This is a genomic window from Mycobacterium sp. RTGN6 (assembly GCF_033804605.1).
Lineage (GTDB): Bacteria > Actinomycetota > Actinomycetes > Mycobacteriales > Mycobacteriaceae > Mycobacterium.
On sequence record NZ_JAPZKZ010000002.1, the window covers coordinates 55,719 to 170,183 of the forward strand.

The window sequence follows — 114,465 nt, forward strand, 5'->3', positions numbered from 1 at the left end:
GCAGGGCACCGGCGCCGACGGGTTCGTCACCGACGTCACCGCCCCGCTCGTGTCGGGCGCTCCACTGGCCCTCGACGTGTCGATCCCCTGCCAGGCGGTCGCCACGCTGCCCGCGGCGGGCGGGCTGGTCTTCTCGACCATTCCCCCGGCCGGCATCGACGCCAGCCGCAACGGGCTGTTCGTCCGCGCCACCGCCGACAGCGTCGTCGTCGCGTTCCGCGACTCGGTCGCCACCGTCGCGCCCCGCAAGGCCGTCGACTCCGGCGCGTGCAGCATGCTTCACCTCTGGGCCAACGTGGGCGGCGTCGGTGCCGACTTCGTCGGGATTCCCGGCGCCACCGGAACACTGGCGATCGAAAAGAAGCCGCAGGTCGCCGGCGCGTTCACCGAGCTCAAGGTCGGCCCCGGGCCAGGCCTCGGCGCCCGCATCGACGTCGACACCCGGTTCATCACGTCACCGAGCGCGCTCAAGACCGTGCTGATGACGCTCGGTGTGCTCGCCACGCTGGCGTCGGTGGTGGCGCTCGCGATGCTCGACGCGCGCGCGGGCAGACGGGTGCGCGGCGCGTGGCGACGGTTCTGGCGGGTGGGCGTGGCGACATGGCTCGCCGACGGCGCCGTCATCGGGACACTGCTGCTCTGGCACGTCATCGGGGCCACGTCGTCCGACGACGGCTACAACCTCACCATCGCCCGGGTGTCCGGGCAGGCCGGCTACGCCGCGAACTACTACCGGTACTTCGGCGCCTCCGAAGCGCCGTTCGACTGGTATCAGAGCGTGCTCGCCCACCTGGCCGCCGTCAGCACCGCGGGTGTGTGGATGCGACTGCCCGCGACCCTGGCCGGAATCGCCACGTGGCTGCTGTTGAGCCGGTGGGTGATCCCGCGGGTGGGCCGCAGGGTCGCGGTGAACCGGGTCGCGATGTGGACCGCCGGGGCCGTTTTCGTCGCCGCCTGGCTGCCGTTCAACAACGGGCTGCGGCCCGAGCCGCTCATCGCGTTCGGCGTGCTGCTGATCTGGGTGCTGGTGGAGTACGCCATCGGTGCCCGCCGCGTCTGGCCCGCCGCGGCCGCGATCGTCGTCGCGACCTTCAGCGTCACCCTGGCCCCGCAGGGACTCATCGCGGTGGCCCCGCTGCTGGTGGGCGCGCGCGCCGTCGTCAAGATCATCCGCGCCAAGCGCGACACCTACGGATACCTCGCACCACTGGCCGCGCTCGCCGCCTCGGCGTCGCTGTTCTTCGTGATCGTCTTCCGCGACCAGACCCTTGCCACCGTCGCCGAGTCGGCCCGCATCAAGTACGCAGTCGGCCCGACCATCGACTGGTACCAGGACTTCCTGCGCTATTACTTCCTGACCGTCGAGGACAGCGTCGACGGCTCGCTGACCCGACGCTTCTCGGTGCTGCTGCTGTTGCTGTGCGTGTTCGGCATGTTCGCGGTGCTGCTACGCCGCGGCGGCCTGCCGGGGATGGTCAGTGGGCCGGTGTGGCGGCTGCTCGGCACCACCGCCGTCGGCCTGCTGCTGCTGACCTTCACCCCGACGAAGTGGGCCGTCCAGTTCGGCGCCTTCGCGGGGCTCGCAGGCGCGCTCGGAGCCGTCACCGCGTTCACGTTCTCCCGCGTCGGGCTGCACAGCCGACGCAACCTGGCGCTGTACGTCACGGCGCTGCTCTTCGTGCTGGCGTGGGCGACGTCGGGCATCAACGGCTGGTTCTACGTCGGCAACTACGGGGTGCCCTGGTTCGACAAGCAGCCGGTGATCGCCGGCATCCCGGTCACCGGCATGTTCCTCGGGCTGGCCGTCATCACCGGAGTGCTCGGGGGCTGGCTGCACTTCCGGCTCGACTACGCCGGGCACACCGAGGTCGCGAACACCCGGCGCAACCGGACGCTGGCATCGACGCCGCTGCTGATCGTCGCCACCATCATGGTGGTGCTCGAGGTCGCGTCCATGGCCAAGGGCGCGGCGGCCCGCTACCCGGCCTACACCACGGCGAAGGCCAACGTCGACGCGCTCGGCTCGACGAGCTGCGCGATGGCCGACGACGTGCTCGTCGAACCCGACACTAATGCCGGTCTGCTGCAACCGGTTCCGGGTCAGACCTTCGGCCCCGACGGACCGCTCGGCGGGACGACCCCCGTCGGGTTCACCCCCAACGGGGTGTCCGACTCACTCGAGCCGCCGGAACCGGTGACGGCCAACCCCGGCACGGTGAACTCGGACGGCTCCCCGAACAAGCCGAACGTCGGCATCGGATTCTCGGCGGGCACCGGCGGCGGCTACGGTCCCGTCGGCGTCAACGGCTCGAACGTGTTCCTGCCCTTCGGGCTCGACCCCGCGCGGACGCCGGTGATGGGCAGCTACAAGGAGAACACCGTCGCCGCCAAGGCCACGTCCGCCTGGTACGCGCTTCCGCCGCGCACCCCGGACCGGCCGCTGGTGACCATGGCCGCCGCGGGCGCCATCTGGTCCAACGACGAGGAAGGCGGCTTCCTGTACGGCCAGTCGCTGAAGCTCCAGTGGGGCGTGCAGCAGCCGGACGGCACCTTCACCGCGCTCGCCGAGGTCCAGCCCATCGACGCCGTCAACTCGCCGCAACGCGCGTGGCGCAACCTGCGCTTCCCGCTGGCCTTGGCGCCGCCGGAGGCCAACGTCGCACGCATCGTGGCCAACGACCCCAACCTGTCCGACGACCAGTGGTTCGCCTTCACGCCGCCGCGCGTCCCGGTGCTCGAGACCGCGCAACAGCTGCTCGGCTCGCAGACACCGGTACTCCTGGACATCGGCACCGCCGCGAACTTCCCCTGCCAGCGCCCGTTCTCCGAGCACCTCGGGATCGCCGAGCTTCCCGACTACCGGATCCTGCCCGATTACAAGCAGGTCGTCGTGTCGTCGAACCAGTGGCAGTCCGCCGACGACGGCGGCCCGTTCCTGTTCATCCAGGCGCTGCTGCGCACGTCGTCCATTCCGACCTACCTGCGCGACGACTGGTACCGCGACTGGGGTTCGATCGAACGGTATGAACGGTTGATCCCCGCCACCGACGCACCCGACGCCGTCGTCGACCAGGGTGCGCAGACGGTATTCGGTTGGACGCGCCGCGGCCCGATCCGTGCACTGCCCGTGGGGAACCCACAATGAAGGGTGACGTGAGGATCGCGCGCTGGGTGGCGATGATCGCCGGCCTCATCGGCGCCGTGCTGTCGGTGCTGACGCCGCTACTTCCGGTGGTGCAGACCACGGCGACGCTGGACTGGCCGCAGAGCGGGCAGCTGACGAACGTCACCGCACCGCTCATCACGTTGACCCCGGTCGACGTGTCGGTAACCGTGCCGTGCGACGTGGTGGCATCGATGCCTCCCTCGGGTGGGGTCATCCTTGGCACCGCGCCGCCCGACGCCAAGCAGGCCGCATTGAACGGACTGTTCGTCAACGTCACGTCGTCCCGTATCGACATCACCGACCGCAACGTGGTGATCGGCAGCGTTCCCCGCGCCAAGGTGATCGGCACAGCCGGCGCCCCGGGCTGCTCGCGCATCGAGATCGTCTCCGACGAGTCGGGCACGTTCGCGACGTTCGTCGGAATCCCCGGTCCGGACGGCAAGGACCTGCGCAGCGGCTTCCCCGACCCGAATCTGCGGCCGGCTGTCGTCGGCGTATTCACCACGATGAACGGGCCTGCACCGCAAGGGCTCTCGCTGTCCGCGACGATCGACACCCGGTTCAGCACCTCCCCGACGGCGCTCAAGCTCACCGCGATGGTGCTCGCCATGATCGCCACCGTCATCGCGCTCATCGCGCTCTGGCGGCTCGACCAACTCGACGGCAGGCGCATGCAACGGGTCATCCCGTCGCGATGGCGCACGTTCACCACGGTCGACGGCGTGGTGGTGGGCTCGTTCCTGGTGTGGCACGTCATCGGCGCGAACTCGTCGGACGACGGCTACATCCTGCAGATGGCCCGGGTCGCCGACCGGGCCGGCTACATGTCGAACTACTTCCGCTGGTTCGGCAGCCCCGAGGACCCGTTCGGCTGGTTCTACAACCTGCTCGCGCTCATGACGCACGTCAGCGACGCCAGCATCTGGATGCGCCTGCCCGACCTGGTGTGCGCGCTGGTGTGCTGGCTGCTGCTGTCCCGCGAGGTGCTGCCGCGGCTCGGGCCCGCGGTGGTCTCCAGCCGCGCGGCGCTGTGGGCGGCCGGACTGGTGCTGCTGGCCGCGTGGATGCCGTTCAACAACGGGCTGCGTCCCGAAGGGCAGATCGCGACGGGCGCGCTGATCACCTACGTGCTGATCGAACGGGCCATCGGCTCGGGCCGGCTCACCCCCGCCGCGCTGGCGGTCACCACCGCCGCATTCACGCTCGGCATCCAGCCGACGGGGCTGATCGCCGTCGCCGCCCTGCTGGCAGGTGGCCGTCCGCTGCTGCGCATCCTGGTGCGCCGCCATCGGGTCGTCGGCACGTGGCCGCTGGTGCTGCCACTCCTTGCCGCAGGCACGATCATTCTGACGGTGGTGTTCGCCGACCAGACGATCGCAACGGTGTTGGAGGCCACCAAGATTCGCACGGCGATCGGCCCCAGCCAGCAGTGGTGGACGGAGAATCTGCGCTACTACTACCTGATCCTGCCGACCGTCGACGGGTCGTTGTCGCGGCGATTCGGCTTCTTCATCACCGCGCTGAGCCTGTTCGCGTCGCTGTTCATCATGTTGCGCCGCAAGCGAGTTCCCGGAGTGGCCCGCGGTCCGGTGTGGCGGCTGATGGGCATCATCTTCGGCACCATGTTCTTCCTCATGTTCACCCCGACCAAGTGGGTGCACCACTTCGGGCTGTTCGCCGCCGTTGGCGCCGCGATGGCCGCGGTGGCGACCGTGCTGGTGTCGGCGGCGGTGCTGCGGTCGGCGCGCAACCGCATGGCGTTCACCGCCGCGGTGCTGTTCGTGCTCGCCCTGTGCTTCTCCACCACCAACGGCTGGTGGTACGTGTCGAGCTTCGGCGTGCCGTTCAACAACGCCATGCCCAAGGTCGGCGGCGTCACCATCAGCACGATCTTCTTCGCGCTGTTCGCGATTGCCGCCGTCTGGGCGTTTTGGCTGCACTTCGCCCGAGGCAGGCAGGAGAGCCGGGTGGCGCGCCTCGTCACGGCGGCGCCGATCCCCCTGACCGCGGGCCTGATGGTGGTCGTCTTCATCGGATCGATGACCGTCGGTGTGGTCCGGCAGTGGGGTACCTACTCGAATGCCTCGTCGAACCTGGCCGCGCTCGCAGGCGGCTGCGGGCTGGCCGACGATGTCTTGGTCGAGCCCGATCCCAATGCCGGTTTCCTGCAACCGGTTCCGGGCAATTACGGCCCGCTCGGCCCGTTGGGGGGGGTCGGCCCAATTGGCTTCACCCCCACCGGCGTGCCCGACCGCATCGTCGCCGAGTCGCGGCGGGAACCGCTGCCCAAGTCGGGCACCGACTACGACTGGTACGGTCCGGCGAAGCTGAGCTCGCCCGGCGTGAACGGTTCGACCGTGCCGCTGCCGTACGACTTGGACCCGAAGCGAGTGCCGATGGCTGGCACGTACGTCGGCACGCCCGCACAGCAGCAGAGCAGGCTGACGTCGGCGTGGTACCAGCTGCCGGCCCCCGACGCCGCGCACCCGCTCGTCGTCATCACCGCCGCCGGCAGCATTACCGGCGACAGCATCTTCAACGGTCGCACCGAGGGTCAGACCGTCGAACTCGAGTACGGCAAGCCCGGTCCCGACGGCGGCTTCGTGGCCGCCGGTCGCGTCGTCCCCTACGACCTTGGTCCCATTCCGTCCTGGCGCAACCTGCGGTTCGACCGCGCGCAAATCCCGGCCGACGCAACCGCGGTGCGCGTCATCGCCGAGGATCTGTCGCTCACGCCAGGCGACTGGATCGCCGTCACCCCGCCGCGGGTGCCCGAACTGCGCACGGTGCAGCAGTACGTCGGCTCGACGCAGCCCGTGCTGATGGACTGGGCGGTCGGCCTGGCGTTCCCATGCCAGCAGCCGATGCTGCACACCAACGGCGTCACCGAGGTGCCACGGTTCCGCATCACGCCCGACTACAACGCCAAACGGCTCGACACCGACACCTGGGAGGACGGGCTCAACGGCGGCCTGCTCGGCATCACCGACCTGCTGCTGCGGCAGAACGTGATGGCCGCCTACCTCAACCACGACTGGGGCCGCGACTGGGGCTCGCTGCGCAGATTCGACACCATCGTCGAGGCCCAGCCAGCCGAGCTCCAGCTTGGCACCGCCACGCGCAGCGGCCTGTGGTCGCCGGGCAGCATCCGCTACAAGCCGTAGCGCACGGGTTACGGTCGACCCATGACCAACCGCGTCAAGCTTGGCAACGCTCTGGTCACCCGCGTCGTCGAAACCCGAGTCGAGATGCGCACGTCGCTCTTCACGGAGACACCACCGCAGGCCTGGGCCGAGAATGCGGAGCTGTTGGAGCCCGACTTCTGGGATCGCGGCGCCGAACAGTGGCGGATCGCGATGCAGACGTGGGTGGTGCAGGTCGACGGGCTGACGGTGGTCGTCGACACCGGGGTTGGCAACGACCGCGACCGCCCGCACATGCCGCCATTGGACCACCTGTCAACGGACTTCCTCGGCGAGTTCACTCGAGCCGGGTTCGAGCCCGGCTCCGTCGACGTCGTCATCAACACGCATCTGCACACCGACCACGTCGGCTGGAACACGCAACTGGTAGACGGGGCGTGGGTTCCGACGTTCCCCAACGCCCGCTACGTGATGCCCGAGCCCGACTACCGGTTCTTCAGCCCCGACGGCGACGGGTATTCGGACGCGGCGGCAATCGTGTTCTCGGACAGCGTGATTCCCGTCGCCGATCAGATGGAGTTGTGGTCCGATGGGCTCGAGCTCAGCGAGTCGTTGCGGCTACGCCCGGCGCCAGGCCACAGCCCGGGATCCTCGGTGCTGTGGCTTGACGCGGGCAAGCCCGCGGTGTTCGTCGGCGATCTCACGCATTGCCCGATCCAGCTCGCGCGGCCCCACGATGCGTGCGCCTTCGACGTCGACGCGGCCGCGGCGGCCGTGACGCGCAAGCGGATCTTCACCGAAGCCGCGCGCGCTCGCGCTGCGGTAATCCCTGCGCACTACCCCGGCCACGGCGGCGCGACGGTGGTGGCCCGCGGCGACCGCTTCGAGGTCGACGACTGGCTGGAGCTCGCCTCGATCTGACTGGAGGCGAGCGCGGCGGTGACCCGCTCGACGGGGAGGCCCGCCCGATCGCATGCGGCGATGACGATCTCTCGGGACTGCGCGACGAAGACGCAGAAGACGACGTCGTCGGTGGGCACCAGCAAGCTCATCAACACGGTCGCCGACGCGCCATCGTCACTGAAGAGTTCGACACCGCAGGTCAGCCTCGCGAAGGCGCGGTCCATCGCGTGCTCCGACACGTCCGCGCGATACCACTCGGCGAGGTAGCAGGAGATGCTGCGGCACGGATCGCTCATCGATCGACGGTAGGCCCGTGGGGACGTTCGATGAATCGGGGATTTCCCTACGGTTACCAGGTCGGCTTCTGGTACACCAGCCAGCGCATCTCGATGGGGCAGTGCTCGCGCGGTAGGTCGAAGACGTCGCGGCCGCTGACCCAGTCGGCGTACCAACTCGTCGGCGGCCATGCCCCTTCGGGTAGGTGGGCCTGCTCGTACTCGTAGACGCTGTCGTCGGCGACGAGCCGCAGCGGCAGCCCCGACGCCGCCGCCCCAAGCTCCTGCGGCGTGAAAATGCTTGTGTAGCACTGCTGCCCGAGCTCACGGGCCCCGTCGTCGGGTACGTAACCGGGGCGTGTCAGGAAGGCGTTGAACACCAGCCGACCACCGGCCGCGAGGCACTGCGTGGCGAGTTGGAAGATGCCGCGCAGCTGCTGGGCGGTGCGAAAGTCCGACACCACCTCGGACAGCAGGATTAGTTGGTAGTCGCGGCGCAGGTCGTCGATCGTGGTGAAGACGTCCCGCTGGATGACCCGAACCCCGAGCCCCTCGCGTTCGGCGTCGGCGCGGATCATGTCGGCGAACTTGGGCGTCAACTCGACCACGTCGACCGGGTGGCCGCGCCGCGCCAACGCGAGGCCGTTGCGCCCGGTCCCGCCGCCGATGTCCAGCACGGGATGCGTTGTCGGATCAGCTGCTTCGTTCGCCAACGCCCACACGCGGGCATCCGATTCAGTGCCGAACAGCGGCGGCTCACGGGTGCTGACCCAGTTCTCGTAGGCACCCTCGACCGTCCACCACTGCGCCTTGACGTGGTAGTTGAGCACGTTGCCGACGGGAGCGTCGTACGAGACGACGATGCTCGACCGCGGTGAGGCCGCATACGCCTCCGCCAATTGGCCTTCGAGCACCTGCCGGACGTGCTCGAGCTCCTCGGCCGAGAACGCCCGGCCCACACCTTCAAAGAGCTTGGCGCACATCGACACGTACTCGTCGAGCATGCCGGGCACCGCGGGCAACGTCACCTCCCCCTTGACCACCGAACGGCGATAGAGCCGCCGGGCGAGGGAAGCGCGCGCGCCGTCCGGGTTCATGACGTCGGCCCAGCCGTGGTCGATGGGGCGACGGTGTTGGAGGCGGGGCCGTCGTTGGCCGCGGGATCGGCGTTCTCCCTGAGGATGTCGTCATGGCAGTCGACGTGGCTCTCGCTCGTCTGCTGCATGCACACCAGCACCGGTTGCTCGGTGTCGGGCGCGTAGGTCTGGTCGTCGGCAGCCGCCGTCACCGTCGGCTGCGAGATCTCCCCTGCGTACAGCGACCACATGTCATTGTTCGTCGAGGGCATGCGTGCACAGTAGGCGGGTGCACCGCTCTCGGTCACCCCGGCACCACCGAGCGTCGCGCAGTCCGCGCCGACCACGACTACGGGCAGCGCGATCCGGCCGGGGGCTGTCGGCTGCGCCGACGGCGCGGTCTCGCGCGCCACCTCACGACGTTCCCGGTGGTCGTCCATCGCCAGGAACGCCACCGCGGCCACGCCGGCGACCAGCACCAGCGCGGCCGCCGCCATGCCGACGACGCGCCACCGACGTCCACCACCGGACTGGACGGGTGCAGCGGCCTTCGCATGCCTCGGGCCCGAGGTGGCGGGGGCCCACATCGTCTCGCCAGTGTCGTGCGCGCCGACGTCCGATGCACCGAGCCGGTGCTCCAGCGCCCGGGCGAAGTCGATGCACTTGGCGAACCGCTCGTCGGGCGTCTTGGCCAGCGCCTTGTCGAAAACCGGCCCAAGGGGAGTCAACTCGGGTCGCTTGGACCCGATCTGCGGCGGCGCCTTGGTGAGATGTTGACTGATCACGACCGCGGGGTTCCAGTGGGAGAACGGCGGCGAACCGGTCAGCAGTTGGTAGGCCGTTGCCGCGAGCGCGTACTGGTCGGCCCGCCCGTCGATCGGCTCACCGGTGAGCTGCTCGGGCGCCGCGTAGAACACGGTCCCGACCGTCATATTGGTTCCGGTCAGGTTGCTGGTGTCGTCGGCGCGTCGGGCGATACCAAAGTCCGCCAACAGAATTCGCTCGTCGGTGGCGCCCGGGTTGGCGATCAGCAGGTTGGGCGGCTTCACGTCGCGGTGGATGAGCCCCTTGCCGTGCGCGTAGTCCAGCGCCTCGGACACCGCCGTGACGAGCCGCACGACCAGATCCGTCGGCATGCCCTTGGGGTACTCCTCGGCCAGCAGCCGGGCCGCGTCCGTGCCCTCGACGTAGTCCATCGAGATCCACAGTTGACCGCCGACGTCGCCGCGGTCGTACACCGTCACGATGTGGGCATGCGACAGCGTGGCGGCGATGTCGGCCTCGCGGTGGAACCGGACGCGGTACTCACTGTCCGCGCACACCGCCGCGGCCAGCACCTTCAGCGCATCCTGACGCGGCAGCCGAGGGTGCTGTGCGAGGTACACCTCACCCATGCCTCCGGCCCCGAGGGACCGCAGGATCGTGTAGCCGGCGATCTCTTCGCCCTGCGCTAGCGGCATGGGCGAATACTAACGGCGCGCACGCAGGCGGCTGACCCTAATGCGGTGTGCCGAGATACGGGAACTCCGCGAGTGTGTCGGTGTGCGGGCTCAGCCCCGTCGGCGGGCACTCGCCTTTGGTGAGGAACGCAAGCCGGTAGTTGATCACGTCGTCGGTGAACACCCGGCCGTTCGGGTACGTCGCGGGCTTGGACGGATCGTAGGTGAGCATGTCGGGCAGGGTGCCCTCCTCGTCGATCGCCGCGATGGCCTCTTCCCGCGAGTAGTCGCCGGTGTGGCCCATCAGGTGGATGAACATGCCGATCCACCGGTCGCGGTCGCGATTCGGTTCCGACGCGTTGTACTCCTCCTTGGTGTCGTCGGTGTTGAAGAAGCTGCTCACCGACGGGTGTCCGGCCCGGTCGACGTGGAGCAGCTCGCCGTCGCGACGCAGACTGCACCGGCCCCAGACGCGGATGTCGGGATCGGCGCCCAGCGCGCTCGTCGGCATTTCGATGATCATCGAGCACACGTTGGCCGTGGTGTTCGAATCGACTCCCGTCCAAGGGGATTCACTGCCGAGGTGCAGATCGGTGAAGTTGCGCTTGCCGGACGTGTCGAAGAGGTTCTTGATGCCGTCGAAGTCGAAGAAGAAGGCGTCGCTGCGCGCGCCCGCGAAGAACGTGAAGCTGCCCGACGTGACGATGTTCGGGGTCTTGGAGAAGGACACCTCGACGGCCTCGAAGATCTTCGACCCGACGGCCTCGGGTTCCTCGGCCTCGTCGTCGCTGGCCAGGTAGACGTCCACGGTCTGACGCCCGTCCTTCGGCTCGGAGAAGACGAAGCTGAACGCGATGTCATTGCGCAGGTCGCCGTCGTTGTCGATGGCGAGCCGGTAGATCGCATCGGGGTGCAGGAAGTCGGCCTGCGGGTTGGCGTTGAGGATCAGCACCGTCCTGCTGGGATCGGCCGGAGATTGGAAGGCGTACAGGTCGCAAAGGTCGAGCCGCTGATCGCCGAGGGGTGGGCCGAGACTCAGGCCAGTGAAATGGTTTGACACGAGGGTCAATTCAACCCCGAAATGCGACCGCCCGCCAGTGAACGGCTACAGCGGGGTCAGACCGTGCTTGCGCAACACCTTGTTGGCGTTCTGCTTGTCGGCCAGCAGGCGCAACGCATTGCGCAGCAGCAGCCGCGTCTCGTGCGGTTCGATGACGCCGTCGATGTAGCCACGCTCGGCGGCAGTCCACGGGGTGGCCAGATTGAGGTTGTACCCCTCGATGAAATCGGCCCGGATCTTCTGCACCTCGGGTGAGGTCGGATCGGGGAAGCGCTTCACCAGCAATTGGGCCGCGCCTTCAGCGCCGATGACGGCGATGCGCGCCGTCGGCCACGCGAAGTTCAAGTCTGCCGACAACTGCTTGGAACCCATCACCGCGTACCCGCCGCCGTAGGCCTTGCGCACGATGAAGGTCACCTTGGGCACGTCGGCTTCCACGATGGCGTTGAAGAAGCGCCCGCCGCGTTTGATGATGCCGCCCTTCTCCTCCTCGACGCCAGGCATGGCGCCAGGGGTGTCGACGACGAAAACCAGTGGCATGTTGAACGAGTCGCAGAACCGGATGAAACCGGCTGCCTTGTCGGAGGCCTCATTGCCCACCGCGCCAGACATGTGCATCGGCTGGTTGGCAATCACCCCGACGGGGCGGCCGTCGACCCGGGCGAACGCAGTGATCATCGACGGGCTGCGTTGGTCGGCGATCTCGAAGACGTCACCGTCGTCGAAGATCCGCAGCAGGATCTCGTGCATGTCGTACGCCGTGTTGTCCGCATCCGGCACGATCGTGTCGAGTTCGTAGTCGTGCGGCGTGAGCTCGGGCTCCAGGCCGGGATTGACGATCGGCGCATCGTCGAAGTGGTTGGCGGGCAAGAAGCTCAGGTAGTCGCGCACGTACTCGTATGCCGCGGCCTCGGACTCGACCACCTTGTGAATGTTGCCGCGCTGCGCCTGGACGTCGGCACCGCCCAACTCGTCGAAGGTGACATCCTCGCCGGTGACGTCCTTGATGACGTCGGGACCGGTGATGAACATGTAGCCCTGGTCGCGCACCGCGACCACCAGATCGGTCTGGATCGGCGAGTACACCGCGCCGCCTGCGCACTTCCCGAAGATCAGGGAGATCTCCGGGACCAGGCCCCGAAGCATCTCGTGGCGGCGGCCCAGCTCGGCATACCAGGCCAACGACGTCGCCGTGTCCTGAATCCGGGCGCCCGCGGAGTCGTTGATGCCGATGATCGGGCAGCCCACCATGGCCACCCACTCCATCAGTCGGGCAACCTTGCGGCCGAACATCTCCCCGACCGAACCCTGGAACACCGTCTGGTCGTGGCTGAACACGCCGACCGGCCGGCCGTCGATGAGCCCGTGGCCGGTGACCACGCCGTCGCCAAAGAACGCGTTCGGATCACCCGGGGTCTTGGCCAGGGCGCCGATCTCCAGGAAGGTGCCCGGGTCCAGCAGCGAGTGGATCCGCGCCCGCGCCGAAGGGATGCCCTTCTTGTCGCGCTTGGCCCTGGCCTTCTCGTCGCCGGGATCCTTGGCGAGCTCGAGCTTCTCGCGGAGTTCAGCCAGCTTCTCGGCCGTGGTGTGTGGCTTGCTGACGGGGGTCGCCGCTTCGGTCACTGCTCGCTCCGGATCCGGTTGATCGCCTCGCTCATGTGCGCGCCGACCTTCGCAATGTACGGCTCGTCGATGGCCTGGATGTGCTCGCCCCCGATGGGCACCACCTCGAGATTTGATGCGAACTCGCCCCAGCCGCCGTCGGGCTTGCGGGTGGCGTAGCCAGGCTCGAAGGTGATCGCGTCGTCGTGGTAGCGGTCCGCCATGTACAGCACGACGCGGCCGTCGTACGGCTGGATGTCGACGGTGTCCAGGGCGCGGTTGTCCAGGTACGACGTGCGCTGGTGCTCGATGATGCCGCCGGGGATCTGTACGCCGGCGTCGGCGACCGCGTTGAGCACGAACTGCACCTGGCCGGAGTCGTCGAGCTCCTCGAGCTGCTCGTAGGGGATCTCGGGGATCTCCACGTTGAACGTCCGCTGAGCGAACGCCGCGTAGCGATCCCAGCGCTTCCGGGTCTCCTCCTTGGTGTGCAGGATCGGCTCACCGGGTCGCACGCAGTCGATCAGACCCACGAAGGGGACGTCGGCGCCGGCCTGCTTGAGCCCGATCGCGCAGGCATACGCCAACGCGCCGCCCAACGACCAGCCCGCCAGGATGAACGGCTTACCGCCATTGATCTCGAGCAGCTTCGGCACGTACTGCGCCGCCCGTTCCTCGATGGAGCCCTCGACCCGCTCCAGCCCGACCATCGGCGTGGCCGCAGGCAGCCGCTTCAGCAGGGGCTCGTAGACCACCGTCGATCCGCCCGCGGCGTGGAAGACGTACACCGGAACGTCATCGTCGGACTCCACCTTGCGGATGGTCCGCACGAAGCCGTCGAGCTCACCGGCTTCGAGGAACTCGCGCACCGTCGTGGAGAGCTCTTCGACGGTGGTGGCCTTCTTCACGTCGTCGACGGTGATGACACCCTCGGCGCGCTCCGAAAGCCGCGCCGCCATCTTCTCGGCCGCGGCGTCGTCCAGCCCCGGCAGCGCGTTGAAGATGCCGCCTGGCGACTTGCCGGTGACGATCGCCCACGTCGCGAACGTGACTCGCTCGGCGGCATCGCGCGGCGGGACGTCGCTGCCCAGTGCGTCGGCGACGGCCTGCTGGTTCAGCACCGCGGCGGCTGCGCCCGCCGCGCTCTGCTTGGGCGCGCGCGGACCCGACGGATCGGTTGGCGGCGGTGGGATCTCGAGGTCGGCCACGGGCGCCGCTCCGGCGGTCTGTTCGTTGACCTCCGCCAGCCTTGCCTCGAGCTCAGCCACCGTGGTGGCGCCACCCATCAGTTCGGCCTGGGCCGCGGCGATCTCCTCGGCGGACTGCGTCTTCTGCTGTTCGGCGAGCTCGGTCACCTGATCGCGGTGCTCGATCGCGTACTGGATCAGCTTCTCGACGGCATAGAGGTTCGCGTCGCGGACGGCGGTCAGCTGGATGGGCGGCAGGTCGAAGTCGTACTCGACCCGGTTCTTGATGCGCACCGCCATCAGCGAGTCCAGCCCCAGCTCGATCAGCGGTACCTCCCACGGAAGGTCCTCGGGCTCGTAACCCATGGCACCACCGACGATGGCGCCGAGCCGCTGCGCGATGGTCTCGCCGCTGTCGGGCGACCACTTGGCAAAGCCTGCTGCGAGACCCGCGCCTGCGGTGAGATTGTCCTGCAGGATCGCCGCGTCATCCTCGATGGCAGGCGCCTCCAGAGTGGCCACGTCCACGGCCGCGCCCGCACCGACGGCCGTGGGCAGCACCGCGGCCTGCCCGCCCTTGGTGACGATCGCGTCGTATACCAACGTGAACGACTCGTCGATGCGCGCGTGCACCTGAACCGTCGCCCCGCCGGGGTGGCGGGTCAGCGTCGTCACCAGGCGGGCGTCGTCCGCGGGCACCGCGCGCTGCTCGAACGCCGTCAGCCGCGCGTCCGGAAGCACCACCGCCGCAGCGGCTTTCACGACGGCGGCAAGATCGGTGGCACCACGCGATACGTACTCCCACACGTGCTTGCCGTCGGGGGTCGCGACGTGGTTGCCGGGAAGCACCGCTGAACTGTCGCCGGTGAAGTGGGCGTCCAGCCAGTGTGGCTTGCGCTTGAACCGGGTGGGCGGCACGTTTGCGTAGTCGACCGCCGGGTCCTCGGCCCGCGTGAAGAGCGTGCGGAAGTCGAGGTCGTGACCGTGCACGAACAGCTGCGCCATGGCCGTGGTCATCGCGTCGACCTCGTCCTGCTTGCGGGCAAGCGTGGCGATCAGTTGGCCATCATGCAATCCAGCGCTGGCCGTCGTTAGCCCAACCTGCATGAGCGCCACCGGATTCGGGGCGAGCTCGAGGAACGTGGTGTGGCCTGCGTCGACGGCGTTGCGGATGCCGTGCGTGAAGTAGACGCTGTGCCGCAGACCCTTCTTCCAGTAGTCGACGTCGTGGATCGGCTCGCCGCCAGGACGGATGAACCCGCCCTCGTGCACGGTGGAGAAGTAGCCGAGCTTCAGCGGCAACGCCTCGATGCCCTGCAACTCTGCGGCCAGCTCACCGAGCAGCGGGTCCATCTGCTGGGTGTGGCTGGCGCCCTTGGTCTGGAACTTGCGGGCGAACTTGCCCTCGGCCTCGGCCCTAGCGATGATCGCATCCACCTGCTCGGGTGGTCCGCCGATGACGGTCTGGGTCGGCGCGGCGTAGACGCAGACTTCGAGGTCAGGGTAGTCCGAGAACACCGTCTTGATCTCGTCGGCCGAGTACTCGACCAAAGCCATCAGCCGGATGTACTCGCCGAACAGCATGGCCTCGCCCTCGCCCATGAGGTGGGCCCGCGAGCAGATGGTGCGGGTGGCGTCGACGAGTGAAAGCCCGCCAGCGAAGTAGGCCGCGGCCGCCTCGCCGAGCGACTGACCAACCACCGCACCGGGTTTCGCCCCGTGCGCCTTGAGCAGCTCACCGAGCGCGATTTGGATCGCGAAGATGACCGTCTGCGTGGTCTCGATGCCGTAGTCCTGGGCGTCGTCAAGGATGAGCTCGACGATGGAGTATCCGAGCTCGTCCTGGATGAGCGCGTCGACCTTGTTGATCCACTCGGCGAACGTCTCGTCGCGCAGGTAGAGACTCTTGCCCATCTTGCGGTGCTGCGCGCCGAAGCCGGCGAGCACCCACACCGGGCCGTTGGTCACGGGGCCGTCGGACGCCAGCACCAATGGGCTCTGCTTGCCGTCGGCGAGCGCCCGAAGCCCCTTGATCGCCTCGTCGTGATCGTGCGCGAGCACGACCGCCCGCGACCGGCCGTGGTTGCGCTTGCTCAGCGACCGACCGATCGCCTCGAGCGACGTCGCCCGACCCTCCGGGCTCTCCACCCAGTCGGCCAGTTCGGCAGCGGTGGTCCGCTTGCGTGAGGTCAGGAATGCTGAAACCGCAAGGGGCACGATGGGAGTCGGCGTTTCCTCGGCTTCCAGCTCCTCGCGGGCCAGCTCGAGCAGCCGTAGGGCCTCGTCGGTCAGTCCCGGCAGTTCGGGCTCGTCGGAATCGGTTGCCTCGGCACCGAGCTCGTAGTAGCCGGCGTCCTCATCGTCCGAGTCGATGAACTCGCCGTACTCGTCCATCCGGACCCCGCCGACGTACACGGCCGTGTCTGCTGCAACCGACTTCTCCTCGACGGCTTCGGCTTCCGGCTCGGGCTCGACCAGATCGGACGGCAGCACCTCACGGACCACGATGTGCGCGTTCGCGCCACCGAAGCCGAAGCCCGAGACGCCGGCGATCTTGTGCCCGCTGTAGCGCGGCCACTCGGTGACGGTGTCGTTGACCTTGAGGTGTTCCTTGTCGAAGTCGATGTACGGGTTGGGGCCGGTGTAGTTGATCGACGGCGGCAGCTTGTCGTGCACGATCGAGAGCACGACCTTGGCCATGCTCGCCGCGCCAGCAGCCGACTCCAGGTGTCCCACATTGGATTTCACTGCACCCAAGAGTGCCGGCGCGTCGGCTGCGCGGCCCCGGCCGATCACTCGGCCCAGCCCGTCGGCCTCGATCGGGTCGCCGAGCATCGTGCCGGTGCCGTGCGCCTCCACGTAGTCGACGGTGCGCGGGTCGATGCCCGCGTCCTTGTACGCCTTGCGCAGCACCTGCTCCTGCGCATCCGGATTCGGCGCGAGCATGCCGTTGGACCGGCCGTCGTGATTCACTGCGCTGCCCGCGATGACGGCCAGTATTTCGTCACCGTCGCGGCGGGCGTCGGCGACGCGCTTGAGCACCAGCATCCCGCCGCCCTCGGAGCGGGCGTAGCCGTCGGCGTCCTGCGAGAACGACTTGCACCGGCCGTCCGCGGCCAGCACGCCGCCAACCTCGTCGAAACCGATGGTGCCCAACGGAGTGATCAACGCGTTGACGCCGCCAGCGACGACGACGTCGGCCTCACCCGTGCGCAGCGCCTTGACGCCCTCGTGCACGGCCACCAGCGACGACGAGCACGCGGTGTCGATGGCCATCGACGGCCCACGGAAGTCGAAGAAGTAGGACACCCGGTTGGCAATGATCGAGCTGGTGGTGCCGGTGATGGCATAGGGGTGCGCGGTCGTGGGGTCGGCCACCGCCAGAAACTGGTAGTCGTTCTGGGACGAGCCGACGTAGACGGCGACGTCGGTGCCGCGCAGGCTCGACGCCGGAATCCTGGCGTGCTCCAACGCCTCCCAGGTCAGTTCCAGCGCCATCCGCTGCTGCGGATCCATGTTGTCGGCTTCCATCTTCGCCAGCGCGAAGAACTCCGCGTCGAAGCCCTTGATGTCGGACAGGTAGCCGCCGCGAGTGCGGGCCCTGGCCACCCGCTCTGCGATGCGCGGCTCGTCGAGGAACTCCGACCACCGCCCCTCGGGCAGATCGGAGCTGCCGTCGCGGCCCTCGAGCAGCGCCGCCCACATCTCGTCGGGGGTGTTCATGTCTCCGGGGAAACGGGTGCCGATGCCGACGATCGCGATGTCGGCCACGTTCGGGTCCGAGCGGCTCCAGTCCTCGCCCTCGACGAACTCCACTTCGGGTTCGCCCTCGACGATCACCGTCGCCAAGGACTCGATGGTCGGGTGCCGGAACGCCACGGTGGCCGTCAGCGTCACACCGGTGAGGTCCTCGATGTCGCTGGCCATCGCCACGGCATCCCGCGATGACAGCCCAAGTTCGACCATGGGCGCGGACTCGTCGATCGAGTCCGGCGACTGGCCGGTCGCGGTGCCGATCCACTTGCGCAGCCACTCCCGCAGCTCCGGGACGCTCATGTCAGTGCGATGCGGCTCAACCGGTTCGATCTGCGAATTGTCTTCGGCGTCAGTCATTTTCACTGCTCACTTCCGCCGCTCAGCGGCTTGCGTGCGGTCAGTCCGTCTGATCTGGGAATGCGTTGGCGACCTTCCCGCTGCGCAGGCTTCCGTCGAGATAGGCGCTACGGCACGCGCGCCGACCGATCTTGCCGCTGGACGTCCGCGGAATGGCTCCAGCGGACGTAAGCAGCACGTCGCGGACGGTGACGCCGTGTCGCACGGCGATGGCCGCCCGGATGTCGTCGACGACGGGAGCCAGGTCCAGCTTGTGGGCGCCGGCCGCACGTTCGGCGACGATGACCAACTGCTCGCTGGAGTCGTCGGCGTCGCGCTTGAGGCCGGCGTGCGCGTTGTCGAACACCTCGTCCGGCAGCTGGTTGGCAGGCACCGAGAACGCCGCGACGAAACCGGTGCGCAGCGCCTTGCTGGCCTCCTGGGCCGAGTACTCGAGGTCCTGCGGGTAGTGGTTTCGGCCGTCGATGATGACGAGGTCCTTGACGCGGCCGGTGATGTAGAGGTCGCCGTCGTAGAAGGCGCCGTAGTCACCCGTGTTCACCCACGTGGCGTCGTCCATCGCACGCTCGGCGTGCGAGGGGTTGGTGCGCGACTTGAGGATGTTCTGGAAGGTCGCGACCGTCTCCTCCGGCTTGTTCCAGTACCCGGTGCCCATGTTCTGGCCACTGATCCAGATCTCGCCGATCTGGCCGTCGGGCAGCTCGGTGGCCGACTCACCGTCGACGATGACGGTCCACTCGGCGATACCGACCTTGCCCGCCGACGCCTGCGCTACGGCCTTGGGTGAGTCCTCGGATACCTCGACGAAGCGGTGGTTGTTCAATTCGTCGCGGTCGACGTTGACGATCTTGGGCGGCTCGCCTGGCAGCGTCGTTGACACGAACAGCGTGGCCTCGGCCAGCCCATAGGCGGGCTTGATGGCGACGGGGTTGAAGCCGTACGGGGCGAAGGCCTCGTTGAAGCGGCGCACGGTGGCCGCCGAGATGGGCTCGCTGCCGTTGAGCACCGCCTTGACGTTGGACAGGTCCAGCGGCTCCTCGCCGTCCTTGGGCAGGCCACGGGCGGCGGCGTGGTCGAACGCGAAGTTCGGCGCCACCGAGATGACACCGCCGACGTCGCCGGGCTTGCGCGCCATCTCGCGGATCCACCGCCCGGGTCGGCGCACGAACGCCGCCGGGGTCATGAACGTCACGTAGTGGCCGATCATCGGCGCCACAAGCGCGGTGATCAGGCCCATGTCGTGGAAGAAGGGCAGCCAGCTGACGCCGCGGTCGCCTTCCTCGCCGTCGAGCGACTCGATGACCTGCACGACGTTGGTGGCGAGGTTGAGGTGGGTGATCTGCACACCCGTCGGGATGCGCGTCGAACCCGAGGTGTACTGCAGGTAGGCGATGGTCTCGACGGCCACGTCGACGTGTTCCCAGGTGGCGCCGACGTCGTCGGGCACGGCGTCGACCGCGATGACGCGTGGCCGCTCGTTCGCGGGCCGGCCGCGGAAGAACTTCCGCACCCCCTCGGCGGAGGCGGTGGTGGTCAGGATCGCAGTCGGCTGGCAGTCGTCGAGCACGGCGTGCAGGCGACCGACGTGCCCTGGCTCGGCCGGGTCGAACAGCGGCACCGCGATGCGGCCGGCGTACAGGGTGCCGAAGAAGGCGACGATGTAGTCGAGGTTCTGCGGGCACAGGATGGCGACCCGGTCACCCGGCTGGGTGACCTGCTGCAGCCGAGCGGCAATTGCGCGGTTGCGGATGCTGAAGTCGGCCCAGTTCAGGTCGCGCTCAACGCCATCGCGCTCGGTCGAGAAGTCGAGGAAGCGGTAGGCGAGCTTGTCGCCGCGCACCTTCGCCCACTTCTCGACGTGCCGGACCACGCTGCCGTTGTCGGGAAACCGAAGCAGACCGTCCTTCAGGAACGGGTTGTGGAATCCCATTTCACTCTCCTGTCAATGCCCGTTTCTCGAGCGTCACGCATGTGGCCATTCGTCCGAATGCCAAACCCCGAGAATCGTACCGGGGAGTAGCCGCGTGTCTGATCAGGCGCTTCGCGCAAGCGCCGGACACAGCTCTTACATTTCTCTTAATGTTAGGCGTATCCCTCGTCGCGGCCAAATCGCCAAGCGGGTTGTGACTCAACCGTGCTTTGGATGTGGTGCATTGTCGATCAGATTCTGCGCCCAGGCCCGTGTCCACTGCGTCGACGTCTGGCCATCCAGCACCCAGAAGTCCGGCGTGTTGTACAAGGCGTGCACCGGCCGCCCGGCCGCACCGATCAGCGTCTCCAGCGTCTGCGGCAGGTTCACGATCGAGAACGCCTCGTTCGGCGCCGCGCAGATCAGGTCGCCCGACGCACAGATCTCGTTGGTGCGGTCATTCAGCACCCCGAACCCGCCGTCGCGCGGCCCCGTCATCGCCAGCCCGAGCCCGTCCAGCATCGGCACCTCGTGCAACGTGATCTCGGCGCCATGCCCCGGCGGATTGGGCCCGACTTCCTGCCCGACCCCCTCCTGGCGACGGCCATCAGCGATCAGCGTGACTCCCAGCACCAGGTCCGCGTCGATGGGCCCGCGGCCGTTGCCGATGTCACTGGCGATATCGCCCGCGATGATGGAGCCCTGAGAGAACCCGACGATGACGAAGCTGGTGAGCGGGCAGCGCGCGTTGATGTCGGTGATGGCCCGGACAGTGACGTCCATGCCCTCCTTGCGGCTGTCGTTGTACGACATCTGCTTGTCGGCGGAGAACGGATTGTGGAACTGGGCCGTGTACGGGACGGTGTACTGCGCCAACCGCTCGGGACCGAAGGCGTCCCGCAGCGGGTTGGTCACGTTCAGCAGCAACGCAATCGGGAACTGCACCGGATTCATGGGGTCCATCTGCGGCGACGATTCCCAGGTGCCCGGAACCGAGACAACCTGAACGTCGGGGCAGCTGGCGTCCTGGAACTCGGGCCGCGTCGACCCACTGGGCGGCACTGCGCTCGGGGGCGACGCACCGGGCGGGTTGGCCGACGGCGGCGAGTCGGGCTGACGCAGCATCACCACTAGCGCGCCAACGACCACGGCGACGAGCACCGTAACGGCGGCTGCTGCGGCCAGCCCGAGGATCCGATGCCGCTTGCGGCGGCCAGAGTTGGTCATGTTCTCCTGCTAGCAGAGCTTGTCGGTTGCGATGCGAATGTAGTCGGCCGTTACCGAGTTGACCTCACCCGCAGGTGGCGCCGCCGAGCTCACCGCGGAGTCGCGCACGTCACCGCGCACCATCGGCAACACGAAGTCCCACACCGCCTGATCCGTCTGATCCGCCGCACGCGCCTGGCACACGTAGGAACCGATGGTCAGCGCGACCAGCTTGCTCGACGGCCGCACCCCCGCGGCATCCAGCGCATCGAGATAGCCCTGCTGCTCGGGCGAGACGACCATGGCGGTTTCGTTGGCCGGTGGTTGCGAAATGGACTGAAGGCCCGCACCGAGGGAGGCCGACTCCGACGTCGGCAACCCCATGCCGACGATCACGTCGTTACTCACGCCGCACCCCGTCGCAACCAGCGCTGCGCACGCCACCAACGAGAGGGATCCGGTAGCCAGCCCGGCCGTTCGCCATCCCTCGTTACGCACGCACTCCAACGTACCGGCTGCGCGGACGGGCGCGCTGGACCGTTTGCTGGTTTCGACTACTTGATGGCCGCCGCCAGGTCGCCGGACAGCGCGGCGAGCTGCGGGCCCCAGGTGCCCCAGTCGTGCTGACCGCTCGTCGGGAAGTCGAAGTGTCCGTTGTGCCCACCGACGGAGCGATAGTGCGAATAGAACGCCCGGTTGCTGCCTTGCGCCTGATCGCAGTACCCGATCATGGCGGCGGGATCAGTGCACGCCAACGCCGACGGGCTGAAGACCCACAGCCGAGTGTTGTTGTCGGCCAACAACTGCACGTGCACATCCGGGTCGTGCCACTTCCACCGGCCCAGCTGTGCCGCGCCCCACATGGCTTGGGTGTTCACCCCACCGAACTGAGCCAGGCCCGCGGTGATCGCACCGTTCATCGCCGTGGCCGACGGGGTGAGGAAGCCCGACATCGAACCGGCGTAGCGGAAGCGATCGGGGTGGAACGCCGCCAGCGTCAGTGCGCCGGTGCCACCCTGCGCGACGCCGACGATGCCGTGCCCGCCCGGCGCCAGCCCCTTGTTCGCCGCCAACCAATCCGGTAGCTCACTGGACAGGAACGTCTCCCACTGCTTGCTGCCGTCCGCCTCCCAGTCGGTGTACAAGCTCCAGGCGCCACCGGCGGGCGCGGCCACGGAGATGCCCTTGCCCGCGAACGTGTTGAAGGCCCCCGCCCCCACCCAGTTGCTGACATCGGGACCCGCGTTGAACGCATCGAGCAGGATCACCGCGTGCGGGCCACCGCCCTGGAACGCCACCGGGATGTCCCGGCCCATCGCACCCGACGGCACCATCAGCATCTCGACGCCGGCCGCCTTGGCTACCTGCGGACTAGCCACCCACAGTCCCGCGGCCAGCGCGATCGCGGCCATCGTCCGGAACATCACTGAGAGCAGCCTCATGTCCACGCACCTGTCCTTGTCCGTCTTCGTTATCCGGCCGTTAGTGAATCACAAACGGCCGGTGGGTTCGCCAGAAACGAGTGACGGCGGCGACCCCAGTGGGATCGCCGCCGCCATGTCGTCTTCATGCGTAAGGGACTACGCAGCAGGCGTAGCGCCGAGCACCCGCTGGATGTCCGGCTTCATCTGCTGCAACTGCGAACCCCAGTAGCCCCAGCTGTGCGTGCCGTTCTGCGGGAAGTTGAACACGGCGTTGTTGCCGCCCGCGGCGATGTACGTCTGCTGGAACGTCTTGTTGGTACGCAACGTGAAGCCCTCGAGGAACTTGGCGTTCATCAAGTTGAACCCGCTGGTGCCCTGGTCTAGATCCGACGGGGTGCCGTCACCGCAGTAGACCCAGAGCCGCGTCCCGTTGGCGACCAACGTGGCGATGTTGACCATCGGGTCGTTGCGCTTCCACGCCGGGTCACTCGACTCGCCCCACATGTCCTTGGACTTGTAGCCGCCCGCGTCACCCATCGACGTGCCGACCAGCATGGGCCACCAACCCTCGGAGAGGTTCAGGAAGCCCGACAGGGAAGCCGCGTACTGGAACTGACCGGGGTGGTAGATCGCCAGCGTCATCGCCGCCGACCCGGCCATCGACAGTCCGACGGCCGCGGTCCGGCTCGCGTCGACGCCGTTGTTGGCCGAGAGGTACGAGGGAAGTTCGCTAGTAAGGAACGTCTCCCACTTGTAGGTGGTGCAACCGGCCTTGCCACAGGCCGGCGAGTACCAGTCGCTGTAGAAGCTGGACTGGCCGCCGACCGGCATGACCACCGAGAGGCCCGAGCCGTTGTACCACTCGAACGCTGCGGTGTTGATGTCCCAGCCGTTGAAGTCGTCCTGCGCGCGCAGGCCGTCCAGCAGGTAGACGCCGGGCGCACCCGCGCCGCCGCTCTGGAACTGAATCTTGATCTCTTTACCCATCCCCGCGGACGGCACCATCAGGTACTCGACCGGCAGACCGGGCTTCGAGAATGCACCTGCGGTCGCCGATCCTCCGATGAAGCCGACGAGTCCTGGCAGAGCGGCGGCCGTGACGGCTGCGACGGCGAACCGCCGCGCCCAAGGGCCTCGCATCTTCCCAAACAAACCCATAGAACTACCTATCCCATTCTTTGTCGTCAGCCGCACTTGCAGACTCGCTGCGTGCGCCTGTAGTCAACCACACCTCGGTGTGATCCTCTTCTCCGCTGATGTCCGTTGACGGTCCCCGCTGTTCGCCGCTCAGCCGTTGAGGGTGGCGATCAGATCGGGCTTGAGGGCTTGGAGCTGCGTTGCCCAATAAGCCCATGAATGGTTCCCCTCGGAGGGGAACACGAAGGTGGCATTGCTGCCCCCTGCCTTGGCGTACTTCTCCTGGAATCGCTTGTTGCTGCCGATGGCCAGTGATTCCAAGCTGTTGGCGTTGAACGACTGTCCCGGGTCGACGCTCTCGTCGAGCGGACCGCCGCCAGGCGCGCAGTAGATCCACAGTCGCGTGCCGTTGGCGACGATCTTGGCGACCTGCTGGACGGGGTCGTTGCGCTTCCACGCCTCATCCCACGGCGGACCCCACATGTTGTCCACGTTGTAGCCGCCCGCGTCGAGCATCGCCACGCGGATGGCCTGCTTCATGAAGAGCGTCGACGGGTTGAGGAACCCCGACAGCGACGCCGCGTAGCTGAACTGTGCCGGGTGGTAGGCCGACAGAATGAGGCCCGCTCCACCGGCCATCGAAAGCCCGACGATGCCGTTACCCGTCATGGAGATGTTCTTGTTGGTCGCAAGCCATCGCGGGAGCTCGCTGGTGAGGAACGTCTCCCACTTATATGTGTAGGTCTGGTTGTTGCGGTTCGACGGTGAGTACCAGTCGCTGTAGAAGCTCGACTGACCGCCGACCGGCAACACCAGCGCGACGCCCGAGTCGTAGAACCACTCGAACACCGGGGTGTTGATGTCCCAGCCGTTGAAGTCGTCCTGGGCGCGCAAGCCGTCCAGTAGGTAGAGCGCCTTCTCGGGCGCGGACGGCGGCTGCATTCCGAGGCCGTGCGGGACCGGGGCCGGGGTCACGGTGCCGTCGGGGCCGACGACGGGCGCGGGCTCGGGGACGGGCGCACGGCCTGGCTGGAACTGGATCCGGATGTCGCGGCCCATGGAGGCCGAGTAGACGTTGAGGTATTCGACGGGCAGCCCGGGGCGCGAGAAGGCGGCCGCCTCCGGCGCGAGGCCGACGTCACCCAGCACCGCGAGCGCGGGCAGCGTCAGCACCGCCGCGAGGACCGCCGAAGCACGGCGGAACGACGGTTTCCCGGCGCGGGTGCGCGATGTCATACGCGGGAGTGTTCTCAAGGTGGTCTGACCATTCCATTTCGTCTGTCCGGCGCTGCGTCGGCAGCGGGTCCCGTGGCACAACCCATGGCAATCGAGATTTGCTCGACTTCTTATCGCGTCGACGTGGCCGAAGCGTTACTCAAGGCCCAACCAAAGCAGAGCACCCGGTCCGCGAACAAATCCTCGTGGTGTTCGTCACGGACCCGTCGGGGGCAAACCGGTGTACGGTGCGACCCTCGGCGGAGGCGGTTGGAGCCCGCAGCGGGCCAGTTCGTACATCGGAACGCGGTCGATGCGGTACTTGGTGAACTCCCACGCGTTGAGCACGTTCGACAGGAACCGGCGCGGACCCAGTTCGCCGCGCACCGAGGTGAGCATGGCCTCGGTCGCCTTGCACTTCAGCGCCTCCTCGGCCTCGGCGATCCAGTCCTGATCGAGGTACGCCGGGATGAACGGCGGCTCCTTGAGGAACGGCCCTTCGGCCACCGCCCAGTCCGGGAAGAGGTTCTTGTCGTGCCCGATCCTGGCGTCCTCGAGGCGGGCGGTGTGCATGGCGAGCGGGTTCGCCAGCCCGATCTGATCGATGACGCGCACGTTCAGTCCGACGTTCATGCCGAGCATGCCGAGGTTGGTGAAGAACACCGTGTGCGGCGGCTCGAGGTCCTTGGGCGCGTCGGGCGGCGGCGGGATCGCGGGCACGACGTCCCACACGTCGTAGTTGCCGGATGGCAGCAGCAGCGCGCCGACGGGGGTGTTGTCGAGCGCCACCAGGACCGCGCGCATGCGCGGGTAGTCGAGATAGTCGGCCGCCGTGAGTGGATGCGCGTTACCGGTGGCCTGCGCGTAGAACCGGCGCTCGTCGACGATGCCGGAGTGCGTGACGCGGGTGGCGTCGGCGCCCATCCCGGGTGAGTTCGCCGCCCACAGCGCCCACCCGGCGACGGCGAGCCAGATCACGCTGGTGGCCCCAGCCAGCAGGTAGCCCGGCCCGCGTGTTGCTCTTGCGTTCTGCGGCAACACGATTGGAATGACGGACAAGGGAATCAACACGCAGAACACCGGTGTCAGCAGCACGCGGCCGTGCATGAAGTCACCGCCCTGACGAATCCAGTAGACCGCCTGGATGAGACCGCTGACGACGAAGAACACCACGACGGCGTTGGGGCTCTGGACGACGCGTCGCAGGTGCCCGCGGTTGCGCTGCGGGCGCCGCCGCGTTCCCCACAGCATTCCGCGCACCGCGAGCAACAGCCCCGCCAACCCGGCCAGCAACACCAGCGGCACCCACAACAGATAGGGGTTGTTGAAGTTCGCCAAATAGACGAAGCCTTGCGGCCACTTGGATCCCGAGGCGTCCTTGGCCACCGCGGTGCCGGGCACCAGCAGGCCGTAGTAGCCCATCCGGAAGATCTGATAGCCCACCGGAAGCAGGCCGCCCGCCACCACGATCAAGAGCCGCCGCCGCCAACCGCTCGCCGCGACGAGCATCAACACCAACGCCAACCCGCCGATCAGGGCGAGCTCAGGACGCACCAGCACGCTCAGCCCTGCGACGAACGCCAGCGCCGCGTCGAACGCCCGGCCGGTCGCGTCGGCCTGCGGCTGGCCTGCCGACGGCCCGATGCGCGGCGCCTGTGACCAGCACACCATCATCCACCACAGCAGGCCGAGATACGCCAGCACCAAACCGTTTTCGAGGCCAGAGGAGGCGAAGTCGCGGGCGGGCGGCAGCGCCGCGTAGACGAGCACCCCGGCGGGAAGCAGCACCGCCCGGCGGCCCCGAAGGCTGGGGGCGTAGAGCCGGCCGGTACCGAGCATGGCGAACACCACTCCGGCCACGCTCAGCGCCAGCGCCAACGCCAACACCACGTACTCGAGCCGCGCCGGACCGCCCACCCAGCCGCCAAGCGTGACCAAATACGTCCACACCGTCGACGTGTTGGCTTCCACGCGCTCACCCTGATTGAAGACGGGACCGTTGCCCGCCAACAGGTTTCGCACCGTCCGCAGCACGATGAGGCCGTCGTCGGCGATCCACCGCCGCTGCCACGCGCCCCAGCCGAACAGTGCGGCCACCACCAGCACGCTCACCCACAGGCTGACCCGAACGGTGACGTCGTACGGGAACGCGGGCCAGCGCTTCGGAGGGCCGGAGCGAAGCGACCCGGGAAGTGGCATCGGCCGGGCGGCCGTCAACCGCACCGTGCGGTCAGCTGAGGAGGACTGCGGCACCGAGCGTTCCGATCAGTGCGACCGCGAGCAGCTGCAACACTCGGTCATTCATTGCGATGTCCTCTGGCTCACCCGCCATGCCGCCGTCCACGTCCACGGCGTAGCGCAGGATCGCGATGGTGAACGGAATCATCGAGATCGCGAACCAGGAGCCGTCCGTGATGCGGTCGCGCTCGAAGGCCCACAATCCGTAACAGACCACGACGGCGGTGGCCGACAGCGTCCAGACGAAGCGCAGGTAGGTGCTGGTGTAGTTCTCCAGCGACTTGCGGATCTTCGCCCCGGTGCGCTCCGCTAATTGCAGCTCGGCGTAGCGCTTGCCTGCCGCCATGAACAGCGAGCCGAACGCCATCACGAGCAGGAACCACTGCGACAGCGGGATGCCCGCGGCGACGCCACCAGCGATGGCCCGGATGAGGAAACCCGACGACACGATGCAGATGTCCAGCACCGCTTGATGTTTCAGGCCGAAGCAGTACGCCAGTTGGATCACGAGGTAGACCGCGATCACGATGGCCAGGTTTGGCGTCGTGAGCCACGAGATCACCAGCGCCACGACTGCCAGCACCACGGCTAGTCCGTAGGCGAGGCCCACCGGTACCACGCCAGCGGCAATCGGCCGGAACTGTTTGGTCGGGTGCTGCCGGTCGGCCTCGACGTCACGCGCGTCGTTGATCAGGTAGATCGACGACGCGGCGAGGCTGAACGCGACGAACGCGATGCCCACCTTGATGAACACGTCGCGGTAGTCGTACTGCACGTCGCCGCCGAGTGCGAACAGCGGCGCAGCGAGCACCAGTAGGTTCTTGACCCACTGCCTGGGCCGGATCGCCTTGACGATGCCGGTGGCAAGGTTCTTCGGCGGGTGTCCGACCGGTGCCGGTTCCTCACTCATGGGTGCTGTTTCTCCTTCTCGGCGCGGTCCGCCCACGCACCAACCGTCTTCGCCACCACGGTGCCGACGACTACCCCGGTGAGTACGTCGCTTGGGTAGTGCACACCAAGTACCAAGCGCGACAACGCCATCGGCGGCACGAGCACCACAGGCAACGGCAGGCCCGTCACCCGGCCTAGCAGGATCGCCGCGGCCGTCGTCGAGGTGGCATGCGCCGACGGGAAGCTCAGTCGGCTCGGCGTGCCGACGTTCACCGCGATGGCCGGGTGATCCGGACGCGTCCGCTTGACGACGCGCTTGATCACCACCGCCGCCGCGTGCGCGACGAACGCGCCAACGCCCGCCGTCAGCCAGGCGCGCCTGCGGCCCGGTTGGAGCAGCGCACCGAGCAGTGAGACGCCGACCCATCCGGCGCAATGTTCACCGAAGTGGGAAAGCGCACGCGCGCCGTCGAGGACTCCCGGCCTACCCGCGAGCGTCGACTGCACGGCGACGAGCACCGCGTCCTCGCCGTGCGGCGGGTCGACGGCGTCGAGGTTCACGTGTGCGCTCTGCTCATCGCCCGGCTTCCGAGCCGGGCAACAGCACCGTCTCCCACTTCTGCTTGCTGGAGAGCACGGGCAACGCTTCCCGGTAGACCCGCCGCATGCGATTGAACTTGCGGGCGAGCAGCGCCTGACGCTTGAGCGATTCGCGGAGTAGTTCGAACATCATGTCGCGGTCCCGCTGGCGGTAGACGACGCCACGGCCATCGGCGGTGGTCACCGTGACACCGTCGACTCTGGACAAGGAGAACCACCGCGCGTCCTGAGTGGCGACGTTGATCTGCGGGCGGTGGTGGTGCTCGGGGTCGTGGGCCTTGAGTTGATGGATGACACCACGCGCGAGGCGCACCGAGATCGCCAGCGCGCCGGTGGGAATCCGTACCTTCTTGCGCCACCGCTTGTCCGACGGCGTCGGCAGTGCGGTCGCACTCGGCAGCACCACGGCGTCGGGGTACTCCTCGCGCATCTTGCGTATGTCGGGCAGCGCGGACTCCAGGATCGAGAAGATGTGCTCGGGTCCGGCGAGGAAGTCGTCCATTGCCTTGTTCTGGATGGCGACGGTCGAATACTCAAGGCAGAGTAGGTGTTTGACCGTCGCCTTGAAATGGCTGGCGATCAGTCCCCTGACGTTGCCGTCCCAATGCATGGCGGCGACGACCAACCGGTTGCGTAGATGGAAGTACGCCTGCCAGTCGATGGCATCGTCCTTGTCACTCCACGCCATGTGCCAGATCGCTGCACCGGGGAGCGTCACCGTGGGGTAGCCGTGCTCGCCGGCGCGCAGCCCGTAGTCCGCGTCGTCCCACTTGATGAACAGCGGCAGTGGTTGGCCGAGCTCCTCGGCCACCTGCCGCGGGATCATGCACATCCACCAGCCGTTGTAGTCAACGTCGATGCGCCGGTGCAGAAGCTTGCTGCGCGGCTCCTCTTCGTCGTCGAGCGGGTACTTCGCGAAGTTGTGGTCGTACTCGGTGTTGACCGCGTGGGTCCACATGAAGTTCTCCGAGTCGACCATCTCGCCCATCACGTGCAGGTGCGACGGCTCCTGCAGGTTGAGCATCTGGCCGCCGACCAGCGTGGGCGACTTGGCGAACCGGTTCAGTGCCAGCGCCCGCAGGATCGAGTCGGGCTCGATGCGGATGTCGTCGTCCATGAACAGGATTTGTTCGCAGTCGGTGTTCTTGAGCGCTTCGTACATCACCCGGCTGTAGCCGCCCGAGCCGCCGAGGTTGGGCTGATCGTGGACCGACAGTCTGCTGCCCAGCGCGGCGGCGGCCGCCTCGAAACCGTGATGGTCCTTGGCCTTCTTGGTGCCCTGATCCGTGACGATGACGGCATGGATCACGTTGTCCACCAACGGATCCGACGTCAATGCCGCCAGCGCGTTGACGCAGTCCGCCGGTCGGTTGAACGTCGGGATGCCGACGGCGACGTTGGCCCGGCCTGGGGCGGGCGTCGGTGCATACCAACCGGCGCTGTGCACCGTCACCTTGGTATCGGTTGTGATGTCGAACCAGATCCAGCCGCCATCCTCGAACGGGTCGAGCCCGATCTCGAACTCCGCCACGGCCCGTTCCGCGGAGTCGCCGCTGGAAACTTCGCTGCCGCCCACCGTGATTCGCGCTCCGGTCGCCTTGGACCGGTACACGTCGACGCGGGCGCTGCCGGTGAGTTCGACCCGCAGCACCACCGACTCGACGATCGACCAGCGCCGCCAGTAGCTGGCCGGGAACGCGTTGAAGTACGTCGCGAACGAGACCTCCGATTCCGCGCCGATCTCCAGCGTGGTTCGGGTGGGCGCGTGCGCGCGCCGCGCATTGGTGGTGGATTCCTCGATGTAGAGCTTGCGCACGTCCAGCGGCTCGCCGGGACGCGGAAGGATGATCCGGGAAAGCAGGCTGACCGCCTTGGACTGCCCGCCGTCGAGCGCGCCCGACGGAATGTCGCTCATGCTCCGCTGCTTTCGTCGTCTTGATGGAGCGCAACGCCATCGCGCAGATGGGGCGCCAGGATGTTGTCGTACATGTTCAACGCACTCGCTATGGCCATGTGCATGTCCAGGTATTGGTAGGTGCCGAGCCGGCCGCCGAACAGCACCTTGGCCGAGGCGGTCTCGGCCCGCGCCCGCGTCCGGTAGGCCGCGAGCACCGTACGGTCGGACTCGGTGTTGATCGGATAGTAGGGCTCGTCGTCGTCATCTGCGAACCGCGAGAACTCCCGCATGATCACGGTCTTGTCCGTCGGGTAGTCGCGCTCGGGGTGGAAGTGCCGGAACTCGTGGATGCGGGTGTAGGGCACGTCGAGGTCGTTGTAGTTCATCACGGGGGTGCCCTGGAAGTCCCCGGTCTCGAGCACTTCCATCTCGAAGTCGAGCGTGCGCCAGCCCAGCCGGCCCTCGGCGTAGTCGAAGTAGCGGTCCAAGGGGCCGGTATAGACCACCGGGGCGTCGGGGTTCTGGGTGCGCAATTCGTCGCAGACGTCGAACCAGTCCGTATCCAGCCGGACCTCGATGCGATCGTCGGCGGCCATGTTCTCCAGCCACGCGGTGTAGCCGTCGACGGGCAGCCCCTCATAGGCATCGTTGAAGTAACGGTTGTCGAAGGTGTACCGCACGGGCAGCCGGGCGATGTTGGCGGCCGGAAGCTGCTTGGGATCGGTCTGCCACTGCTTGGCGGTATAGCCCTTGACGAACGCCTCGTACAGCGGGCGCCCGATCAGCGAGATGGCCTTCTCCTCGAGGTTCTGCGCGTCGGCCGTGTGGATCTCGGCGGCCTGCTCGGCGATCAGCGCGCGGGCCTCGTCGGGGGTGAAGTAGCGGCCGAAGAACTGCGACACCAGGCCCAGCCCCATCGGGAACTGGTAGGCCTGCCCGTCGTGCAGCGCGTAGACGCGGTGTTGATATCCGGTGAAATCGGTGAACTGGCGCACGTAGTCCCACACCCGCTTGTTGGAGGTGTGGAAGAGGTGGGCGCCGTAGCGGTGTACCTCGATGCCAGTCGTGGGCTCGGGTGACGAGTACGCGTTACCGCCGATGTGGGGCCGTCGGTCGACCACAAGAACACGCTTGTTCAGCTGTGTGGCGATGCGCTCGGCGATCGTCAGGCCGAAGAATCCGGAGCCGACGACGAAGAGGTCGAAAGCGGGTCCGGCGGGCTGGAGCGCAGCGACCTGGGGATCAGGGGACATCATCGGCAGCAAGGGTATCCGACTGAAGGGTCACCACCCGAATGCGTCGTCGGCTGGTCCCCCGCGACAGGCAGGTCGCAATTCGCTCACGATTGCGCATCGTCACTCCAGACTCACTCGTCACATCCGTACCATCGACCAGGTCGGTATTGACGGATTCGCAGATGGTCACGCCGGCAGTCCGAAGCACGAGACACCTAACACACGTAGTCCAGATAGTTGAGGAGACTTCCGTGCCGAACCGACGTCGACACAAGCTCTCGACAGCCATGAGCGCAGTCGCCGCCCTGGCCGTCGCAAGTCCAGTTGTCGTGGCCGCCCTTTCCGGCGGGACCACCACCGAGCAGGCCGCCCCGCAGCACCGCGAGTTCGTGCAGGCCGCTCTCGTCACCGACCTGCCCAACGAGTTGCTCGGGGCCCTGTCACAGGGACTCTCGCAGTTCGGGATCAACCTGCCCCCGATGCCGACGGGCCTGCTGACCGGCGCGGGTGCACCTTCCGCGACGACGCTCACGTCGCCGCTGACCACTCCCGGTCTGACGAGTCCTGGGCTCACCAGCCCGGGTCTGACGGCGCCGGGGCTGACCTCGCCAGGCCTGACGACCCCGGGGCTGACGGCCCCGGGCCTGACGACGCCCGGTCTCACGACCCCCGGACTCACGACGCCAGGGCTGACCACGCCAGGTCTGACGACCCCTGGCCTCACGACGCCGGGCCTGACGGCGCCGGCGGCCACGGCAACGCTCCCGGGTCTCGCTGACACGTCCCTGACCAACCCGGCCCTCACCAGCCCTGGACTGACGAATCCGGCACTCACCAGCCCCGCCGGAGCGGTGCCCGGGCTGACCACTCCCGGCGGCCTCCCCGGCCTGACCGGGCTGCCCGGCGCGGGCGAGATCCCGATCGCCGATCCGATCGGACTCGATCCGGCGTCCGGGACCTACCCGATCCTCGGTGGCGACCCTTCGCTCGGGCTCGGCGCACCGGCTGCCAGTTCCGGTAGCGGAGGCTTGCTCGGGGACCTGAGCAGCGCGGCCCAGACACTGGGCGCCGGCCAGGCGATCGACCTCCTCAAGGGCATGGTGATGCCCGCGATCACCGGGGCGATCCAGTCGGCTGGGGCACCCGCTGCGGCTGCGGCCGCAGTCCCCGCTGCCGTCGCTCCCGCGTAAGGGCGCACCGGCGACGATCCTGCTGCGAGACGGCACCGCAGAAGCCAAGCTCTGCGGTGCCGTTGCAGTTGACAGCGGCGTTTCCCGTGTCGAAACACAGGTAACACCCGACACATACGTAACATCAGCCCGTGCCGTCTCGTCACCCTGCGCCGCTGCTGTTCTCCGCGTTCGCGGCGACGGTCGTGATGTTGCCGTGGGCGATTTACGGGGTGCCCGAGGACCGCGCCGAGGAACGACCCGTCGCTACCGCGCCGATGATCGTCGAACGACCACTCACGGGCATCGGCGGCGGCGAGACCATCCGCGACGTCCACCAGGACACCCCCTTTTCGATGGTGGCATTGACCGCCGAAGACCTGACCGGCACCGAGGCCCGGGTGCGCGCCCGCAAGCCCGACGGGTCGTGGGGTCCCTGGTACGAGGCGGAGGCCCTTGACGGCGTCGGCGAAGATTCGCCAAAGACCCGCGGCACCGATCCCATCTTCGTGGGCCGCACCACCGATGTTCAGATCTCCGTGCGCCGGCCGGCAGGAGCCCCGGTGTCAGCGGCGGCACCCTCGGCCGACCCGGCGCAGCCGGGACTTGGCTACGTGCCCGCCAACGCCGAACAACCTTTTGCGCCGAACTTCAACGCCGTGCTGATCAGCCCGCCGGAGGCGCCGGCCGACATCGACGTCAACCCGCCCGAGGCGGTGTCGGCCCCCGGCCAGGCTCCCGTCATCATCGGCAGGCCGCAGTGGGGCGCGGACGAATCACTCAAGTGCGGAAACACGGTGTACGACAACGGTGTTCGCGCAGCCGTCGTGCATCACACCGCCGGAAGCAACGACTACGGGCCAGGTGACTCGGCCGGAATCGTGCGGTCGATCTACGAGTACCACACGCGCATGCTCGGGTGGTGCGACATCGCCTACAACGCGCTGGTCGACAAGTACGGGCAGGTCTTCGAGGGACGCGCTGGCGGCATGGACCGACCGGTCGAGGGCGCACACACCGGCGGGTTCAACGAGAACACCTGGGGCGTCGCGATGATCGGCGACTTCGAGACCGTCCCGCCGACTCCGATTCAGCTGCGCACCACCGGCCGCCTGCTGGGGTGGCGGCTCGGGCTCGACCGCGTCGACCCGCTCGGCAACGTGGCGCTGACGTCCGCCGGCGGTTCGTTCACCCACTTCGCCAGGGGCGTCACCCCGACGCTGCCGACGATCTTCACCCACCGCGACGTCGGCAACACCGAATGCCCTGGCAACGCCGCATACGCGGAGATGGGGCTGCTACGCAGCATCGCCGCCCACTTCAGCACCCCGTTCGCGCCGAAGACGCTGGCCGACTCGCTGCGCGGCGGCGCGATCTTCGCAAAGTGGGCGTCGATGGGCGGAGAGACCAGCCCGCTCGGCACGCCCACCTCACCCGAGGCGTCCGGCGACGGCGCGAGCCGATACGTCACCTTCGCCAATGGCGCGATGTACTGGTCGCCGGAGAGCGGCGCCGAACCGGTGACTGGGGCCATCTACGAGGCCTGGGGCAAGCTGGGCTTCGAGCGCGGCGCGCTCGGCCTTCCGACCAGCGGTGAGATCCAGGAACCGCAGTGGATCGTCCAGAACTTCGCGCACGGCACGTTGAACTTCGACCGCGAGAAGGGCACCGTCACGCGCGTCATCGACGGCATCGCGCTCGAGCTACCGCCGTCGTTGTCCGCATCCGCGCCGGTGCAACTGGAGCGGTTCACGCCCATCACCAAGGATTAGAGCCACCAGCGTTCGAGCACGCGGGCCAACCCGTCGTCGGTGTTGGGTGCAGTGACCTCGTCCGCGGCGTCCATCACTTCGGGATCGGCGTTGCCCATGGCGATTCCGAGCCCCGCCCACCGAATCATCGGGACGTCGTTGGGCATGTCGCCGAACGCCACCACGTCGTCGGCGGCGATGCCGAGCGGGTGCGCGACCTCGGCGACGCCGGTGGCCTTGCTGATGCCCAATGGCATCACCTCGATGAGCCCGTTGTTGGTTGAGTAGGTGATGTCTCCTTGCAGGCCAACGTGTTTGGCCAACACCGCTGCCATGTCGCCGCTTCGGGCGCCCGGCTTGCGGATCAGCAGCTTGATGGCAGGGGCGCTCAACAGGTCGGTGAGCGAGACCTCGGTATTGTCGGGGTTGAGCCACGCGTGCTCGTAGCCGGGCGAACTGATGAACTGCGGCGTCGCCGCGTCGTGCGCGGTTCGGCCTACCCGTTCGACGGCCAGCCCGGCGCCGGGGATCAGGCGCGTCGCCAGCTCAGCCAGCTGGGCGAGTTGGTCGGCCGACAGCGTCCGTGCGGCCACGATGCGGTCGGTCGCCGAGTCGTAGAGCACGGCACCGTTGGCGCACACCGCCATTGGTGCGATTCCGAGCGCCTCGGCGACCTGCGGGACCCAGCGCGGTGGGCGGCCGGTCGCCAAGACGAAGTGCGCACCGCCCGCCACGGCGGCGTGCACGGCCGCACGCGTGCGCGGCGAGACGTTCTCGTCCGCGTCGAGCAGGGTGCCGTCGACGTCACTGGCGATGAGCGCTGGCAGCACTAGCTCGGCTCCGCCCGCTTACGGGCCCGCTCGGCGAGTTCCGCCTCGTCGAGCTGCCTGGCTTCCTCCATCGTGGGTGCGCCGCCGCCGAGGCGCCTCGGCACCCAGTACGCGCCGTCGGGATGCGGATACTCGTCCTGCACGCGAAACAGCAACGCGTTCATCGCGTCCCGAAGCTCGGTAATGGCCTGCTCGACGGACTCGGCGGGGACGTACGGGGTGCCGACGGCCACGGTGATGGGAATCTTCTTGCGCCCCAGGTTCTTCCGATGGTCCTTGGTCCAGATGCGCTGCGCCCCCCAGACGATCAACGGGACGATCGCCACGTGTGCTTCCTGCGCCATCCGCACGGCGCCGGACTTGAACTCCTTCAACTCGAAGCTGCGGCTGATGGTCGCCTCGGGGTACACGCCGACGAGCTCGCCCTCGCTCAACTCGTCGACGCCCTCCACGTACGCGTCCGCGCCGGCGCGGCGGTCCACCGGGATGGTCTTGGTGTGCTTGATCAGGAAGTTGACGATACTCACCTCCTGCATCTCAGCCTTGATCATGAACCGCAGGCGCCGCTTTCGGTGCATCGCGGCGAGCGCCGCGGGAAGGAAGTCGAGGTAGCTGGTGTGGTTGATCGCGACCACGGCCCCGCTTGAGGCAGGGATGCGTTCCAGATCCTGGTAGGTGATCCGGGTGCCGGTGGCCCTGACGGCGGTACGCCCCGCGATCTCCAGCGTGCGGAAGACCGGTTCCATGTCGATTTACTCCGGCGCCTCGCCCGCGTTGCCGGACTCCAGGCGCTGCGCCCGCTGAGCGGCCTTCTCGGCCGCCTCGTCGAGGTCCATCTGGTTGGCCTCGGCCAGCGAAGGCGCTCCGCCGCCGAGGCGCTTCGGCACCCAGAACTCGCCCGGCGGGTGCGGGCCGTACGCGTCCTGCACGCGCTCGAGCAGATGCTGCATCCGCGAGTGCAGCAGCGACGTCAGTTCGGCGGGCGGCAGCGTCGGGTAGATCGGCTCGCCAACGGCCACCGAGATCGGCACCTTGGGCCGCCACATCGTCTTGGGATGCCCCTTCGTCCAGATGCGCTGGGAGCCCCAGACGATGTGCGGGACGATCGGCACGTCCGCGGCGATGGCCATGCGCGCCGCGCCGGACTTGAACTCCTTGATCTCGAAGCTGCGGCTGATGGTCGCCTCGGGGTAGACGCCGACCAGTTCGCCTTCCTTGAGCTTCAGGCAAGCCTCCTCGAACGACGCAGCGCCACTGGCGCGGTCGACGGGGATGTGGCGCAGGCTGCGCATGATCGGGCCGGTGACCTTGGAGTCGAAGACTTCCTTCTTGGCCATGAAGCGCACCTTGCGGCCACGCCCCTGCCGGAAGGCGGGCAGGCCGGCGAAGGTGAAGTCGAAGTAGCTGGTGTGGTTGATCGCGACGACGGCGCCGCCGGTTACCGGAAGATTCTCCACGCCGGTGATCGTGAACTTCAGCCCCTGCAGCCGCCAGACCAGGCGGGCGGCCTGAATCACTGTCCCGTAAACCGGTTCCACACCAGGCAGCCTAGTCCGGCGACGTTGCCGAGAGGCCACCCGTATGGTCGTCGAATGCCGCGCGTGCTGGTGCCGCTGCCGGACCGCGACTTCGACGTCACCGAGGTCGCCGTCCCATGGCGGGTGCTGACCGACTCCGGCGTTGACGTGGTCTTCGCCACCGAACGCGGCGGGAACACACCCGCAGCCGACCCGCGACTGCTGGACGGCGTCCTGTTCGGACAGCTCGGCGCCGAGGCCGAGCCCAAGCGGTTCTACCGGGAACTGCTGGGCGACGGGGCGTTTCAGGCGCCGCTGGCCTGGCCGGAGCTGCACGCAGGAGATTACGACGGACTGCTGCTGCCGGGCGGCCACGCGCCGGGGATGCGGCAGTACCTGGCGTCGCAAACGCTGCGCGACGTGGTGTTCGCGTTCTGGGCGACGGGCCGGCCGGTCGGCGCGATCTGCCACGGAGTGCTCGTGCTCGCCCGCACCATCGACCCCGGAACCGGCCGAAGTGTGCTGGCCGGCCGGCGCACCACGTGCCTGCCCAAGTTCATGGAGCGCAGCGCGTACTTCCTCACCGCGTGGAAGCTGGGCCGGTACTACCGCACCTACCCGGCCTACGTCGCCGACGAGGTGACCGCTGCGCTCGCGCAGCCCGCCGACTACGAGCGCGGACCGCGCTCACTGACCCGCGGCACCGTCACCGACGACGGGCCCGCATTCGTGGTCGAAGACGGCAACTACCTTTCGGCGCGCTGGCCCGGCGACGCGTATCTGTTCGCGACTCGCTTCCGCGCGCAGCTGGCGTGACGTTCCCCACCGACCCCGTGCCGGTGCCCGACGTCGTCGCGCACATCGCTGCTGGTCGCCGCGACGCGTGCGCGCCCAACACCCTGATCGGTGACGACGGCCGGTGCAGCGGTCACGTGGACCTCGGCGACCTGGGCGTCGCCGACCGTTGGTCGGACCTTGCGGTGGCCTCGATGTCGTTGGATTGGAACTTCGAGCGCAACTACGAGGCCGACCTGTTCGACGCCTACGGCGTGACGCCCGACGAGGCGCGCATCGCGTACTACCGTGCCCGCTGGGAGGAGTAGCTGCCCGCGGCCGGTTAAGCTGCACCTTGAGCATTCGGCTACCGGAAAGGGCATTCGTGCAGGTCACCAGCGTCGGCCACGCCGGATTCCGGATAGATACCGCGGCCGGAAGCATCCTGTGCGACCCGTGGGTCAACCCGGCCTACTTCGCGGCCTGGATCCCGTTCCCCGACAACAGTGCGCTGGACTGGGACGCGCTCGGCGACTGCGACTACCTCTACGTCAGCCACCTGCACGCCGACCACTTCGACGCCGCGCACCTGCGCGCGCACGTCAACAAGGACGCCGTCGTGCTGTTGCCGGACTATCCGGTCCCCGACTTGCGGCGCGAACTCGAGGCGCTCGGCTTTCACCGGTTCTTCGAGACGACGGACTCGGTCAAGCACCGCGTCAGCGGTCCCAAGGGCGACCTCGACGTGATGATCGTCGCCCTGCGGGCTCCCGCCGACGGACCCATCGGCGACTCCGGGCTGGTGGTGTCCGACGGCGAGACCGTCGTGTTCAACATGAACGATGCCCGCCCCGTGGACCTCGAGGTCCTCGCCGCGGAGTTCGGCCACGTCGACGTCCACATGCTCCAGTACTCCGGGGCCATCTGGTACCCCATGGTCTACGACATGCCCGCACGCGCCAAGGAGACCTTCGGCGTCCAGAAGCGCCAACGTCAGATGGACCGCTGCAGGCAATACATCGCGCAGGTCGGTGCGACGTGGGTCGTTCCGTCCGCGGGTCCGCCATGCTTCCTCGATCCCGAGCTGCGTGAGCTCAACGACGACCGCGGTGACCCGGCCAACATCTTCCCCGACCAGGCGGTCTTCCTCGATCAGCTACGCCAGCACGGGCACCACGGCGGCCTCCTGATGATTCCCGGATCGGCCGCGACATTCACTGGGGTACAGCTTGATTCGCTGCAGCATCCGATGCCCGACGAGGAAGCCGAGGCGATCTTCACCACCGGCAAGGCTGCGTACCTCGAGGCCTATGCGCAACGCAAGGCACCCGTGCTGGCGGCGATCAAGGCCGGCTGGGCGCCTGCCGAGGGCGAGCCGCTGCTCGAACCGCTGCGGGCCCGCTTCGAACCGATCATGAGCCAAAGCGACCAGATCTGCGACGGCATCGGGTATCCGGTCGAGCTGCGCATCGGGGCAGAGACGGTGGTGCTCGACTTCCCGAAACGGGCGGTGCGCGAACCGATTCCACACGAGAAGTTCCGCTACGGTTTCGAGCTCCCGCCCGAGTTGGTGCGCACCGTGTTGCGCGACGACGAGCCCGACTGGGTCAACACCATCTTCCTGTCGACCCGGTTCAGGGCCTGGCGGGTCGGCGGCTACAACGAGTACCTGTACACGTTCTTCAAGTGCCTGACCGACGAGCGCATCGCCTACGCCGACGGCTGGTTCGCCGAAACGCACGACGACTCGGCATCGATTCAGTTGGACGGCTGGGAGATTCAGCGCCGCTGCCCACACCTGAAGGCGGACCTGTCGAAGTTCGGCGTGGTCGAGGGCAAGACGTTGACGTGCAATCTGCACGGGTGGCAGTGGAACCTCGAGAACGGCAGGTGCTTGACGTCCAGGGGGCACGAGTTGCGAAGCTCTCGGCCATGAGCAGCGAGGCGTCTTACGACGACGGGCTCATCCAGCTGGATCGGCACGCACTCACGTTGCGGCGGTACCACTTCCCGTCGGGCACGTCGAAGGTCATTCCGTTGCAAGCGATCCGGGGCTACAAGGCGGAATCGCTGGGGCTGCTCGTCAACCGGTTCCGCATCTGGGGCACCTCGGACCTGCGGCGATGGCTTCCGATGGACGTCTGGCGGCCCATCAAGTCGACGCTGGTGACGCTCGATGTGCCTGGCACCCGGCCCAGTCCGGCGTTCACGCCGCTGCGGGCCAAGGAGTTCGTCGCGGTTCTCGACGAGCTGCTGGCCCAGTAACGCTGCTGAGCGACCAACTAGCAGTTGCCTATACTTCGCGAGTTCTGCACCAGGGTCGTGAATTCGGCCAATCAACGACCGTAGTGCAGAACTCGCGAGGCGCGCAACGCTAACCCTTGTCACGCAGGACGGTCGCCTCCAAGACCCGCTGCAGCTGGCGCATCACGGCCTTGTTCGTCGCGGCCGCTGCCCGCTGCACGGCACCCGGCGCGGCGGGTTCTCGCACGCGTATCGGATCGCCGACGCGCACCACCCCTGGCGTCGTCACGTCGGCGTAGACACCGAGGAAGCGGTCGGTGGCTTCGTGGAGCCGTCGGGTGAGCCCCCGGTCGAGTTCCACCCCGGGTTGGGGGCGGGTCGGCACGACACACCTGATGGTGGGGTTGGTCACCCGCAGCACCACCGGGCCCAGTACGACGTCGCCACCCACCCAGGCGGACTCCGGGAACTCGGCCGCCGTGTCGTCGACCGTCACCAATACGTTGGGCCGGAACCGCCGGACATCGTAGGGAGTCCCGTCCGTCGACAACGACGCGAGGCTCGCCATGCTCAACACGTGGACGGGGCTCAGATCCGCGAAAATACCTGGCGGCGTAGAGAATCGGGCCAGCGTGAGCATCTGCTTGGTCGAGAACACCGATGAGTCGATCAGGGCCTCCGAGTCCGACAGCCCGAAGTCGCGGCGCACCTCACTCGGCGAGAAACCGGCCCTGGTCTGACGAACGGACAGTCGGTGCAGGCTGGTGTCGTCGATCGGCGGGAGTGCCGTCAGGCGGACGTCGCGGCCCAGTAGTTCCGACAGCGCCCCGTCGAGGCCGGGGTCCGAACTGGAGCGCTCAATGCCGTCGGGAAACGTGATGATCACTTCTGGCGCATTGCCTGGACCCGCATCCGGTCCCGGCTCGACGGCGTAGCGGGCCGAACAGCCAAGGACCGCCGACAGCTTGCGCGCAGTGAGCGTGATGTCGTGCTCGAGATCCCTTACCGCCCAGAGCCGATCGGCGTGCACGCCGCGCTTCTCGATGCGCACCTCGTCGAGCTGGACGCCGCCCATCGACTTCACGGGGTAGCGCCACAGCTGCGTCACCGAACCGGTCATGAGCGCTCCTATCGGGCGGACACCGTCTGTCGCAGTTCCGAGTATGCGTCGCTGGCGGTGTCGTAGACCCGAACGATGGCCTGATCGCCCGGCCGCAGGAACGTCGACTCTCCAAGCTCCGTGTACCGCGTCGCTCCGATGCCGATGAGCACGTGCTCGGGGTGCCCGCTGGCGACCATGAGCGCGCCGACGTCCTCCAACGGCGTGTCGGGCGAGCCCTTCTGGTTGTCCAGCCGCTCGGTGATCCAGTCGAGCAGCACCTCGCCGTAGTACGAGTAGCCCAGCAGCGGGCTGTCAACGCCGTACTCGTGTTCCTGCCCGTCCGCGGTGCGCAGATGGCAGACCAGCCGCAGCGTCGCCGTTGGCCCGTCCGGCGTCAGGTCGCTGATGTCGAAGAATTGCGCCGCAACGCCTTTCGACGCGGGACCCCAGTTCTTCTTGTAACTGATCTTCGGCGCTCCAGGCCGCCGGATGGAGCAGTCGTTGAACGCGCCGAGCGCGATCGGCTGGAGCGACACCACGGTGTCGCCCTGCCAACGCACCTCACAGGCCAACCCGACCTCGGGTTCGATCTGCAGGTTCAGCGGAGTGTCGCTCTGCGGCAGCTGGATCGCGTCGTGCGACAGCGGAAACTCGCCGAGGAAGCTGTCGTATCCCGGTGCGTACCAAGGGAAGATGCCCTTGGGGGCGGCCCCCTCGGAGGCGACGTTCACGAAGTCGGCGGCCTCGCCGGCCTGCTCGAGGTGTCCCGCGAAGTTCCCGGCGACACCGAATCCGAACCACGTCCTCAGTTCCTCGTACTCCAACTCGATCACGGCTCCAGCACCGACCTTCCGACGTAGGGCACCAGCGCATCGGGCACCCGGACGCTGCCGTCGGGCTGCTGGTGGTTCTCGAGGATGGCGACCAGCCAGCGCGTGGTCGCCAGTGTGCCGTTGAGGGTCGCTGCGGTCTGCGGCTTCCCGTTCTCATCGCGGTAACGGGTGGCGAGCCTGCGCGCCTGGAAGGTCGTGCAGTTGGACGTCGACGTCAGCTCGCGGTAGGTGCCCTGGGTGGGCACCCACGCCTCGCAGTCGAACTTGCGGGCGGCCGACGACCCAAGGTCACCCGCCGCGATGTCGATGACGCGGTAGGGCACCTCGATCTTGGCGAGCATCTCCCGCTCCAAGCCGAGCAGTCGCTGGTGTTCGGCCTCGGCATCCTCGGGCTTGCAGTAGACGAAGCCCTCGACCTTGTCGAACTGGTGCACCCGGATGATCCCGCGGGTGTCCTTGCCGTGGCTGCCCGCCTCGCGGCGGAAGCACGACGACCAGCCCGCGTAGCGCTTGGGCCCGTCGGAAAGGTCGAGGATCTCGTCGGCGTGGTAGCCCGCGAGTGGGACCTCCGACGTTCCGACGAGGTACATGTCGTCGGCCTCGAGCCGGTACACCTCTTCGGCGTGGGCGCCGAGGAACCCGGTGCCGGCCATCACCTCTGGGCGCACCAGCACCGGCGGGATCATCAGCGTGAAGCCGTTCTCGGTGGCCAGCCGCACCGCCAGCTGCATGATGCCGAGCTGCAGAAGCGCGCCGAACCCCGTGAGGAAGTAGAAGCGCGACCCGGACACCTTGGCGCCGCGCTCCATGTCGATCAGGCCGAGCGCCTGCCCGAGTTCGAGATGGTCCTTCGGATCGTCGAGGACGTGGGGCTCGCCCACCGTCTCGAGCACCGCGAAGTCGTCCTCGCCGCCGGCCGGGACGCCGTCGATGATCACGTTGTCGATCGCCATGTGAGCCGCGGTAAGTGCCTGCTCGGCGGCGGTCTGGTCGGCTTCGGCGGCCTTCACCCTCTCGGCGAGGTCCTTGGCGCGCGCCAACAGGGCGGGCCGGGAGTCCGCGGTGGCCTTTCCGACCTCCTTGCTGGCCGCCTTCTGCTCGGCGCGCAGGTTGTCGGCGGTGGAGATCGCGGAGCGCCGTGCGGCGTCGGAGTCCAGCAGCGCGTCGACGAGGCCGGGATCGGATCCTCTGGCCCGTTGCGACGCGCGCACCCGGTCGGGGTCTTCGCGCAGCAGTTTGAGGTCGATCACGACCGCAACCCTACTTTTGTGCCTCGGCGCTGCGGAGCGTAGGTCGGCTGGGCCATTCGGCCGTCAGAGCACAACCACATAACTTTACAACTGCAACTCTTGTCACGGTGCTCGGCGCGCCTGTCACAATGGACGCGATGTTGGACGCACCCCCGGCCACCGAGTCGGGCCTCGACGCGGCGGAGCAACCGCCCAAACGGACTGCGTGGTGGCAAAGCCTTCAGGCCACCCCGACCCGTCGTGCTCTGCTGCTGACGGCGCTCGGCGGCCTGCTCATCGCCGGCCTGAGCACCGCACTCCCACGCGGCGTCGAAGGCACAGGTCCGCTCTCCGCGGCGTCGGCGCTGAGCCGCGGGAGCGAGACGTTCGACCACGTCAAGGGCGGCGACTGCCTGAACTGGACGGAACGAACGCTGGACGCCGCCCAGATCGTCCCGTGCACCGACGAGCACCGCTTCGAAGTCGCCGAGACCATCGACATGCGCACGTTCCCCGGCAGCGAGTACGGGCCGGATGCGGCGCCACCGACGACGGCCCGGATCCAGCAGATCACCCAGGAGCAGTGCCAGGCGGCCGCGCGCTCCTACCTCGGCCCGAAGTTCGACCCGGACAGCCGGTTCGTCGTCAGCCTGCTGTGGTCGGGTGAACGCGAATGGCGTGACGCAGGTGAGCGCCGCATGTTGTGCGGGCTCCAGCTGCCCGGCCCAAACAGCCAACAGCTGTCGCACAAGGGCAAGGTCGCCGACGTCGACCAGTCGAAGGTGTGGTCGGCCGGAACATGCGTGGGCATCGACCCCACCATCAACCAACCGACCGACATCCCCGTGGACTGCGCGGCGCCGCACGCGACGGAGATCACCGGTTCCGTCAACCTGGCCGAGAAGTTTCCCGACGCCTTCCCCACCGATGCCGACCAGGACGCGTTCGTCAAGGACGCGTGCGCCAAGATGACCGACGGGTACCTGGCCCCGATGCAGCTGCGCACCACCACGCTCACGCTGATGTACAGCACCATCTCGCTGCCGAGCTGGACGGCGGGCAGCCACCAGGTGTCGTGCAGCATCGGCGCCACGTTGGGCAACGGGGGTTGGTCCACCCTGGTCAACAGCGCCAAGGGTCCCTTGCTGATCAACGGACAGCCGGCAGTGCCGCCGCCCGACATCCCAGAAGGTCGGCTCGACCTGCCGCCGATCCCGATGCCTTCGATCGACGCCTCGTCCCAGTACGACCAGTCGCAGATCGACCTCAGCCAGCAGTACCCGAGCCAGAACACCGGCCAGCAGACGCAGCACCTGCCCGGCCAGCAGACGTCGACGCAGCAGAGCCCGACCTCGTCCGGCACCGCGCCACCTCCGCAGGGCAACACGTTCCTCAACGGACCGCCACCGCCTCCGGCGCCACCGCTGGACGGCCCGCCACCACCAGAGGGTGCGCCGCCACCTCCTGGTGACGCCCCGCCGCCGCCACCCGGAGCACCGCCGGTCGGGGCCGCCCCTGGCCCCGCTCCGCCCCCAGGCGAACCAGCCCCGGCACCCGTCGTCCCGCTCATCCCGCCGCCACCGGGCGCGTAGCCGCGATGGCCGTGCGGATGAGCCCGCAACGGTTCGACGAGTTGGTCTCCGACGCACTAGATGGAATCCCACCGGCGTTGACCGCGGCGCTGCAGAACGTCGTCGTGCTGGTGGAGGCTGCGCATCCCGAGGAGCCCGACATCCTCGGGCTCTACGTGGGCACGGCACTGACCGAGCGTGATTCGTCGTACGCGGGATCGTTGCCCGACACCATCACGATCTATCGCGACGCGCTGCTCGACATGTGCGAGAGCGAGGACGAGGTCGTCGACGAGGTGGCGGTGACCGTCGTCCACGAGATCGCCCACCACTTCGGAATCGACGACGACCGGCTTCACGAACTCGGTTGGGGATGACTGCGCGCGGCACCGCGGATTCGACGGCGAGCAGTGCTATGAACGGCCCTATGACCAACCAGTGTCACGAGTGCCGCGATGGTCTCGAACACTGTCACGGCACCGTCATCCATCACGTGCGGTTCGGCTCCGAGTGCACCGAACCCGGATGTGAACGGCCCGAGCTCGAGCATGCCTACCGGCTCGACTGCGAGGCCGTCGGCTGCCGCTGCTCAGTGCCAACCGCCGTCGCGAGCTGAGGCGTCAACCCATCGGGTCGGCGCCGTGCAGGGCGTCCTCGACGGGGTGCACTTCGGGCTCGGGATCGAACGGCGGCAGCAGCGCCGCCCACTGAACGCAGCTCCACCGTCCGTCGGTGATCGGGCTCAGGACCACGCACTCGGTGTTCGCGAGGTGGTGCTCGAGCGCGAAGCTGCCATCGACGCCCGACAGCACCGCCCCCACCAGACGAATCGCGGCCCCGTGGCTCACCACCACGACGTCGCCCTTCCACGCCTCGTCGTCGAGATAGCGCATCCGCAGCTGCGTCACGACGGGGAGATAGCGCTCCAGCACCTCGGTGGCGCTCTCGCCTCCCGGTAGCGGCACGTCGAGTTCGCCTTCATGCCAGCGCTGGTAGGTGGCGTTGAACTGTTCGACGGCGTCGTCGTCGTTGCGGTTCTCCAGTTCGCCCACTTGGACCTCGTGGATGTCCTCCAGCGTCAGCGTCGGCAGGTGAAGCTCCGCGCCGATCTCGGCGGCGGTCTCGGTGGCGCGCAACGCCACCGAGTGGGCAACCATCCCGATGGGGTGCGCCCAGTCGCGCGCGAACGTGCGCGCCTGCTCGCGCCCGAGTTCGGTCAGGGCCGCGCCCGGCGGCTTGGTGTCGAGCCGGCGGTCGACGTTGCCGAAGGACTGCCCGTGGCGGACGAGCACCAATCGGCCCGTCACCTGTGCGCTCTGCTCTTCGCGCAAGCGCTCATCGCGTCCCCTCCCGGAGTCGGGCCAACCACGTCGACGCCTCGTCGGTGGTCGGCGATACCGCCCCTGCGGGGGCGTCGGTCGGCCAGGAACCCAGATATCTCACGTCTGCACAACGTCGGTGCAGCGCCACGAGTGCCTCGGCCACCGGAGCGTCGTCGATGTGGCCGACACAATCGAGGAAGAACACGTAGGTACCCAGTTCCTTACGCGTGGGCCGGGATTCGATCCTGGTCAGGTCGATGTCACGGATGGCGAACTCGGTCATCGCCGTCACCAGGGCGCCGGGGATGTTGTCGAGCCGCAGCACCACCGACGTCCGGTCGGCACCGGTGCGCCCCTGCGGCGGCCCCGGCGGGGCGACGAGCACGAAGCGGGTTCTGGCGTTGGGCTCGTCGACCACCCCGGTGGCCAACGCGTCCAGCCCGTACATCTGCGCGGCCAGCGCGGTGCTCACCCCGGCATCGGCCCGACCGTGCGACACGTCGTCGGCCGCAGCCGCATTCGAGATCGAAGGAACGATCGTGGCGTCGGGCAGGTGCTCCCCAAGCCACCGCTGGACTTGCGCCGCCGCGATCGGGAAGGCCGCAACGGTTCGCACGTCGGCGGCAGTCCTGCCGTCGGCGACGACGATGCTGAAGGCCACGTCGAGGGTGAGCTCGCCGAAGATCTGCAGCGGTGGCCCGAACGCGAGGCTGTCCATCGTCGGCGACACCGAGCCCTCGATCGAGCTCTCGATGGGCACGCATGCGTAGTCCGCGTTGCCCGCGCGCACGGCGTCCAGCGCAGCGGGCGTGCTGACCGTATCGACTTCCTCGGCGGGCCCGGGCAGCATGCCGCGAGCGGACATCTCGATGAGCGCTGCTTGGGAAAAGGTTCCGCGCGGACCGAGGTAGGCGACGCGTGGCACGGCTCAACCCTATCGGCTCGTCGGGCCGCGCCCGGCGAAGTCGATTCGGTAAACCTTGCGCGCTTCGGTGAGGCTAGCCTAAGTTAGGCTAACCTCATTAAATGGAAGGCAACCAGATGACCGTGCTGGCACCGACGACGGCCGAGCGAATCCGTAGCGCATGTGCGCGCGGCGGCGGTGCGATGCTCGCCGTCGAGGGACTCGAGCCGTCCGCCACCCCCGTGCACCACCTGCTCGCCGACGGGTCCTTCGCCATCACCGTGCCCGCCACCGGACTGCTGAACGGCATGGTCGTCGCGGCGGGTGGACACGGCGTCCAGGCGGTCCTCGAGCTGACCGACTACGCGCCGCTGCCGCTGCGTGAACCGGTCCGGTCGCTGGTGTGGATCCGCGGCAGGCTGCATCACGTGTCGACCGCCGACGTCTCCGGGCTGCTCGACGTCATCGCCGCCGAGAGCCCGAATCCCGCTCTGCTGCAAGTGAACACCGGCGAGGCGCAGGCCGCCCGTGGTGACACCCCCTACGCGCTGATGCGGCTGGAGATCGAGTCGGTCGTCGTCGCCGACTCGACCGGTGCCGAGGCCGTCTGCGTGAGCACGCTGCTCGACGCGCGCCCCGACCCGTTCTGCGCGCTCGAGTCCTGCTGGCTGCAACACCTCGAGTCCGCCCACCGCGAGGTGGTCGACCGGCTCGCCAACAGGCTGCCGACCACACTGCGCCGCGGCCGGGTCCGCCCGCTCGGGCTGGACCGCTACGGCGTCCAGCTCCGCGTCGAGAACGAGGACGGCGACCACGACGTGCGGCTGCCTTTCAACACACCCGTCGACGACGTCACCGGGCTCAGCCAGGCCATTCGCGTGCTGATGGGTTGCCCGTTCCTCAACGGACTGCGCGCGCGCCGCATCTAGTGGGGCCGCTAGCGTAGCTGCGGTGACCGCAGCGCCCGACGAGCCCGCGCCTGCCGAGCGGCGGGTACTGCGTACCGAGGTCCTCGTCGTCCTTGCGGTGACGTTCGGGCTCAGCGCCTACACCGCCGTCGTCAACCTCTCCGAGGCGGTGATCCTCGGCCTGTCGGGCCAGCGCGTCTTACTCAACCGGCGCCAGTCGCCGATTGACCTGATCGACCTGCTGCTCAACCTCACCTTCGTGTTCCAGCTGCTCGCCTGGGGCGCGTTGGCGCTGTACCTGTTGTGGCGCAGCGGCATCGGGCCCGCACGCATCGGGCTCGGACGATTCCGCTGGCGGCCCGACCTGCTCGGCGGGCTCGGGCTCGCCGCCCTGATCGGACTGCCCGGGCTGGGGCTGTACGTGGCGGGCCGGGCCCTTGGCATCGGCGTCGAGGTAGTGCCGTCCGCGCTCACCGACACCTGGTGGCGGATCCCGGTGCTGCTGTGCGTCGCATTCGCGAACGGATGGGCCGAGGAGATCATCGTCGTCGGGTTCCTGCTGACCCGGCTGCGGCAGCTCGACGTCAGCCCGGGCAAGGCGCTACTGCTGTCCAGCCTGCTGCGCGGCACGTACCACCTGTACCAGGGCTTCGGCGCGGGGCTGGGCAACGTCGTGATGGGCCTCGTGTTCGGCTATGCCTGGCGACGAACGGGTCGGCTGTGGCCGCTGATCATCGCGCACGGCCTGATCGACGCGGTGGCCTTCGTCGGCTACGCACTACTAGCCGACCACCTCGGCTGGCTCGGCTGATCGAGCCGTATCGGCACGTACATTCAATCCGTGAACCACGATCGGCCACCGCCGCCGGGGCCCGACCCTTGGCGAGGTCGGCCGCCGTCGGAGCCGTCGCAGGTGATTCGCCGAGACCCGCAGTACCGCCCACCCCCGCCGCCATTGCCTCCTGCCCAGCGGCCCCCGCCGCCCCGTCGCCAACCCCCGCCGGCGCCTCCGCCTCCGCGCCCACCGGCACAGGCGCGCCCACCGGCGCCGCCGCCGAAGGCCCGCAAGCCACGCCGCAAGCGACGCTGGGGGCGCATCGTGCTGGCCGTTCTGGTGGTGTTCGTCCTCGCGGTCGTCGGCACCGGACTCTGGATCGATAACTCGCTGCACCGCATCCCCGCGCTCGCTGACTACGCCGAGCGGCCCGCGGCGGGACGCGGCACCACGTGGCTGCTCGTCGGCTCCGACAGTAGGCAGGGGCTTACCCCGGAACAGCAGGCCGAGTTGACCACCGGGGACGACATCGGCGACGGCAGAACCGACACGATGCTGCTAGTGCACGTGCCGGGGTTCGGCTCCGATGTCCCGACGACGATGGTGTCCATTCCGCGCGACTCCTACGTCCCGATCCCCGGGTACGGCGAAGACAAGATCAACGCGGCGTTCACCCTGGGCGGCGCGCCACTGCTGGCCCAGACCGTGGAGCAGGCCACCGGGATGCGGCTCGACCACTACGCCGAGATCGGGTTCGACGGGTTCGCCGTCATGGTCGACGCGGTCGGTGGCGTCACGATGTGCCCGGCGGAGCCCATCAGCGACCCCATGGCGGGCATCGAACTGCGCGCGGGCTGCCAGAAGCTGGACGGGCGGTCGGCCCTCGGTTACGTCCGCACCCGCGCCACCCCACGGGCCGACCTCGACCGGATGGTCCATCAACGCGAGTTCATGTCGGCGCTGATGCATCGGTCGGCCAGCCCCGCAGTGCTGCTCAATCCGCTGCGCTGGTACCCAATGGCCCACGCTGCCGCCGGGGCCGTGACGGTCGACCTCGACGCACACGTGTGGGATCTGGCCCGGCTGGCGTGGGCGCTGCACGGCACCGTCACCACCACCACGGTGCCGATCGGCGACTTCAGCGAAAGCGACTCCGGGTCCATCGTGGAGTGGGACAGCGAGGCGGCCAGTCGGCTGTTCGAAGCCTTGGCCGCCGACTCAGCGATCCCCGAAGACGTCCTCGAGGCCGGCCGCATCAAGTGAGGGAATGCTTGCTTTAATAAGGCATACCTTTGATGACAAGGGCTCTGACCAGCACTATCCTCGACCGCATGACTGACGCGACCGCACTCGACACCAAGTTCCACCACCTCCTGCGCGACCAGATCCGCACCGAGTTCACCGCGTCGCAGCAATACCTCGCCATCGCCGTCTACTTCGACGGAGCCGACCTGCCACAGCTCGCCAAGCACTTCTACGGCCAGTCGCTCGAGGAGCGCAACCACGCCATGATGCTGGTGCAGTACCTGCTCGATCGCGACGTCGAGGTCGAGCTCCCTGGCACCGACGCGGTGCGCAATGCGTTCCCCTCGGCGACCGAGGCACTGAAGCTCGTGCTCGACCAGGAACGGGCCGTGACCGAGCAGATCAGCAGGCTCGCGAGCGTCGCGCGCGAGGAAGGCGACTACCTGGGCGAGCAGTTCATGCAGTGGTTCCTCAAGGAGCAGGTGGAGGAAGTCGCGCTCGCGACCACCCTGATCCGGATCGCCGACCGGGCCGGCGCCAACCTGTTCCACCTGGAGGACTTCGTCGCGCGTGAGCTGCTCACCGCGACGAAGGCCGACCCCAACGCACCCAAGGCCGCGGGCGGCAACCTCTAGCCATCCGGCTGATCGCGGCCCGCCCCGGTCAGTCCGTTCTGCAGCCAGCCCTTGGTCCGGCCGGGGTGATTGGTGGCCACCCATGCGACGCCGAGTTCGCGGCAGTAGCGCACGTCCTCGTAGTGGTCGACGGTCCAGCAGTACAGCGCCCGGCCGTGCGCCGCCGCCCTGTCCACGAGTTCCGGATACTCGCGCAGGGTCGCGATCGACGGACCGACGGCGGTGGCCCCGACCGTCGTCGCGGCACTACCGCCCAGGAATCGGGACGTCTCGCCGAGCAGCACCGTCGGCAACATCGGTGCCGCCCTTCGGATTCGCCAGACCGCAGCCGCCGAGAAAGACATGACGACGGCACGGGACATGTCGGCGGACGCGGGCGATGCGATGCCATACCGGTGCAGCAACGCCAGCACCTTGCTCTCGACCAGCGCGCCGTACCTGACGGGGTGCTTGGTCTCGATGAAGATCTTCACCGGCCGCTTGCAGTCGAGCACCAGCGTGATCAGCCGATCGAGTGTGAGCAATCCGGTGTCGCCCTGGCTGCCGTCGGCTCGCCAACTGGAATGCCATGTGCCGTAATCGAACTCACGCAGCTGAGCCAGCGTCAACTCGCTGACCAGCCCGGTGCCGTCGGAGGTGCGGTCCACCCGCCTGTCGTGCACGCAGACCAGATGGCCGTCGCGCGTCAGCCTGACGTCGCACTCGACGCCGTCGGCGCCTTCGGCCAACGCGAGCTCGTAGGCGGCCACCGTGTGCTCGGGTCGGTCTGCGGAGGCCCCGCGATGGGCCACCACGTATGGATGGCCGAGCGCTTCGCCACCCGAGTTCATGAGGCCTATGCTGCCGGGTCTGCCCGCATCGACTCAACCGGAATCGCCGATTCCTGCTCGACGCGTTCGGTGGCCTCGGGTTTTGCGGCGCGGGCGGGCGCAGCTGGGTGGGCGGAATTCCAGTCGCCGGCGATCACCCAGCGCTTGATGGGCTTGTCGACGGGACTGCTGGTGAAGCCACGGAACACCTTGTTGAGCAACAGCAGCGCGATGAGTCCGATCAGATACGCGAAGGTGAAGGTCACGGTGTTGTCGGCCACGCGCTGAGCGTCATGCGCGTAGAAGGGCAACGCGGTGATGGTCGCGAAGGCCGACACGAAGAAGCTGACCACCCACGCGCACCACCAGATCACGATCGGCTTGCGCAGTTCGTGGACCCGCGCCTCGAGGACGGCCAACTCGATGACGAACACCGGTGCGAGCAGCAGGTTGACCACCGGTATCAGGCAGCCGGCCCACAGCTCCGTCTTCGACCGGGTCTCGGGGAGTTCGAGCCGCTCGAACGTCGCCGCGCGTCGTGCGACGAGCCAGCTAGTCAGCACGATCGCCGTGGTGACCAACGAGAAGAACGCCAGGACGCTCGCGGCCACGCCGCCGACGGTGGCGGCGTCCGCCAGGATCGGGTTGAGCAGCACGCCGCGATTGACGAGCAGCAGTGCGTACCGGAACACGTGCAGCAGCGCCGCGAGGCCGAACGCGAACATCGCCACCAGGAGCGTGGCGCGCACCATGCGCACCGACGGGCCCGAAGCCTGCACCGCGGCCTGGGGCTGATCGACGTAGTCGACGTGGTCCTGCAGACCCCATCGCGGAATGGTCGCGTAGCGCGGAGTGGGGCCCAGCGGTCTGCGGCCCCGTCGTGGCGGCGGCCCGGAACCCGGTCGCACGGCGATCCATCGATACCCCGCGGGCAGTCGGGCCGCGGGACGTTGGCCGCCGGCGGTCGGCAGCGCGGCGCTGTGCGGCGCCCAGCGTTGGTCGACGGGTGCAGCGACCGCAGGCGCCGACGGCGCAAGCAGCGTGCCGTTGCACCGGGGGCACCAGACGCGCTGCCGGTCGCGGACGTTCCACCGCGTACCGCACCGCGAACAGACCTGGATCACGCGACCAGCCTACGGTTCCTCAGACGGTGCCGACGGCGCCGCCGTCGGTGACGACGGTTCGACCAGCACCGGCCCAGGCGAGCATCCCGCCGTTGACGTTGATCGGCTCGTAGCCGTTGCGGACCAGGTACTGCGAGACCCGCAGTGACCGACCGCCCGCGTGACACACCACGAACAGGGTGGCATCGGCGTCGAGCTCGCCCATTCGCGCCGGAACGTCGCCCATCGGAATGTGTCTGGCGCCCGCCGCGTGGCCTCGCGCCCACTCGTCGTCCTCACGCACGTCGAGCAGAATGACCGATTCGTCGAAGGTCACGGGGACGTCTGCGACGTCGACTTCGGTGACCTCCCCCTCGCTGGCACTCATGGGCACCATGCTGACACGCCAGGCGCGTCCGCGCACCCACCTGGTCGCCCAGCACAGCAATGACCCAACCATCCACAGTTTCCACAAGTTCATCCACAGCCGACCCTGCGGCCAAACCGGCCCTGAACCGCGCAATCACCGCCGCGGGAGCACCGAGCTGTGGATGAATCCGGGCTGTCGAGGGCAATTCTCAACAGGTCGCCCGCGCCGGAGCGAAAAGGGTTGGCGGACTAACGAAATCCGATCGGGGGGGCGGTTCGTGCCACGCCGGTCGACCTCCGATTTTCCCGCTGGTGTCCGGGGGGCTATGATCGGCGTCACAACGAGCGGTTGTGACAGAACTCACGGGGGATGGAATTGATCTTGCAGGTCAGGAGGGTTTGATGGCATCGCATCCGATGGGACCGGGGTCCGCAGTGCCGCCTTCTGAGTGGCACGCGTCAGCGCACGTCTACACCCGCGGTCAGCTCATGGCCTGCATGCGCGCCGGCGTCATCGCGCTCATCCTGCTCGGCATCCTGGCACTCATCGTCTGGTTCTAACCCTCGCATTCGGCGTGAACGAAGAAGGCCGGCCCGACATCGTCGGACCGGCCTTCACTCGTTCGTGTGTCAGGCGGGTGGGTAGACGCCCATGCCCTTGGCCTTCTCGGTCTGCCAGAAGATGTCGGTGATCTCGTCGATCGTCTTGAGCAGCTTCTCGGCGACGGCGACGTCGGTCGACTTCTTGACGTCACCAGCGCCGTGCACGCCGTCCCAGAACAGCTGGTGCAGGTTCGGGAACTGCTCGAAGTGCTCCTTGGCGAAGAAGTCCGCCCACAGCACCGTCAGGTGATGCTTGACCTCCTCGGCGCGCTGCTCCTTGATCAAGATGGCGCGGGTCCGGAAGTGATCGTCATCGGAGTCGTTGTACTTCTGGAGCGTCTTGAGGCACGAGAGCGCCTCGATCCGGGCCTGTGCGGGATCGTAGACACCGCAGTACAGGTCGCAGTGGGCATGGGCGGGGGTGGCGTTGGCGAGAAGTCGTTGCAGCATGGACCTAACTTACCGTTCCTTACGAGTGAGCGACAGTGAGTGCTGCTCGGCTGCGGCCCGAACGGTGTTGGCCGCTGGCGGCGGGTGTTCTCCGACGGACCGGTGCGCATCGTGTGCGTGCCGGTGGGCCGGAACTGCCGTGCCTTCCAACGCGGTTCGGTTGGTGATCGGGCCTGGCCGGTGGTGTGCCCGCAACGGTCCTCTGTCCGTTGCGGGGTCCTGCCGGCCGTCGCCTGATCTTCAATCCGAGGCCACGTCTGCCGATCGCGGTCGCCGCACCATGATGACGGGTGACTGGTTCGGAAGTCTGTTGCTGTAGGGGTTTGGCCCAGTGTTGGGCACCCCACTTACTGGTGTATGCGGGATCGACACCGATGATCGCGATGCCACGGCGGGCCGCCATCGCGGTCAGTCGGTTGCGGAACTTGGCGGTGGGGATGCCGGCCACGGTGCGGCGGAAGGTTCTGCCACGCTGACCGCGGCCCATCGTCTCGCGGCCGGCGGCGCGGGCGTCGGCGAAGTCGAGGTTCTCGATGACGACCGCCGTGCACGACGCATGCGTCGCGGTGTCGAGCAGCGCGGTAATCGCCGCACGGACCCGCCCATCACGCCGCGAGGCCGCCAAACCTGCGGTGGCTACCGGGATCGTGATCGGGTCCCCGACCGGATTCCCCGACCCGTCGAGTACACAGGCGGCGAGGTGATCGGCGTTGAGATCGACACCGAGCACCGGGCCGGTACGTAGTTCGTCGATCGATGGTGCCGCGGTGACCACGTCTTGTTTCCAGGACGCGTCCAGATACCAGTGGCCGGTGGCCGGGTCATGGGTGATGTCGTAGCGCACCGCCCGCCGGCCCGCCACCCGCAGCGCCCACTCGGTGCCGCGGTGGGAGAACGCCACCGGCGCCGCGACGGTGAGATGCGTGCCGTACTGGTCGGCCAGCGCGGCGGGGACCTTGATCCGCAACCGGCCGGCCTCGTCGACTCGGATGGTTTCGTTGCCACCAGCCTTGCCGGATTCGCCGTCGGCGGTCAGAAACATCCGGGAGCAATCCCAGCTGGCCCGCCACTGCTGTTCGGTCATGGCGGCCTGGTCGAGGTGGTTGCGGTTGCGCCACAACCGTTTCCCGCCCACCGTGATCGACGGCTGCCCGGCGGCCAAGGCCTTCTCCGCGGCGGCGAGTCGCGCACGCAGTTGCGCTAGACGCCGCGTCTTGGCGAATCGCTCACCGGCCGAGCGGTAACCACGCCGACGCCCAGTGCCCTGCTCGCCGGGCCGCAGCGCGCACCGCTGCTCCAACACTCCGACGGCCTGCTCCAGATCGGCCACCTGCGCACCCAGAGCTCGCATGCCCAGCTGATACTGATCCTCGACGGCTCGGGTGATCGCACCAGCCCACCTCGACGACGACACCGCGGTCACCGCCTGCTTGCGCTGCGCCCGCCACCGGGCTTGTGGTGCCCGATCCAGTTGGCCCAGCTCAACCCGGCCAGCGAACTCAGCCCGATACACCGATCCCAGAAACGATCCGATCGCCGCCACAGTGACGGCCTCGGCCTCGCTCAGGTGAATGCGGGTCCGAATCCGCACCCCCGAAGGGCCGGCGGCCACCACCGGATCGCCAATCCTGCGCAGCGCTCGACGTTCCCCCATGAACAACATCCTGACCGTCGGCACCGACAAAGGCGGCGGGGCCAACCGTTGTTAGCCTTTCGGAGTGGGCGACAACCATCCTCCGCGACGCTGGCCACTGCGACTGTTCAGAGTCGTTGAGGATTCGATGCGCCCGGCGCTCAACCCGGGCGACACGATGCTCGCGGTGCCTGGCGGCGAGCCTCGGCGCGGCCAGTTGCGGTTGTTCCGCGACCCGAGGCTGTCGACCCGCTGGTTGGTCAAGCGCGTCGGCGACGTGCACGAGTCGGTTCACGGCACGGTATTCGAAGCCCGCGCCGACAACCCCCACGCGCCAGGTGCGGTGGACTCCCACGAGTTCGGGTTGATCCCTGCGGTCGGCTCGTACCGCGTGGTGTGGACGTTTCGTAATACAAGCGCCTGACGTTCTGGTGCGTGTCCGCTTGCCGGTGGCGTCGACTGGGCCCATTCTGGAGGGATCGACCCACAGCCGTGTCGGAAGTCCCGAGATGTCGGAGGCGAAATGGACACAGGACCAAGCGGAGCCGTCGAAGTCGCTCCATTCGGATCGGCTGGAGCGCTGAAGGGTTTCGTGGTGTCCGGCCGCTGGCCGGACTCGACCAAGGAGTGGGCTCAGCTTCTGATAGTGGCCGTCCGGGTGGCCTCGCTACCCGGGTTGCTTTCCACCACAACGATTTTCGGTGTCCGGGAGGAACTGCCCGACGAACCCCAGCCCGGTACCGTCGGTTTGGTGCTCGCCGAGGGCACCGTCGTCGGCGATTCCGCCATTCCCCCAGGCTATTTCGCGGACCGCCAGCCACCCGCCCTGTTGATGCTGCATCCACCGTCGGAGACCATGCCGTCGCTGCCGGAATGCGCGGGAGCGGCATCGGGTTGCGTTCTGCTCCCGGGCCTTCCACACCTCGGACTCGACCACCGGGCCGCGTGGGTGGAGGCCGAGTCCGACGGGACGATCACGTCGATGGTCAGCCGGGTCGGCATCGATCCGATCAGCCACCCCGACACCGCGATTCTCGCCATGCTGCTTGCGGCATAAGGGTTTTCGAATACCGCGATTCAGTCCTCGAAACGAGGTTTACGGGTTCCCGAAATCTCGGGAAGACTGGCGCGGCCGTGGAAATGCCATTACCGTGTAGACATCAGCGAAGGGGAGTAGCCCCCAATCGTCGTGTCGACATACTGGCGAATAGCCCGGCCGGCGAACCGCACCTTGCGGTGGGCGAGACCTTCGACCGAATGTCCGACGGGTAGTGAGCATTTCACCCGCCGGCGCCGCGTCGAAAGGTCGTACCCATGCTCACCGCAGCACTCGTCAGCCTCGGGGTGGTGTTCCTCGCCGAGCTCGGCGACAAGTCCCAGTTGATGACGATGACGTATGCGCTGCGTCATCGTTGGTGGGTAGTGCTCTCCGGCGTCGCCATCGCGAGCTTCCTCGTGCACGGTCTGTCGGTCACCATCGGGCACTTCGTCGGGCTGACGCTGCCGGAGAAGCCGATCGCCTTCGCCGCCGCCATCGCCTTCCTGCTCTTCGCGGCCTGGACCTGGCGGGACAGTCGGCGCTGCGACGACGACGAGGAAGTCACGGTCGCCGAACCGCGGTACGTCATCTTCGCGGTGGTCTCGTCGTTCGTCCTCGCCGAACTCGGCGACAAGACCATGCTGGCGACCGTCGCCCTGGCCAGCGACCACAACTGGGCCGGGGTGTGGCTCGGGGCAACGATCGGCATGGTGCTTGCCGACGGCGTCGCGATCATCGTGGGCCGACTCCTGCACCGCAGGCTGCCCGAGCGCTTCCTCCACGTGTTCGCGAGCGTGCTTTTCCTGCTGTTCGGCCTGTGGCTCCTGTTCGACAACGCGTTGGGGTGGACGGCGATGGCCGTCGCGGCCACGACGGTCGTAGCGGTCGGCGCCGTCGGCGCAGGGGTGACCGCGTTCGTCAGGAGCCGCCGCGGGCGTGGAGGCCAGCTGGACGTGTTGGAATCATCGCCAGAATCGACCCCCAGCCACGCTGGCTACCGTCCCCCGGCTGACTGACCTCGACGGAGCGTCAGGCGCGCTTCTCAGCTACGTGCGCGTACACGTCACCCTTAGCTACGCGACGTGGCGATCTCTCACATTCTGAGCAAATGACGATATGCGTCGTCGCAGGCACCTGCCCGATAGCCGGGAGTTAACTATGAGCCGCCTGTGACGAAACGCGCGGAGACCCGCCAGTTGGGCAAAACTACCTCAGCGTTAGTATTTGCCTCGCCGCTACGGCCCTCGGCGCCGTCCCCACGATCAAAACTTGCTGCTAGATGGCGTGGAATGCGGATCAACACGGTAGCGAGTTCGACTTTTCAGCGGTTTGCACTTGGCCTTGCGCACATCACTCGCTACGATGATCAGCAAATAGGGCGACAACGGCGCCCGCTCGTAACGCTAAGTGGAGGATTATTCGATGAGCATGACTTTCGCCGCCAGGCTGAACCGACTGTTCGATACCGTCTACCCGCCAGGACGGGGTCCTCACACGTCAGCCGAAGTGATTGCCGCGCTCAAGGCGGAGGGCGTCACCATGTCGGCTCCGTACCTCTCGCAACTGCGTTCAGGCAATCGCACGAATCCGTCCGTTGCGACCATGGCCGCGCTCGCCAATTTCTTCCGCATCAAGCCTGCGTACTTCACCGATGACGAGTACTACGAGAAGCTCGACAAGGAACTGACGTGGCTGGCCAACATGCGTGACGAGGGCATCCGGCGTATTGCGGCACGCACCGTCGGGCTGTCCCCCGAGGCGCAGCAGGACCTCGTCCAGAAGGCCGACGAGCTCCGCCGCCAAGAGCACCTGGACGATTAGCCCGTAGGGCGCTGCGGTACACCGCCCGGCGAACGTTCGTGGTGGTGGGCTCAGCCCACCGCAACCTCGTCGTCTGATCTCTCGAGCGCCCGGTACTGGCTGGCGATGGCCAGAATCCACTCCCGATCCGAGTAGGACGCCGGTTGGCGCAGCCAATTCGGACCAGGGAATTTGACGTTTGCCACGTCTCGATCCGCCCCGCGGCCAGCATGAATCCACGCCGCTACGCGACGGGCCTGCTCATTCGGCGAGGTCTTCGGCAGCTCGGGATCCGGCACCCTGGCCGCGCGTTCGGCATCGTCTCCCAGGGTCCGCGTGGCCTCCAAGTACAGCGCGTCGGAGATCATCGACATCTGCTCGGCGACGCGGAACAGCAGCGGCCCACGCGGACGGATGCCGATCCCCACGTTGGGGTGGCGCTCGTGTAGCTCGTCGAGCAGCGGCCGGATCAGCCTCATCTCCCGACGCGCACCGAACCAATCCTCGACGCTGGGCAGCAGCGACCCACTGGCCACCACCAGCATCGCGCAGCCCAGCAGCGTCGCTGCCGAGCCCACCCCGACGAATTGAGTGCTACCGGCCGCCCGCAGCAAGAAGAACGCGGCGGCGAGCACGATGAGCACGATCCCGATGGTGAACACGAACAAGGCCCTGCCGCGCCGGGTGCGGTTGGAGTGGCGAACCCCCGCCCATACGACCAGGCACAGCGCGAACAGCACGTAGAGCAGGGGCGGCAGCCACGAAAGCGTCGGCGCCCCACCGGGGTCCAGATTGCGCCGCAGGAATTCCTCCGGCGCCATCTCGGGCTGCTGCGGGCTGATGAAGAACGCGACCAATGTGACGGCGGCGATCAGCGCGGCCACGCCGTACTGCGCCACCGCGATGCGGCGGGTGGTGATTGGGGAACGGCTCGAGGACGCCGAGGTGATCATCACGCAGCTGCCCGCGGCGCAGCTGATGAGTGCCACCTGGCTCAGCACAGTGGAGACGTTGGGCCACCGGAGCAAGGTGTCCAGAAGCAGCGTGAGCGGCTGCCAGTTGAGCGCCGCGACCAGTCCGAGGCTGCCCAGCGCGAGAATCATCGCAGCGCTCACCAGGGATTGCTTGTTGACCAGTGCCCAGCCGATCCGAAGGCCGGTCGCCAGCCCGAGGAGGCCGGCGATCACCCAGATGATCAACCAAACGCCTCTCCGAGCCGCACCTGGACGATCGAGGAACGATCAGACGGCAATCGTCCGAGCCGGTAGATCAACAGGGCCGCGAAATCCTCGGCCTCTTGCTCGGCGTCCTCCCCGCTGGGCCCCATGCAGCCGGTGCGCTGGTTGAGCATGTATCCGATGAGATCGGAACTGGCGAATTCCATGCTGTCGCGAGCGGCCTCGACGACCGAGATCCCCTCATGGCCGAGCACCAGGTGTCCGAGTTCGTGTGCGAGCGTACGGTCGCCCGCGGGCAACCCCTCCTGGAGCAGGAACACGTCACGGTCGACGTACTGGCGCCACTGGCCGCACACGCCCGTGGGCAGTTCGGCCATCTTCAGCTCGATCGGTCTGTCGCGATCTTCTGCGACGGCGTCCACCAAGCGGGCGAGCGAAACCTCACCGCTGCGCGGAGCGAGATCGAGCACAGCGTTGACGGCGCGCGTGACGCGGCGACTGGCAGACATACACACCCCTCTCGAAGACTCCCACTATGACCCTCCACCCACGTCCGAGCGGACGAATCCCGTCAACCCATGAAGCGCCCCGTTCCGCTCGCGCGGACGGTGTGACCCGCCCTCGCCTGGCGGTAGCCCAACAGGCCGCCTGCACCGGTCAGAATAAGTATCCCCGTGACGCCCGGCACCGCGACCGCGGCGACCTGACCGAGCCCCGCCGCACGCAGGTAGTCGACGTACCCCGCGCGGTAGGACGGCGCGGGGGCCGAGCCGCTACCCGCCGAGAAGGCCGGTGGACTCGACGGCTTCGGTTCTGCCGGAGACGTCGCGGGCTTGCCGCCGGTCCTGCCCGTCACCGGCGGCGGCACGGTCCCACCGGGACGCGGCCCCACTCCGGGTCCGCCGACACCGCCCGCACCGGCTCCGCCGCTCCCGCCGCCGGCAGCGCCCGCTCCGGGCACGCCGAGGGACGGCACGACGATGACCGGCAAGCTGATCGGCACGAACGGAAGCTGCGCGGCCGCGGTGGCTAGCCCGTTCACGGCGTCGATGATCGGCTCGAACGGAATCCCCGGGAGTTCCGGTACCTGCGGCAGTGGGAACGGCAGCTGCATCGGCGGGGGCACAGGGGCGGGGTGTCCGATCGGCGGCTCGGCGCCACCTCCGCCGCCTCCACCGCCGCCCGGCGGGTTGCCTGGATCGGGAATCGGCCACCAGCAGGGGAACGGCCAGCCGGGATGCTCCGGCTCTTCGGTCTTCGTCGGCTCGGCCGAGGGCGTCGTCGTCTCCTCGGAAGTCGGATCCACCGTTGGCTCGACCGCGAGTTTGGCTTCGGGATCGATCGTCGGCGCAGTGGTGGTGCCGGTGGGCAGCGCCTCGGTGGTGTCCTTCGTGGCGGCCGTAGTGGCCCCGGGTTGTTCGCTAGAGTCGGGTGCCTTCGTTTGCGGAGGCGCTTCTGATTCGGCTTCAGAATGTTTGCTGGGCGTTGCGGGTGCGGTGCTGGCGCTGGTTTCGCCGACGGGGAGCCCGTTGCGCCCGTCACCTACCTGAGTCACCGGCTTCTCGGTGGGTGCGCCCGTCCCCTCAGGTGCAGTGACGCCGGTCTTCGGCGCCTCGGTGGTGGGTTCGGGGGCCGTCGTGCCGGAAGGCCGAGGTGCAGACGTGCCCGGCGCGCCACTCGGCGGCTCGCCGGTCGTGTCGCCACTCTGCCCCTGATCCGGTTCGGCAAAGGCCAATGAGGCGCACGAACCACCTACCAACAGGCCCGATGCCAAGACGCAGGCGGCCGCCGCCATCTTCGTTCGGGAAGCCACGTCGTCACCACCCCTCACGGCATCTAGCTTCGGCAATCTCTAGAACCCGTCAATTGTTGCACAACGTGCGTGACGTGTTTGCTGCGAGTGCGAATCGCCGTATTCCAGCGGGGGCGGAACCACCGCCGCAGCGACGCGGCGATAGTGTGAGCCATACCAGCGGAGCCAACGTCGCACAATGGCGATGAGACGACCGGGAGGCAGTCGGGATGGGCCTGTTCACACGGCGTAAGAGCAGGGCTACTCGACGGGCGGAGGCCCGGGCCATCAAGGCCAAGGCCAAGATGGAGGCCAAGCTCGGAGCGCGGAACGAGGCGCGTCGCATCAAGGCCGACGACAAGCGTCAGACCCGCGCGATCAAGGCGGGCGTCAAGTCGCAACGCGGCAGCGACAAGGCCGCACTCAAGGTTGCTGAGACGCAACTGAAGGCCGCCCAAGAAGGGAAGCTGCTCTCCCCCACCCGCATTCGCCGGGCGCTCACCGTGTCACGCCTTCTCGCCCCGGTGCTGACGCCACTGATCTATCGCGCCGCCATCGCCGCGCGCGGCTTCCTCGACGAACGTCGCGCCGAGCGGCTCGGCGTCCCACTTAGCCAGCTCGGACAGTTCTCCGGGGCGGGCGGGGGGCTCTCGGCCCGGGTCGCAGGCGCCGAGCGGTCACTACGCCAGGTCGCGGAGCTCAAGCCCAAGGACACCGAGACCAAGCAGTTCGTCGCGGCGATGACCGGCAGGTTGTCCGAACTATCCGCAGCGGTGACGGCCGCGGAGAACATGCCCGTTCCGACCCGCAAGGCCAGCCATGCCGCCATCTCCGACCAGCTGAATGGCATCGACGCCGACTTGATGGCGCGCCTCGGCGTCGTCTGACCGAATCCGTGAGCGCCGTCGCCACCACACTCGCGGCCCGCTGGCGCGGGGCGGCGACGGGGGCGCTCACCGCAACGCTGTCGCTGGTCGCCCACACCGCCGGTGGCGGCGCGCTGCCGTCCGGTTCCGGAGCCGCGCTGCTAGCCGTGATGGCAGCCACCCTGGGAGTACTTGCGGCGACGATGCCTGGCGTCGCGACCGCATCCGGTCTGTTCGTGCTGCTGGCGTCGGGCCAGGTGCTCGGTCATCTCCTGCTCGACGCGGCCGGTCACCAGCACGCGGCGGCGCTCGGTCCGCCTTCGACGGTGATGGTCGTCGCCCACGTCGCGGCCGTGTTCGCCGGCGCAGCCCTGATCGCCGCGGCCACTCGACTGGCGGACGCGTTGTCGCGGGCCGTTCACGCCGTCACCGCACCCGTGAGCCCACCGATCCGCACGCGACCCGTCGGCGCGGTCCGCAGCGCCGACCAACCGCTGCGTTCCGCCTTGGCGCTCGCCGCGTCGGTGTCACATCGGGGTCCTCCGGTCGGGCGGACACGCTGACCACCCCTGACCTTCCCGACCCCGAAAAGGCAACCAGCACATGAGCTCAACATCTCTGGCGCTCTCCCGCGCCCTCACCACGGCGGGTGCGGCGGCCGCCGCCATCGCCGCAGCCGTGGCGTTCGGTGCGGCCCCCGCGTGGGCGCACGTCCACGTGGACGCCGACGACGACGCCACACCTGGCAGTACCGCAATACTCACTTTCCAAGTGCCCGGTGAATCCGAAACAGGCGCTCTGACAACACAGTTCAGCGTCACGCTACCCAACGTCGCGTCGGCCAGAGCCGAGCAGATGCCGGGCTGGACCACGCGGCTGGACCGCGACGCCGCATCCGGGACCGTCCGTTCCATCACCTGGACGGCCGCCCCGACGGTCGGCATCTCGCCCGACCAGTTCGGGCTCTTCCGGGCGTCGGTCAAACTGCCCGACCAGGAGTCCGTGACCCTTCCCGCCACGCAGACGTACTCCGACGGGACCGTCGTGAAGTGGGATCAGGCGCCGCTGCCCGATGGCGCCGAACCCGAGCACCCGGCGCCGGTGCTGACACTCGGAGGGTCGGCACCGGAACATCAAATGGCGCCCATGACAACGCCGTCCGTCGCGGCGGCGCCTGCGGCGGTGGCGGCCGAACCGACCGCGTCCGCCGACGACACCGCCCGATGGCTGGCCGGCGCCGCGCTGGTCGTGGCCGCCCTCGCCGTGGCCGCAGCTCTGGTCAGGGGCAGGCGCACGTGACGAGACGAGTGACCGTCGCGGCGGTGATCTTGGCCGTGCTCGGGATGCTCGCCCTCGCGGGAGCGGGCGCCGCATCGGCGCACGCCACCCGCGTCGCGGCCGATCCTGCACCGGATGCCGCCGTCGAGCAGGGTCCGTCGCGAGTCACCGCCACCTTCAACGAACAGCTGCAGACGACGTTCGCCGCGATGACGGTGGTCGGCCCGGACGGCAACCTGTGGTCGACGGGCTCCACCCAGGTGGTCGGCGCGACGGCCTCGGTCGACGTGCTCCCGCTGGGTCCCGCCGGCACCTACACCGTCAACTACCGGGTGACCTCGGCCGATGGGCACGTGGTGAACGGCGCGTGGACGTTTGCGCTGACGGTCGCCGGCGCGGGCACCCCGGGCCCGCCCGCCGCGGCGGGCAACCAGTCCGACGGCTCGCTGCCGGTGTGGCCGTTCGTCGTCGTGGCGGTGGCGATCGTCGGGGCGGGCGGCTGGTGGGCGGCGCGGCGCCGACCGTGATGCCGTGAACTCGTTGGGCGACAGTGCCGTTCGGGCGGTGGCCGACATCGCGGCCATCGTCACGCTCGGGCTCACCGTGGTACCGCGATTCGACGATCCGCGGTACCGCGCCGAACTGGCTGACAAGGCGGCACGGCCGCTCATCGTGAGCTCGGCGGTGTGGGCGATGGCCGAGTTGGTGCGGCTCGTCGTCGCTGCGGCGCAGGCGGCGGGGGTGTCGCTGGTCCGGCTCGACGTGCGCACCGCCACCGACTTCGCCGTGGGCACCGCCGCGGGCCGCTCGGGGCTGACCTGCCTGGCGGCAGCGGTGGCGGTAGCCGTCCTCGCGTCCACGCGGCCCAGTTCGGCGGCCTCCAGCGTGGCGGCCACCGGGCTTGCCGCCTCGGGACTGGCGGCCCGCAGCCTGGTCGGTCACTTGTCGGCCAGCCCCGTCGGCGGCGTCGCTGTCGTGCTCCACGCGCTCGCGGCGGCGCTGTGGTGCGGAACGCTGGCCGCACTGGTGCTGACCGTCGAACGGCGCGGTCAGTGGGCCAGGGTGCTGCCGAAGTTCTCGTCGGTGTCGCTGGCGTGTGTGGCCGTCCTGCTGGTCTGCGGCGTTGCGGGTGCCGTCGTGACGTTGCCCGGTCCCGCCGCGCTGTACCAGACCGGCTACGGGCGCCTGCTGTCGGCGAAGGTCGTCGTCACCGTCGCGCTCACCGCGCTGGCCTGGCGCAACCGGGCGCGATGGCTGCCCGCGGCGCGTTCCCACCGCGCCACCGCTGACGTGTCGCATCTTCGGGCGCGGATCGAGCTCGCAATCATGGCGGTCGCGCTGGTGCTCGCCGCCGCACTGGCGGTCTCGGCCTAGCGTCAGAAGCGAACTGGCATGATGGGCAGAACTGCAGGATTCACACGGTTGGACGAGAAACTGCAAAGGAGCAAACCCATGGCCGACGAGCAGGATCCCCCGGTCTCGAAGCCCGACCCCGCGTCGGGTGACGAACCGGCCCCGCAGCCGCCTGCCAAGACGCCTCCTGCGAAGGCCGCGAAGAAGGCACCGGCCAAGAAGGCCGTCGCGAAGAAGGCGCCAGCCAAGAAGGCTGCTCCGGCTAAGAAGGCACCGGCGAAGAAGACCTCGCCCGGGCCGAAGATCGCCGACACCAACGGGTCCGGTACCACCACGTCGCCCGCCAAGGAGGCTGCGGCACAGGCTAAGTCGACGGTGACCACTGGCGCCCCGGTACTCGTACCCCAGCCAGGCCCGCCGCGGTCCAACCTGCCGGTGGCCGCGGCCATCGCCGCAGGTTTGCTCGCCATCCTGGTAGTACTGCTCGCGCGCCGCGGTTCCGACGACGAATAGGCGTGACGGCTTGACCCTGACGCGACGTCAGGGTGGATCGTAGGTCGCGTGGACGCGAAGAATGTCGGATCCGTCGCCGAGTTGACCGGCGTCTCGGTGCGCACCCTGCACCACTACGACCATGTCGGCCTGGTGGTACCCAGTGTGCGCACGGCTGCCGGTTACCGGGGCTACACGGATGCGGACGTCGAACGGCTGCACGTGGTGCTGGTGTATCGGGCCGCGGGGTTGCCGCTCGACGAGATTCGCGCCCTGCTCGACGACCCCGAGGTCGACGAGTTGGCCCGGCTGCAGCGCCAGTACGCCCTACTCCTCGAGCGGGCGGACGGACTGCAGCGCACGATCAAGGCACTGGAGGAACTGATGGACGCCCATCACAGTGGCATTCAATTGACCGCGGAGGAACAGGTCGAGCTCTTCGGCACGACGGCATTCGGCGAGGAGTACGCCGTCGAGGCCGAGCAACGGTGGGGCGACACCGAGGCGTGGAAGCAGTCGCAGCAACGGGTTTCACGCATGTCGAAACAGGACTGGATCGACGTCAAGGCCGAGGGCGACGCGCTGTTGGCCGACCTCGCCGCCGCCAAGCGGGCGGGCGTTGTCCCCGGATCACCGGAGGGAGACGACCTCGCAGCGCGGCATCGCGCGGCGATCGAGCGGTTCTACGAGTGCGGCGGCGAGCTGCACCGCGGGCTCGTGGAGATGTACCTGGCCGACGAGCGGTTCACGGCGTACTACGACGACGTCGAGCCCGGTTTGGCGCAGTTCGTCCGCGATGTGGTGGTCGCTAGCATCTTGAGGTGACCATCGAACCTCGCGCAACGGCCGATCTCGTCGACGACGTCTACCCCGACGTCCGAAGCTGCGACCTGCAGCTGCAGAACTACGGTGCGACGACGATGTTCGCCGGGCCGATCACGACGGTGCGCTGCTTTCAGGACAACGCGCTGCTGAAGTCGGTGCTGTCGGAGCCTGGTAACGGCGGCGTGCTGGTCGTCGACGGTGCCGGCTCGTTGCACGCCGCGCTGGTGGGCGACATCATCGCGGGACTGGCGAGGGACAACGGCTGGGCCGGTGTGGTGGTGCACGGCGCGGTGCGCGACGTTTCGACGCTGCGCACCATCGACGTCGGGGTCAAGGCGTTGGGCAGCAATCCACGCAAGGGCACCAAGACCGGCGAAGGTGACCGCGACGTCGCGGTCACCTTCGGCGGTGTGACGTTCAATCCCGGTGAGGTCGCCTACTGCGACGAGGACGGGATAGTCGTCGTGAGCAGCAGCTAAATCGTCACCGACGCACGGTGTTTGGTGAAGTGCAGGGACTCCTCGTCGACCTTGCCCTGACGGATCAGGCGCAGATCGAGCAGGTAGTTCTGCTTGAGCCGCCATGGCGCCTTCGATCCGGACTTCGGCAGCAGGTCCATCGACCGTTGGAAGTAACCGGGGGTGAAGTCCATGAACGGCTGTTCGTCGACGCTGGCGCCGGGATGCTCCGGCACGACGGTGTCGAAACCCTTGGCGTCCATGTAGTTCAGCACGCGGCACACGAACTCGGAGACCAGATCCGCCTTCAGCGTCCATGACGCGTTCGTGTATCCGAAGGTGATGGCGAAGTTCGGGATGCCGGAGAACATCAGGCCCTTGTACGTCATCAACTTCGTCAGGTCGATCGGCTCACCATTGAGCGTCGGCGTCAACCCGCCGAGCAGCTGCATGTTGAGTCCCGTTGCGGTGACGATGATGTCGGCGTCGAGCTCCGCACCACTGTCGAGCTTGATACCGGTCTTGGTGAACTTCTCGATCGTGTCGGTAACGACGTCGGCCTGGCCCTTGCGGATGGTCTTGAACAGATCACCGTTGGGCGCCAGGCACAGTCGCTGGTCCCAGGGGTTGTAGCGCGGCCCGAAGTGCTTCTCGACGTCGTAGCCCTCGGGCAGCCGACGCTTCGCCATGGTCAGCAGGGTCTTGCGGAAGTACTTCGGGAAATTGCGTGCCAGTTGGTACTGCGCGGTGGCGAACCCGATCGCCTTCCACCGGTTGACGACGTGCGCGGCCTTCTCCGGCAGGAACTTGTTGACCTGCACGGCAATCGGGTCGACGTCGGGCAGCGAACCGATGTAGGAGGGTGAGCGCTGCAGCATCGTCACGTGGCCCGCGCCCGATGCGATCAGCGCGGGGATGAGCGTCACGGCGGTGGCGCCGGAGCCGATGACGACGATCTTCTTGCCCTGGTAGTCGAGGTCGGTGGGCCAGTGCTGCGGGTGCACGATGGTGCCCGCGAAGTCCTCGGAGCCCTCGAACTTCGGCGAGTAGCCCTCGTCGTAGTTGTAATAGCCGCTGCACGCGAACAGGAACGAGCAGGTGAGCTGCTCCTCGTTGCCATCGCGATCGACGGTCAGCGTCCAACGGTTGTCGGCCTCGGACCAGTCGGCGGCGACGACCTTGCGGCCATAGCGGATGTGCTCGTCGATGCCGTTCTCGGCCGCGGCTTCCTTGACGTAGGACAGGATGTCCGGTCCGTCGGCGATCGCCTTCTCCGACGTCCACGGCTTGAACCGGAAGCCGAGCGTGAACATGTCGGAGTCGGAGCGGATGCCCGGGTACTTGAACAGATCCCACGTGCCGCCCAGGTTCTCGCGGCGCTCGAGGATTGCGTAGCTCTTCGTCGGGCAACGGTCCTGTAAGTGCCAGGCCGCGCTGATGCCGGAGATGCCTGCGCCGATGATCAGGACATCGAGGTGTTCGGTCATGCCCACACGCTATCAACACGGTGTTGAATTGGTCAACGGTGTGTTGAAAAACTCAACACCGAGTAAGGTACTCGTCGTGAGCACCGCCAATCCAGCCCGCGCCGCACGTGGTCGCCGCACCACGCGCCCGTCCGGCGACGAGCGAGAGGCCGCGATTCTCGGCACCGCCGTCCGGCTGCTGGAGAAGAAGAAGTTCGCCGACATCTCGGTCGACGACCTCGCCAAGGGCGCCGGGTTGTCCCGTCCGACCTTCTACTTCTACTTCCCGTCCAAGGAGGCCGTGCTGCTGTCGCTGCTGAACCCCTTGATCCAGCAGGCGGACACCGGGTTCGACGGCGCAATGGAGTCGCTGCCCAGCGACCCGTCGCGCGCCTTCCGCATCGGCATCACCACGTTCTTCGAAGCGTTCGCGGCCTATCCCGTGATGGCGCGCGCCGGCGCCGACGCGTTCGCCACCAGCCCGGAAGCCCGCGCGACCTGGGACAGCTTCATGGGCAAGTGGATACACCAGACCGCCGCACTGATCACCGCCGAGCGCGACCGCGGCGTCGCGCCCGACACCATCCCGGCGCTGGACCTGGCCACGTCGCTGAACTGGATGAACGAACGAATGATGATGGCGACCATCGCCGACGAACCCGGAGCGGTGCCCCGCGACCGCATCATCGATACGCTCACCCACATCTGGCTGACCAGCATCTACGGCGAAGTCGGCTGATACGTCGTACCGCGATGCGAACATATGTTCGTGTCCAGGGCTCCCAGCGCGGCCCACATCCTGCACGCTGATCTCGACTCGTTCTACGCGTCGGTCGAGCAGCGCGACGACGCCTCGCTGCGCGGACGGCCGGTGATCGTCGGCGGCGGGGTGGTGCTCGCCGCCAGCTACGAGGCCAAGGCCTACGGCGTGCGGACGGCGATGGGTGGGCGGCAAGCCCGGCAGCTGTGCCCACACGCCATCGTGGTGCCGCCCCGGATGTCCGCGTACTCACAGGCCAGCGCCGCGGTGTTCGAGGTGTTCCGGGACACCACTCCCTTTGTCGAGCCGCTCTCCGTGGACGAGGCATTTCTCGACGTGGGCGGGCTCGCGCGGGTGTCGGGCACGCCGGTACAGATCGCGGCACGGCTACGGGAGCGGGTCCGCGTCGACGTCGGGCTGCCCATTACGGTCGGCATCGCGCGCACCAAGTTCCTCGCGAAGGTCGCCAGCCAGGAGGCCAAGCCCGACGGCTTGCTCCTCGTGCCTCCCGACCGCGAGTTGGCGTTCCTGCACCCGCTGCCCGTGCGCCGGCTGTGGGGCGTTGGCGCCAAGACCGCAGAGAAGCTTCGCGCCCACGGCATTCACACCGTGGCGGACGTCGCGGAGCTCAGCGAGGGGACGCTTGGTTCGATCGTCGGCGGTGGCATGGGCCGTCAGCTGTTCGCGCTGTCACACAACATCGACCGGCGGCGCGTCGTCACCGGGGTGCGCCGGCGCTCCGTCGGTGCGCAACGCGCGATCGGGCGTGCGGGAAATAACATGTCACACAGCGAGGTCGACGCCATCGTGGTCAACCTGATCGATCGCATCACGCGCCGGATGCGCACGGCCGGACGCACCGGGCGCACCGTGGTGCTGCGGCTGCGGTTCGACGACTTCAGCCGGGCGACCCGCTCGCACACCATGCCGCGCGCCACTGCGTCCACCGATGCGATCCTCGCCACGGCGCGTGCCCTGGTCGCCGTCGCCGCCCCGCTGATCGCCGAAAGAGGCCTGACGCTGGTGGGTTTCGCGGTGTCCAACATCGATCGGGACGGCGCAGCGCAACTCGAGCTCCCGTTCCCGCCGTGCCACGACCTGACAGCGCTCGACAGTGCCGTCGACGAGGTGCGGCAGCGGTTCGGCAATGCCGCCGTGATGCGCGGCGTATTGCTCGGCCGCGACCCCGGACTCGAAATGCCCATGCTTCCGGACTGAGTTGACCTCAACCTTGGTCGAGGTCATAGCGTTGGCGCGTGACCGCAATGCAATTGGGACGCTTTGGTCTGACGGTCGATCCCGGAGGGTTCGCGTCCGCTGCCGAGCTCGAGCAGTTGGGGTTCACCACGCTGTGGATCGTCGGCGGTCAACTCGACCGGCTCGATCGACTGGCCGAGCTGCTCGATGCGACGGAGCGTGCCGTGGTGGGTTCGGCGATCATCCCGCCCGACGTCTACGACGCCGCCACGGTGTCCGCGTTCTATCACCGCGCCGAGTCGTCCACACCGGGCCGGCTGCTCGTCGGCGTCGGTTCGCCGCACTCCGAGCGACCGCTGGCGGCGGTAGGCCGCTACGCCGACGAGCTCGACGGCGGCGGGGTTCCGCTCGAGCGCCGGGTGCTTGCCGCATTCGGACCCCGCGCGCTCGACGTGGCGCGCGACCGGTTCGGCGGCGCGATGCCGGCCCTGCTCACGCCCGAGTACGTCACGTTGGCTCGCGAGAGGGTCGGCCCCGACCGCGTCCTCGCGGTGGGGCTCTACGCCGTCCTCGACCACGACGCCGAGGCCGCCAGAACCACCGCACGTGGGCCGCTCGACTTCCTGAGCACCCTTCCCGCATACGTGAAATCGCTACGCCGGCAAGGCTTCAGCGAGTCCAGCGTGACGGGATTGAGCGACGACTTGGTCGACGCGCTCGTCGCTACCGGTGGTCCCGACGACATCGCAGCACGCGCCCACCTGTTGCGGGCCGCGGGCGCGGATCACGTCCACCTGACGGTGCTGCACGACGCGCACCAGCCGGCGGGCGTCGATGCGGCCCGGCTCCTGGCGCCCGCGCTGGCAGGCGGCTAGGCAGGCGCGCCCCGATTTGGTGTCGGCCACCCCCACGAGCCTTGCGTAAACTTATGTGCGCGATGAGAGAGAGCGAAACGTGAGCTTGTTGGGCGAAGCCCTAGAGCTCCTCAAGCGGTATGGCGAAGTCCTCGGCGGCGACGGGGCGAAGGGGCCGTCGCTACTTGACAGGATTCCCCCCGACATCACGGATTTCGCCACGTCGCCGATCCTGCTCGCGGCGCAGCTGACCATCAAGGGCATGAGGGGCACGGTTGGGTCCGGCGATCCCGAAGACGGCGAAGCGTTCAAGAAGTCCGCCAAACTCTACGACGAAGCCGCTCAGCTGCTCATCGACGCATCGGTCGCCGATGACCAGTGGGACGGCACGGCGGCCGACGCGTACGACGCGAAGAACGACACCCACCGCCATCTCACCTTCGAAGTCGCATCCGCCGAGAATGACCTGCGTGGCCATCTCGGTGAGCTCGCCGCGCAAGTGACGGAGACGCGCGGAACCCTCGACGGTGCGTTCGGCTTCCTTTCCGACTTCGACACCGCGACGTCATGGATGAACGCCGTTCCCGGCGGTGCGCTCGCCAAGGCGATCGCCGACACGGGAGCCGCCGCTTCTCAGCTGTCGCGGTCCGAACTGGCGATGTCGAAGCTGCTTGGCACGTCGTTGCTCAACGCTCACCGGATCCGCGAGACGATCACCACCTACCAGGCGGCCGCTGCCCAGCAGCTGCTCGATTCCGATCGTGAACGCCCCTTTCCATGCGGCGAGCCGTTCGGTGACGAGCGCACCAACGGTCAACTCCCCCAACGTGTCGATCCGAAGACCAACGGACAGTTCGAGCTGCCGGAACCCCCGCCCATCGAGCACCCGCCTGCTACGCCGTACGGAACACCGGCGCCGAGGTGATCGTCGAGCAGAGAGAGGATGCAGCGTGAGCGCTGAGTCGGACAACCTACGCGTCGTCACCGAACACATCGATGAGCTTGCCGCCAAACAGGTTACGGCGGCGGGCACGATGAAGATCGCGGGAGAAGTCGTCAACGACTTGGGTCCCAGCGTGTGGAGCACACATGGGGTGGCATGCGCGGCCAGCAATCTCGCCGTGAACGCAGTGGAATCCGCGCGCGACGCCGCGAGGTCGAAGCTGTGGCACATGTCGGACGATCTCGGCACTCGCCTGAGAACCGCGTCCTCGAACTACGCCAACTCCGACTGGGTGGCTGGGCGCGACATCGACGCGTGCGGGTTGTAGCGGCGCGATGGCCCGGGACGGTTCATGGGATGACGACGACGATCTCGGCGAGTACGCCTCTTCCCTGGATGCGCTGGCCAGCTTCGCGGCGCCCATCGCCGACGGCATCAGCGAGGCCGAGGAGGGCTTGACGGTTCTCTTCACGGTGGAGAATCCCGCCCGGACGGTGTCGGCCACCGCGCTGGTGGGAGGGCAGATTCAGCACATTGGATTGACCAACGTGACGGCCATGACCGAACGGGAAGTGTCCGAGGAGATCAAGGTCGTCGCGAATCTGGCCGCGCGGAAGGCACAGTCGGCTCAGCACGCCGTCGTCGTCGAACTCATGCACACGATGGGACACGACCGACTGATGACCGGGAGCTTTCTCGAGCGCGAAATCGGCCTGCCGTCACCGGAATCGGTGAACGACATTATCGCCCAATCCTTTTCGACCCGTCGCTCACCCGACGGCGACTGGGTGTGACGTGACGTCCAGCTCCGACGCGGGTGCGCCGCGTCGGCGCCGATGGTGGTACGTCGGCGCCGCCGTCACCGTCGTCGCGGTCGTCGCGGTCGTCGTCGGCCTGTGGTGGGTACGGGACGGTCGCTACGACGTCGCGCGACGGGGATGGCAGCCTACGGATGCCCTGTTGGCGCCCATGCGAGAGCAACCGATCCCGGGGTGGCGGATTCGCGTGACAGATCTTGGCCTGCCCGCGGCCATCGATGGCACCGAAGCCAGCCGGATCGGCGTTGGCAACGAACCCGGCGGGCCGCGGCCGATCGTCGGGACAGTGGGTGACGATGCGTTCCTGCTAGCGATCAGCGGCGCTACACCACGTCCCCAATGGTGGTTGACCGGAATCGACGTCCGCAACGGCCGGAGTCTGTTTCCCGCCGTCGCACTGACCACGACGAGACCACCCGAGTGCTTCCTCAACGGACCCGCGTACGTGCTGTGCCTTAGCGTGGACGCCTCCCCCACCGCGTGGGTCATCGACACCAAGACGGGCGCCATGGCATACACGGGCCCCACCGACCTGCGTACTGCCTCGCAGACCCTGTCGGTCCGTCAGGTCGGCAACTACGCCGTCGCCGAGACGGACGGCCAAGGCGTGTATGGCATCGGACCGCGAGCCGAGACCACCTGGTTCGTGCCGGGACATGGCAGCGCCCAACCGAACTCGCCACGGGTCTCTGGGTCCGCGCCGTCGGCAGTCGCGACGCAGGACGCCAACGCCGCGCAGGCCCGGGACGCCACCGTCTTCGCGCTGGGTGACGGCACGATCGTCAAGCCCGAGATCCCCGAAGGCGTCCCGCTGAAGACCACCTTCGTCTACGCGGGGGGCTTCGCCGCCGACGTCGAGTCGGCTAGCGTCCTGTTCTTCGACGAACACGGGAAACGGCTGGGCGATGCCGAAGGCTCGCTGAGTACCGACCAGTCAGAGCTGCCGGTCGTTACAGAGCACGATGTGTCGACCGTGTACTCCCCCACAGGTGCGCCACTGCTTCGCGGCAAAACCCCACCTCCCTCAGTAGTCGGCACGACGGCCTTCGTCAGTGAGGCTGGGCCACAAGGTGTCCCGCTGTTGCGCCAATACGACCTCAAGACGGGTGCCAAGGGCTCGGCCTGTGAGTTCAATCTGAACAACTATCTCGGCACCGACGGATCGGTGCTGGTGTTCGCGGTGGGCAACCCGGGCTCGGGGTCGGTGGCGAAGGCGATCGACCGCGCCACGTGCGACACGCTGTGGACGCTTCCCGCCGAGATTGATTCGCTCGCCCGAATCTGGCGCGTCAACTCCACCCTGGTTCGCCTGTCCGACGACGGAACCGAACTGTGGTCCCTGGTCTCACCGACCTAGAGCGTCAGGACGCCGTCCACGCCAGCAGCTTCTCCACCGGCCAGGTGTTGACGATGCGGTCGACGGGCACGTCGTTGTCGAGGGCGCGTTGGGCGCCGTAGCCAAGGAAGTCGAGCTGGCCGGGCGCGTGCGCGTCGGTGTCGATGGAGAAGTCGCACCCGATCTCGAGCGCCAACTGCAGCAGCCGGGTCGGGGGATCGCGCCGCTCGGGTCTGGAGTTGATCTCGACGGCGGTGCCGTGGTCGCGGCAGGCGGTAAAGACCTTCTCGGCGTCGAACTTCGACTCCGGACGGGTGCCGCGGTTGCCTTCGACGAGCCGCCCGGTGCAGTGCCCGAGCACGTCGGCCTGCCCGCCCGAGGCCGCCCGCACCATCCGGCGCGTCATCGCCGCCGGCTCCATCTTCAGCTTGGAATGCACGCTGGCCACGACGATGTCGAGCCGCTCGAGCAGTTCGGGTTCCTGGTCGAGCGTGCCGTCGTCCAGGATGTCGACCTCGATGCCAGTGAGGATGCGCATCGGCGCGAATTGTTCGCGCAACTCGTCGATCACGTCGAGTTGTTGACGCAGCCGCTCCGGCGACAGCCCGTTGGCGACGGTCAGCCGCGGCGAATGGTCCGTGAGCGCGCAATACTCGTGGCCCAACGACTGTGCGGTGGCCATCATCTCGGCGATGGGCGCCGACCCGTCCGACCAGTTTGAGTGCAGGTGCAAGTCACCCTTGAGCGCCGCCCGAACCTCCCCGCCGCCGAGCTCCTTTGCCGCCGAGCGTAATTCGACCAAGGTGTCGGGTTCGCGGCCGGCCCACGCCTGGGCGATCACCGTTGCGGTCTTCGGGCCGACGCCCGGCAACGTCTGCCAGCTGTTGGCCCGCCCATGTTTCTCGCGCTGCGTCTCGTCGAGCAGCTCGACGACGTCGGCGGCGTTGCGGTAGGCCATCACGCGGCGCGAATCTTCCCGGGCGCGGTCCTTGTAGAACGCGATCTGGCGCAGTGCCTGCACGGGATCCATGTGTCCAGTCTGTCCCGCGCGGCTCCCAGCTTCCGGGTCTAGGCTCAAAAGAGTGCGATTCGCCTTCAAAACCTCACCGCAGAACACCACCTGGGCCGAGATGCTGCCGATCTGGCAGACCGCCGACGACATCGACGTCTTCGAGTCCGGCTGGACCTTCGACCACTTCTATCCGATCTTCTCGGACTCCACCGGGCCGTGTCTCGAGGGCTGGATCACCCTGACGGCACTGGCCCAGGCCACGACGCGGCTGCGCGTCGGCGTGCTCGTCACCGGTATCCACTACCGTCACCCCGCCGTACTCGCCAACATGGCGGCGGCACTGGACGTCATCTCGAACGGACGGCTCGAACTCGGCATCGGCGCGGGCTGGAACGAAGAGGAGTCCGGTGCCTACGGCATCGAGCTCGGCAGCATCAAGGAACGCTTCGACCGTTTCGAGGAGGCCTGCGAGGTGCTGACCAGCCTGCTCACCAACGAGACAACCACCTTCGACGGCAAGTACTACCAACTCAAGGACGCCCGCAACGAACCGAAGGGCCCGCAGCAGCCGCATCCGCCGATCTGCATCGGCGGCAGCGGCGAGAAGCGCACCCTGCCCATCACGGCGAAGTACGCCGACCACTGGAACTTCGTCGGCGGCACTCCCGAGGAGTTCGCTCACAAGCGCGACGTGCTGCACGCCCGCTGCGCCGACATCGGCCGCGACCCGAAGGAGATCACGCTCTCGGCGCACGTGCGGCTCGGCGAGGACCGCGACTACGCGAAGGTCGTCGACGAGGCCGGCGCGCTGGGCAAGGAGGGCCTCGACCTGGCGATCATCTACCTTCCGCCGCCGTACGACCCGGCCGTGCTGGAGCCATTGGCCGAGGCCATTCGCGATTCGGGGCTCGTCACTTAACTGACGGCGAAGTAGATATGGCGGCTAAGCAAACAGTTGGCGCGGGCTTCCGCTACGCCGGCGGACGGCCGGCGAACCGCGGGTCAGATGCCGTAGCGCATTAGTTCGTCGGCGGTGATCAGGCGTTCCTGCTTGGCCGGGAACTCGCGGCATTTGACCGGGTGGCGGAACAGTGACCAGGCGATTCGAGTCATCCGCGACCGGGCGAGCGGGTTGGCGTACATCGTGTTCACTCCTGCGTTCGGCGTTGATAGCACCGTGGGGTCACACTAGCGCACGAACCCCGTTAGTTCATTAGACACCTGTGATCTGGCTAACAGAAGTAGCCACGCCGAAGTAAACGTCAGCTGTTTCTGGTGTGGTGGGTGTGGCTGGTGTGACTCAGCGCTGCGGCGCAGCGGTCGGTTTGATCGGCGCCGGCAGCGCGGTCTGACCCATCAGGTAGCGGTCCGCCCCGGCCGCGGCTGCGCGTCCCTCGGCGATCGCCCACACGATCAGCGACTGCCCGCGCCCAATGTCGCCGGCCACGAACACGCCAGGCACCGAGGACTGGAAGTCCGCGTCCCTTGCCACGTTGCCGCGGTCGGTGATTTCGACGCTCAGGTCCGCGAGTAGACCCGGCTTCTCCGGCCCGACGAAGCCCATCGCGAGCAGCACCAGGTCGGCCTCGAGCTCGAAGTCGGTGCCTTCGACCTTCTCGAACTTGCCCGCGTTCATCACGACCTCGTGCACCTTCAGCCCGGCGACGCGGCCGTCGGCGCCGACGAACTCCTCGGTGTTGACCGAGAAGACCCGCTCGCCGCCCTCTTCGTGGGCCGAGGACACCCGGAACATCAGCGGGTACGTCGGCCACGGCGTGGAGTCGGCCCTGGCCTCCGGTGGCCGCGGCATGATCTCGAACTGGTGCACGCTGGCCGCGCCTTGACGATGCGACGTGCCCAGGCAGTCGGCGCCGGTGTCACCGCCGCCGATGATGACGACCTTCTTGCCCTTGGCGGTGATCGGCGGCTGCCCGCTCTCGTCGAGCACGTCATCGCCCTGCTGGACGCGGTTGGCCCACGGCAGGTACTCCATCGCCTGATGGATGCCGTCGAGCTCGCGGCCGGGAATCGGTAGGTCACGCCCTTCGGTGGCGCCGCCCGCCAGCACCACGGCGTCGTAGTCGGCCCGCAGTTGGGCGGCGGTGATGTCGACGCCGACGTTCACCCCGGCGCGGAAGACGGTGCCCTCGGCCTCCATCTGCGCCAGCCTGCGGTCGATGTGGCGCTTCTCCATCTTGAACTCGGGGATGCCGTAGCGCAGCAGGCCGCCGATGCGGTCGGCCCGCTCGAACACCGTCACCTCGTGGCCGGCGCGCGTCAGCTGCTGCGCGGCGGCCAGGCCCGCCGGTCCCGAACCCACGACCGCGACCTTCTTGCCCGTGAGTTTGTCCGGCGGCAGCGGGACGACCCAGCCCTGCTCGAAGGCGTTGTCGATGATCTCGACCTCGACCTGCTTGATGGTCACCGCGTCCTGGTTGATGCCAAGCACGCACGACGCCTCGCACGGTGCCGGACACAGCCGGCCCGTGAACTCGGGGAAGTTGTTGGTGGCGTGCAACCGCTCGATCGCGTCGCGCCAACGGTCCTTGTAGACCAGGTCGTTCCACTCCGGAATGAGGTTGCCCAACGGACAGCCGTTGTGACAGAACGGAATCCCACAGTCCATGCAGCGGGCCGCCTGGCCCTTCAGCACGTCGTGGGAGAAGTCCTCGTAGACCTCGTTCCAGTCGTTCAGGCGCAGCGGGATCGGCCGGCGTGGCGGGGTCTCGCGAGAGGTGATCTTGAGGAATCCGCGCGGGTCAGCCACTAGCGGCCGCCATGATCGCGGTGTCCACGTCCTCGCCGGTCCGTTCTGCTTCGGCGATGGCGGCGAGCACGCGCTTGTAGTCGCGCGGCATCACCTTGACGAAGTGCTTCAGTTCGTTCTCCCAGCTAGCCAGAATGCTCCTGCCAGGAGCCGAATCGGTGGCGTCGACGTGCGCGACGAGCATGTCGCGCAGCCAATCGACGTCGTCGGCGCCGAGCGCCTCCAGTTCGACCATCTCGGCGTTCAGGTTGTCGGGCAGGACCCCGTTCGGGTCGTACACGTAGGCGATGCCGCCCGACATGCCCGCGGCGAAGTTGCGTCCGGTGGGCCCGAGGATGACGACCTTGCCGCCGGTCATGTACTCGCAGCCGTGGTCGCCCACGCCCTCGACCACCGCGTGGGCACCGGAGTTGCGCACCGCGAAGCGCTCCCCGACGACCCCGCGCAGAAAGGCCTGACCGCTGGTGGCACCGAACAGGATCACGTTGCCGCCGATGATGTTCTCCTCGGCGACGTAGTCCTGCGGGGCGCCCTCGGACGGTCGCACCACCAGGCGTCCGCCCGAGAGGCCCTTGCCGACGTAGTCGTTGGCGTCGCCGTACACGCGCAGCGTGATGCCCTTTGGCACGAACGCGCCGAAGCTGTTGCCCGCGGAACCGTCGAAGGTGATGTCGATGGTTCCTTCCGGAAGCCCTTGTCCGCCATGAGCCTTCGTCACCTCGTGGCCGAGCATGGTGCCGACCGTGCGGTTGACGTTGGCGATCGTGGTGGAGAAGCGCACCGGGGTGCCGCTGTCGATGGCCTCGCGGCTCTGCGTGATCAGCTGCTGGTCGAGCGCCTTGTCCAGCCCATGATCCTGCCGCGAACTGCAGTACGAGTCCTGGTTCATGAACGCCGACTCTGGCTCGTGCAACACGGGGCCGAGGTCCAGCTTGTGGGCCTTCCAGTGCTCGGCGGCCTGCGTCGTGTCGAGCGCGCCGACCTGTCCGACCATCTCGTTGACGGTCCGGAAGCCCAACTGCGCCATCAGTTCCCGCACTTCCTCGGCGATGAAGAGGAAGAAGTTCTCGACGAACTCCGGCTGGGCGTTGAAACGCTCCCGCAGCAACGGATTCTGCGTGGCGACGCCGACCGGGCACGTATCGAGGTGGCAGACCCGCATCATGATGCAGCCCGCGACCACCAGCGGTGCGGTGGCGAAGCCGAACTCCTCGGCGCCGAGCAGCGCAGCGACCACCACGTCCCGACCGGTCTTCAGCTGGCCATCGACCTGCACCACGATGCGGTCGCGAAGTCCGTTGAGCAGCAACGTCTGCTGCGTTTCCGCGAGCCCCAGCTCCCACGGTGCGCCCGCATGCTTCTGCGACGTGAGCGGTGTGGCGCCCGTACCTCCGTCGTGGCCAGAGATCAGCACCACGTCGGCGTGCGCCTTGGAGACGCCCGCGGCGACGGTGCCGACGCCGTTCTCGCTGACCAGCTTCACGTGCACGCGAGCGCTCGGGTTGGCGTTCTTCAGGTCGTGGATCAGCTGCGCGAGATCCTCGATCGAATAGATGTCGTGGTGCGGCGGCGGAGAGATCAGCCCGACACCTGGCGTCGAGTGGCGCACCTCGGCCACCCACGGGTACACCTTGTGACCCGGAAGCTGGCCGCCCTCACCAGGTTTCGCGCCCTGGGCCATCTTGATCTGGATGTCGGTGCAGTTCGTCAGGTAGTGCGACGTCACGCCGAAGCGACCGGAAGCGACCTGTTTGATGGCGCTGCGCCGCCAGTCACCGTTGGCCTCCGGCTCGAACCGGTAGACGGCCTCGCCGCCCTCGCCCGAGTTCGACCGTCCGCCAAGGCGGTTCATCGCGATGGCCAGCGTCTCGTGCGCCTCGGCGGAGATCGAGCCGTAGCTCATCGCACCGGTGGAGAACCGCTTGACGATCTCGCGGGCCGACTCGACCTCGTCGATCGGAACAGGTGGCCGCACGGCCTCGCCACCAGTGCGGAACTTGAGCAGCCCGCGCAACGAGGCGAACCGCTCGCTCTGGTCATCGACAAGCTTGGTGTACTCCTTGAAGACCGAGTACTGCCCGGTCCGGGTGGAGTGCTGCAGCTTGAACACCGTGTCGGGGTTGAACAGGTGGTACTCGCCCTCGCGGCGCCACTGGTACTCACCGCCGACCTCGAGTTCGCGGTGCGCGCGCTCGTCGGGCCGATCGAGGTACGCCAACGCATGCCGCGTGGCGACGTCGTCGGCGATGTCGTCGAGGTCGATGCCGCCGACCGGGCAGTGCAGGCCGGTGAAGTATTCGTCGAGCACCTGCTGGCTGATGCCGATGGCCTGGAAGAGCTGCGCGCCGGTGTAGGAGGCCAGCGTCGAGATGCCCATCTTGGACATCACCTTCAGCACGCCCTTGCCGGCCGCCTTGACGTAGTTGGCCTTGGCCTTGTCGCTGGAGATGTCGGTGATCGCGCCGCGGTCGACCATGTCCTCGATGGACTCGAACGCCATGTAGGGGTTGATCGCGGCGGCGCCGAAGCTGACGAGCGCGGCCATGTGGTGCACCTCGCGGGCATCTCCGGCCTCGACGACGAGCCCGACCTGGGTGCGGGTGCGCTCGCGCACCAGGTGGTGGTGCACAGCCGACACGCTCAGCAGCGACGGGATCGGCGCGAGCGATTCGTTGGACTCGCGGTCGGACAGCACGATGATGCGGGCGCCGTTGCGGATGGCAGTCGAGACCTTTGCGCGAACGTCGTCGAGCGCCTCCCTGAGGCCCTGGCCGCCGCGCGCCACCGGGTAGAGGCAGCGGATGACCGCAGCGCGCAGCCCGTGCTTGTGCCCACGGACCTCGTGGTCGGGGTCGACGCAGATGAGCTTCGACAGCTCGGCATTTCTCAGGATGGGGTTCGGAAGGATGATCTGACGACAGGAGTCCGCGTCGGGATTCAGCAGGTCGCCCTCGGGCCCGACGGTGCCCTGAAGGCTGGTCACCACCTCTTCGCGGATGGCGTCCAGCGGCGGATTGGTCACCTGGGCGAACAGCTGCTGGAAGTAGTCGTAGAACATTCGGGGCCGCGCCGAGAGCACCGCCACCGGGGTGTCGGTGCCCATCGAGCCGAGCGCCTCGACGCCAGTGCGGGCCATGGGCGCCACCAGCATGTTGAGCTCTTCGTAGGTGTAGCCGAAGGCCTGCTGGCGCAACACGACCCGGTGATGCGGCATCCGGACGTAGTCACCGGGCGGCAGGTCGTCGAGGTGGAACTGCCCGGCGTCCAGCCACTGCTGGTACGGATGCTCGGCGGCGAGTTCGGCCTTGATCTCCTCGTCGGAGACGATGCGGCCTTGGGCGGTGTCGACAAGGAACATGCGGCCGGGCTGCAGGCGCAGCTTCTGGACGACGGTGCCGGGGTCGAGGTTGAGCACCCCGGCCTCGGACGCCATCACGACGAGGCCGTCCGCGGTGACCCAGATGCGCGACGGTCGCAGCCCGTTGCGGTCGAGCACCGCACCGATCACGGTGCCGTCGGTGAAGCACACCGACGCCGGACCGTCCCACGGCTCCATGAGCGACGAGTGATAGGCGTAGAACGCCCGGCGAGCGGGGTCCATCGACTCGTGGCGCTCCCACGCCTCGGGGATCATCATCAGCACCGCGTGCGGCAGGCTGCGGCCACCGAGGTGGAGCAGTTCGAGCACCTCGTCGAAGCGAGCGGTGTCCGATGCTCCCGGCGTGCAGACCGGGAAGATCTTGTCGACGTCGGCGTAGGAGCCGAAGACGTCGGTATTGATCAGCGCCTCCCGGGCGCGCATCCAGTTCTCGTTGCCGGTGACGGTGTTGATCTCACCGTTGTGCGCGATGCGGCGGAACGGGTGGGCCAGCGGCCAGGACGGGAACGTATTGGTGGAGAAGCGCGAGTGGACGATGCCTAGGGCGCTGGTCAGCCGCTCATCCTGCAGGTCGAGGTAGAAGGCCCGCAGCTGCGGCGTGGTGAGCATGCCCTTGTAGACGAACGTCTGACCAGAAAGGCTTGGGAAGTACACGGTTTCGCGGCCTGGGCCGTCCTGGCCCGGGCCCTTGGTTCCGAGCTCGTGCTCGGCGCGCTTGCGCACCACGTAGGCGCGCCGCTCGAGCTCCATACCGGAGGCACCGCCGATGAACACCTGGCGGAACGTCGGCATTGCGTCGCGTGCGAGCGCACCGAGGGACGAATCGTCGGTCGGCACGTCGCGCCACCCGAGCATCTGAAGCCCCTCGGCCTCGACGATCTTCTCGACGGACTCGCACGCCGCGGCGGCGTCTCGGGACGATTGGGGAAGGAAGGCGATGCCGGTGGCGTAGCTGCCCTCTTGCGGCAGCTCGAAGTCGACGACGGCCCGGAGGAACTCGTCGGGCACCTGCAGCAGGATGCCCGCGCCGTCGCCGGTATTCGGTTCGGCGCCCTGGGCGCCGCGGTGTTCGAGGTTCAGCAGCGCCGTGATGGCCTTGTCGACGATGTCGCGGCTGCGTCGCCCGTAGATGTCAGCGACCATCGCGACACCACACGAGTCGTGTTCATACGCGGGGTTGTACAGCCCTTGTACCTGGGGCGCCATTCCCACCTACCCTTTTCCAACACGCCTTCAACCACAACGGAAGCCTTATGCATGGCAGCCGTCTGGAGACGGCGTATGCCTGGCCTGGGCGAAGGGGGCCTGCGTGCAGCATTGAACGGCGGGCTTTGTCCCATTCGCCTCGAATTTGAAACGATATGACAAAGACCGCCTGACATGCCAACTTAGTCATGCCTAACTTGCCTTGCGCGACGCCGCCCGGCAGGGCCGTCGATATCCGGCCTGCCGGCCTCCAGTTTCATTGCGCACCAAGCCTTTTCGATGGATCATCGCTCCACCAGCGCTCCGGCAGCGAACAGGAAGCCCGCGGACGATACCCCTCAATGATTTGCTGCAAACTGTGACAAATCCCTCTTACTGCAACTATCGGGCGACTTTAATTTGCTCAAAGCCTGTTCGGATTCTTAGACACCCGCTCCGCCGAGCGCCCTGACGCTGGCCTCGGGGCTCAGGTCGAGGCGACGCAGCAACTGGGCGTTCAGCGCCACCACGACGGTCGACAGCGACATCAGGAGCGCGCCGACGGACATCGGCATGACGAAGCCGATCGGCGCCAGCACCCCGGCCGCGAGTGGTACGGAGATCAGGTTGTAACCAGCTGCCCACCAAAGGTTCTGCTGCATCTTGCGGTAGGACGCGCGCGACAGCAGGATCGCCGACAGCACCGAGCGCGGGTCGGAGCTGGCCAGGATGACACCGGCCGACGCGATGGCGACGTCGGTGCCTGCTCCGATCGCGATGCCCACGTCGGCGCGGGCCAGTGCTGGCGCGTCGTTGACGCCGTCCCCGACCATGGCCACCACGAGCCCCTCGGCCTGCAGTTCGGCGACCTTGGTCTCCTTCTCTTCGGGCCGCACGCCTGCGAACACGCGGTCGATGCCGACCTGGCCCGCCACCGACCTTGCCACCGGTTCGGCGTCGCCAGTGATCATGACGACTTCGATGCCGAGCCGGTGCAGGGCCGCCACGGTCTGCCGGGATTCGTCGCGGATCTCGTCGGCCAGCGCCAGCGCTCCGACGACGACACCGTCGACCAGCACGTGAAGGACCGTTGAGCCCTCGTCGTGCCAGCGCTGCGACTCCGGGAGTTCCGCCGCGCCGACCTCCGCGAGCAGCCGCGGCCCACCCACGCGCACGGTGTGGCCCGCCACGGTCGCGGTCACCCCGACGGCGGGTGCCGACGCGAAGTCGACGGCAGCGGGTACCTCCACCTCTCGCCGGCGGGCGTCCGCGACAATGGCACGCGCCAGCGGGTGCTCGGAGTCGGACTCCGCGGCAGCGGCCAGCGCGAGCACGTCGGCCTCCGTTCGGCCGGCGGCGGTCGCCACTGCGTTGACGGCGGGTTCGCCCTTGGTCAGCGTGCCGGTCTTGTCGAACAGCACGGCATCGACGGTGCGCATCGTCTCGAGGGCCATCCGGTCTTTGACCAGGACGCCACCGCGGGCGGCACGTTCGGTGGCGATCGACACCACCAGTGGGATCGCAAGTCCCAGCGCATGCGGGCAGGCGATGACCAGCACGGTGATGGTGCGGATGACGGCCTGCTCGGGCAGGCCCACCAACCCCCACACGACCGCGGTCACGACCGCCGAGCCAAGTGCGAACCAGAACAGCCAGCCCGCGGCGCGATCGGCCAGGCGCTGGGCTCGCGACGACGAGTTCTGCGCCTCGGTGACCAGCCGCTGGATGCCTGCCAACGCGGTGTCCCCGCCGACCGCCGTCACCTCGACCCTGATGCCGGAGTCGGTGGCGACGGTTCCAGCGACGACGGAATCCCCGACGGCGCGCGGCACCGGTCGGGACTCGCCGGTCACCATCGACTCGTCGACCTCGGCGGAGCCACCGACGACGCGGCCGTCCGCGGGGACGCTGCCGCCGGGACGCACGACGACCACGTCGCCGACGCGGAGTTCCTCCGGTGAGACCGTCACCACCTGTTCCCCGTCGGGACCGTACTCGACGCGCTCGGCGGTGTCGGGCAGCAGCGCGGCCAGCGAGTCCAGCGCCGATGACGTCTGCGCCAGCGACCTCATCTCGATCCAGTGGCCGAGCAGCATGATGACGATGAGCAGCGCGAGCTCCCACCAGAAGTCCAGTTCGTGGTGCAGCAGGCCAACCGCCGCACCCCAGGAAGACAGGAACGCGACGGTGATGGCCAGCCCGATCAGCAGCATCATTCCCGGTGCACGCGAACGGATTTCGCTCACCGCGCCGGTGAGGAACGGACGGCCGCCCCACACGTACATGACGGTCCCGAGCACGGGCGACACCCAGCGCAGCCAGGGCGCGTCCGGGAGTTGGTAGCCGAGGATCATCGCGAACATCGGTGACAGCGCCACCGTCGGCACGGCCAGCAGCAGCATGATCCAGAACAGCCTGCGGAACTGCGCCACGTGGTCGGCGTGCCCGGAGTGGCCGGCATGGCCAGTGTGCTCGGCATGGTCGGCGTGCGTCTGCGTCATGCCGCCACCATACCCCCTAGGGGTATATATTTTCGCTCGGGTGAGCGCATCCCGCTGTTAGCATCCGCACCATGGGAGAAGCGCTGCGCTTCCTTGGTCGAGTCCAAGGGGGCGTGGGCGACTTCGTGCGGCGCTCAGGCTATCTGCGCAAGTGGCTCATCCTCGGCATCGCGATCGGCGTCATCGCGGGCCTCGGTGCGGTGCTCTTCTATCTCGCGCTCGACTACACCGGACGGTTCCTACTCGGCTATCTCGGCGGCTACGACGCTCCGACGGCGGTAGGGGACGGCGGCCAGCCGGGCTCGAGCGGATTCGATCGGGCGTGGGCCATCCCGCTGATCACGTTCGGCGGGGCGCTGGTGTCAGCACTGATCGTCACGAGGTTCGCGCCCGAAGCCGAAGGACACGGCACCGACAACGCGATCGAGGCCGTGCACACCGACCCGCGGTCCATCCGGGCGCGGGCGGTGCTGGTCAAGATGGTGTCCAGTGCGTTGACGATCGGATCCGGCGGGTCCGCGGGCCGCGAGGGCCCGACGGCACAGATCTCGGCGGGCTTCGGCTCGTTGCTTGCGCGCCGGCTCGACCTGTCCGACGACGACGGCCGGGTCGCCGTGGCCCTTGGCATCGGCTCTGGCATCGGCGCGATCTTCGGTGCGCCATTGGGCGGCGCGGTGCTGGCCGCGTCGATCGTCTACCGCGAGGACTTCGACTACCGCTCGCTGATCCCCGGGTTCATCACGTCCGGGACCGCGTACACGGTCTACGGGCTGTTTCTGGGCTTCGAGCCGATGTTCGGCTCCGTGGCACCCGACTACGTGTTCGATCCCGCCCAATTGGGGTGGTTCGTGCTCATCGGAATCGTCTCCGCCGCAATCGGATACCTCTACGCCCGCACGTTCTACGGCACCGTCGCGCTCACCAATCGGTTGCCGGGCGGCAAGGTGCTCAAACCGGCGCTCGGCGGACTGCTCGTCGGACTGCTGGCCCTGCTGATCCCGCAGGTCCTCTCCAGCGGCTATGGCTGGGTTCAGTTCGCGACGGCCACAGACACCCTGATGGCGATCCCGCTGTGGATCGTGCTGATCCTGCCGTTCGCCAAGATCCTGGCGACGTCACTGTCGATCGGCACCGGCGGGTCCGGCGGCATCTTCGGGCCTGGCATCGTCATCGGCGCGTTCGTCGGGGCCTCGATCTGGCGGTTGGCCGACCTGGCCGGACTGCCCGGAATTCCCGACGGCCCAGGTGTTTTCGTGATCGTCGCGATGATGGCGTGTTTCGGAAGCGTCGCGCACGCGCCACTGGCGGTGATGATCATGGTGGCCGAGATGACGAGCTCGTTCTCCGTCCTTCCCGGCGCGATGATCACCGTCGGCATCGCCTACCTGCTGATCACGCGAACCGACGTGTCGATCTACAAGTCGCAGCGGCTCAATCGTGAAGCCGCCCAAGCCGAACGCGCGGAAGCAATTAGAGAGGCCGGACCATGACCACGAGCCACAGCAGGCACGTCACGTCGCTCACCGAAGGCCGTGTCGTGGAGGAGTCCGACCTGGGTTCCATCCGTCGGGTCACCGCGGACGACTTCCCGATCCTCGCCGGCATGTCGATCAAGCGGATCGTGCTCAACCCCGGCGCGATGCGCACCCCACACTGGCATGCCAATGCCAACGAGCTCACCTACTGCGTATCGGGCACGTCACTCGTGTCGGTCATCGACACCTACAGCAAGTTCGCCAGCTTCACCGTCTCGGCCGGCGAGATGTTCCACATCGACTCGGGCTCACTGCATCACATCGAGAACATCGGGGAGGAGCCAGCGGAGTTCATCCTGTCGTTCCGCAGCGAGCGGCCTGAGGACTTCGGCCTCGCAGCCGCGTTCGGCGCGATGACCGACGCGGTGCTCGGCAACACCTATGACCTGCCCGCGTCGGACTTCGCCAAGATCAGGCGTACCACCGTCGATCGGCTGTTGGCCAAGCGTCAGGGCGACGCCGTCGTCCCCTCGACTGCGCACTTCGACGACCCGCACAAGTTCAACGTCGAGGCGCAGAGCCCGCCCGTCGGGATCGCCGTCGGGTCGGCGCGCCTTGCGCGGCTTCAGTACTGGCCTGCGCTCAAGGACCTCTCGATGTACTCGCTGCGCATCCGCGAGGACGGCATGCGTGAACCGCACTGGCACCCGATCACCGCCGAAATGGGTTACGTCCACCAGGGTTCCGGGCGGATGACGGTGATGGAGCCCGACGGCACGCTTGACACCTGGTACCTCAAGGAGGGTGACGTGTACTTCATCCCGCGCGCCTACCCGCATCACATCGAGGTCGTGGATGCGCCTGGGTCAAACCCCGGGTCGCTTCGCTCCTGCCCGCCGGACATTCACTTCGCGATCTTCTTCGACCAGCCCACGCCAGGCGACATCGGATACCGCGCCTCGGCCAGTGCCTACTCGCGCGAGGTGTTGGCCGCGACGTTCAACGTCCACATCGACGACCTTCCGATGTTCCCGTTCACGAAGGTCGACCCGCTCATCGTGACGCGCAACAACCCCGTCGACGCATGAGCGAGGCTGCCGGATTCGACGGCTTCCCCGAGGCCGCACTCGACTTCTACGACGACCTGGAGCTGGACAACACCAAGGCGTTCTGGGAAGCGCACAAAGCCGTGTACACCGACAGCGTGAAGGCGCCGATGACGGCGCTAGCCAGTGCGCTGGAGCCGGAGTTCGGCACGGCCAAGGTCTTCCGTCCGTTCCGCGACGTGCGGTTCGCGAAGGACAAGACGCCTTATAAGACGAACCAGGGCGCCTTCGTCGGAGCCGGCCCCGCCTGCGGCTGGTACGTCGAGATCGCGGCGCGCGGGGTACGCACCGGTGCGGGCTTCTACGACGCCGGCGCCTCCGACCTCGGCCGCATCCGAGCGTCGATCGCGGACGATGCGACCGGCAAGCAGTTGCGGCGGATGCTCACCAAGCTGGAGCGGGCCGGGTTCGAGGTCGGCGGCGACCGGCTCAAGACCGCACCGCGCGGATACGACGTCGACCACCCGCGCATCGAGCTGCTGCGGCACCGGTCCCTGACGGTCATGAAGGACTACGGCTTCGAACCGGTCATTCACACCCCCGGCCTGCTCGAGGCTGTCCGCGCGGACTGGAAGGCCGCGCGGCCATTGGTCGAATGGATCAGCGCACGCCTCGGCGAGTAACGACCTGGTAGCGATCGGTCACCGTATCAACAAGATTCGGATACGGCCGGGTCCGATCAGCCGGTATCGTGCGACCCTCGGCCGAGGCCACCTCAGCGGCGAGGGGCCGAGGGAGGTCACATCATGAGTGAGCCAACGATGTTCCACCGCTTGGCAGCCGAGTTCATCGGCACGTTCTGGCTCGTGCTCGGAGGCTGCGGCAGCGCCGTCTTCGCTGCCAAGTTCATGTCCGGGGACACGTCCGTGGGAATCGGATTCCTCGGCGTCTCACTGGCATTCGGTTTGACCGTGTTGACGGGCGTGTACGCGTTCGGCACGATCTCCGGCGGCCACTTCAACCCCGCCGTCACGCTCGGTGCCGCGCTGGCCCGCCGCGTCGAGTGGAAGGCGTTGCCGTCCTACTGGATTGCTCAGGTGGTCGGCGGTTTCGTCGCCGGCGCAGTGATCTACGTGATCGCCAGCGGCCAGGACGGCTGGACGGCGACCGGCAACATGGCCGCCAACGGCTTCGGCGACCACTCCCCCGGCGGCTACTCCATGGTCGCGGTGCTCGTCGCCGAGGTGGTGCTGACCGGGTTGTTCATGCTCGTCATCCTCGGCTCGACCGACGACCGCGCGCCAAAGGGCTTCGCGGGCTTGTCGATCGGGCTGACCCTGACGCTCGTCCACCTGATCTCGATCCCGATCTCGAACACGTCGGTCAACCCGGCCCGCTCGACCGCCGTTGCGTTCTTCAACGGTGACGGCGCGCCAGCGCAGCTGTGGTTGTTCTGGCTCGCCCCACTCGCCGGCGCCGCCATCGCCGGCATCGCGTACCCGTTCCTGTTCGGCCACCACGAAGAGCTGGCCGACCGGCCGGTGCGCGACGACGCGCTGGAAGGAGCCGCTTAATTCGTCGCCAGGCCGGAATCGGGCCCGCACCCACCACGAGGGGTGCGGGCCCGATCTCCCGGCTGGCTACTTAACCGGTTCTTACCGGCTTCTACTTGGCCGGTCGCTGCTCTTCGCGGCACGTGCGGCGGACTTCTCCGTCTTCGCGCCGCTGTTGGCGAGTTCGCCGCCCGAGTTCTCCAGGTGAGCTCTGACGAACCACTGGAACTTCTCCAGCTCACCCGCGTGGCCGATGAGGATGTCCTGCGAGACGAGGTCGATGTCGTCGAGTCGGTGGATGGCCTTGCGGGTGTCCTCGTTGATGCCGGTGTAGACCATGTCGAGCGCGGCAAGGTGTGCCAACACGGTGTCCCGGCCCACCGAGTAGTCATCCCAGGTGCGATCCTTGAGGATCGCGCCCGGCGTGCCCTGAGGCGAGTTACCAAGCGCGGCAATGCGTTCAGCCACTTCGTCGGCATACCCACGGACCAGGTCGACCTGCGGGTCGATCATCTCGTGGACACCGATGAAGTTCGGGCCGACGACGTTCCAGTGCACGTGCTTGAGCGTCAGATGCAGATCGTTGTAGGTGCTGAGCTGCTTCTGCAGCAGCTCCGCGACTTCGCGGGCGTCCTTATTCGACATTCCGGGCACGGTGAATCCGGCCATGTGCTTGCCTCCTTTGGCTTTAGTCATGTACCGCCTACCCGCCGCGAGAGTCCCCTAACCGTGCGATGCCCCTCGGTCGAGGGTGAACACGACCTCATAGAGCCCGGGATTGGCCTGTCCGAGGGCCTTGTTGCGGTCGAGCCAGCCTTCGCGCCGAAGTCGATCGACGACGCGCTGGGCAGCTTCGAGGCTCTCGCTCTGGGCATAGTTGACGACCCTGGTGCCGTCGATGCTCCGGTGCACGCTGGCCGAGATCCAACCAGGCGTGGTGCTCGCGAACGTCGCCGCTTGGATCAGGAAGTCGATCAGCGCTTGCTGACCGTCCTCAGGCACGGTGAAGACGTTGATCTGGGTGACGATCGTGGTGTTCGGTTCGATGGTCGGCATGGGTTCGTTCCCCTGGGTTCGGTGCGCAACGTCAAGCTACCGACGCTGGTGCGCCGGTTGCTTGCCGTGGGTTCGCGCGAACGCGAAACGGAGCTTCCACCTGCGAAGGGGTCGGGCTTACCTTTTACCGACCCTGGTCCTTTTCGACATCGTCAGCGTAGGCCACGCGGCTACAGGGCGCGCAGGTTGGGAATGGCCTGCCGGGCGCCGAAGCGGGGGTTGCGGGCCAGCCCGCTCACTTCGAGGAGTCGCACGGCACGCTGTCGGTGGGGCCGCAGCGGCTCGAGCAGTTCGATCATCTCGGGATCGTCGATGCGGTGACCGAGCAGCGTGCACCCGACCATGTTCGCCAGGTGATAGTCGCCGACTGAGATGGCGTCGGCGTCCCCCCAGGCCCGCTGGGCGACCTCGGCGGCCGTCCACTCACCGACCCCCGGCAGCGACGTCAGCGCCGTCCTGGCCTGCTCGGGCGGTCGCGTCGTCAACCGCTCGATCGAGTCGGCCCGCTGTGCGCATCCGACGATGGTGCGTGCGCGGCCGGGGTCCACGTTGGCCAGGTGGAACTCCCACGACGGCACGCGTCGCCACACGTCGGCCGTCGGCGGTACCCGCATGCGCTCGGGCGCCGGACCCGGCGCAGGTGCGCCGTACTTGGTGACCAGCACGCGCCACGCGCGGAACGCGTCCTTGCCCGAGACGCGCTGCTCCAACACGGCCGGGATGAGCGCCTCGAGCACGCGGTCGGTGCGCCCGAGCCGCAGATGGGGCACCTTGCGGTGGGCGGCGGCGATGGTCGGCTCGGTGGGTGCGAAGCCGCTGCGGTCGTCCTCGGCCCCGAGCCAGGCGGGCAGCTTCTCGACGAATTCGGTTGCGCCGCTTCCCCATGCCTCGCAGTCGACGACGTCGCGTGCGGACGTGCTGATCCGCGCCGTCACCGGGCCACTCGGCATCGACGTCGTCTTCCAGATGACGGACCCGACCACGACGTAGGTCGGGTCGCCGGGTCCGCGGCGCAGCGGCGACAGCGTCGTCGCGGGGCTGACGGGACCCCCGAACGCCACGCTCGCCGAGCTGCTCACGGCTCGAGGCTAGGCGCTCGGACTAGCCAACGACGACGTCGGCCTTGTCGGGGTAGAACGCGACGTGTCCGGCGATGCCCGCGACGGCCGGGTACGGCTGTTCGTAGGTCCAGATGACGTCGGCGACCGTGTCACCGGCGGCGGTGACGTCGTAGTAGCTCGCGTCGCCCTTGTATGGGCAATAGGTGGTGGTGTCGCTGCGGGTCAGCGCGGCGGCGGTGACGTCGGTCAGCGGGACGTACTGCACCGCCGGATACGTGGATTCCTGCAACGTCAGCGCATCGTCGGTCTCGGCGACGACCTCTCCGTTGACGCGGACGGTGACGTGTCGGCCGGTGGGTTCGACCGTGATGGGATGCGCTGCGGTGGGTTCTCGGATCTCGCGATCGGTCATGTAAAGGCCAACGATGCGGTACCGCCCAGGATTCCTCACCTGCTGGCTACGATCGCGGAATGACGCAACCCGGACCGCCCACCGCGGAAGAGACGGTTACCATCGCCGCCGACCCCGCCGAGGTATACGCCCTGATCACCGACCTGCCCACCTTGGCGGCGCTGGCCGAGGAGGCCGACGCGATGGAGTGGCACAAGGGCGACTGCGTGGAGTGCGGCGCGGTGTTCAAGGGCCACAACAGCAACCGCGGCAAGAAGTGGACGACGACGTGCACCGTCACGGACGCCGAACCGGGCCGGGTATTCGCGTTCGACGTGAAGAGTGTGGTCATCCCGGTGGCGCACTGGCGCTATGACATCGCTGCTGCCGACGGTGGCTGCACGGTCACCGAACGCACGTGGGACCGGCGGCCCGGCTGGTTCCGCAAGCCCGCGGGCATCGCCACCGGGGTTCGCGACCGCGCGACGGCCAACGCCGAGCACATCAAGCTCACGCTGGAGCGGCTCAAGGCGAAGGCCGAGGCTGCCTCGGTCTGATGGTCAGGGCCGCCCGGTGAGCCGGTCGGCGATCTTGGCGATGGGCGACGACGTCGCACGTCCGCCTGCCTCGTGCCGGTCGGCCAGCTGGTAGGCGACGTAGAGCCCGCGCACGCCGAGCCAGCGCAGCGGCTCGGGTTCCCACTGCCGCGAGCCGTGCCCGACCCAAGGAAGCTCGGTAAGCGGCGTCTTCCGGTCGAGCACGAGGTCGGCGAGCGTGCGTCCGGCGAGGTTGGTGGCGGTGACGCCGTGCCCGACGTAGCCGCCCGCCTCGCCAAGGCCCGTCTTGCGGTCGAGCGTGACCGTCGCCTCCCAGTCGCGGGGCACGGCGAGCACGCCACACCAGCCGTGCGCGATCGGCACGTCGCGCACCTGGGGCAGCACGTCGTGCAGCACCGCGGTGAGGTGGCGGATGGTTCGGGCGGGCACGCGGCCATCGAGGTCGGTGCGCGACGCATAGCGGTACGGGACGCTGCGTCCGCCGATGGCGATGCGGTCGTCGACGGTGCGCTGGGCGTAGAAGAAACCGTGCGCGGTGTCGCCGACGGTTTCGCGGCCGTCCCACCCGATGTCGCTCCAGAGTGCTTGCGGGATGGGGTCGGTGGCGATCATCGAACTGTTCATCGGGAGCCAACGGCGACGCAGTCCGGGAAGCGCAGGCGTGAAGCCCTCGGTGGCGCGCAGCACGATCGGGGCGGTGACGGTGCCCAGCGGAGTCACGGCGCGACCGGGGTCGATGCGGGTGACCGGCGAGCGTTCGTAGATCGGCACGCCGAGGCGTTCGACGGCGTCGGCCAGTCCGCGCGCCAGGTGTGCGGGCTGGATGCGTGCACAGTGCGGGGTGTAGTAGGCGGACACTACGTTGTCGAACCGAATCCGTTGCGCTGCTTCGGCTGACGTCAGGGCGACGACTCCGTCGTTGCCCCATTCACGTTCCTCGGCGAGCGCCGCGGCCAGCCTCGTCGCCTGGGCTGGGTTGCGCGCGATCTCCAGGGTGCCGCCCTTGACGATGCCTGCGTCGATGCCCTCTAGTTCGGCCACCTGGGTGACCTCGTCGACGGCCTCGTTGAGGGCGCGTTGCCACGCCACCACGCTGTCGCGGCCGTGGCGCTTGGCCATGGCGTTGCGGTCACCGGGGACGAGGCCCGACAGCCAGCCGCCGTTGCGGCCAGACGCACCGAACCCCGCAAACCGGGCTTCGAGCACGACGATGCGCAGCTCTGGGTCGGCCTTCTTGAGGTAGTACGCGGTCCACAGCCCGGTGTAGCCGGCACCCACGATGCACACGTCGGCGTCGCGGTCGCCTGGCAGTGGAGGACGCGGTGACGGGTACCTGTCCAACCAGTGCGAGACCAGACCGTTTATCGGGTTGGGCGATGAGGGCACCGTGTGATTCTGGCACCTGGTGTAATCGGCAGATGACGAGCCTTGACCGCCGCGGCAGCGTGTTCGTGCTGACCCTCGGCGAGGACGAGAACCGCTTTCACCCCGATCGGCTGACGGCGATCAACGCCGCCCTCGACGAGGTCGAGGCCGCCGAAGGCCCGAAGGCGGTGGTCACGACGGGCGTCGGGAAGTTCTACTCGAACGGGCTCGACCTCGACTTCATGGGCGCCAACCCCGACGCCGCCGAGGCGAACCTGCGCGACGTCCACGCCTTGTTCGCCCGCGTGCTGACGTTTCCCGCGCCGATCGTGGCCGCGCTGCAGGGCCACACGTTCGCGGCCGGGGCAATGCTGGCGCTGGCGCACGACCTGGCGGTGATGCGGTCAGACCGCGGGTACTTCTGCCTGCCCGAGGTCGATCTCGGCATTCCCTTCACCGTCGGCATGAACGCCCTGATCCGCGCTCGACTGCCCATCGCAATCGCCCACGAGGCGATGACGACCGGCCGCCGCTACGGGGGCGAAGAGGCACACGAGGCCGGACTCGTCGTCGGTGTCGGCTTCGAGGACGAACTGTTGGACATCGCCGTCGCGCGCGCCGAGGAGCGCGCCGCGAAGGCCGGCCCGACGATGGGCGCCATCAAGGCCCGGCTGTACGGCGAAGTGGTGGAGGCGCTGAAATCCGAGTAGCGCGGTACTCGCGTTCTGGCCGCCGAAGCCGTGGATGATTGCCTCGCGCTCAACGGGAGGAGTCGGCGATGTCGGACCAGTCGTTCCCGTACGACGCCTTCCTGTCATACGACCATGACGACCGGCCGGTCGCCTACGGGATCCAGCGCGGCTTGCACCACATCGGGCGGCGCATCGGACAGCTGCGCGCGCTGAGGGTGTTTCGCGACTCCACCGATCTGACCGCCAGTGCCGACCTGTGGGGCAGGGTCACCCAGGCCATGGACGGATCCCGCTACCTGATCGCCGTGCTCTCCCCCAACGCAACGGTCTCCCGCTGGGTCGACAAGGAAGTCGCCTACTGGCTCGAACACCGTGGCCCTGACCACCTGATGTTGGTCGTCGCCGGCGGGCGCCTGGTCTGGGATGACGCCGCGGGCAGGTTCGACCCCGACCAGTCGGACGCGGCGCTACCTGTGCTGACCAAACCCAATGTCCTTCCTGCCCAGCCGTTCTACGTCGACGTCAGCGGCGATGCGCCGTGGGATCCCTCGGGGACCCTGTTCCGGGAGAAGGTCACCGACCTGGCCGCCCCCATTCACGGCATGCCCAAAAGCGCACTGGCGAGCGATGATCTGCGCGAACAACGCCGGTTCCGGAACCTGCGCCGCGCCGCGGTCGCCGCGCTGGTGATGCTGACGGTGGTCGCCGTCGCCGGCGCGGTCATCGCGGTCAACCAGCGAGGGCAGGCCATCAAGCAGCGCAACGAAGCGGTGGCGCTCGCCTTGGCTGCGGCGTCGCGAGATACCGCGGCCAGCAACCCGGCGCTGGCGCTGGCCCTGGCCGCCGAGAGCGCTCAGGCCACTCCCGAGCCGACGTGGCAGGCGACGAGCGCGCTGGTGTCGGCTCGGCTTGCGATGAATGCGGCCCCCGCTCAGCTGGTTCGGGAGCCACTGGTGGGCCACACCGGCGACGTGAGTTCGGTGGCGTTCAGTCCAGACGGTCGTGTGTTGGCCTCCGCTGGTGAGGACGGCATCGTGCGGCTATGGGACCCAGCCACGCACGAACAGCTCGGCGAGATCGATGATGCTCGACGTCCAAAGGCGTTGGCCTACAGCCCCGATGGCCGCGCGCTGGCCATCGGGGGAGACAGCGTAGGGCTGTGGGACACCCAGGGTCACCGATGGATCACCGAGCCACCAACCGACCGCTACAACAACGTGACTTCACTCGCGTTCAGCCCGGACGGCCGGCTGTTGGCGGCCGCGTCCCGAGACCGAATGATTCTGCTGCTCGATGGGGCCACCGGCCAACCCACCGGCAGGACGCTCACCGGGCATACCGATGGCGTGCTGTCGGTGACGTTCAGTCCGGACGGGCGCCGGTTGGCCTCGAGCAGCGCCGACCAAACGGTGCGGCTGTGGGATCCGGTGACCGGCGAACCCGTCGGCGAGCCGCTGCGTGGCCACACCAAACTCGTCAACGCGGTGGCGTTCAGCCCAGACGGCCGCCGACTGGCCACGGCGAGTTGGGATGGCAGCCTGCGGCTTTGGGATCCCCTCACCGGCCAGCAGATCGGTGACCCGATGGCGGGTGACGACGCAGGCGGAGTGTCGAGTGTGGCGTTCAGCCATGACGGTCACCTGCTTGCCTCGGCCGGCTTCGACGGCACCGTGCGATTCTGGGATCCCGATACCCGCAAGCCGATCGGTGCACCCCTCACCGGGCACACCACATACGTCCACTCGGTGGCGTTCAGCCCCGACGGTCACCTGTTGGCGTCGGCGGGCGCCGACGGCACCGTGCGGTTGTGGGAGCCGTCGCTGGCTGCGCCGATCAGCGAGTCGCTGGCCGGCCACGGTGCCATGGTCACGGCAGTGGCATTCAGCCGCGACGGTGACCGGCTGGCCTCGGCCAGCGCCGATCGAACGGTCCGGCTGTGGGACCCCAAGAGCGGCAAGCTGATTAGTGAACCGCTCGCCGGCCACACCAACACTGTCCGATCGGTGGCGTTCGGTCCCGACGGCCGGATCCTGGCCTCCGGGGCCGATGACAAGACGGTCCGGCTGTGGGACCCCGCGACGGGCAGCCCGGTCGGAAGCCCGTTGATCGGTCCACCCATCGACGTGGTACAGCCAGGCGAGGTCTACGACGTCGCGTTCAGCCCCGACGGCCACTCGCTCGCCGCGGTGGACAATTTCGTTGTCCGGCTGTGGGATCCGGCTAGCGGCCAACTGATCGGGAAGCCGCTCATCGGTCACCGGGGCACCGTATCCGCGGTCGCGTTCAGTCCGGACGGCCGCCTGCTGGCCTCGGGCGCAGCCGATGGGACTGTGCGGCTGTGGGATCCGGCCACTGGCCAGCCGATCGACGAGCCGTTCGTCGGTCACACCGGCCCCGTGCAAGCGGTGGCGTTCAGCCCCGACGGTCACCTGCTCGCCTCCGGCGGAGACGACGGGACCGTTCGCCTCTGGGACCCCACGACTGGGGCGCCCGTCGGACAACCGCTGGTGGGCCACATCGGGGCGGTGACCTCGGTGACGTTCAGTCCCGATGGTCACCTGCTCGCCTCGGCGGGTGCCGACAAGACCATCAGGTTGTGGGACCCATTGCTGCACAGGCAGCTCGGTGATCCGCTCCGCGGCGCCGACCGAGTGAACTCGGTGGCGTTCAGTCCAGACGGCAACCAGTTGGCGTCGGCCCTCGGTCAGTTCGGCCCGGCTGGCGTGGAGAACTCGGTGCGACTGTGGCAGCCGATCTGGGAGGTCGCCGGGGCCTGCCAGCTCGCGGCTCCCTACGTCTCCAGGGCGCAAGTCGAGTTCTACCTGCCGTCGGGCCGCGCGCCTGTCTGCGACTACCCGACCTGACTGCGGATAAGTCGCTCGGATCCGGTTCAGAAGGGTGGTGGTTCGCAGCGGCGCGCCCACTCGGCCGGGGGGTCGAGTTCGTTGAGCCGGCGTTCGTCGTCGATGCGTTGTTGGCGGTCTTGGGTGCGGGTGGTCTTGCGGCGGGGCATGGTCAGGCCGGCGGTGTGCGCGGTGGGTAGTTCGGTGACGGTGACGGGCGCGGTGGGTTCGCATAGCGTCGGGAACAGCAGCCGGCTGCCGGGGTGGGTGGTGTAGGTCTGACCGCCGGGCGCGGTCCAGATGACTGTGCCGTCGGGTAGTTGTCGGTCCCGCCAGCCGCCGGGTCCGCCCCAGAAGGTCTTGAGCAGATGATGAAACCGGCAGAGGCACTTGAGGTTCGACGCACACGTCGGCCCACGTGGATACGCGATCGTATGATCCACGTCGCAGTGTGTGGCGGCGACCTTGCAGCCGGGGAAGCGACACGTCAGGTCGCGACAGCGCACGAAGTCGGCCAGCGCCTTTGAGGGGGTGTAGCGCGGTTCGGGCGGCGCATTCCCGGGGTGAATGATCGGCACGGTGGTGGCGTTGATCGCGGCGCGGGCGACGACGGGTCCGGGCAGGATGGGGCCGCCGATGAGCACCCCCGGTGGGGCGGCGAAGGGTTCACCGGGGTCTGCATTGGACTCTCGAATCACCTCGGCGAGTGTCATCTCGCGCAGCGGCTTGCTGAACATCGGCGGTGATTCCCCGTCGAGGGAGTCGTGTTGGGCCGCAGCGGACCCGTCGGGCAGGCTCTGGAGTCCGGGGTCACGATCTGGGCCGTGTCCGTCATGGTCGTCGGGATCGGGATCGGGATCGGGCGTGGGGTTGGGGTCGATGGTGGTGATGGTGTCGTGGTGGGCCACGACGTGGATGACCACACTGCTCGCCGGCGGATTGGCGGCGGCGGGGCATTCGGCGTTGCCGCACAGGCAGGTCAGTCGGTCTTGCCCGTGGGCCAGGGCGCCGAGGCCGTCGGCGCGGCGTTGATCGTGGGTGCGCGGGTCGGCGTCGCAGGCGGTGGCGGCGAGTGCATCGAGGCGTTCGTCGAAGGCCTTGGCGTCGGTGGCGAACAGCGAAGCCCACAGCGTCGCGACTCCGGAGGCGTCGTCGAGGTATACCTCGACGCTACGGCTGCGGGCCTCGCCTTGGGTGCGGCGCAGCGCGTAGGGGTCGAATTCGGTGATGAGTGCGTCGATGGCCTGGTCGGTCTTGTCCAAGGACATCGGCCCCCACTCCTGCACGGCGCGGGCCAGTGCGGCGTCGACGGCGCGTAGTGCGGCTGGGTCCTTGATCAGCGCGCTGCGGTGCACCATGGTGGCGATCAGCCGGTAGCCGATCACTCCGGCGGTGAACAGCGCGGCGACCTTGGGCAGGCGATCGCGCAGCGCGACGGCCACCAACAACAGGTGCGAGGCGGCACCGGAGGTCAGTTGTTGGGCGGCCCCGATCTCCGCGCACACCGCGGCCCAGTTATCGAGGCACCACTGGTCACGATCGGCTGATCCGTCGGCGGCGTAGCGGGCGTCGAGCATGGTGACCATTCCCGTCAAGCGGCGGGCGCAGGCGGCGTTCTCCACCCGCGCCCACGCCCCGACCGCACCTGCGCCGCAAGCGCTGTCAGCCTCGGCCACCAACTGATCCAACATATTTTCGAATCTAGCTGTGCGCACCCACCGCGGGCCACCGCCAAACCGTCATCTGTGGATGAAACCCGGACTGTGCACAACTCGGCATCAGCACCCGAAAATGTCAGTGCCCCATGCTATTCGGGCCGCCACAAGACTAGAGCAAACCCAGCGCCGCCACCGCGCACTCGACAGCCGACACCGCTCAACGACCCGCCTATGGATGAAAACGCAACTGTGGATAACAGACCCGAAACGGGCTCGCCTTGTCGTACGTCCGACACAAGTTGCGAACAAGTACGACAGAAGACGAGGACGACGGAAAGGCAGTCCGCCATGTGCTGGCAATGCGACCACCCGGACAAGACGATCGACGACTACCTCCACGTGTTGCGCTCGACCATCCGTCAACATGGGTGGGCGGTGCAGTACGTGGAGACCGACCGCGCCCCCTACGCGTACACGGTCGGCCTGCATGCTCGCGGACTGCCCGAGTTGTTGATGACGGGCTTGGCCCCCAAGCGCTCGGCGCAACTACTGAACCACGCCGCCGAGCACGCGATCGTGGGCGGAGTTCCCGTGCCCGGTGCACAGTTCTACCTGCTGGACGGGCTCCGGGTCGAGGTCGTCGCGGTGGAACACCCTGATGCCCACATGGGCATGGCGCTCGCAATCGCCAGGGCGCCGATTCAAGCGCGACAGTACGTCTGGGCCGATAGCCGGCGCCGTTGGCCGTGGGCGCGCGGTTTCGAAAATGGGATGCGAAGGCAACCAGTCCTTGGCTCGCGTGCCGCCTAGCCTGGCCGCCCGAACGCGTAGCGGTGGTACTGCGCCATGTAGCGCAGCGACGGGACTGCCGACATGACCTTCGCCATCACGCGATAACCCGGCGAGACGTCCTTGAACGAGGCCGCATCGAACGGCGAGACCCACGACAGCAGGCGCGTTCCTGGTACCGCGTCGAGCACCTCGTCGGGACCGTCGATGCCCCAGTACAGCGTCGATCCCGAGCGCCGCACCACGGTGTTCATCCACTGCGACTTGATGCCGAGGCGGTTGAAGGCGTCGAACTGCAACTCGCCCGACGGCGCATGGTCGACGACGCGACGAAGTAGGGCCGTGCCGTCGTCGCGGGTCAGGTACATGGTGAGACCTTCGCCGATCATCAGCGTCGGACGGTCGCGCGGGATGTCGGCGAACCACGCCGGGTCGGTGACGGACGCCGCGATCACGTGATAGTTGTCGCGCGTCGGGTAGAGCTGCGTCCGCAGCGTGATGACGTCGGGGTAGTCGACGTCGAACCACTCGACTCCGGGGCCTGGATCCAGCCGGAAGAACCTGCCGTCGAGTCCGCACCCCAGGTGAAGCACGACGGCATCTGGATTGACGGCAAGGAACTGGCGGGCCCAGGTGTCGAAGTGCGCGCTGCGGGTGGTCACGCTGGGCGAGTTGCCTGCGGTGATCGCGGTCTTGGACCAGTCGTAGTCGATGCGGTCGGCGATCTGCTTGGCCAGCCGGTCGCCGAGGATGGGCTTCTCGAGACCGGCGTCGAGCGCCTTGGCGTAGAACGTGGCGAGCATGGTCTGCGGGGCGCCGGAGAGGTCGACGTGCAGCTTGTCGGTCATGAACCCAGCCTAGGTCGCCGCACCCCACATGCCGACGCCCTGAACGACGGGCGGCGTGCCGTTCAGCCCGCCCGCTTGCTCTTGCGCTTGGCGTCCCGCAGCCCCACCCAGAACCTGGCGGCCTCGCGGATGGATTCCTCGACCGGCCTTGGCTCCCAACCGAGTTCACGCTTGGCCTTGCTGCAATCCACCGGCGCCTCGGCGCGCATCAGCCGCAATGAGCCGATCGACAGTAACTCGTCGGTGCCCTTGAACCGCGCCTTGGCGCTGCCCAGTACCGCCATCGCCCACGACATGGCCAGTGGTAGGGCCTTGGTGGGGGCGGGCACGCCCGCAGCGTCGGCGGCGATGCGGACGACGTCGGCGTTGCTGATCATCTTGTCCGAGATCAGGTACCGCTCGCCGACCTTGCCATGCTCGGCCGCGAGCACCAGGGCGCGTGCGGCGTCGTCGATGCCGACGGCCTCCAGTTCGATGCCCGCCATGACGAACGGCAGCTTCCCGAAGGCCGCTCCGACGATGATGGCGCCGTGTGGGGTGCGGCCCCAGTCACCGCTGCCGTAGGTGGTTGACACGCACATCGCGACGGCGGGCAGCCCGTAGTCGCGGGCGTACTCCATCACCAAGTTCTCGGCCTGCACCCGGGAGCGGACGTACGACGTGAGGCCGCGGTCGACGACGACGTCGTCCTCGGTGGCGGTGTGGCCCCGCCGGCGGCCGACGGTGACGTAACTACTGGTGAAGATGAACCGGTGCAGCCCAGCATCTTTCGCGATCTCCAGCACGTTGCGGGTGCCCTCGACGTTGGTGCGGAACAGCGGCGCCGGGTCCTTGAGCCAGCCACGCGTATCGACCACGCAGTAGTAGACGTCGTCGCAGCCGGCCATCGCCTCGCGCAGCACGTCGTCGCTCCAGATGTCGCCGACGAACCTGGTGACGTCGAGGTCGTCGATGCCCATCGTGTTGGCGCCGTCGCGCACCATCACCCGAACATCGTGGCCGCCGTCGACGAGCTGCCGCGCGACGTGCGAACCGAGGTAGCCGTTGGCGCCGATGACGAGCTTGGGGCTCACTTGACTTGCCCCATCTGCTTCATCCACGCCTCGGCCTCGTCGGGCAGCGTGCCGAGCGTGCGCGCCTTCTTGCACCACTTCATCGCCGCGGAGACGAAGCGCAGCGGGTTGTAGACGTCCTCCTGGCGGGACCACAGCCCGTCGCCCGCGTAGGTGACGATCGAGATGTTGGTGGCGCTGATGATGGTGCCGTCACCCGGGTCGCGCATCGGGTTGTCGAGCTCGCAGACGATGCGGCCTCGCGCTTCATCCACGACCGACCACAGCGACGGGAACGACGTCATGTAGCTGCCGGGGAAGGTCTCCATCGTCTGCCATATCCAGGGTCGCACCTGCTCGCGGCCACGCATGGTGCCCGCGGCGTGCTCGACGTACAGCACGTCGTCGGTGTACTGGTCAACCCACGGATCCCAGTTGCGTGTCTGCGCCGCGTCGTCGACCGTCTGCTCGAATTTCGCGAATGCCTCGACTAGCTCGTCGCGGCTGAAGGTGGGTCCCGTCACACCCAGAACTAGAACACGTTCTACCTCGGTTGTCGAGAATCCGCGCGAACCCGGCAAGGGTAGTGTCGATCCCTCCGCGGGAGGAGTCCCTGACGATGGTCCATCTGGGTGATGTCGAGCTAGCGGTGGATATTCGAGGCGTCGGCTCTCCGCTGGTGCTCATTCACGGCTTCGCGGGCGACCGGCACACGTGGGACGGGCTCTGGGAGGCACTGAGCATCGGCCGGCGGGTGGTGCGGTACGACCTGCGAGATTTCGGCGAATCACTGACCGTGGGCGACACGCCCTATCGGCATGCGGATGATCTGAAGCGTCTGCTGGACCGGCTCGGGATCGGTCAATGTGATGTGCTCGGGCTGTCGATGGGAGGCGGCGTTGCCATCGACTTCGCGCTTCGTCACCCGGAGACGGTGGATCGAGTCCTGCTCGTCAGTCCTTCGCTGATGGGCTGGGATTGGTCCGATTCTTGGCGACAGCAGTGGGACGACATTGTCGAACTCGCCAAAGAAGGCAACATGCCAGCAGCGCGCCGCTCCTGGTGGCAACATCCCCTCTTCGAGACCACTCGACGCAATACCGTTACTGCAGAACAACTCTGGAAATCGATCGAAGGCTACTCCGGCCATCACTGGAGCGCGATCGATCGGCAAGAGCTGCTGGCGGTTCCGCATCTCGAACAGCTTCACGAGCTGGCGGCCAAGACCCTGCTTGTTTCTGGCGGCCTGGATCTCCCCGAGTTTCTGCTGATGGCGGATCTGATCGAAGCGACCGTTCCGCATCTCGAACGCTTTGACTACCCGCATGCGGGCCACCTGGTCACCCTGGAGTTCCCTCAGCAACTGGCTTCCGATGTGAACGCGTACCTCGATCGCCGACCCTCATTGCTAACCAAATCATGACGGCGGTCGACGAGGTCCCGAAACGGGAACTAACCAAATGCCACGTGAGGTTGTAGGAGTGCCAACCTTAGGAGGACCAGTGGCAAGGGAGTACAACAAGAATCCGGACGCCGTGGGCGCGCTGTCACCCGAGCAGTACCACGTCACGCAGGAGAGCGGCACCGAGCGCGCGTTCACCGGCGAGTACTGGGACAACCACGAGCCGGGTATCTACGTCGACGTGGTGTCCGGTGAGCCGTTGTTCGCCTCGGTGGACAAGTTCGACAGCGGCACCGGCTGGCCGAGTTTCACCAAGCCCGTCGATCCGGACAACGTGGTGGACAAGCGCGACTTCAGCCACTTGATGCTGCGCACCGAAGTCCGCTCGAAGCACGGCGACAGTCACCTCGGGCACGTGTTCAAGGACGGTCCGCGCGCCGAGGGAGGCTTGCGCTACTGCATCAACTCGGCTTCGCTGAAGTTCATCCATCTCGATGACCTCGAGGCGCAGGGCTACGGAGACTACAAGAAGCTCTTCACGAAGAAGGAGGCTCAGGCATGAGCGACAACAAGACCGCGATCCTGGCAGGCGGCTGCTTCTGGGGCATGCAGGACCTGGTGCGCAGGCAGCCCGGCGTGGTGTCGACGCGGGTCGGCTACACCGGCGGGCAGAATGCGAACGCCACCTACCGCAACCACCCCGGGCACGCTGAGGCGCTCGAGATCGTCTACGACCCAACGCAAACCGACTTCCGCAACCTGCTGGAGTTCTTCTTCCAGATCCACGATCCGACCACCAAGGACCGTCAGGGCAACGACCGCGGAAGCAGCTATCGGTCGGCGATCTTCTTCACCGACGACGAGCAGAAGCGCGTCGCGCTGGACACCATCGCCGACGTGGACGCCTCGGGCCTGTGGCCCGGCAAGGTGGTCACCGAGGTGACGCCGGCCAGTGACTTCTGGCAGGCCGAGCCCGAGCATCAGGACTACCTGCAGAAGTACCCCAGCGGGTACACCTGCCACTTCCCGCGGCCGGGCTGGACGCTGCCCAAGCGCGCCGAGGTTTAACCCAGCGTGGTGGTGCGGCGACGCATCACCACGCGGCCGCCGGCCTTCGGGGTGTAGGCGACACCGCGCGAGTGGATCTTCTCGTCCGGGGCGTCAGTGGTCTCGATGGCGAAGTGGCGCAAGACCGTTCGCAGCACCACGTCCATCTCGACGTTGGCGAAGACCGCGCCGACGCACCGCCGGGTGCCGCCGCCGAACGGCATGAACGACAGCCCGGGACGTTGGCCGAGGAACCGCTGCGGGTCGAAGCGATCCGCATCCGGGAACTCGTCGGTCCGCCCGTGCATCTTGTTGATCGCGACCGTGACCGAGTAACCCTTCGGGATCACCCACTCGCCCAGTTCGAACGTCGGCGCGTAGACGTGGCGGCCCGCGAAGTCGATGACGGTGCGCACGCGCTGGATCTCGAGGATGGCGGCCTGGCGGTACTCGTTGTCATCGGTGGCCGCCTCGGCCTCCAATTTCGTGAGCACCTCGGGATGGCGGGTGACGCGTTCGAACGCCCACGCGAGCGTCGATGCAGTGGTCTCGTGCCCCGCGGCCAGCAGCGTCAACAGTTCGTCGGCGATGTCGCGATTCGACATCGCCGAACCGTCCTCGTAGGTGCTGCGGAGCAGCAGGGCGAGCACGTCGTCGCGAGTCTCGAGCTCGGGGTCGGCCTTCACGTCGGCGATCAGCTGGTCGATGACGGCGTCGTACTCGCGCCGGTACCCGGCCAGCCGGCCCCACGGGCTGAACCGACCGCCGTAGTTGCGCGACGGGGCGGGGAGCACTGCCAGCCGCGATCCGAGCGTCACCCACGGCGGGATGATGCGGCGCAACTCGTCGAGGCGTTCACCGGCGGCACCGAAGACGGCGCGCAGGATGGCGTTCAGCGTGATCCGCATCATCGGCTCCAGCGTCTCGAACTCCTGACCCTGCGGCCAGGCCGCCATCTCGCGCAGCGTCTCCTCCTCGAAGATCCGCTCGTAGTTCTTGATGCTCTTGCCGTGGAACGGCGGCGTGAGCAGGCGGCGACGTCGTTTGTGCTCGGCTCCGTCGAGCGCGAACACCGAACCCGGTCCGAGGACGCGGCTGAGGTTCGGCTGGATGTTGCCGACGTCGTCGGTGTTGGCGGTGAAGAGTTGCTTGGCCAACACCGGATCGGCGATGACGACCGCGCGGCCGAACACCGGCAGGGTCATGGTGAAGACGTCGCCATAGCGGCGCGTCAGGCGCTCGACCGTCCACGTCCGGGACACGGCGTACGCGAACCCCTGGATGAACTTGGGAAGGCGCGGGCCCGGTGGGAGGTTGACCGGCTTCGGCGACGGCGGGGTCGTTGGGGCTTCGGCGATGGTTGCTTCCGTCATGCGGGGCTCCCGTCATCTGGTGGTACTACGGTGTACCACAGGTTAGTACGGTACGGTACCGGTAAGTACCGTGCCCGCGCAAGAGTCTGGAGGAGGCCTCGTGACGACCACGCTCAACGAGTCGACTCAGACGGGCCCGGGGGCCGACGCTTTCCGCGACCGGCTGCTCGAAGGCCTTGCGCAGTCGATCGACGAGCGGGGCTACCGGGACACCACCGTCGCCGACATCGTCCGCCACGCCAAGACCAGCAAGCGCACCTTCTACGACCAGTTCGCCAGCAAGGAAGAGTGCTTCATCGACCTGCTGCGTACCAACAACGAGGACATGATCGCCGGCATCCTGGCCGCCGTCGACCTCGAGGCCGCGCCCCACGGACAGGTCGAGGCCGCACTCACCGCATACATCGATCACATCTCGGCGCGCCCCGCCATCACGTTGAGCTGGATCCGTGAGGCGCCTGCGCTCGGCGAGGCGGCGAGCGCGCTGCATCGGCTCGCGATGGACCACCTGTCCGACATGCTGATCGGAATCAGCGTCAGCCCGGGCTTCCAACATGCTGGGCTGCAACCGATTTCGCGGGAGCTGGCCCTCATCTTGCTCGGCGGACTGCGGGAGCTCACCGCGTCCTACGTCGAGGACGGACGCGACGTGCGGGAGATCGCCGCGTCGTCCGCCGCTGCCACTCGAGCGCTGCTGGGGCTGACGCCCTAACCGAGCATCAGGCGCGCCGACTTCTCCAGCCGCCGCGCGATGTCGGCGTACGACGCGTAGCCCATCCCCGCCCGCACCAACGCGCCCGAGTACAGCATCTCCAGCGATTCGATGACGTCGGGATCGGTGTCGGGCCCAAGCGCCGCGGCCAGCCGCTCGCGGATGTCGCGGCCGATCCGCTGTCGTAGCACTTCCACGTCGGGGTCGCGGCCGAGCAGCGCATTCGTCACGGCGCCGGCGAACTCTGGCTCGTCGGCCATCAGCAACGCGATGTGGTGGAGCACGTCGATCACTCGCGTGGCGCGATCGTCGGACTCGTGCCCGACGGGTGCCGCTGACGCGAGCCGCCGCCAGAACACCTCGGCGACGAGGTGTTCCTTGCTGGAGAAGTAGGTGTACGCGGTGGCCGCACCGACGCCGGCTTCGGCGGCCACGCGACGTACCGTGAGGCCTGCGAAGCCCTCGCGGTTCAGGAGCTCGACCGCGGCCCTTCCGAGGCGATCGACGGTGTCGGCCTGCTTGGCGGTCAGACGGCGCCGAGTCGACTCCAAGGTCGGATCGGACACGTGTCTGGACGCTACTACAACACCCTCCTAGCGGCAACGGTAGGTTAGCCCGCATGAGCTCCACCGACATCGCGTTGCCGCCATCTGCCGCCCGCCTGTTCGCCCTGGCCGAGCAGGTCACCGGATTCATGCCGGCCGACGAGGGACGTGCGCTCTACGACGCGGCCGTGCGCTACCTCGGCGACGGGACCGGCGTCGAGATCGGCACCTACTGCGGCAAGTCGACGGTGCTGCTCGGCGCGGCGGCCCAGCAGACCGGCGGGGTGGTCTACACGATCGACCACCATCACGGATCCGAGGAACACCAGCCGGGGTGGGAGTACCACGACACGTCCATGGTGGATCCCGTCACCGGCTTGTTCGACACGTTGCCGACGCTGCGGCACACGCTCGACGCGGCGGGCGTGGACGAGCACGTCGTCGCCGTGGTGGGCCGCTCGACGCTGGTTGCCAAGTCGTGGCGAACTCCGTTGCGGTTCTTGTTTATTGACGGCGGCCACACCGAGGAGGCGGCACAGCGCGACTTCACTGGCTGGGCCAAGTGGGTGGCCGTCGGCGGCGGGCTCGTCATCCACGACGTCTTCCCCAACCCCGACGAGGGCGGCCAGGCGCCGTTCCACATCTACCGCCGCGCGTTGGACTCCGGTGAGTTCACCGAGGTGTCGGCGACGGGCACGTTGCGCGTGCTGGAGCGGGTGGCACCGGCCGCCTAATCCGCCGAACGACGATTACCGCCACGCATTTTCCCGATATTGCGTCACAAAACCCGGCACTCGGCGAGCCGTCCATCCACAGCCTGGAGTTCATCCACTGCGGGGGTACCGGTACGGCCCTGATGTGCCTAGGTCGTCGCACGCGCGCGGTGCCGTGGACGCATGGCAAATATTGGCGAACCCTTCATCGGAACCGAAGCCGTCGCAGCTGGCAGGTTCACCCGCCGCACTCTGGCGAGCAGGAACACCCTCATCTACCGCAACGTCTACCTGCCTACGGAGGGCGAGCTCACTCCGGCCAAACGCGCGGTCGCTGCATGGCTCTGGTCGGACCGCACGGCGACAGTGGCTGGTCGCTCCGCCGCCGCGCTACTCGGTAGCGGGTGGATCGAGGATGACGAGCCCGCCGAACTCACTCGAACCCGCGAGAGCACCAGCGACATAGTGATTCACCGCGACCGGCTTCGTGACGACGAAGTGTGCGAGGTGCGTGGCATACCAACGACGTCACCCGCCCGCACGGCATTCGATCTCGGCCGCCGACCGCGGCTCCGGAGAGCGGTTGCACAAGTCGATGCACTCGCCAATGCCACCGGTGTGACTGCGCCGCAAGTGAACTCAGTGCTGCGCCAGCACAAGGGCGCACGCGGAATCGTACAACTCCGCACCGTCGTCGACCTAATGGACGGCGGCGCGGAGTCACCTCAGGAGACGCACACGCGGCTGGTTCTCATCGATGCGGGCATGAAGCGTCCGGTGACGCAGATCAAGGAACGCAATCGCTGGGGTCACGTCTTCGCCCGGATCGACATGGGATGGCCCGAGTTCAAAGTCGGAGTTGAGTACGACGGTCCGCAGCACTGGATCGATCCGTTGCGGCGCTCCCGCGACATCGACCGCAATGCCGAACTGGCGGCTCTGGGCTGGATTCTCATCCGAGTGAATGCCGAGATCCTCTATCAACGACCGTGGATCATCGTCGAGCGATCGGTCGCGGCGCTACGCGAACGGGGTTGCCCATGGCTGGCGAGTGTTCGTTTCTGCCACGCTTCTTACGAAAAAGCGTGGCGGTAATCGGCGTTCGCGCGGTTGAGGGCTAGCGTTCGCTGGCCGCGCAGGCGCAGTCGAACTCACCCTCGAGACCGCGCGGCAGGTCGGCCCCGCGGAAGATGCCGCTGCCCGCTGTCGTCGACGTCAGCGCGTCCGCGGCCAGGATCATCGCCGCACCCGTCCAGGTGGTGCGTTCCTCGGGCCAGCGCTTGCCGTCGGCGAACACCAGTCCGGTCCAATAGGATCCGTCGTGCTCGCGCAGGTGGTGCATAGCGGCGAACTGCTCGTGGGCGCGGGCCGAGTCCCCAATCGCATCGAGTGACATGACCAGCTCGCACGTCTCGGCGCCGGTGACCCACGGCCGGTGGTCGACGCAGCGAATGCCCAAGCCCGGCACCACGAACTGGTCCCAGCGGGCATCGATGCGCGCCTTGGCCGCTGGGCCGCGCAGTGCGCCGGTGAGCACCGGGTAGTACCACTCCATTGCGTGGGAGTCCTTGGTGTTGAACGCTTCTGGATGCTCGGCGATGACGTGGCCGAGCTGACCGACGGCCACCTCCCACTCGGGCTGCGGTTCGTCGACGTAGTTCGCCAGGGCCAGCGCGCAGCGGATGCTGTGGTAGATGCTCGCGCACCCGGTCAGCAGTGCGTCCTGAACGATGCCTGCATCGCTTCTGGCCCAGGCGATCTCGCCGCCGGTCAGTTGCATCGTCAGTACGAAGTCGACGGCCCTGCTGACCACGGGCCACATGGTTTCCGCGAAGCCCCGGTCCTGCGTGACGAGCACGTGGTGCCACACGCCGGTCGCAACGTACGCACAGAAGTTGCTGTCGCTGTTGGCATCCTCGACCACGCCGTTGCGCAGCTGGATCGGCCACGAACCGTCGGCTCGTTGCGTCCTACGGCACCAGTCGAATCCGGCTCTGGCCTGCTCCCATAGCCCGCCGACCGTCAGCGCCATCGCGTTCTCGACGTGGTCCCATGGGTCGGTGTGCCCGCCGACGAACCAGGGCAGCGCGCCGGACGACTCCTGAGTGGCGGCAATGGATTCCGCGGTCTGGCGGCACTGCGCAGGCGTCAGCACACCTGGTACACCGGGTGGCTCAGGCCGTCGCACCACTCACACCACCGGCTTGCTGAAGTACAGTGCGACGCTCTTGCCGATGAGCGGGTTCAGCACCGCTTCGGCGTTTCGGGTCAGCCACGGCCGCGACATCATGTCCCACACCAGCAACTTGTGGTAGGCCGTCACGGCGGGATGCTTCGGCTTGTCAACGCCCACGGCGCATTTCAGCCACCAGAACGGCGAGTGCAGGGCGTGCGCGTGGTGACTGTGGTCGAACGTCAAGCCTCGGGCAGCGACCTTCGCGTGCAGCGCGTCGGCGTGGTAGATGCGGATGTGACCACCCTCGTTGGCGTGGTACTCGTCGGACAGCATCCAACAGATCTTCTCCGGCAACCATCGCGGAACCGTGACCGCCAGCCGGCCGCCGGGCTTGAGCACCCGGACGAGCTCGTCGATGGCCCGGTCGTCCTCCGGAACGTGCTCGAGGATCTCCGAGGCGATGACGCAGTCGAACGAACCGTCGGCATAGGGCAGGTCCAACGCGTCGCCTTTGACGGCCTCCGCCTTGGCCGAGGAGGGCGCTTCGCCTTGGGCCTGCATGGCCTGGAGGATGGCGTCGACGTCATTGAGGTCTTCGACGCTCTGGTCGAATGCGACGACGTCGGCTCCCCGCCGGAACGCCTCGAAGGAATGCCTGCCCGCGCCGCACCCGACGTCGATGACGGAGCTACCCGGGCCGACGCCCAGCTGGTCGAAGTCGACGGTCAGCACGTAGTGGTCCTGTTCTGCACTCGTTCGCAGGCACGTTCGTAGACCGAAACGGTCTGCGCGGCCACGGATTCCCAACTGAATACGTCCACCGCGCGGCGGCGGCCCGCGGCTCCGAGCCGACGCAGCTCCAGCGGCGAGTCGAGCAGTTCGCCCAGCACCCGGGTCAGTTCGTCGACGTCGCCGGGATGGACGAGGCGCGCGCACTCGCCGTCGACCCCAACCACCTCGGGAAGCGCCCCGGCGCGGCTTGCGACGATGGGCGTGCCGCTGGCCATCGCCTCAACGGCGGGCAGCGAAAAGCCTTCGTACAGTGAGGGAATGCAGGCCACTTCGGCCGACGACAGCAGAGCGGCGAGCTCGGCGTCAGTGAGCCCGCTGGAACTGTGCACGATGTCGGAGATACCCAATTCCGCGATCAGCTTCTCGGTGGGCCCGTTGGGCTCCAGCTTCGAGACCAGCTGCAGCTCGAGGTCGCGTTCGACGCGCAGCCGCGCAACGGCGTGCAGCAGGTGACTGACGCCCTTGAGCGGAACGTCGGCGCTGGCGATCGCGACGATGCGGTTGCGCACCCGATGCTCGGCGGGCTTGAACAGTTCGGTGTCGACGCCGAGGGGCACGACGTGCAGTTGTTCGGGCGACACCGCGAAGTCCTCGACGATGTCCTTCGCTGACGTGGACGACACCGTCAGCAGTTCGGGAAGCTCTCGCGCCACCTGCTTCTGCATCTCGGCAAAGCCATACCATCTGCGTACCAACGGCTTTCGCCACCACTTGGCTGCGGCGACGTCGAGCACCCGGTCGCGGGTGATCGGGTGGTGGACGGTGGCGACCACCGGCAGGCCGAGCTCCGCGATGTCCAGCAGCCCGGTGCCGAGGCTCTGGTTGTCGTGCACGACGTCGAACTCGTCACGGCGCGCGGCGAGGATGCGCGCCATGCGCAGGCAGAACGTCTTCGGCTCCGGGAAGGCCGACGTCCACGTGGCGAGCAGTTCGAGCACGTCGATGCGATCGTGCAGCTCGCTGGGACGCGGGATGCGGAACGGGTCGGGTTCGCGGTAGAGGTCCAGGCTCGGCACCTCGGTGAGCCTCACCCTCGGGTCGAGGCCGTCGGGGTATGGCGGTCCGGAGAACACCTCGACGTCGTGACCAAGCTCGACGAGACCCCGGCTCAGGTGGCGAACGTAGACGCCTTGCCCACCACAATGCGTCTTGCTTCGGTACGACAGCAGGGCAATGCGCATGGTCAATTCACCGCGGCCAGAGTCAGTAAAAGGGCTCTGGACATGTGTCCAGACTATAGTTTGACTGCCTATGCTCCGCAATCCGGCCGTCCCTGTCTGACTACCACAGCCAGCTCCAAGGTGTCCGGACCAGCGGGCGCTCAGGCCGGCGGGAACCCGCCCGTGGCCACCGGGCCCCAGCGGGTCGGCGTGACCCTGATCAGGCACTTTCCCTGATCGACCATGGCCTGGCGGTACTCGGCCCAGTCCGGATGTTCGCCGGCGATCGCGCGGTAATAGTCGACCAACGGCTCGACGGCAGCGGGCAGCGCGACGACCTCCGCGTCACCGTCGATCTGCACGTACGGACCGTTGAACTCGTCGGAGAGCACCGTCACGCTGGCCCGCGGGTCACGCCGCACGTTGGCCGACTTGGCGCGCTTCGGGTAGGTGGCGATGACGAGCCGTCCGGCCTCGTCGACGCCGCCGGTGACCGGTGAACTCTGCAGGGAGCCGTCCGCGCGGAAGGTCGTCAGCACCATGCGGTGGCGCGGCCGTACGAAGTCCAGGAGCTCGGCGAGTCCGACGACGTCGGCGGTGGCGATCTTTCGGGGCATCGCTTCAGCCTATCGACGCCGCAACGTCCATGCCGGAATCCAATGCGTCACCGACTTTCGCTGTGCGCCATAGGCGATTTCGTACGTCACCCACCCCCACCAGAAGCCCTGTTCGCACAGCCCCCAGCAGCTCAGCGTGCCCTCGACGACGGAATGCATCTGCAACCCAGCGGGGTGGTAGCCGCCCGCCCGGTGCGGTTCGCGGGGAAACACGGCCGCGAGGTCGATGAGCACGGCGACCGGCGGATCGACGCGGCGGAAGGCCTGCGGCATGGGCTGGCCGTGATGGCCGATCGACTTGAGCTCACCCATTTATCGATCATATGTTCGAATGATGTCAACGACTCTCGAAACTGATCCCCAGATACCGTCAAGGAATGCTTGACGAATCGATGTATGTCAACTCATCATTGACGCATGTCCGGTTCGTTCACTGAGACTGGTCAGCAGCTTCACCGCCAGCTCGGCCAGATCCTCGCTGCCCCGGTTCTGCGTGGCGAGAACGATCCGCTCGGGTTGGTGCGCGCAGCGCACGAGGTTCGGGACGGGGCCGAGGCGTTGCTGACCGCGGCCGTGCAGCAGGCACGAGAGGCGGGCCGAACGTGGCAGGAGATCGGCGAGGTGCTCGGTGTATCTCGTCAGGCCGTTTTTCAGCGTTATGGAAAGCCGATTGATCCGCGAACTGGAGGAGTCATGAACACCACTGCACTTCCTGGGGCCGACGAGCTGGCCAGGACGGTCATCGATGATCTCGCTCATGCCCGGTGGGCTGATGTCAGCGCGCGCTTCGATGCCACGATGCGCGACGGGCTTACCGACGAAGGGCTTGCCGAGGCATGGGCTCACATCGTGGGGTTGGCTGGGGCCTACGAGGGCCACGGAGACACTGACGCCGTGCGCGCCGGCGACTTCACCACTACCAACACGCCCTTGAGCTTCGAGGCTGGCGATTTCGTCGCTCGCATCACCTTCCGTGACGATCGAACGCTAGCCGGCCTGTACATCCTTAATCCCGATGTGGCCGGCGGTGCTGGTGGATCGGCCGCCACGTGAATCAGTAAGCCGCCCAAGCATGATCGTGATCGGCGGGCCGCTGCGCCAGTTCTCTGGCGCGAGCGGTGACGGCGTCGTCTGGTACCGCCCCCAGCCCCGGGTTCCCCCATGTCAGCGATCCCGTCCACGGCATCACCTCTCGTAGCTCCGCGCCCAACTCTAGTTACGAACGGTCGCGTTCTACGCTGGATCGTGTACCTGCCGCCGAAGTTCGCGCCGTCCGAGGACGAGACCGCTGCCGCACTGGCCCGCGCGGGTTTCGCCCAGCTGGTCACCCACACGCCGTCCGGTCTGATGGTCACGCCGCTACCACTGCTGTACGACCGTGACCGCCATGCGCTGCTGGGGCACGTGGCCCGACCGAACCCGCACTGGCAAGCGGGCGGCCACGAGTCCGTCGCCATCTTCACCGGTGCCCAGGCGTACGTCTCACCGAACCTCTACGCCACCAAGGTCGAGACGGGCAAGGTCGTCCCCACGTGGAACTACGAGGTGCTCAACGCATATGGGCGACTCGTGGTCCACGACGACGTGGACTGGGTGCGCGAACTCGTCACGCGGCTGACCGACCACCACGAGGCTGATCGGGCCACGGCATGGCGGGTGACCGACGCTCCGGAGACCTTCGTTCGGGGCCAACTCAACGCGATCGTCGGACTCGAACTGCCCATCGAACGCGTCGAGGCGAAGGCGAAGATGTCGCAGAACCAGCCCGCCCGGAACCGGGCCGGGGTGGTCGCCGGGCTGGCCGCCGGTTCACCGACGGATCAGGCGGTGGCCGAGCGGGTCGCGGCGCTAGACCCGGAACGGGGCAACACGAAGGCGAACGGGCGCGGATAACCCAGGTTCGTCAGCCGGGCCTGCCGGATCGCCGCGAGGTCGACGGTCCGCACCTGGCCCGACGACGGCTCGTAGCACCGCACGCGCGTTCCATCCCGCCCGACCAACAGCGCCCAGTGCCGCGGGACGACGTTGCCGAGCAGCATCGCCACCGGCCAGTCCGCGTCGACCGCGGCCAGCACGTCGGCGAGCCCGTCGCGCCGGCCCCACCACAGCCGCCAGCGGTACCGCACGCCGTAACGCGCACTGTGCGCGCTGATCGCCCTGGCGATGCCCATCGGCGTCGTGCCGTACCGGCGCGGCCAGATCCGGTTGACGCTGAGGTGGATTCGGCCCTGCTCTCCGGCGAACCACGCCCGACCCGCCGCGCCGACGGTGTGCTCGTCGCGGCCGACGAGCTTGCGTCGGTAGGCGGGGTCGAGCAGCGCGCCCGCGACCACGGCGACGGCGGGACCGCAGGAGACGCCGTCGCGCTGCGTCAGGTGCATCGCCGCGAGCTTCACCCCTCAAGGCTAAGACGGGCACCGACCGGCTATGGGAAACCGTCAACTTTCCCGGGTCCGGCGTAAGGATTCCGTTTGGATGGTGGGCTGAACGCGCCCGCGGAGGTGAACTCGACCAATGAGCGAGTTTGTGCAGCTGCTGTCGATGCTGGCGATCCCAACGGCGCTGCTGTTGGCGTGCCGCTACGTCAATCGTCGTGGCGAGGCCTACCGCCCCGAGCAGTAGTAGCTCCGGCCGCGAGGTGCCTAGGATTTCGGCATGCGCCTCGCGATCCGAAGCCGGTTCGCGCGGCTGTTCACCGGACTGTGTGTCGTCGCCATCACGCTGGCCGCGCCGGCACTGGCCGATCCGAAC

At 67.9% G+C, this 114,465-nt stretch carries 109 protein-coding genes (2 of these 109 running past the window's edge); 53 read left to right on the plus strand and 56 right to left on the minus strand.

Features of this window, described 5'->3' with window-relative positions; genetic code table 11:
* The 3 genes in view from SLQ33_RS04575 to SLQ33_RS04585 are tightly spaced (at most 21 nt apart) and all read left to right on the plus strand, a layout consistent with a single transcriptional unit that may run on beyond the window.
* On the plus strand, positions 1–3,145 hold the 3' portion of the coding sequence (locus SLQ33_RS04575; RefSeq protein WP_319452620.1) for an arabinosyltransferase domain-containing protein. 116 nt of this gene lie to the left of the window's left edge; the window shows 3,145 of its 3,261 coding nt (coding positions 117–3,261); its start codon lies beyond the left edge, outside the window; it ends in the stop codon at positions 3,143–3,145.
* Positions 3,142–6,330 carry an arabinosyltransferase domain-containing protein gene (locus SLQ33_RS04580; protein ID WP_319452621.1) on the plus strand — a complete coding sequence of 1,063 codons (3,189 nt, stop codon included), beginning with the start codon at positions 3,142–3,144 and terminating at the stop codon, positions 6,328–6,330. Before SLQ33_RS04575 ends, SLQ33_RS04580 begins: the two co-directional genes overlap by 4 nt.
* A gap of 21 nt (positions 6,331–6,351) precedes the next feature.
* On the plus strand, positions 6,352–7,230 hold the full coding sequence (locus SLQ33_RS04585; protein WP_319452622.1) for an MBL fold metallo-hydrolase: 879 nt from the start codon (positions 6,352–6,354) through the stop codon (positions 7,228–7,230).
* Here SLQ33_RS04585 and SLQ33_RS04590 read toward each other — a convergent pair.
* The 17 genes from SLQ33_RS04590 to glf form a co-directional block, all read right to left on the minus strand.
* Complete coding sequence (locus SLQ33_RS04590; protein WP_319452623.1) at positions 7,146–7,508, minus strand: hypothetical protein; 363 nt, start codon at positions 7,506–7,508, stop codon at positions 7,146–7,148. The two genes, SLQ33_RS04585 and SLQ33_RS04590, sit on opposite strands and share 85 nt — an antisense overlap.
* 53 nt (positions 7,509–7,561) lie before the next feature.
* Positions 7,562–8,584, minus strand: a complete 1,023-nt coding sequence (locus tag SLQ33_RS04595; protein WP_319452624.1) for a class I SAM-dependent methyltransferase — start codon at positions 8,582–8,584, stop codon at positions 7,562–7,564.
* On the minus strand, positions 8,581–10,023 hold the full coding sequence (locus SLQ33_RS04600) for a serine/threonine-protein kinase (RefSeq protein ID WP_319452625.1): 1,443 nt from the start codon (positions 10,021–10,023) through the stop codon (positions 8,581–8,583). Before SLQ33_RS04600 ends, SLQ33_RS04595 begins: the two co-directional genes overlap by 4 nt.
* Before the next feature lie 37 nt (positions 10,024–10,060).
* Entirely contained in the window at positions 10,061–11,062 is a 1,002-nt protein-coding gene (locus SLQ33_RS04605) for a DUF4331 family protein (RefSeq protein ID WP_319452626.1), read from the minus strand.
* Positions 11,063–11,107: 45 nt separating this feature from the next.
* Positions 11,108–12,685 carry an acyl-CoA carboxylase subunit beta gene (locus tag SLQ33_RS04610; protein ID WP_319452627.1) on the minus strand — a complete coding sequence of 526 codons (1,578 nt, stop codon included), beginning with the start codon at positions 12,683–12,685 and terminating at the stop codon, positions 11,108–11,110.
* A complete protein-coding gene (gene pks13 / locus SLQ33_RS04615; RefSeq protein WP_319452628.1) occupies positions 12,682–17,964 on the minus strand; it encodes a polyketide synthase Pks13 in 5,283 nt (1,760 codons plus the stop codon). The genes SLQ33_RS04610 and pks13 overlap by 4 nt, the downstream gene beginning before the upstream one ends.
* A gap of 40 nt (positions 17,965–18,004) precedes the next feature.
* The gene (gene fadD32, locus SLQ33_RS04620; RefSeq protein WP_319452629.1) at positions 18,005–19,894 is read right to left on the minus strand and encodes a long-chain-fatty-acid--AMP ligase FadD32; all 1,890 of its coding nucleotides are present in this window, start codon (positions 19,892–19,894) and stop codon (positions 18,005–18,007) included.
* A 198-nt stretch (positions 19,895–20,092) separates the two neighbouring features.
* Positions 20,093–21,100 (minus strand): cutinase family protein, encoded by a 1,008-nt coding sequence (locus SLQ33_RS04625; RefSeq protein WP_319452630.1) that lies wholly within the window; start codon positions 21,098–21,100, stop codon positions 20,093–20,095.
* Positions 21,101–21,109: 9 nt separating this feature from the next.
* Positions 21,110–21,487 carry a DUF732 domain-containing protein gene (locus SLQ33_RS04630; RefSeq protein WP_319452631.1) on the minus strand — a complete coding sequence of 126 codons (378 nt, stop codon included), beginning with the start codon at positions 21,485–21,487 and terminating at the stop codon, positions 21,110–21,112.
* A gap of 146 nt (positions 21,488–21,633) precedes the next feature.
* Positions 21,634–22,521 carry an alpha/beta hydrolase family protein gene (locus tag SLQ33_RS04635; protein ID WP_319452632.1) on the minus strand — a complete coding sequence of 296 codons (888 nt, stop codon included), beginning with the start codon at positions 22,519–22,521 and terminating at the stop codon, positions 21,634–21,636.
* A gap of 138 nt (positions 22,522–22,659) precedes the next feature.
* Positions 22,660–23,661 (minus strand): alpha/beta hydrolase family protein, encoded by a 1,002-nt coding sequence (locus SLQ33_RS04640; protein WP_319452633.1) that lies wholly within the window; start codon positions 23,659–23,661, stop codon positions 22,660–22,662.
* A 129-nt stretch (positions 23,662–23,790) separates the two neighbouring features.
* The gene (locus SLQ33_RS04645; RefSeq protein WP_319452634.1) at positions 23,791–24,876 is read right to left on the minus strand and encodes an alpha/beta hydrolase family protein; all 1,086 of its coding nucleotides are present in this window, start codon (positions 24,874–24,876) and stop codon (positions 23,791–23,793) included.
* A 195-nt stretch (positions 24,877–25,071) separates the two neighbouring features.
* Positions 25,072–27,054, minus strand: a complete 1,983-nt coding sequence (zomB, locus tag SLQ33_RS04650) for a flagellar motor control protein ZomB (protein ID WP_319453255.1) — start codon at positions 27,052–27,054, stop codon at positions 25,072–25,074.
* 31 nt (positions 27,055–27,085) lie between these two features.
* Positions 27,086–28,003, minus strand: a complete 918-nt coding sequence (locus tag SLQ33_RS04655) for a decaprenyl-phosphate phosphoribosyltransferase (protein WP_319452635.1) — start codon at positions 28,001–28,003, stop codon at positions 27,086–27,088.
* Positions 28,000–28,545 carry a phosphatase PAP2 family protein gene (locus tag SLQ33_RS04660; RefSeq protein WP_319452636.1) on the minus strand — a complete coding sequence of 182 codons (546 nt, stop codon included), beginning with the start codon at positions 28,543–28,545 and terminating at the stop codon, positions 28,000–28,002. Before SLQ33_RS04660 ends, SLQ33_RS04655 begins: the two co-directional genes overlap by 4 nt.
* Positions 28,546–28,558: 13 nt before the next feature.
* Positions 28,559–30,499, minus strand: a complete 1,941-nt coding sequence (locus SLQ33_RS04665; RefSeq protein ID WP_319452637.1) for a glycosyltransferase — start codon at positions 30,497–30,499, stop codon at positions 28,559–28,561.
* A complete protein-coding gene (gene glf, locus SLQ33_RS04670; protein ID WP_319453256.1) occupies positions 30,496–31,734 on the minus strand; it encodes a UDP-galactopyranose mutase in 1,239 nt (412 codons plus the stop codon). The genes SLQ33_RS04665 and glf overlap by 4 nt, the downstream gene beginning before the upstream one ends.
* Positions 31,735–31,967: 233 nt before the next feature.
* On the opposite strand from glf, the gene SLQ33_RS04675 reads away from it, so the two are divergent.
* Positions 31,968–32,906, plus strand: a complete 939-nt coding sequence (locus SLQ33_RS04675) for a hypothetical protein (RefSeq protein ID WP_319452638.1) — start codon at positions 31,968–31,970, stop codon at positions 32,904–32,906.
* Positions 32,907–33,094: 188 nt separating this feature from the next.
* On the plus strand, positions 33,095–34,657 hold the full coding sequence (locus SLQ33_RS04680; RefSeq protein ID WP_413467599.1) for an N-acetylmuramoyl-L-alanine amidase: 1,563 nt from the start codon (positions 33,095–33,097) through the stop codon (positions 34,655–34,657).
* On the opposite strand, the gene SLQ33_RS04685 is transcribed toward SLQ33_RS04680, so the two are convergent.
* From SLQ33_RS04685 to SLQ33_RS04695, 3 genes are read right to left on the minus strand one after another with little or no spacing between them, the layout of a single operon-like run.
* Positions 34,654–35,466, minus strand: a complete 813-nt coding sequence (locus SLQ33_RS04685; protein ID WP_319452640.1) for an HAD family hydrolase — start codon at positions 35,464–35,466, stop codon at positions 34,654–34,656. The genes SLQ33_RS04680 and SLQ33_RS04685 overlap by 4 nt on opposite strands.
* On the minus strand, positions 35,466–36,212 hold the full coding sequence (locus SLQ33_RS04690) for a lysophospholipid acyltransferase family protein (RefSeq protein ID WP_319452641.1): 747 nt from the start codon (positions 36,210–36,212) through the stop codon (positions 35,466–35,468). Before SLQ33_RS04690 ends, SLQ33_RS04685 begins: the two co-directional genes overlap by 1 nt.
* A 6-nt stretch (positions 36,213–36,218) precedes the next feature.
* A complete protein-coding gene (locus tag SLQ33_RS04695) occupies positions 36,219–37,004 on the minus strand; it encodes a 1-acyl-sn-glycerol-3-phosphate acyltransferase (RefSeq protein ID WP_319452642.1) in 786 nt (261 codons plus the stop codon).
* Between the two features lie 54 nt (positions 37,005–37,058).
* Here SLQ33_RS04695 and SLQ33_RS04700 point away from each other — a divergent pair, with 54 nt between their 5' ends.
* Genes SLQ33_RS04700 through SLQ33_RS04715 form a run of 4 tightly spaced genes read left to right on the plus strand, consistent with a single transcriptional unit; the run spans position 37,059 to position 40,022 of the window.
* Positions 37,059–37,799 carry a type 1 glutamine amidotransferase domain-containing protein gene (locus SLQ33_RS04700; RefSeq protein ID WP_319452643.1) on the plus strand — a complete coding sequence of 247 codons (741 nt, stop codon included), beginning with the start codon at positions 37,059–37,061 and terminating at the stop codon, positions 37,797–37,799.
* Complete coding sequence (locus SLQ33_RS04705) at positions 37,796–38,086, plus strand: phosphotransferase (protein ID WP_413467582.1); 291 nt, start codon at positions 37,796–37,798, stop codon at positions 38,084–38,086. Before SLQ33_RS04700 ends, SLQ33_RS04705 begins: the two co-directional genes overlap by 4 nt.
* 56 nt (positions 38,087–38,142) lie before the next feature.
* Positions 38,143–39,693, plus strand: coding sequence for an MBL fold metallo-hydrolase (locus SLQ33_RS04710; protein ID WP_319453257.1), 1,551 nt, complete (start codon positions 38,143–38,145; stop codon positions 39,691–39,693).
* Complete coding sequence (locus SLQ33_RS04715; RefSeq protein WP_319452644.1) at positions 39,690–40,022, plus strand: hypothetical protein; 333 nt, start codon at positions 39,690–39,692, stop codon at positions 40,020–40,022. The genes SLQ33_RS04710 and SLQ33_RS04715 overlap by 4 nt, the downstream gene beginning before the upstream one ends.
* Before the next feature lie 109 nt (positions 40,023–40,131).
* Here the strand turns inward: SLQ33_RS04715 and SLQ33_RS04720 are convergent, their stop codons facing one another.
* The 3 genes from SLQ33_RS04720 to serS are packed head-to-tail and all read right to left on the minus strand — an operon-like array spanning position 40,132 to position 43,186.
* On the minus strand, positions 40,132–41,121 hold the full coding sequence (locus tag SLQ33_RS04720) for an MOSC domain-containing protein (RefSeq protein ID WP_319452645.1): 990 nt from the start codon (positions 41,119–41,121) through the stop codon (positions 40,132–40,134).
* Positions 41,122–41,129: 8 nt separating this feature from the next.
* Entirely contained in the window at positions 41,130–41,936 is an 807-nt protein-coding gene (locus tag SLQ33_RS04725) for a DUF5718 family protein (protein ID WP_319452646.1), read from the minus strand.
* Positions 41,933–43,186: a serine--tRNA ligase gene (serS, locus tag SLQ33_RS04730; RefSeq protein WP_319452647.1), complete on the minus strand. Its 1,254-nt coding sequence runs from the start codon at positions 43,184–43,186 to the stop codon at positions 41,933–41,935. The genes SLQ33_RS04725 and serS overlap by 4 nt, the downstream gene beginning before the upstream one ends.
* 128 nt (positions 43,187–43,314) lie before the next feature.
* Between serS and SLQ33_RS04735 the strand changes: the two genes are divergently transcribed.
* Both SLQ33_RS04735 and SLQ33_RS04740 read left to right on the plus strand, forming a co-directional pair.
* Positions 43,315–44,757, plus strand: a complete 1,443-nt coding sequence (locus SLQ33_RS04735; protein ID WP_319452648.1) for a septum formation family protein — start codon at positions 43,315–43,317, stop codon at positions 44,755–44,757.
* A 5-nt stretch (positions 44,758–44,762) separates the two neighbouring features.
* Positions 44,763–45,113, plus strand: coding sequence for a metallopeptidase family protein (locus SLQ33_RS04740; protein ID WP_319452649.1), 351 nt, complete (start codon positions 44,763–44,765; stop codon positions 45,111–45,113).
* A gap of 243 nt (positions 45,114–45,356) precedes the next feature.
* On the opposite strand, the gene SLQ33_RS04750 is transcribed toward SLQ33_RS04740, so the two are convergent.
* Both SLQ33_RS04750 and pheA read right to left on the minus strand, forming a co-directional pair.
* A complete protein-coding gene (locus SLQ33_RS04750; protein WP_319452651.1) occupies positions 45,357–46,043 on the minus strand; it encodes a histidine phosphatase family protein in 687 nt (228 codons plus the stop codon).
* Positions 46,044–46,071: 28 nt separating this feature from the next.
* Positions 46,072–46,983 (minus strand): prephenate dehydratase, encoded by a 912-nt coding sequence (gene pheA, locus SLQ33_RS04755; protein ID WP_319452652.1) that lies wholly within the window; start codon positions 46,981–46,983, stop codon positions 46,072–46,074.
* A gap of 116 nt (positions 46,984–47,099) precedes the next feature.
* Between pheA and SLQ33_RS04760 the strand changes: the two genes are divergently transcribed.
* From SLQ33_RS04760 to SLQ33_RS04775, 4 genes are all read left to right on the plus strand, one after another.
* Entirely contained in the window at positions 47,100–47,891 is a 792-nt protein-coding gene (locus SLQ33_RS04760; RefSeq protein WP_319453258.1) for a DUF2470 domain-containing protein, read from the plus strand.
* A 22-nt stretch (positions 47,892–47,913) separates the two neighbouring features.
* Positions 47,914–48,681 carry a CPBP family intramembrane glutamic endopeptidase gene (locus SLQ33_RS04765; protein WP_319452653.1) on the plus strand — a complete coding sequence of 256 codons (768 nt, stop codon included), beginning with the start codon at positions 47,914–47,916 and terminating at the stop codon, positions 48,679–48,681.
* A gap of 30 nt (positions 48,682–48,711) precedes the next feature.
* The gene (locus SLQ33_RS04770; RefSeq protein WP_319452654.1) at positions 48,712–49,908 is read left to right on the plus strand and encodes an LCP family protein; all 1,197 of its coding nucleotides are present in this window, start codon (positions 48,712–48,714) and stop codon (positions 49,906–49,908) included.
* Between the two features lie 68 nt (positions 49,909–49,976).
* Positions 49,977–50,525 carry a ferritin gene (locus tag SLQ33_RS04775; RefSeq protein ID WP_319452655.1) on the plus strand — a complete coding sequence of 183 codons (549 nt, stop codon included), beginning with the start codon at positions 49,977–49,979 and terminating at the stop codon, positions 50,523–50,525.
* Here the strand turns inward: SLQ33_RS04775 and SLQ33_RS04780 are convergent.
* The 3 genes from SLQ33_RS04780 to SLQ33_RS04790 are packed head-to-tail and all read right to left on the minus strand — an operon-like array spanning position 50,522 to position 52,825.
* The gene (locus SLQ33_RS04780) at positions 50,522–51,355 is read right to left on the minus strand and encodes a glycerophosphodiester phosphodiesterase (RefSeq protein ID WP_319452656.1); all 834 of its coding nucleotides are present in this window, start codon (positions 51,353–51,355) and stop codon (positions 50,522–50,524) included. The genes SLQ33_RS04775 and SLQ33_RS04780 overlap by 4 nt on opposite strands.
* Positions 51,356–51,360: 5 nt before the next feature.
* Entirely contained in the window at positions 51,361–52,458 is a 1,098-nt protein-coding gene (locus tag SLQ33_RS04785; protein WP_319452657.1) for a DUF4328 domain-containing protein, read from the minus strand.
* 19 nt (positions 52,459–52,477) lie between these two features.
* Positions 52,478–52,825 (minus strand): rhodanese-like domain-containing protein, encoded by a 348-nt coding sequence (locus tag SLQ33_RS04790; RefSeq protein WP_319452658.1) that lies wholly within the window; start codon positions 52,823–52,825, stop codon positions 52,478–52,480.
* Positions 52,826–53,208: 383 nt separating this feature from the next.
* Here SLQ33_RS04790 and SLQ33_RS04795 point away from each other — a divergent pair, with 383 nt between their 5' ends.
* Positions 53,209–53,367, plus strand: coding sequence for a hypothetical protein (locus SLQ33_RS04795; protein ID WP_319452659.1), 159 nt, complete (start codon positions 53,209–53,211; stop codon positions 53,365–53,367).
* A gap of 69 nt (positions 53,368–53,436) precedes the next feature.
* Here SLQ33_RS04795 and sodN read toward each other — a convergent pair whose 3' ends face one another.
* Both sodN and SLQ33_RS04805 read right to left on the minus strand, forming a co-directional pair.
* Positions 53,437–53,859 carry a superoxide dismutase, Ni gene (gene sodN, locus SLQ33_RS04800; protein ID WP_319452660.1) on the minus strand — a complete coding sequence of 141 codons (423 nt, stop codon included), beginning with the start codon at positions 53,857–53,859 and terminating at the stop codon, positions 53,437–53,439.
* A 19-nt stretch (positions 53,860–53,878) separates the two neighbouring features.
* Positions 53,879–55,513, minus strand: coding sequence for a hypothetical protein (locus SLQ33_RS04805; RefSeq protein ID WP_319452661.1), 1,635 nt, complete (start codon positions 55,511–55,513; stop codon positions 53,879–53,881).
* 127 nt (positions 55,514–55,640) lie between these two features.
* Between SLQ33_RS04805 and SLQ33_RS04810 the strand changes: the two genes are divergently transcribed.
* From SLQ33_RS04810 to SLQ33_RS04825, 4 genes are all read left to right on the plus strand, one after another.
* Positions 55,641–55,916, plus strand: coding sequence for a S26 family signal peptidase (locus tag SLQ33_RS04810; RefSeq protein WP_319453259.1), 276 nt, complete (start codon positions 55,641–55,643; stop codon positions 55,914–55,916).
* 99 nt (positions 55,917–56,015) lie between these two features.
* Positions 56,016–56,549, plus strand: a complete 534-nt coding sequence (locus SLQ33_RS04815; RefSeq protein WP_319452662.1) for a peptidase — start codon at positions 56,016–56,018, stop codon at positions 56,547–56,549.
* Between the two features lie 257 nt (positions 56,550–56,806).
* Positions 56,807–57,547, plus strand: coding sequence for a TMEM165/GDT1 family protein (locus SLQ33_RS04820; protein ID WP_319452663.1), 741 nt, complete (start codon positions 56,807–56,809; stop codon positions 57,545–57,547).
* Positions 57,548–57,953: 406 nt separating this feature from the next.
* Positions 57,954–58,352 (plus strand): helix-turn-helix domain-containing protein, encoded by a 399-nt coding sequence (locus SLQ33_RS04825; RefSeq protein WP_255063637.1) that lies wholly within the window; start codon positions 57,954–57,956, stop codon positions 58,350–58,352.
* A 50-nt stretch (positions 58,353–58,402) separates the two neighbouring features.
* On the opposite strand, the gene SLQ33_RS04830 is transcribed toward SLQ33_RS04825, so the two are convergent.
* From SLQ33_RS04830 to SLQ33_RS04840, 3 genes are all read right to left on the minus strand, one after another.
* Positions 58,403–59,530 (minus strand): hypothetical protein, encoded by a 1,128-nt coding sequence (locus SLQ33_RS04830; protein ID WP_319452664.1) that lies wholly within the window; start codon positions 59,528–59,530, stop codon positions 58,403–58,405.
* Positions 59,527–60,018, minus strand: coding sequence for a DUF955 domain-containing protein (locus SLQ33_RS04835; RefSeq protein WP_319452665.1), 492 nt, complete (start codon positions 60,016–60,018; stop codon positions 59,527–59,529). The genes SLQ33_RS04830 and SLQ33_RS04835 overlap by 4 nt, the downstream gene beginning before the upstream one ends.
* 62 nt (positions 60,019–60,080) lie before the next feature.
* Positions 60,081–61,322 carry a hypothetical protein gene (locus SLQ33_RS04840; RefSeq protein ID WP_319452666.1) on the minus strand — a complete coding sequence of 414 codons (1,242 nt, stop codon included), beginning with the start codon at positions 61,320–61,322 and terminating at the stop codon, positions 60,081–60,083.
* 209 nt (positions 61,323–61,531) lie between these two features.
* Here SLQ33_RS04840 and SLQ33_RS04845 point away from each other — a divergent pair, with 209 nt between their 5' ends.
* The 8 genes from SLQ33_RS04845 to rraA all read left to right on the plus strand — a co-directional run bounded on the left by SLQ33_RS04845 (position 61,532) and on the right by rraA (position 66,594).
* Complete coding sequence (locus SLQ33_RS04845) at positions 61,532–62,188, plus strand: DUF6474 family protein (protein WP_319452667.1); 657 nt, start codon at positions 61,532–61,534, stop codon at positions 62,186–62,188.
* 8 nt (positions 62,189–62,196) lie between these two features.
* Complete coding sequence (locus SLQ33_RS04850; RefSeq protein WP_319452668.1) at positions 62,197–62,730, plus strand: hypothetical protein; 534 nt, start codon at positions 62,197–62,199, stop codon at positions 62,728–62,730.
* 40 nt (positions 62,731–62,770) lie between these two features.
* The gene (locus tag SLQ33_RS04855) at positions 62,771–63,466 is read left to right on the plus strand and encodes a YcnI family protein (RefSeq protein ID WP_319452669.1); all 696 of its coding nucleotides are present in this window, start codon (positions 62,771–62,773) and stop codon (positions 63,464–63,466) included.
* A 44-nt stretch (positions 63,467–63,510) separates the two neighbouring features.
* Positions 63,511–63,972: a copper resistance protein CopC gene (locus SLQ33_RS04860; protein ID WP_319453260.1), complete on the plus strand. Its 462-nt coding sequence runs from the start codon at positions 63,511–63,513 to the stop codon at positions 63,970–63,972.
* A gap of 4 nt (positions 63,973–63,976) precedes the next feature.
* The gene (locus tag SLQ33_RS04865; protein WP_319452670.1) at positions 63,977–64,819 is read left to right on the plus strand and encodes a CopD family protein; all 843 of its coding nucleotides are present in this window, start codon (positions 63,977–63,979) and stop codon (positions 64,817–64,819) included.
* Between the two features lie 78 nt (positions 64,820–64,897).
* The gene (locus SLQ33_RS04870; RefSeq protein WP_319452671.1) at positions 64,898–65,311 is read left to right on the plus strand and encodes a hypothetical protein; all 414 of its coding nucleotides are present in this window, start codon (positions 64,898–64,900) and stop codon (positions 65,309–65,311) included.
* A 48-nt stretch (positions 65,312–65,359) separates the two neighbouring features.
* On the plus strand, positions 65,360–66,115 hold the full coding sequence (locus SLQ33_RS04875; RefSeq protein ID WP_319452672.1) for a MerR family transcriptional regulator: 756 nt from the start codon (positions 65,360–65,362) through the stop codon (positions 66,113–66,115).
* Positions 66,112–66,594: a ribonuclease E activity regulator RraA gene (gene rraA / locus SLQ33_RS04880; RefSeq protein WP_319452673.1), complete on the plus strand. Its 483-nt coding sequence runs from the start codon at positions 66,112–66,114 to the stop codon at positions 66,592–66,594. Before SLQ33_RS04875 ends, rraA begins: the two co-directional genes overlap by 4 nt.
* On the opposite strand, the gene SLQ33_RS04885 is transcribed toward rraA, so the two are convergent.
* Positions 66,591–68,060 (minus strand): NAD(P)/FAD-dependent oxidoreductase, encoded by a 1,470-nt coding sequence (locus SLQ33_RS04885; protein ID WP_319452674.1) that lies wholly within the window; start codon positions 68,058–68,060, stop codon positions 66,591–66,593. The two genes, rraA and SLQ33_RS04885, sit on opposite strands and share 4 nt — an antisense overlap.
* A 76-nt stretch (positions 68,061–68,136) precedes the next feature.
* Here SLQ33_RS04885 and SLQ33_RS04890 point away from each other — a divergent pair, with 76 nt between their 5' ends.
* From SLQ33_RS04890 to SLQ33_RS04920, 7 genes are all read left to right on the plus strand, one after another.
* The gene (locus SLQ33_RS04890; protein WP_319452675.1) at positions 68,137–68,778 is read left to right on the plus strand and encodes a TetR/AcrR family transcriptional regulator; all 642 of its coding nucleotides are present in this window, start codon (positions 68,137–68,139) and stop codon (positions 68,776–68,778) included.
* A 24-nt stretch (positions 68,779–68,802) separates the two neighbouring features.
* Positions 68,803–70,017, plus strand: a complete 1,215-nt coding sequence (dinB, locus tag SLQ33_RS04895; RefSeq protein ID WP_319452676.1) for a DNA polymerase IV — start codon at positions 68,803–68,805, stop codon at positions 70,015–70,017.
* Positions 70,018–70,064: 47 nt separating this feature from the next.
* Complete coding sequence (locus SLQ33_RS04900; protein WP_319453261.1) at positions 70,065–70,871, plus strand: TIGR03620 family F420-dependent LLM class oxidoreductase; 807 nt, start codon at positions 70,065–70,067, stop codon at positions 70,869–70,871.
* 79 nt (positions 70,872–70,950) lie between these two features.
* Entirely contained in the window at positions 70,951–71,775 is an 825-nt protein-coding gene (locus SLQ33_RS04905) for an EspA/EspE family type VII secretion system effector (RefSeq protein ID WP_319452677.1), read from the plus strand.
* Between the two features lie 25 nt (positions 71,776–71,800).
* Positions 71,801–72,121: an ESX-1 secretion-associated protein gene (locus tag SLQ33_RS04910; protein ID WP_319452678.1), complete on the plus strand. Its 321-nt coding sequence runs from the start codon at positions 71,801–71,803 to the stop codon at positions 72,119–72,121.
* A 7-nt stretch (positions 72,122–72,128) separates the two neighbouring features.
* Positions 72,129–72,587: a YbaB/EbfC family DNA-binding protein gene (locus tag SLQ33_RS04915; protein WP_319452679.1), complete on the plus strand. Its 459-nt coding sequence runs from the start codon at positions 72,129–72,131 to the stop codon at positions 72,585–72,587.
* Between the two features lies 1 nt (position 72,588).
* Positions 72,589–73,968: a hypothetical protein gene (locus SLQ33_RS04920; protein ID WP_319452680.1), complete on the plus strand. Its 1,380-nt coding sequence runs from the start codon at positions 72,589–72,591 to the stop codon at positions 73,966–73,968.
* Positions 73,969–73,972: 4 nt separating this feature from the next.
* On the opposite strand, the gene SLQ33_RS04925 is transcribed toward SLQ33_RS04920, so the two are convergent.
* Positions 73,973–74,977, minus strand: a complete 1,005-nt coding sequence (locus SLQ33_RS04925) for a PHP domain-containing protein (protein ID WP_319452681.1) — start codon at positions 74,975–74,977, stop codon at positions 73,973–73,975.
* A gap of 52 nt (positions 74,978–75,029) precedes the next feature.
* On the opposite strand from SLQ33_RS04925, the gene SLQ33_RS04930 reads away from it, so the two are divergent.
* Positions 75,030–75,878: an LLM class F420-dependent oxidoreductase gene (locus SLQ33_RS04930; RefSeq protein WP_319452682.1), complete on the plus strand. Its 849-nt coding sequence runs from the start codon at positions 75,030–75,032 to the stop codon at positions 75,876–75,878.
* Positions 75,879–75,961: 83 nt separating this feature from the next.
* Here SLQ33_RS04930 and SLQ33_RS04935 read toward each other — a convergent pair whose 3' ends face one another.
* The 4 genes from SLQ33_RS04935 to SLQ33_RS04950 form a co-directional block, all read right to left on the minus strand.
* Positions 75,962–76,135, minus strand: coding sequence for a hypothetical protein (locus tag SLQ33_RS04935; protein ID WP_319453289.1), 174 nt, complete (start codon positions 76,133–76,135; stop codon positions 75,962–75,964).
* 124 nt (positions 76,136–76,259) lie between these two features.
* Positions 76,260–77,726 carry a glutamate synthase subunit beta gene (locus tag SLQ33_RS04940; RefSeq protein WP_319452683.1) on the minus strand — a complete coding sequence of 489 codons (1,467 nt, stop codon included), beginning with the start codon at positions 77,724–77,726 and terminating at the stop codon, positions 76,260–76,262.
* Positions 77,719–82,311: a glutamate synthase large subunit gene (gene gltB, locus SLQ33_RS04945; protein ID WP_319452684.1), complete on the minus strand. Its 4,593-nt coding sequence runs from the start codon at positions 82,309–82,311 to the stop codon at positions 77,719–77,721. The genes SLQ33_RS04940 and gltB overlap by 8 nt, the downstream gene beginning before the upstream one ends.
* Before the next feature lie 422 nt (positions 82,312–82,733).
* Positions 82,734–84,791 carry a heavy metal translocating P-type ATPase gene (locus SLQ33_RS04950; RefSeq protein WP_319452685.1) on the minus strand — a complete coding sequence of 686 codons (2,058 nt, stop codon included), beginning with the start codon at positions 84,789–84,791 and terminating at the stop codon, positions 82,734–82,736.
* A 71-nt stretch (positions 84,792–84,862) separates the two neighbouring features.
* Here SLQ33_RS04950 and SLQ33_RS04955 point away from each other — a divergent pair, with 71 nt between their 5' ends.
* The 4 genes from SLQ33_RS04955 (at position 84,863) to aqpZ (ending at position 88,886) form a co-directional block, all read left to right on the plus strand.
* A complete protein-coding gene (locus tag SLQ33_RS04955) occupies positions 84,863–86,281 on the plus strand; it encodes a chloride channel protein (protein ID WP_319452686.1) in 1,419 nt (472 codons plus the stop codon).
* Positions 86,278–87,354, plus strand: coding sequence for a cupin domain-containing protein (locus tag SLQ33_RS04960; RefSeq protein WP_319452687.1), 1,077 nt, complete (start codon positions 86,278–86,280; stop codon positions 87,352–87,354). Before SLQ33_RS04955 ends, SLQ33_RS04960 begins: the two co-directional genes overlap by 4 nt.
* A complete protein-coding gene (locus tag SLQ33_RS04965; RefSeq protein ID WP_319452688.1) occupies positions 87,351–87,995 on the plus strand; it encodes a DUF2461 domain-containing protein in 645 nt (214 codons plus the stop codon). Before SLQ33_RS04960 ends, SLQ33_RS04965 begins: the two co-directional genes overlap by 4 nt.
* Before the next feature lie 123 nt (positions 87,996–88,118).
* Positions 88,119–88,886 (plus strand): aquaporin Z, encoded by a 768-nt coding sequence (gene aqpZ / locus SLQ33_RS04970; protein ID WP_319452689.1) that lies wholly within the window; start codon positions 88,119–88,121, stop codon positions 88,884–88,886.
* An 81-nt stretch (positions 88,887–88,967) separates the two neighbouring features.
* Here the strand turns inward: aqpZ and SLQ33_RS04975 are convergent, their stop codons facing one another.
* From SLQ33_RS04975 to SLQ33_RS04990, 4 genes are all read right to left on the minus strand, one after another.
* Positions 88,968–89,534, minus strand: coding sequence for a DNA starvation/stationary phase protection protein (locus SLQ33_RS04975; protein WP_319452690.1), 567 nt, complete (start codon positions 89,532–89,534; stop codon positions 88,968–88,970).
* Between the two features lie 54 nt (positions 89,535–89,588).
* Positions 89,589–89,921 carry an antibiotic biosynthesis monooxygenase gene (locus SLQ33_RS04980; protein WP_319452691.1) on the minus strand — a complete coding sequence of 111 codons (333 nt, stop codon included), beginning with the start codon at positions 89,919–89,921 and terminating at the stop codon, positions 89,589–89,591.
* A 170-nt stretch (positions 89,922–90,091) separates the two neighbouring features.
* Positions 90,092–91,000, minus strand: coding sequence for a DNA-3-methyladenine glycosylase 2 family protein (locus SLQ33_RS04985; protein WP_319452692.1), 909 nt, complete (start codon positions 90,998–91,000; stop codon positions 90,092–90,094).
* A 22-nt stretch (positions 91,001–91,022) separates the two neighbouring features.
* Positions 91,023–91,394: a DUF427 domain-containing protein gene (locus SLQ33_RS04990; protein WP_319452693.1), complete on the minus strand. Its 372-nt coding sequence runs from the start codon at positions 91,392–91,394 to the stop codon at positions 91,023–91,025.
* A gap of 59 nt (positions 91,395–91,453) precedes the next feature.
* Here SLQ33_RS04990 and SLQ33_RS04995 point away from each other — a divergent pair, with 59 nt between their 5' ends.
* Positions 91,454–91,930, plus strand: a complete 477-nt coding sequence (locus SLQ33_RS04995) for an SRPBCC family protein (RefSeq protein WP_319452694.1) — start codon at positions 91,454–91,456, stop codon at positions 91,928–91,930.
* A gap of 3 nt (positions 91,931–91,933) precedes the next feature.
* On the opposite strand, the gene SLQ33_RS05000 is transcribed toward SLQ33_RS04995, so the two are convergent.
* The gene (locus SLQ33_RS05000) at positions 91,934–93,316 is read right to left on the minus strand and encodes an FAD-dependent oxidoreductase (RefSeq protein ID WP_319452695.1); all 1,383 of its coding nucleotides are present in this window, start codon (positions 93,314–93,316) and stop codon (positions 91,934–91,936) included.
* A 32-nt stretch (positions 93,317–93,348) separates the two neighbouring features.
* Here SLQ33_RS05000 and SLQ33_RS05005 point away from each other — a divergent pair, with 32 nt between their 5' ends.
* Together SLQ33_RS05005 and SLQ33_RS05010 are read left to right on the plus strand one after the other, a co-directional pair.
* Positions 93,349–94,005 (plus strand): enoyl-CoA hydratase/isomerase family protein, encoded by a 657-nt coding sequence (locus SLQ33_RS05005; protein WP_319452696.1) that lies wholly within the window; start codon positions 93,349–93,351, stop codon positions 94,003–94,005.
* A gap of 68 nt (positions 94,006–94,073) precedes the next feature.
* The gene (locus SLQ33_RS05010; RefSeq protein ID WP_319452697.1) at positions 94,074–96,851 is read left to right on the plus strand and encodes a TIR domain-containing protein; all 2,778 of its coding nucleotides are present in this window, start codon (positions 94,074–94,076) and stop codon (positions 96,849–96,851) included.
* A 26-nt stretch (positions 96,852–96,877) separates the two neighbouring features.
* Here SLQ33_RS05010 and SLQ33_RS05015 read toward each other — a convergent pair whose 3' ends face one another.
* Positions 96,878–98,521, minus strand: a complete 1,644-nt coding sequence (locus SLQ33_RS05015; protein ID WP_319452698.1) for an HNH endonuclease signature motif containing protein — start codon at positions 98,519–98,521, stop codon at positions 96,878–96,880.
* Between the two features lie 315 nt (positions 98,522–98,836).
* On the opposite strand from SLQ33_RS05015, the gene SLQ33_RS05020 reads away from it, so the two are divergent.
* Complete coding sequence (locus SLQ33_RS05020; protein WP_319452699.1) at positions 98,837–99,298, plus strand: DUF4262 domain-containing protein; 462 nt, start codon at positions 98,837–98,839, stop codon at positions 99,296–99,298.
* Here the strand turns inward: SLQ33_RS05020 and SLQ33_RS05025 are convergent.
* The 3 genes from SLQ33_RS05025 to SLQ33_RS05035 all read right to left on the minus strand — a co-directional run bounded on the left by SLQ33_RS05025 (position 99,295) and on the right by SLQ33_RS05035 (position 101,701).
* Positions 99,295–100,125 (minus strand): class I SAM-dependent methyltransferase, encoded by an 831-nt coding sequence (locus tag SLQ33_RS05025; protein ID WP_319452700.1) that lies wholly within the window; start codon positions 100,123–100,125, stop codon positions 99,295–99,297. The two genes, SLQ33_RS05020 and SLQ33_RS05025, sit on opposite strands and share 4 nt — an antisense overlap.
* A gap of 62 nt (positions 100,126–100,187) precedes the next feature.
* A complete protein-coding gene (locus SLQ33_RS05030; protein WP_319452701.1) occupies positions 100,188–101,198 on the minus strand; it encodes an NAD-dependent epimerase/dehydratase family protein in 1,011 nt (336 codons plus the stop codon).
* Complete coding sequence (locus tag SLQ33_RS05035; protein WP_319452702.1) at positions 101,195–101,701, minus strand: nuclear transport factor 2 family protein; 507 nt, start codon at positions 101,699–101,701, stop codon at positions 101,195–101,197. The genes SLQ33_RS05030 and SLQ33_RS05035 overlap by 4 nt, the downstream gene beginning before the upstream one ends.
* Before the next feature lie 95 nt (positions 101,702–101,796).
* On the opposite strand from SLQ33_RS05035, the gene SLQ33_RS05040 reads away from it, so the two are divergent.
* The 3 genes from SLQ33_RS05040 (at position 101,797) to msrA (ending at position 103,647) form a co-directional block, all read left to right on the plus strand.
* A complete protein-coding gene (locus SLQ33_RS05040; protein ID WP_319452703.1) occupies positions 101,797–102,600 on the plus strand; it encodes an alpha/beta hydrolase in 804 nt (267 codons plus the stop codon).
* Positions 102,601–102,679: 79 nt separating this feature from the next.
* On the plus strand, positions 102,680–103,141 hold the full coding sequence (gene msrB, locus SLQ33_RS05045; protein ID WP_319452704.1) for a peptide-methionine (R)-S-oxide reductase MsrB: 462 nt from the start codon (positions 102,680–102,682) through the stop codon (positions 103,139–103,141).
* The gene (msrA, locus tag SLQ33_RS05050) at positions 103,138–103,647 is read left to right on the plus strand and encodes a peptide-methionine (S)-S-oxide reductase MsrA (protein WP_319452705.1); all 510 of its coding nucleotides are present in this window, start codon (positions 103,138–103,140) and stop codon (positions 103,645–103,647) included. Before msrB ends, msrA begins: the two co-directional genes overlap by 4 nt.
* Here msrA and SLQ33_RS05055 read toward each other — a convergent pair.
* The gene (locus SLQ33_RS05055) at positions 103,644–104,999 is read right to left on the minus strand and encodes a cytochrome P450 (RefSeq protein ID WP_319452706.1); all 1,356 of its coding nucleotides are present in this window, start codon (positions 104,997–104,999) and stop codon (positions 103,644–103,646) included. The two genes, msrA and SLQ33_RS05055, sit on opposite strands and share 4 nt — an antisense overlap.
* Before the next feature lie 100 nt (positions 105,000–105,099).
* Here SLQ33_RS05055 and SLQ33_RS05060 point away from each other — a divergent pair, with 100 nt between their 5' ends.
* Entirely contained in the window at positions 105,100–105,711 is a 612-nt protein-coding gene (locus SLQ33_RS05060; RefSeq protein WP_319452707.1) for a helix-turn-helix domain-containing protein, read from the plus strand.
* Here the strand turns inward: SLQ33_RS05060 and SLQ33_RS05065 are convergent.
* Positions 105,708–106,277: a TetR family transcriptional regulator gene (locus SLQ33_RS05065; RefSeq protein ID WP_319452708.1), complete on the minus strand. Its 570-nt coding sequence runs from the start codon at positions 106,275–106,277 to the stop codon at positions 105,708–105,710. The two genes, SLQ33_RS05060 and SLQ33_RS05065, sit on opposite strands and share 4 nt — an antisense overlap.
* Before the next feature lie 53 nt (positions 106,278–106,330).
* Here SLQ33_RS05065 and SLQ33_RS05070 point away from each other — a divergent pair, with 53 nt between their 5' ends.
* Together SLQ33_RS05070 and SLQ33_RS05075 are read left to right on the plus strand one after the other, a co-directional pair.
* Complete coding sequence (locus SLQ33_RS05070) at positions 106,331–106,990, plus strand: class I SAM-dependent methyltransferase (protein WP_319452709.1); 660 nt, start codon at positions 106,331–106,333, stop codon at positions 106,988–106,990.
* 162 nt (positions 106,991–107,152) lie between these two features.
* Entirely contained in the window at positions 107,153–108,064 is a 912-nt protein-coding gene (locus tag SLQ33_RS05075) for a hypothetical protein (protein ID WP_319452710.1), read from the plus strand.
* 22 nt (positions 108,065–108,086) lie between these two features.
* Here SLQ33_RS05075 and SLQ33_RS05080 read toward each other — a convergent pair whose 3' ends face one another.
* The 5 genes from SLQ33_RS05080 to SLQ33_RS05100 form a co-directional block, all read right to left on the minus strand.
* Complete coding sequence (locus SLQ33_RS05080; RefSeq protein ID WP_319452711.1) at positions 108,087–109,157, minus strand: prenyltransferase; 1,071 nt, start codon at positions 109,155–109,157, stop codon at positions 108,087–108,089.
* Between the two features lie 3 nt (positions 109,158–109,160).
* Entirely contained in the window at positions 109,161–109,877 is a 717-nt protein-coding gene (locus tag SLQ33_RS05085) for a class I SAM-dependent methyltransferase (RefSeq protein WP_319452712.1), read from the minus strand.
* Entirely contained in the window at positions 109,871–111,118 is a 1,248-nt protein-coding gene (locus SLQ33_RS05090; protein WP_319452713.1) for a glycosyltransferase family 4 protein, read from the minus strand. The genes SLQ33_RS05085 and SLQ33_RS05090 overlap by 7 nt, the downstream gene beginning before the upstream one ends.
* Positions 111,119–111,258: 140 nt before the next feature.
* A complete protein-coding gene (locus SLQ33_RS05095) occupies positions 111,259–111,714 on the minus strand; it encodes a PPOX class F420-dependent oxidoreductase (protein WP_319452714.1) in 456 nt (151 codons plus the stop codon).
* 9 nt (positions 111,715–111,723) lie between these two features.
* Positions 111,724–112,026 (minus strand): hypothetical protein, encoded by a 303-nt coding sequence (locus tag SLQ33_RS05100; protein ID WP_319452715.1) that lies wholly within the window; start codon positions 112,024–112,026, stop codon positions 111,724–111,726.
* A gap of 105 nt (positions 112,027–112,131) precedes the next feature.
* On the opposite strand from SLQ33_RS05100, the gene SLQ33_RS05105 reads away from it, so the two are divergent.
* Entirely contained in the window at positions 112,132–112,767 is a 636-nt protein-coding gene (locus tag SLQ33_RS05105) for a DUF3887 domain-containing protein (RefSeq protein ID WP_319452716.1), read from the plus strand.
* A 192-nt stretch (positions 112,768–112,959) separates the two neighbouring features.
* The gene (locus SLQ33_RS05110; RefSeq protein ID WP_319452717.1) at positions 112,960–113,607 is read left to right on the plus strand and encodes an FMN-binding negative transcriptional regulator; all 648 of its coding nucleotides are present in this window, start codon (positions 112,960–112,962) and stop codon (positions 113,605–113,607) included.
* Here SLQ33_RS05110 and SLQ33_RS05115 read toward each other — a convergent pair.
* A complete protein-coding gene (locus SLQ33_RS05115; protein ID WP_319452718.1) occupies positions 113,535–114,110 on the minus strand; it encodes a hypothetical protein in 576 nt (191 codons plus the stop codon). The genes SLQ33_RS05110 and SLQ33_RS05115 overlap by 73 nt on opposite strands.
* 259 nt (positions 114,111–114,369) lie before the next feature.
* Between SLQ33_RS05115 and SLQ33_RS05120 the strand changes: the two genes are divergently transcribed.
* Positions 114,370–114,465: the beginning of a CDP-diacylglycerol diphosphatase gene (locus SLQ33_RS05120; protein WP_319452719.1), read on the plus strand. The gene runs 702 nt beyond the window's last position; 96 of the gene's 798 nt are visible here — the first part of the coding sequence; the start codon lies at positions 114,370–114,372; its stop codon lies beyond the right edge, outside the window.

Excerpts from the sequence above, each read along its gene's own strand:
- SLQ33_RS04600 (WP_319452625.1), bottom strand. The coding sequence starts at position 10,023 with ATGCCGCTAGCGCAGGGCGAAGAGATCGCCGGCTACACGATCCTGCGG.
- SLQ33_RS04760 (WP_319453258.1), top strand. The coding sequence starts at position 47,100 with ATGACCGTGCTGGCACCGACGACGGCCGAGCGAATCCGTAGCGCATGT.
- SLQ33_RS04980 (WP_319452691.1), bottom strand. The coding sequence starts at position 89,921 with ATGCCGACCATCGAACCGAACACCACGATCGTCACCCAGATCAACGTC.
- SLQ33_RS05070 (WP_319452709.1), top strand. The coding sequence starts at position 106,331 with ATGAGCTCCACCGACATCGCGTTGCCGCCATCTGCCGCCCGCCTGTTC.
- SLQ33_RS04700 (WP_319452643.1), top strand. The coding sequence starts at position 37,059 with ATGCCGCGCGTGCTGGTGCCGCTGCCGGACCGCGACTTCGACGTCACC.
- SLQ33_RS05005 (WP_319452696.1), top strand. The coding sequence starts at position 93,349 with ATGACGAGCCTTGACCGCCGCGGCAGCGTGTTCGTGCTGACCCTCGGC.
- fadD32 (WP_319452629.1), bottom strand. The coding sequence starts at position 19,894 with ATGGGATTCCACAACCCGTTCCTGAAGGACGGTCTGCTTCGGTTTCCC.
- SLQ33_RS04655 (WP_319452635.1), bottom strand. The coding sequence starts at position 28,003 with ATGAGTGAGGAACCGGCACCGGTCGGACACCCGCCGAAGAACCTTGCC.
- msrA (WP_319452705.1), top strand. The coding sequence starts at position 103,138 with ATGAGCGACAACAAGACCGCGATCCTGGCAGGCGGCTGCTTCTGGGGC.
- SLQ33_RS04580 (WP_319452621.1), top strand. The coding sequence starts at position 3,142 with ATGAAGGGTGACGTGAGGATCGCGCGCTGGGTGGCGATGATCGCCGGC.
- SLQ33_RS04995 (WP_319452694.1), top strand. The coding sequence starts at position 91,454 with ATGACGCAACCCGGACCGCCCACCGCGGAAGAGACGGTTACCATCGCC.
- SLQ33_RS04775 (WP_319452655.1), top strand. The coding sequence starts at position 49,977 with ATGACTGACGCGACCGCACTCGACACCAAGTTCCACCACCTCCTGCGC.
- SLQ33_RS04780 (WP_319452656.1), bottom strand. The coding sequence starts at position 51,355 with ATGAACTCGGGTGGCGAAGCGCTCGGCCATCCATACGTGGTGGCCCAT.
- SLQ33_RS04795 (WP_319452659.1), top strand. The coding sequence starts at position 53,209 with ATGGCATCGCATCCGATGGGACCGGGGTCCGCAGTGCCGCCTTCTGAG.
- SLQ33_RS04900 (WP_319453261.1), top strand. The coding sequence starts at position 70,065 with ATGCAATTGGGACGCTTTGGTCTGACGGTCGATCCCGGAGGGTTCGCG.
- SLQ33_RS04805 (WP_319452661.1), bottom strand. The coding sequence starts at position 55,513 with ATGGGGGAACGTCGAGCGCTGCGCAGGATTGGCGATCCGGTGGTGGCC.
- SLQ33_RS04885 (WP_319452674.1), bottom strand. The coding sequence starts at position 68,060 with ATGACCGAACACCTCGATGTCCTGATCATCGGCGCAGGCATCTCCGGC.
- SLQ33_RS04975 (WP_319452690.1), bottom strand. The coding sequence starts at position 89,534 with ATGGCCGGATTCACCGTGCCCGGAATGTCGAATAAGGACGCCCGCGAA.
- SLQ33_RS04645 (WP_319452634.1), bottom strand. The coding sequence starts at position 24,876 with ATGACATCGCGCACCCGCGCCGGGAAACCGTCGTTCCGCCGTGCTTCG.
- SLQ33_RS04635 (WP_319452632.1), bottom strand. The coding sequence starts at position 22,521 with ATGAGGCTGCTCTCAGTGATGTTCCGGACGATGGCCGCGATCGCGCTG.
- SLQ33_RS05010 (WP_319452697.1), top strand. The coding sequence starts at position 94,074 with ATGTCGGACCAGTCGTTCCCGTACGACGCCTTCCTGTCATACGACCAT.
- SLQ33_RS04815 (WP_319452662.1), top strand. The coding sequence starts at position 56,016 with ATGGACACAGGACCAAGCGGAGCCGTCGAAGTCGCTCCATTCGGATCG.
- SLQ33_RS04860 (WP_319453260.1), top strand. The coding sequence starts at position 63,511 with ATGCTCGCCCTCGCGGGAGCGGGCGCCGCATCGGCGCACGCCACCCGC.
- SLQ33_RS04825 (WP_255063637.1), top strand. The coding sequence starts at position 57,954 with ATGAGCATGACTTTCGCCGCCAGGCTGAACCGACTGTTCGATACCGTC.
- SLQ33_RS04955 (WP_319452686.1), top strand. The coding sequence starts at position 84,863 with ATGGGAGAAGCGCTGCGCTTCCTTGGTCGAGTCCAAGGGGGCGTGGGC.
- SLQ33_RS04870 (WP_319452671.1), top strand. The coding sequence starts at position 64,898 with ATGGCCGACGAGCAGGATCCCCCGGTCTCGAAGCCCGACCCCGCGTCG.
- SLQ33_RS04845 (WP_319452667.1), top strand. The coding sequence starts at position 61,532 with ATGGGCCTGTTCACACGGCGTAAGAGCAGGGCTACTCGACGGGCGGAG.
- SLQ33_RS04585 (WP_319452622.1), top strand. The coding sequence starts at position 6,352 with ATGACCAACCGCGTCAAGCTTGGCAACGCTCTGGTCACCCGCGTCGTC.
- SLQ33_RS04810 (WP_319453259.1), top strand. The coding sequence starts at position 55,641 with ATGCGCCCGGCGCTCAACCCGGGCGACACGATGCTCGCGGTGCCTGGC.
- SLQ33_RS04690 (WP_319452641.1), bottom strand. The coding sequence starts at position 36,212 with ATGGAACCGGTCTTCCGCACGCTGGAGATCGCGGGGCGTACCGCCGTC.
- SLQ33_RS04680 (WP_413467599.1), top strand. The coding sequence starts at position 33,095 with ATGTTGCCGTGGGCGATTTACGGGGTGCCCGAGGACCGCGCCGAGGAA.
- SLQ33_RS04720 (WP_319452645.1), bottom strand. The coding sequence starts at position 41,121 with ATGACCGGTTCGGTGACGCAGCTGTGGCGCTACCCCGTGAAGTCGATG.
- SLQ33_RS04965 (WP_319452688.1), top strand. The coding sequence starts at position 87,351 with ATGAGCGAGGCTGCCGGATTCGACGGCTTCCCCGAGGCCGCACTCGAC.
- SLQ33_RS04990 (WP_319452693.1), bottom strand. The coding sequence starts at position 91,394 with ATGACCGATCGCGAGATCCGAGAACCCACCGCAGCGCATCCCATCACG.
- SLQ33_RS04790 (WP_319452658.1), bottom strand. The coding sequence starts at position 52,825 with ATGAGTGCCAGCGAGGGGGAGGTCACCGAAGTCGACGTCGCAGACGTC.
- SLQ33_RS04715 (WP_319452644.1), top strand. The coding sequence starts at position 39,690 with ATGAGCAGCGAGGCGTCTTACGACGACGGGCTCATCCAGCTGGATCGG.
- aqpZ (WP_319452689.1), top strand. The coding sequence starts at position 88,119 with ATGAGTGAGCCAACGATGTTCCACCGCTTGGCAGCCGAGTTCATCGGC.
- SLQ33_RS04950 (WP_319452685.1), bottom strand. The coding sequence starts at position 84,791 with ATGACGCAGACGCACGCCGACCATGCCGAGCACACTGGCCATGCCGGC.
- SLQ33_RS04595 (WP_319452624.1), bottom strand. The coding sequence starts at position 8,584 with ATGAACCCGGACGGCGCGCGCGCTTCCCTCGCCCGGCGGCTCTATCGC.
- gltB (WP_319452684.1), bottom strand. The coding sequence starts at position 82,311 with ATGGCGCCCCAGGTACAAGGGCTGTACAACCCCGCGTATGAACACGAC.
- zomB (WP_319453255.1), bottom strand. The coding sequence starts at position 27,054 with ATGCCACTTCCCGGGTCGCTTCGCTCCGGCCCTCCGAAGCGCTGGCCC.
- SLQ33_RS04625 (WP_319452630.1), bottom strand. The coding sequence starts at position 21,100 with ATGACCAACTCTGGCCGCCGCAAGCGGCATCGGATCCTCGGGCTGGCC.
- SLQ33_RS05015 (WP_319452698.1), bottom strand. The coding sequence starts at position 98,521 with ATGTTGGATCAGTTGGTGGCCGAGGCTGACAGCGCTTGCGGCGCAGGT.
- SLQ33_RS05020 (WP_319452699.1), top strand. The coding sequence starts at position 98,837 with ATGTGCTGGCAATGCGACCACCCGGACAAGACGATCGACGACTACCTC.
- SLQ33_RS05025 (WP_319452700.1), bottom strand. The coding sequence starts at position 100,125 with ATGACCGACAAGCTGCACGTCGACCTCTCCGGCGCCCCGCAGACCATG.
- SLQ33_RS04835 (WP_319452665.1), bottom strand. The coding sequence starts at position 60,018 with ATGTCTGCCAGTCGCCGCGTCACGCGCGCCGTCAACGCTGTGCTCGAT.
- SLQ33_RS05105 (WP_319452716.1), top strand. The coding sequence starts at position 112,132 with ATGTCCGGTTCGTTCACTGAGACTGGTCAGCAGCTTCACCGCCAGCTC.
- pks13 (WP_319452628.1), bottom strand. The coding sequence starts at position 17,964 with ATGACTGACGCCGAAGACAATTCGCAGATCGAACCGGTTGAGCCGCAT.
- SLQ33_RS04740 (WP_319452649.1), top strand. The coding sequence starts at position 44,763 with ATGGCCGTGCGGATGAGCCCGCAACGGTTCGACGAGTTGGTCTCCGAC.
- SLQ33_RS04960 (WP_319452687.1), top strand. The coding sequence starts at position 86,278 with ATGACCACGAGCCACAGCAGGCACGTCACGTCGCTCACCGAAGGCCGT.
- dinB (WP_319452676.1), top strand. The coding sequence starts at position 68,803 with ATGTTCGTGTCCAGGGCTCCCAGCGCGGCCCACATCCTGCACGCTGAT.
- SLQ33_RS04590 (WP_319452623.1), bottom strand. The coding sequence starts at position 7,508 with ATGAGCGATCCGTGCCGCAGCATCTCCTGCTACCTCGCCGAGTGGTAT.
- glf (WP_319453256.1), bottom strand. The coding sequence starts at position 31,734 with ATGTCCCCTGATCCCCAGGTCGCTGCGCTCCAGCCCGCCGGACCCGCT.
- SLQ33_RS05055 (WP_319452706.1), bottom strand. The coding sequence starts at position 104,999 with ATGACGGAAGCAACCATCGCCGAAGCCCCAACGACCCCGCCGTCGCCG.
- SLQ33_RS05090 (WP_319452713.1), bottom strand. The coding sequence starts at position 111,118 with ATGCGCATTGCCCTGCTGTCGTACCGAAGCAAGACGCATTGTGGTGGG.
- SLQ33_RS04855 (WP_319452669.1), top strand. The coding sequence starts at position 62,771 with ATGAGCTCAACATCTCTGGCGCTCTCCCGCGCCCTCACCACGGCGGGT.
- SLQ33_RS04665 (WP_319452637.1), bottom strand. The coding sequence starts at position 30,499 with ATGAGCGACATTCCGTCGGGCGCGCTCGACGGCGGGCAGTCCAAGGCG.
- SLQ33_RS04925 (WP_319452681.1), bottom strand. The coding sequence starts at position 74,977 with ATGGATCCCGTGCAGGCACTGCGCCAGATCGCGTTCTACAAGGACCGC.
- SLQ33_RS05040 (WP_319452703.1), top strand. The coding sequence starts at position 101,797 with ATGGTCCATCTGGGTGATGTCGAGCTAGCGGTGGATATTCGAGGCGTC.
- sodN (WP_319452660.1), bottom strand. The coding sequence starts at position 53,859 with ATGCTGCAACGACTTCTCGCCAACGCCACCCCCGCCCATGCCCACTGC.
- SLQ33_RS05075 (WP_319452710.1), top strand. The coding sequence starts at position 107,153 with ATGGCAAATATTGGCGAACCCTTCATCGGAACCGAAGCCGTCGCAGCT.
- SLQ33_RS04640 (WP_319452633.1), bottom strand. The coding sequence starts at position 23,661 with ATGGGTTTGTTTGGGAAGATGCGAGGCCCTTGGGCGCGGCGGTTCGCC.
- SLQ33_RS04735 (WP_319452648.1), top strand. The coding sequence starts at position 43,315 with ATGGACGCGATGTTGGACGCACCCCCGGCCACCGAGTCGGGCCTCGAC.
- SLQ33_RS05100 (WP_319452715.1), bottom strand. The coding sequence starts at position 112,026 with ATGGGTGAGCTCAAGTCGATCGGCCATCACGGCCAGCCCATGCCGCAG.
- SLQ33_RS04915 (WP_319452679.1), top strand. The coding sequence starts at position 72,129 with ATGGCCCGGGACGGTTCATGGGATGACGACGACGATCTCGGCGAGTAC.
- SLQ33_RS05095 (WP_319452714.1), bottom strand. The coding sequence starts at position 111,714 with ATGCCCCGAAAGATCGCCACCGCCGACGTCGTCGGACTCGCCGAGCTC.
- SLQ33_RS04820 (WP_319452663.1), top strand. The coding sequence starts at position 56,807 with ATGCTCACCGCAGCACTCGTCAGCCTCGGGGTGGTGTTCCTCGCCGAG.